This is a genomic window from Lactobacillus gallinarum (assembly GCF_002160635.1).
Lineage (GTDB): Bacteria > Bacillota > Bacilli > Lactobacillales > Lactobacillaceae > Lactobacillus > Lactobacillus gallinarum.
Genome location: NZ_NFKZ01000003.1, coordinates 1 through 113,635 on the forward strand (window position 1 = coordinate 1; position 113,635 = coordinate 113,635).

Below are 113,635 nucleotides of genomic sequence, written 5' to 3' on the forward strand. Positions count from 1 at the left end.
TACACCCGCACACTTTTAGCGAAACTTTGTTCAGTTTTCAAAGTACTACCTCCGTCTGGCTGAACCAGACGACTTTTATATTTTATCAAATCTCAAATCCTTTGTCAAGAACTTTTTTTGATTTGTTTTCTGCCGCCTTAGCTCTCGCCTGACGACATTTAAATATATTACTCGTTTTGCTTTAACTTTGCAAGTCTTTTTTTCAAAAACTTTTTTAAAGCTCTCGAGCTCTTCGTCATCTCTCAAGACGACTTTATTAATATATAATACTTAACTTGATTTTGCAAGTATTTTTTTATTAATTAAATCTGTCCTTCAAAAGACGACTTAATTAATATACCTTAGTCAACAGATTTAAACAAGTACAAATTTTAAATGATTATTGTCTTAAATCATGTTAAAGTTGATACATCAACACTTAGAGGAGGTTTTAAAAATTAAGAAAGTTGATCTCGCAATTATAGGTGCCGGTCCTGTTGGATTATTTGCAGCTCATTTTGCTCACTTGCATGGCTTGTCTAATTTAATCTTCGATTCATTATCTGAGGTTGGTGGTCAGCCCCAAATGCTTTATCCATTTAAACAAATTAGTGACATCCCTGCTTATAATACAATCAGTGGAACAGCCTTAATCCAAAATTTAAAATCAGGTTTACCAAAGGAAACTGAAATTATTACTAATCATAAAGTTAATGATGTTAAAAAAAGCGACGACGGTTTCATCTTAGATGATATGGTATTAGCCAAAAGCATTATTATTGCTACAGGTGCAGGAGCATTCAAACCTAAAGAATTACCATTGAAGATGAATGAAGATATTCAAAAAAGAGTCCACTACTTCATTAAAGACCCTAAAGATTTTGCCAACCAAAAGATAGGCGTCTTCGGTGGAGGCGATTCTGCTCTTGATTTAGCAATTGAATTGGCAAATTATACAAATGTCAAAATTATCCATCGTCGTAATGAATTCCGCGGTCTTGAATCCAACGTTAAAAAGCTTCGTTCTTTAGCAAACGTCGAAATTTTAACTCCCTATCTTCCAAAGGACATCCAATTAGTTAATAATCAATTGGATATAACTCTTAAAGGTATGGGTGATGTTCAACCACGCCATGAGCAGTTTGATCAAATTATTGTCGCTTATGGTTTCAAAGCTAATAATCGTTTTGTGAAAAAATGGGGAATCGAGCTCAACGGAACTAATATTGCTGTTGATCCAACGATGAAAACCAACATTGATGGAATCTATGCTGCTGGAGACGTAGTAAGCTATCCTGGACGGGTTCCTCTAATTGCTTTAGGTTTTGGAGAAGCTCAAATCGCTATTACTTCTATTATGCGTGATCTATTTCCAGAAAAAACTTTAACCATTCACTCAACTAGCATTTAGGAGAAAGAAATGACTTTAATCGATTTTATCTTACATATTGATGACCACTTGGTCACAATCGTTAACCAATCTGGTGGTTGGTCTTACTTGATCTTGTTCGCCATCATTTTTATTGAAACTGGTGTAGTTATCTTCCCATTCTTGCCAGGTGATTCACTTATCTTTGCCGCTAGTGCGATGGCCGCTAACCCAAAATATGGTTTAAATATTTGGCTAATATATTTAATCGTTGCCTTAGCTGCCATACTAGGTGACACCGCCAATTATGAAATTGGAGCATGGTCTACTAGAGCAGGTGAAAAACACAGTTGGTTCAATAAATTAATCAATCAAAATAATCGACTAGCTGCGGAAAAGTTCTTTGAACGCCATGGTCCAATTACAATTGTGATTGGAAGATTTATTCCATTTATCCGGACATTTGTCCCCTTTATTTCTGGCGGTAGCAAAATGCATTACGGTAAATTTATTGCTTATAATATTATCGGTGGTTTACTTTGGACAGGATTATTTACTGTTATCGGATTCTTCTTTGGTGACATCCCTGTAGTAAAAGATCATTTTTCAATGATTGTAATTGCCATCATCCTGGTTTCAGTTGTTCCAATTGCCATCGTAGCTTTGAAGAAAAAAATCTCACTCAAAAAAGAGTTCCACTAATGGAACTCTTTTTTATCTTCGTAACAACTTTTCAGCAAAATATAATTCGTAAATAATCCCAGCTACTGCAAAACAAGATGCAAAAAAGCCTTCGGTCAACACATTGATTATCGGATCAGTATTCGGATCGAATAACCAATCATTGTTGTTAAACAACATGTGGTGAAAAATTACAAAAAAACTATCAAAATTGGTTACTGCAAAAGGAAATACTACGATTGGCAATAACAATAAAATAAGTGCTGCAGATTTATCCAAGCTAAGCAGCGCTTTTTTTCTACGCTTTTTAAAAACAAAATACAGCATTAAACAAACAATAAATACGAGTACAGCAAAAACGAATAATTGCTTACATTCCGCAAAATGTTCTGCTGCATTAGCGGATGTGGGAAAATTATCCATTTTAAGCCGCTTTTTAAAGGGCCAGATCAAATAAATCATCAACTGGTTATAATTATGCATTACTTGAAATAAAGACATGTGAACAGTCTCATATGTCTTTTGTACCAGCATAAAAATAAACAAAAGCGGCCAGCTAGCGACAATAGCTCCCACTACACTACTCGAAATGGCAAACAAAAAATGATATATCAGTCCAAAAAAATTATCTTTTGTAATCATAGTTCGAATTCGTCTAAGTTATCAACCATATACGTTGGTTGGCGTTTGCCAACAATATCTTCTTTTTGAGTTACACCCGTCAAAGTTAATAATTGATCTACATCACTATTAAAACCTGCTTTGATATCAGTATCGTAGTTATCACCTACTAGTAAGGCATCATCTTTAGAATATCCTACTTTAGCTAAAGCCTTTTTTACGATGATAGATTCTGGTTTACCAATGTATAACGGATCTACCCCACTAGCCGCTGCAACAAAAACGCACTGAGATCCATTGCCTGGGATTAATTCATCCCCTGTAGGCAAATTCATATCAGCATTAGTACCAATAAAAGTAGCCCCGCGTCTAATTGCTCTTGAGGCTACACGAACTTTATGATAAGTCAAATCCTTGTCCATCCCGACAATAACGTAATCAGGATTTTCCTCATTAAGTTCAAATTCAGGATGCTGCAATAGCTCTCTCCATAAGCCGATTTCGCCAATGATGTATAAACCGATCTTTTTATTTGAATGATCTTTATTCTGACTCAAAATATAACTGGCTGTTGCCATACTTGGCGTATAAATATGATCAGTATCGGTTTCTACCCCGTGTCTCTTTAATTTATCGACCACCATTTGAGGTGTTCTAGTCGTATTATTGGTTAAAAATAAATAATCTTTTTTTTGCTCAATTAAACGATGAACAAATCTTACTCCTGATTCAACAGTATCCTTGCCACGATAAACTGTCCCATCTAAGTCAATTAAAAATACCCGGTAATCTTTCACTAGTTTCCCTTTCTTTTCTTAATAATAAAAGAATGATGACGTCCAAATTCTTTTTTGACTGCAATTGACTGCTTCTTTTTAAATTTGGTTTGATGAACTCGACGCTTCTTGAATGGATTATTTTCAGTTTTACGATATCCCCTGCCGTGACGTCGACGTGAGTGGAAGCGATCATTCTTACGATTACGTTCACGTTCATAATGCGGTTTGCGCGGTCTTTGATGTGAATAATGATGAGTAGGATTAGTTAATTCCAAGATAAAATACGGCCCACCCGGATTACAATATTCAGTTAAATAATCTACGATCGCCATCTCTTTTTTATCAATCGAAGTGCGAGCTTCATCTTTATAAAAGCCCTTTAAGCGCAGGTGGTCACTTGAAACATCCCCTACTAAATAATCATATTGATCCAAAAATGGATCATATTTTTTACGGAGTATTTCTAGATCGAGCGCATCCCGTTCATTAGTGACAATGGTATATAACTGATCATTAATTTTTATACTTTTACCATCCTGTGCTACGTTAGCAAGCGGATGACGCAAAGGCTGCTCTTCTTCAAATTTATTTACTTTTTCCTCTGCGCTTTTTTCTGAATTAGTTTTATTTTTTTCTGTCATTTACTTCACTTCTCGATGATAGTGGGTATATTTTAGCTAAATAATTGCCAACAACTTCACGCAAAAATTGAGGGAATAGGAATTCATTTTCACCAACAATAGCTAAAGTCGGGAAGAATGGCACTAATACATAGTGATCAAGGCAAGCGATTTGATACTCTTCTTCTGGATCAATCTCATGACCATTGGCATAAACGATTCGCTTACGAGTATCTACTTTAATTCCCTTGTAATACATTTGCCCAAAGATCTTGCCTCTAAAGCTCATCCCTTGCAAATGAAAATGATCCAAATAATGGCGATTCTTTTCAATTTCCATTACTAAACGCCAAAGATCGCTGCCTTTTAAGGTAGAACGCACAACATGCATAGGATGTGGCAATGCCTTTTGCAAATCATACTGAGTTAAAACTCCACTCTTAAATGGGGTCAAAAATAATCCTGAACTCAAAATTGCTAAATCTGTCTTGGCAAAATCAGCAATCGCATCAAGCGAAACTTGAACTGCCGCGATTTTGTCATCATTAAATTTTTCAGGCAGCTTAGCTACTTTATGTTCAGACAAAAGTTTTTGACCTTTATCATAGTAGCCTTGAATAACTGCCTCATCTTCTGACATTTCTGGCATTGAAGCTGTAGGAATCGTATCAGGCACGATTTTAGTTACATGGTGGTTTTCGAGTTCAACATGAATATCGCCAACGTAATTACCCCATTTTCCAGTTTGAGTAATCCAAGTATGTTCAACTTTTTCACCATGAGCTAATAGATCATGACTGTGACCACCAACGATCAGATCGATTTGCGGATAATTCTTGGCAAGCCAGCGGTCCATCTTAAGTCCTACATGAGTAATCAGAATCAAAACATCATATTGATCCTTAATTTGAGCTAATTGTTGATCCATTGCATGACCTAGCATTTTGACATGCCAGTGATTAGGACCATAAGTCATGGGATATGCTGCAGTAAGGCCGATTAAAGCAATTCGCGTGTTTTTCTTGGTTTTAATAATTTTATGACCCACTGCCCATTTAGGCATGGATTCGTCTTCTTCACGCAAATTAGCCAAAATTACTGGGAAATCAGCATGATCAAACAATCTTTCTAACACCCAGTGCGGATTAGATATTCCTTCATTGTTGCCAATCGTGATCGCATCATAGTGAAAGCCATTCATTAATTTAATATTAGCTTGGCCTTCAGTTGCATCGGTTAAGGGATGCGAACGATCCATAAAGTCACCGGCATCAAAAGTATAAACTTCATCAACTGAAGTATCTGCCTGAGCCTTTTTTAAATAGCGCCCAATTTTAGGAAAGTGTTCAAAATGTGAGTGTAGATCATTAGTATGTAAAATTCGCAAAGTTTCCATTTTTGTACTACTTTCTATCCAATTCGATTGGCCTTCAATATCATGTGATAAGCATCCAAAATTTTGCCTTTAGGCTTATCCCATTCTACCCACTTAGGATTTTTCCAATCATCTTCATTAGTCAATGTCTGCAAATCATAAGTATCATTGATATATTTTTCATACTCAATTAATGCAGTAGTACGCGGAATATTCAACTGTAATATCCGTACTTTTTTAATTTCACCATGGTCCACCGCTAATTCAGCAATTCCATTTTGATCAATATTAGAAATTTCATAATAACGACTACCATCATTTCTGGTAATCTCTTCAATTAAATCCAATTGTTCCATCAATTTCACCCTTTTGGAATAACAGAATCATACTATAAATAGAAAAAAATGTGTAACCATGCTATTGTTAATATGCGATAGAGGTGTACACATATGAAATTTAAAAGCCAACTATTTTGGGCTCTTTTTTTTAGCTTAATCTTTTTAACGACAAGTGGTTTTACTGTTGTTGGTCACCGCGGCGATCCCATCAAGTATCCTGAAGAAACTATTCAGTCTGATGATTCTGCCTTCAATTCCGGTGCTGATTACGTCGAACTCGATCTCCAACTTTCCAAAGATGGAGTTTTAGTCATCTCTCATGATGACGACCTTGAGCGAGTCACTCATACACATGCAATTGTATCACAAAATAACTTTGAGACACTTAAACAGCTAAAGTACGATAATGGCGAACACGTAATGTCGCTTAATGAATTATTTGAGCATTATAAAAATAAACCTAGCGCCAAATTTGTTTTAGAAACCAAGATTGATCATAGTATCAACCCATCTTACGAATTAGAAGATAAAATTGCTGCAGTAGTTAAGAAGTATCATATGCAAAAACGTATCATGATTCATTCATTTTCTGCAGCAAGTCTGTTTCATTTTAGAAAAATAATGTCTGATGCTTATTTAATCTTCATTGTAGGTAGCTTAAAACGCATTAACTTCAGTATTTTGCCTCAAGTAAATGCCGTAAACGCCGCTTCTGACATTGTTCAAGAGCATCCCTTCTTAATTCACTGGCTCCACAAGTTGCATAAACAATTATTTGTCTGGGCAGAAATGGATGAATCACCTGCTCTTTGGCATTGGTTAATTAATCGTAATGTCGATGGGGTCGTTACCAACTTCCCCGCTACTGGGTTTAAATATAAATTAGCCAAAAGTGGTACTAAAAAATATGCTATCAATCGAACAGGAATCTATTTTGGTAAAACTAAGACCCCTACTATGATGAATCCCTATGTCCGAATTAAGGAAAAGAAATACGTTCGACCTAACCAAAAAGTTAATGTAACTTACGGCGTGCGAGTCGACAACAAATTATACTATCAGATAGCAGAAAAAACTTTTATTTCAGCGGAATTCGTCAACTTAGATTTACGCCGTAATGATATTGCACCTTATGAAAATAAAAAAATAATTGCTAAGCCTAACACTAAAGTAGCAATTTATAGTTATCCTGACAATCAAGCAAAAACAAAGAAATTCTTGCCTGCTAACACATTATTTAAAATTCAAAACTTTAATGGCGGTCCTAAGAACATGTGGCTTTACACCAAGAAAGGTTGGATTAAGGCTGATCAAATACTTTTCTACGGCTTTTTCAATAAAAAAGCTTTTCAGCAATATAACAACTTGCCACGAGTAAGCAAATACACGAACTTAGTTTTATTGCCTTTCAATCCTAATAAATTAATCTTCACATCAACTTATTGGCAAAAACGAAAACAAATTAATCAAATTATTCACTAAATTAAAAAAAAGCAGTTTTTATCAACTACTTCTTTTTTTGATACTTTTTATTGATTTAAAGTACTTTGTTTTTTAACTAATTCATATGGCAATTCAATATGAGTTTCGTCAACTTCTTCATTATTCATCAACTTAGTTAACATTCTCATAGCCACCGCACCCATATCATAAAGTGGCTGCTTGATTGTAGTCAAGGCTGGACGAACAACAGAAGCAAGTTGAGTTGCACTTGCAGTAACAATTTCCAAATCCTCTGGTATCTTCTTGCCTGCATCCATGGCTGAGTTCAAAATACCAACAGATGAAATATCACGGGTAACAATTACACCATCGATACCATCTTTAACGAGTTGTGGGTATAAATTGTAACCATCTGAATAATCCTTAACCCCGGTGTAAACATGTGGTTCACCCAGATTATTCTCTTTGATAAAGTCTTTGTATGCTGGAATTCTATTTTCACCATTTACCACTGCATCTTCATCACCAACCACGAGTGCCAAGTTCTTCTTGCCATCGTGCATTAATAAATTCAATGCTTCGGTATCAGCTTTCTTATAATCAATAGTTACGGATGCAAACTCATCGCGATTATCCTTAGTCCCAGCTAATACTACTGGAGTATTAGTTCTCTTAAATGCTTCTGCAGCTTCGTTTGGCAAACGGTTTGACATGTAGATCACGCCATCTACTTGCTTATTAAGCAAACTTTGAATTACTTGATCTTCCTTCATCAAACGATTTTCAATACTGGTAATGATAATGTTATACTTGTATAAAAGTGCAATATCATCAATACCCTTAGATAATTCTGCAAAATATAAATTAGTCAAATCTGGGACGATTAACCCTACTGTAGTGGTACGCTTAGATGCTAAACCTTGCGCTACAGCATTTGGTTGATAGTGTAATCTTTTAATTACTTCAAGAACACGATCACGTGTCTCTTTTCTCACATTATTATTGCCGTTAACAACACGAGAAACTGTCGCCATAGACACCTTAGCTTCTCGAGCAACATCATAAATTGTAACTTCTTGTTTATGCATTGCTTATTCTCAGTCCTTCCGAAAAATCCTTCACCTTAATTTATCATTATTTTGCTCTAAGTGCAAACGTTTACAGCTTTTCTTTCATTTTTTCATACAAAAACATGATATACTGACACTAAACTAACAAAAAAAGAGGCTATTTATGAACTTAGATAAATTACAACAATGGCTGCAAGATTCAAACAATGATATTGCATACATTTCTAACCCAATTACTATTTCTTACTTCACGGGATATTCTATGGATCCTCATGAACGTATCTTTGCTTTGCTCGTATTTAAAGATGCAGATCCTTTTATTTTCTGCCCTGCTTTAAATGTAGAAGAAGCAAAAGATTCTGAATGGAACGGTGATGTTTTTGGTTACCTTGATTCAGAAGATCCATGGGAAGTAATCGCCAACAACGTAAGAAAGAGAACTAAAGATACTCACACCTGGGCTATCGAAAAAGACGATCTTTCCGTTGCTCATTACCAATACCTGCGCGGCGAATTTCCAAATGCAAGTTTTACTAATGATGTTTCTTCATTCATTGAAAGACTTCGTCTTTACAAGACACCAGAAGAAATTAAAAAATTACAAGGCGCTGGTGCCGAAGCTGATTTTGCCTTTCAAATTGGTTTTGATGCAATCAGAACCGGTGTGACTGAAAGAAGTATCGCTGGTCAAATTGATTACCAATTAAAGATTCAAAAAGGCGTAATGCACGAAAGTTTTGAAACGATCGTCCAAGCTGGTAAGAACGCAGCTAACCCACACCTTGGTCCAACTATGAACACTGTTCAACCTAACGAATTAGTTTTATTCGACTTAGGTACTATGCATGATGGTTACGCATCTGACTCAAGTAGAACAGTCGCTTATGGTACGCCATCAGACAAGCAACGTGAAATTTACGAAGTTGACCGCGAAGCACAACAAGCCGCAATTGAAGCTGCTAAGCCTGGTATTACTGCTGAAGAACTTGATAGCGTTGCTCGTGATATCATTACTAAAGCCGGCTATGGCGAATACTTCATTCACCGTTTAGGCCACGGTATCGGTAAAAATGTCCACGAATATCCATCAATCGTTCAAGGCAATGATTTAGTTCTTGAAGAGGGGATGTGCTTCTCCATTGAACCAGGTATCTACATCCCTGGCTTTGCTGGAGTAAGAATTGAAGACTGTGGTGTCGTAACCAAGGATGGTTTTAAGACATTTACACATACCAATAAAGACTTGAAGATTATCCCTGTTAGAGATTAATCTAAAATTTAGTCGCAAAAAAAGCTGACATGACGTCAGCTTTTTATTTTGCGATGAATAATTGACTATTCTTCTGAATTATCTGGAGTTGAGGCAGTATTGTCATTTTCAGCATTGTTCAAATCATCAACTGATTTTTCTGCGTTATCGCCATCAGCAACATCGTTGTCCTTGTTTGAATCATCAATAACGATGTCATCGAAGTCCTTTAATTCTGAATCATCTTCAACGTTCTTTGGGAATGAAGCTAATTGATTCTTAACGATTTCAGTACCATTGTCGTACTTCTTCTTCAAATCTTGAAGTTTATCGTTGTCTTTAATCTTGTTCTTAACATCATCAACTTGTTCATCACTAACAAGTAATGAACCTGCAATAAAGCCTGCTGCACAACCAGCTACAGCACCTAATACGAAACTTGCAAATTTTTTCATAGTGAAATCCTCCTTTATTAATTTTCACCTCTACGGCGTCTGCGTCTTGCAAAAGCAGTAGCCGCAATTGAAGAAACAAGACCAGCGTGACTAAAATGATTGCTACTAAAGCGTTTAGCGATCTTCTTTGAAGAATCATTCAATTCTGATACGCTCTCACCCAAATCAGCAGCAGCTTTTACTACTGGATCCAACGTCTTCATTTTACCATTAATATCGATCATTAGGTCGTTAGTTTGATCTAATAAATTATGAGTTTGATCCATCAGACCATCCATATCTTCAGAAAGCTTCTTCATTGATTCATTAGTTGTCTGAATAGTAGCACTTGTTTCTTTCAAAACTTTTGCTGTACGAATAAGCATAGGGATCGTAAATAATACTAAAATTAAGAATGCAATTGCGGCAATTAAACCTGCTAAAGCACCATAAGAAATTGTCATCTTCTAACTTCTACCTCCATATACCATCTAAAAAAAGTCTAGCATGAATATACTTTATTCTCAATTAATGTCTTGTTATTCTTTTATTATAACCTATTAAATTCAAGAAAGGATATTATAAAACTATTTATGAAAATACCCACATTACCTACTCATTTCAGTATGCATAAAATTCAGTTCAATTGGGACAAAATTGGGCAAAATTTTCTATCAATTATTTGGCAACTAGCCATTACTACCCTAATCTTTTACCTTTTATCCCACTTTGGTCACAAGATAATTAACAACTACTTGGCTAGACACAATACAATTAGAAATAAAAGGACTAAAACAATTACTGCTTTAATCAACAGTATCTTTCAATATACCTTGATATTCTTTTATCTTTTCGGTATTTTATCCATTATCGGCGTGCCAGTGGGAACTTTATTAGCCAGTGCCGGAATTTTCTCTCTTGCCTTAGGTATGGGGGCCCAAGGTTTTGTGAGTGATTTAGTTAACGGCTTCTTCATTTTAAGTGAAGACCAATTTGATGTCGGCGATACAGTTTCCATTAATGGTCAAGTCGGTACTGTAGATCAATTAGGTCTTAGAACCACTCGATTAAAAGCATCAGATGGTTCAATAATTTACATTCCTAACCGCAATATTACGATTGTACAAAATCTGGCCCATAATGCTATTGGACTAACTATTAATCTTGAATTAGATGCAGACAATGACTTTAGTCATATCACCAAAATTATTAAAGAGGTTAATAAATCAATTAAACCTGAAAAAGGCACCGTTTCTTCTGGCCCTTCAATTATTGGGGTTACTGGGCAAAATGGACGCACAGTTACCTATGGCGTTTATTTTAAGGTAAAACCTGAAAAGCAATCGATAGTTAAAAATTTATATTTAGGTAAATACATTCAAGCTTTGCAAAAAAATGATATTAAATTTGCAACAACTGCTAGTACAATCAACACTAGCGCATAGAAAAAAGTGTTTAGAACGAAAAATTCTAAACACTTTTTTAATTGAATTGTTTTAGCCAATCAGGCAATTCTTGCAACAATTTTCTCACTGCATTACCACGATGAGAGATTTCATTTTTCTCATCTGTTGTCATTTGTGCAAAAGTCTTACCCTTTTCAGGAATAAAGAACAGTGGATCATAACCAAATCCATCTTCACCGCGTGGTGCAGCAAGGATTCGGCCTGAACAAGTACCTGAAACAACTAGATCTTTATCAAACTCACCTGGCATTGAAACAACGATCGTCGTCCAAAACTTGGCCGTTCTCTTTTCATCAGGTACACCGCCTAAATTAGCCAACAACTTGGCATTATTCTTGGCATCATTATGAGCTTCACCAGCATAACGAGCACTTCTTACGCCAGGTTCACCATTTAATGCATCAACCATTAAGCCTGAATCATCCGCAATTGTTGGTAATCCTGAAAATTCTGCTAACTCATGAGCTTTAATCTTGGCATTTGCTTCAAATGTTCTTCCACTTTCAATTGGATGAGGTGGATTATCTAAATCTGCATTGGTTTTAATTTCAACATCCACTCCAGCTCTTTTAAAAGCTTCCTTTAATTCCTTAGCTTTTCCTTGATTGCCAGTCGCAAATAAAATTTCCTTAGTCATTATAAATTCCTCGTATCTACTTGATGACTAGTCAAATCTGCTTGTCCTAAAAATCTTCTCCCCATTTCTGAGAATTTATCAGGATCTCCAGTGGTGTAGTATTCATGTTTTCCAGCTTGATCGGATGAACTAAATAAACCATCACGCCGCATAACATTAAAAGTATATTGTGCTACTTGATCAGCAGGATCTACGATTTGAATCTTATCACCTAATGCTTCCGCAAATTCATTTTGAATTAGTGGATAATGCGTACAGCCCAAAACAAAAGTATCAAAATCTTGACCCTTAAGTGGGGCAATACTGCGTTTTACCGCTGCTAAGTTTGTATCATAATCCTTTTGACTTTCAATGAGTGGAGCAAGCTCTGGCGCTGCAACTTCCATCACCTTGATATCAGGATCTCTGAATTTAATTTCTTTTTGATATGCATGTGAGTTAATCGTTACCGGAGTTGCTACTACTGCGACTTTTTTATTTTTAGTCGTTCTAGCCGCAGCTAAACTACCTGATTGAATAACCCCGATAACTTGTTGTTCAACTTCATTTTGCAAAGTTGGCATTGCTACTGCAGTAGCTGTGTTGCAGGCAAAGATAATCAACTTTACTTTCTTTTGCAATAAAAACTTCACACTTCGGCGTGTAAGTTCAATAATTCGTTCACGACTTTTATCACCATAAGGCATATTGGCACTATCACCAATAAAAACAGTAGATTCGTGAGGCAACTTTTCAATTACTTTTTTAACAACTGTAAAGCCGCCAACACCCGAGTCTAACAATCCAATGGGACGATTATCCATAATAAAAACCTCTTATTAAGAAAAAATTATTTTCTACTCCTACTAGTTTACGGTAAAATAAAAAAGAATAAAAGGGATGAATAAGTTTATGACAGAAAACGCAAACGAACACGTATATTTTATTAATCAACTTTACCGTGACTTTCTTTTACCAACTATTTTAGGTGATGACGATGCCCCTATTCTTTATTGGGCTGGCAAAAGAATTTCACGTCACTACGACTTAAGCGATTTTGATGATTTGGTTGATTTCTTCCATATGGCTAAATTTGGTACTCTTGTAAAAACCAAAGAAAGAAGAGCCTCCATCACTTTTGAATTAAGCGGTCAAAATATCGAAGATCGTTTAGATAGTGATAGTAAAGAATTTTCTCTTGAAAGTGGCATGATCGCTGAAGCCGTTCAAAAAGAGACTGGCAAAACCACTGAAAGTGAAATTACTATCTTACCTAAAGAAAAGAAAGTTCAAATCATTGCTCGTTTCGGCTAAAAATTTAGCAAAAAAGATAGCTTTTTTATAGACTATAATTTATTATTACTATATGCTTTACCTTAGATTAAAATATTTTTAGATTTAGATATAGGAGTAATAAAATGCTTAAGGAATTCAAACAATTTATTGCACGCGGAAACGTTATTGATTTAGCAGTCGGTGTGATTATCGGTGCAGCTTTTACAGCAATCGTAAAATCACTTGTTAAAAACTTAATCAATCCGCTCATCGGTCTTTTTATCGGTAGAATTGACTTGTCTAACTTAACTCTTAAAGTAGGAGAAGCTAATTTTAGATACGGAAGTTTTCTAAATTCCATCATCAATTTCCTTATTATTTCCTTCATTGTCTTCTTAATCGTAAAAGCCGTTAATAAATTTACGAAAAAGGAAGAAGAAGAAACTCCAGCTGCTCCAACTGAAGTAGACTACTTAAAAGAAATCCGTGATCTTCTTAAAGAAAAAGAAGCATAAAAATAAAGCTTGTGGCTTCGCCACAAGCTTATTTTTTTATTTTAATTAACCAGCGTATTGATCCAAAATTTGGTTCAACTTTTCCTTTGGAGTGTAACCAGTTAAACGATCAACAATTTGACCATTCTTCTTAATAATCAAAGTTGGGATAGCCATAATACCAAGATTCTTAGCAGTTTCTTGATTGTGGTCAACATCCATCTTTGTAAACTTAACATCTTGACGTTCTTCTGCCAATTGGTCAATTACTGGTGATTGCATCTTACATGGACCACACCAAGTTGCCCAAAAGTCTGTTAAAACAACGCCATCTTTAGTTTCTTCTTCAAAATTTTGATCAGTAATTGCATCAACCATATGCTTTACCTCTTTCAATTAATATCGTTTTATCTTTAAATCTATATTAATAATATATCAGTTTTACTTACTTTTTACAAGAAGACTGCTTACTTTAATTTAACAATTGTGGCACCATTACCGCCTTCGTTAGCAGGCGCGTAATTAAAGCCTTTAACGTGGTTACTGCTACGCAAATATTGCCAAACGCCTTTACGGATTGCACCAGTACCGATCCCATGAATAATAGTTACAATATCTAAACCTGCCAGTAATGCGGAATCAATATAACGATCTAAATTAGTCATAGCTTCATCGTAGCGTTGACCACGCAAGTCTAACTCGCTATGTGCATTACTACGTCTAATTGCACTTGTTGCTCTAACCAATTTTTTCTTAGGTTGTGTATTATTCTTGTCGATTCTCTCAATATCGCGGTCACTAACTTTGACTTTAATGATCCCCATTTGAACCTCATATTCATGTTCAGACAATTTCTTGGTAATAGTACCTGTTTGTCCATATGAAAGGACCTTTACTTGATCCCCTACACTTACATGATGACGACGTTTTTCACGCTGTAAGACTTTATTATGGGCTAAATTGTGGGCCTGACGCTCTAGGCTATTAAGTTCACCCTTAGCTTCAATAATTTTATTTTCTTTAACGCCAGCATTTTTCTGCTTTTCCAGCTCGGCAATAATTTTATCAGCCTTTTTACGTCTCTTAGCTACAACTTCATTAGCTCTTTCTTGCGCAAAATCGAGTTGCTTTTGAACACGTTGGTTGTACCAATCAAGCGCTTGTTGCAATTTTTGTTCAAGTTTTTGACTGCGATCTAAACTCGTTTCGAATCGGTTGCGAGCTGTAGTAGCCGCCTTAGTTTGCGCATTTAATTTAGCAATCATCTTATTAATATCAGAATCCTCATCTGACATTAAGTTTTGCGCATTTTTAACTACATCTTCACGCATCCCCAGCCTACGAGCAATCGCAAAAGCATTACTGTGACCTGGAATACCAATTTGTAAATGGTATGTTGGTGATAAAGTCTTTAAGTCAAATTCCATCGATGCATTAGTAGTGCGTGGTCTGTTATATCCGTAAAGCTTCAATTCAGGATAGTGCGTAGTGACCATGATCTTAGCATCTTTCTTGCGCAAAAAGTCCAAAATGCTAATAGCTAAACTGGCACCTTCTTCTGGGTCGGTTCCTGCACCAATTTCATCAATTAAAACCAAGGTTTCTTTATCTACATTTTTCATAATGGCAATAATGTCATTAATGTGTGATGAAAAAGTACTTAATGATTGTTCGATTGATTGTTCATCACCGATGTCAGCGTAAACTTCTTTGAATACGCCAACTTTACTGCCTTCTTCAGCTGGAATAAATAAACCAGACTGAGCCATCAATTGCAGCAAGCCAGCGGTCTTAAGAGTAATAGTCTTACCACCGGTGTTTGGCCCAGTAATCAGCATTGTATCAAAATCGCCGCCTAAACGAATATCATTAGGAACAACTTTTTCTGGATCAATTAATGGATGGCGTGCATTTCGTAATTCCAGCGAATGATCCTGAGTCAACTTAGGCTCGCTAGCTTTCATTTGCTTAGCCAATTTTGCCTTTGCTTGCAAAAAGTCTAAACGAGTTAATGCATTAGCAATATTATTGATGCTATCAATTTCTTCTCTAGCTAAGCCAGACAAGTTTTTCAAAATATTGCGGATTTCTTGTTTTTCTTGAGCAATTAAGTTTTGCTGGCGGTTGTTCAAGTTCAAAACTGCTTCAGGCTCAATAAATAAAGTCTGACCACTTGCACTTTGATCATGAACTACCCCACCAAACTTGCCACGATATTCCTGCTTAACTGGAATAACATAGCGATCATCACGAATAGTAACGATTTGTTCAGACAAGTACTTGCTGCTATTTCCTTTGGTATAAGCATCCATCCGGTTCTTAATGTCTTCTTCGTTACTACGCATATCGTGACGCAAATGTGCTAATGCGCTTGAAGCTGTATCAAGTACTTCACCATCATAATCAACAGATTTTTTTAATTCTTTAAATAAAAGGTCTGGAACATCTAACTGATCCAAAACTGAATCGATAGCTGATAAGTTAAGCTTTTCATCATCAACATCTTCCAGAAATTCGTTAATCTCATTGGCTAAGCTTAAAACAAGAAGTAAATTACCCAATTCCTGAGCATTCAGATTTGCTTTTACACTCAATCTTTTAGTGCTAGGATGAACATCTTGAAAATCATTTAACGGAAGTTGTCCTTTAACTCGCAATAAGTCAGCCAATGCTAAAGTTTGTTTTAATTCATTTTGTACTCGGTCAAAATTACCACTCGGTCTTAACTTCAATGCCGCATCTTTAGCTGGAGCTGTAATTGCTAATTTACTTAATCTTTTAGTAATTTCACCGAACTCTAAGATCTTTAAAATTTTATCATTCATAGCTATTTATATTTCTTTTTATAAACTAACAAAAAGGACCAGCCGCAGCTAGTCCTTTTTTATTATTTACCACTTAGGCGATCATCATCCAAGAAAGTATTCAAAACTCCTTGTACCATGTCCCATTCATCATCAGATTCAATCTCATGCAAATCACTACTAGTGACATCACCTGCGTCATCTGCATCATAACTGAAAGCCTGTACTTCAATATCTTCATCGTCCCCAACAGCGGCTGGATAAAGAAGTACGTATGACTTATCATAATCATCTGAATGAAAAGTAAATAATACTTCATACAATTCTTCATTACCTTGATCATCGATCAAAGTAATTTGACGATCTTGATCGTCACCATTAACTTGTGCTGCCATATTAATCCTTTCGGTGTAAATCCAAATAATTTTGCAAGATGAGCACCGCTGCCATCTGATCAATCACTTGTTTACGTTTTTTACGATCATGAATACCTGCATCTTCTACGAGTACTCGGCGTGATTCGATAGTTGTTAATCTTTCATCAGAATAATGCACGGGCAAGCCAAACTTTTCTTCGAGTCTTTTACCGTAAGCCTTACTGCGGGCAACTGAAGCTCCCGAAGTGCCATCCATATTCTTAGGCAGACCTAATACAAAGCCATCTACTTCATATTGTCTAACTAACTTTTTTAATGGACGCATCCCAAAATTATATCTGGTTTCATCAATTTTAATAGTTTCTAACTTCTGTGCAGTAATTCCTAATTCATCACTGATCGCAACACCCACAGTTTTAGAGCCTATATCTAAACCTAATAATCGCATTATTTATTCTTACCAAGATAGCTCTTAACGAGTTCCTCAATAATTTCATCACGTTCGTGCTTAAGAATTAAGTTACGGGCATCATTATGCCGTGGAATATAAGCAGGATCGCCAGAAAGTAAGTAACCTACAATCTGGTTGACAGGATTATAGCCCTTTTCTTCAAGCGCATTGTAAACATCTTGCAGAGTGTCATAAACATTCTTTCCTTTATTTTGGTTAAAGTCAAAATGCATAGTCTTATCTAGCGAACTCATATTTATTCCTCCTGTCAACAATTTTACTTGAAAAAAAGCTTAAACACAATTAATTAATTCTTAGTTCTTTGAAATTTCTTCGATTACAGCCTTGATAGCGTCGTTAAGACCTTCTGGCTTCTTACCACCGGCTTGAGCCATGTTAGGACGACCACCGCCGCCACCACCAAAGATTGGAGCAGCCTTCTTAATTAAGTCGCCAGCCTTAAGCCCCTTGTCTAAGGCCTTTTGATTCAAGCTAATAATCATATTAGCCTTGCCATCATTTTCAGCAGCTAAAACTAAGACGTCTGACTTGTTGCCACTCTTCCAGTTGTCAGCAAGTTCACGAAGGTCGTTCATGCCGTTAACATCTGCAATAGTAGCAATTACAGTCAAGTCACCAGCTTGTTTTACATCATCAAAGATTTGACCAGCCTTAGCTTGGTTGATTTGCTTAGTCAAAGCTTCAACTTGCTTTTGACTATCATGTAAGTCACTTTCAAGTGAGTCAATCTTATCAATAATGTTGTCTGGCTTAGTTGCCTTAACTTCTGTTTGAATATCATCAAGTAAACCTGAACGATTTGCTAAGTATTCGTATGCCTTCTTTGAAGTTACAGCTTCAATTCTACGCATACCAGCACCAACAGCTGATTCAGAAGTAATCTTGAAGATACCGATTTGGTTAGTGTTATCACAGTGAGTACCACCACAGAATTCTGATGAGAAGTCACCCATTTGAACAACACGAACCTTGTCACCGTACTTACCATCAAAGAGGGCTAAAGCACCCATCTTTTCACCTTCTTCAGGTGTAGTGATAGTAGTCTTAACATCGATAGCTTCCCAAATCTTTTGGTTAACTAATTCTTCAACTGACTTAATTTCACGTGGAGTCATTGGTTCCATAGCAGTGAAGTCAAATCTCAAGTAGTCAGGATCAACTAATGAACCTGCTTGGTGAGTATGTTCACCTAAAACTTGACGAAGTGCAGCGTGAAGCAAGTGGGTTGCTGAGTGTGAGTGACGTAAACCTTCACGACGTTCCTTGTCGATCTTCAAAATATATTCCTTGCCCTTTTCCATTGGCAAAATAAGGTCAACAAAGTGCAAGTTTTGGTCGTTTGGAGCGTGTTGGACATCAGTTACCTTAGCAACAAGTTCACCATCTTGATCATAAATGTTACCGTGGTCGGCAACTTGACCACCACGTTCTGCATAAAATGGAGTCTTGTCAAATACTAAGGTTGCGTGTTCGCCATCAGCCTTGTCAACTAACTTATCGTCAACAACGATGTCAAGAAGCTTGGCATGTGGTTCTTCATAAGTATCACGTTCAAAGACTGACTTGTCCTTAATGTTCATCAAAGTTACATCTTGACGACCCATTGATTGAAGATCACCACGAGCCTTACGTGCACGTTCCTTTTGAGCTTGCATTTCAGCATCAAAGCCCTTCTTATCAACCTTAAGGCCAGCATCTTGAGCTGATTCAAAGGTCAATTCGTATGGGAAGCCATAAGTATCAAACATCTTGAAGGCATCCTTACCTGAGATAGTCTTGTCATCTGACTTCTTAGCCTTATCAATTAAGTCATCAAGCAAAGTCAAACCAGTATCAAGAGTAGCTTGGAATCTTTCTTCTTCGTTTTGAATTACGTTTTCGATAAAGCCGCGTTGATCCATAACTTCTGGGTAGTGGCTTTGCATAATCTTACCAACAACTGGTACAAGCTTGTAAAGAAAGGCCCCCTTGATGCCCAAACGTTGACCGTTAAGGTCGGCACGACGAATCAAACGACGAAGAACGTAACCACGACCTGAGTTTGATGGAAGAGCACCATCAGCAATAGCAAAACTTACGGCACGAACGTGGTCGGCAATAATCTTGAATGCAGTAGTGTCTTCTTTGTTTTCACCGTACTTCTTACCGTCAGTCATTTCTTCAGTAGCGTGAATAATTGGCAAGAATAAGTCAGTTTCAAAGTTAGTTGGTGCATCTTGCAAAATTGAAAGTACACGTTCAAGCCCCATACCAGTATCGATGTTCTTGTGTGGTTGGTCTACGTACTTACCATTTGGCAAGTGGTTGTATTGTGAAAATACGATGTTCCAAATTTCAAGGTAACGTGCATTTTCACCACCTGGGAAGTTTTCTGGATCGTCTTCAGCAACGTCGTTGTTTTCTTGACCACGGTCGTAGAAAATTTCAGTATCAGGACCACATGGACCTTCACCAATATCCCAGAAGTTGTCTTCTAACTTAACAATATGGTCTGCTGGCATACCAGCTTTTTCCCAGACACGTTGTGAATCAACGTCTTTTGGATAAACAGTACAGTAAAGCTTTTCCTTTGGTAAGCCAAGCCACTTAGGACTAGTTAAGAATTCCCAAGCCCAAGGAATAGCTTCATCTCTAAAGTAATCACCTACTGAGAAGTTACCAAGCATTTCAAAGAAAGTTTGGTGACGAGCGGTCTTACCAACATTTTCAATATCGTTAGTTCTGATTGACTTTTGAGAAGAAGTAATTCTGTGGTTCTTTGGTACAACTGAACCATCAAAATATTTCTTCATAGTAGCAACACCAGAGTTAATCCAAAGAAGAGTTGGGTCATCTTGTGGAATAAGTGATGCACTTGGCATAATCATATGGCCATGATCCTTGAAGAAGTCAAGGAACATTTGGCGAAACTCTGAACTAGTTAGTTTCTTCATTTTTATCTCCCATAAACAAAATAAAAAACACCATTGCTTATTCAAGGACGCTCCGCGCGCGGTACCACCTTGATTGCAACAGTGTTTGTTACCTCTTGATATTCTTAATTAATACAACTTAAAGGAGCATCTGTTAAAGCGAATTAAGCCCTCTCACCAATTGGCTCTCTCTTTGAAATTCAACTTTAATAGACATATCTTAAGCTGAAAATAATTGTACTACAAAATCCTCGTCTGTCAACGTCCTTGTTCTCGCTTGCGTTTTCTTAGACGCTTAGCTTTTCTAATCTCATGACGTTGTTCAAGCTTACGCTTTTGACGATTATCTTCTTGAATTGCTCGCTTAATCTTCTTCTTGTAGCCAGGCTTACGCTTTCTCTTTTCTTTTTTAACGTAACCAACTAACTTAGTATCAAGCTTGCGATTCTTACCTTGACGGTTCTCACGACTGCGGTAATGCTTACGTGGTACTAATTCACCATTCTTAATTTCAACAAAGTCAAAATGAACGCCCATCTTTTCCAAATCTTCGACCCGGTTCATTTCTTCTTCACGAATTAAAGTGATTGCATGACCTGATAAACCATTACGACCGGTACGACCAATTCGGTGAATTACAAATTCGATATCACGTGGAATTTCATAGTTAATAACTAAACTTACCCCATCGATATCAAGACCACGTGCTGCTAAGTCAGAGGCAACAACATATTGAAATTGTCCTTGCTCAACTTGACGCAAAGTCCGCTTTCTTTCTCGCTCAGTTACCCCGCCATGAATCTTAGCCACCTTTAAGCCCTGATCCTGCAAGTATCTAGTTAATTCATCAACAGTTTGTTTTGTATTTGCAAAAACCAAAGCCAAGTATGGTTGACCCATAGTCAATAACTTGTACAAAACACTCTTACGATTCTTTGAGCCAATATCAAGCAAATCATTCTTAATTGTAGGTGCAATGACACTTGGATTATCGATCACGATTTGATCTGGATGAGCCATGTACTTACGCAAGAAGTTAGATAACTTAACTGGAATAGTAGCTGAAAAGGCTGCAATTTGTACATCCTTAGGCATCTTGCTTGCTACTTGATCAATATCGGCCAAAAAGCCCATGTCAAGAGTCATATCAGCTTCGTCGATGACAAAAGTCTTAACTTGATCAACAACGAATACCTTTTTTTGTACAAAGTCCAAGAGTCGTCCAGGAGTGGCAATTACCAACTGTGGCGTATTATTTTGATACTTTTCTAACTGACGTTCACGGTCAGTACCACCAGCAAGGTGAGCGATAGAAAAGTGCATCCCTGCCGCATCTCTTAATTGACGTGCCACTTGATAAAGCTGATCAGCTAATTCACGACTAGGCAAAGTCACAATTGCTTGTACATAGTGAGCATCTTCATCAATTTCATTAAAGATAGGCACCAAATAAGCATGTGTCTTACCTGACCCAGTTGCAGCTTGCACTACAACACTTAAATCAGAAAGCATTGCGGGAATAACTTTTTCCTGCACCTTAGTTGGCTTTTCAAAATGGATCTTCTTTAACCCCTCTTGAATAGCTGGTTTAATTCTGGAATCTGCGAAAATATTATTCATGATCTTCTTTATACTTCTTAGTTACTTCAACAACTTCGGCAAAGACTTGCTTTACTTCGTCCATGTCCTTAGCATTAGCACCACTTGCTAATGCGTGGCCACCACCATCATGTTTAGCAGCTAATTCATTGATTACTGGACCCTTTGAACGGTAGTGCACACGGAAAGTGCCATCTGGCTTTTCAACAAATACGTTCCAAGCCAAAACATCCTTGATTCGACCTGGAGTTGAAACTGCAACATTAGCTTGATCATCAGTCAAACCTAACTTCTTCAAATCATCTTGCATCAAGATAGTGTAAGCAGCACCAACTGGATCGATTTCCATCTTGTCCATTGCTAATGCTTGAAGCTTAGCTTCATCAAAGGTTACATCGGCAATGTTTCTAGCGATTTCAGTAATATCAATACCGGTTGAAGCAAGTTGAGCTGCTACTTTAAAGGTATGTTCTGAAGTTTCTGGATACATAAAACGACCAGTATCGCCAACAATACCTGCGTAAAGTGGGTAAGCGACTTCTGGAGTAATCTTAAAGCCTTCTTCATTTAAGAAGTCAACGATGATTTGACAAGCTGCTGGAGCATCAGGATCAACATAACTCATATCAGCGTATGGATCTACATCTGGGTGGTGGTCGATCTTAATTAAAAAGTCACCCTTGTCGTAAAGCTTGTTTGAAATTCTTGGGGTATTAGCGGTATCAGTAGTAATTACCAATGCACCTTCGTAATCAGTTGCTTTAACTTGGTCCATATGATTAATCCAAGCTAAATCGCCTTCGTCATTTTCACCAGCACATAAAACGCGCTTGTCAGGGAATTTTTCCATAATTGCACGTGCAAGACCAGCTTGTGAACCAATTGCATCTGGGTCAGGACTAGTGTGACGGTGCAAAATAATAGTTGGATATTGTAAGATTTTTTCGTAAATGTCATCAAAACTACTCATTATTTTTCCTCATCTTCTAAAAATTATCTGTATCTAGTTTACCAGAAAAAGGACTTCTTTTAGTAATCGAATAAATTGATTGCTTGATATTCATCCTGCTTAAAATCAGTCACAGTTACCCCGATTAACCGAATACCTTTTTCCAAAAAGTTACTGGTTTTATCAAACAAATCACGGGCGCTGTCATAGAAATCATACTGGCTATTTGACGGTTTCGTCAATTTTCTGCGCTTAGTCACAGTATCAAAATCATTATCTCTAACTTTTATTACTACGGTTTGGGCAAAAAAGTTACGCTTTTTTAGTTCTTCTTCTAAATGTTTACAATAATGCCGAATGTGCGTCAACGCTTCATCACGTGTATAAATAGCCGGCTCATAAGTGCGTTCCATACCAATCGATTTACGATTTGCATCTGAATCCGCAATGACCGGGCGCAAATCAATCCCATGTGCATGCTGCGCTAAGAAGTAGCCCATCTTTTTGAACTTTTTAATTAAAACAAAATCATCAACCTGCTGCAAATCCGCACCTGTATAAATCCCCATCTCATGCAGCTGCTCCTGCGTTTTAGGACCTACACCTGGAAATTTTTCGATTTTTTGCATCCCTAAAAATTGCTTAACTTCATCAGGCAAAATAACGGTTCTGCCAAAGGGCTTGGCATATTCTGAGCCCATTTTAGCCAAAAATTTATTATAAGAAACGCCAAAAGATGAATTTAGTCCAAGCTCTGTTCTAATCCGGCGTTGCAAGCTAATTGCTAATTGGACCGCGGATTTTTGTCCTAACTTATTATGGGTGACATCAAGATAAGCTTCATCTAAAGCAATTGATTCTACCTTATCTGTAATATTATGCATAAAAGAATGAATCTCGGCTGACACGCTACGATATTTCTTAAAGTCAGGTCTAATAAAAACTAATTCTGACTTTGGAATCAACTTAACCGCCTTAATCGCAGGCATTGCCGAATGAACGCCGTACTTTCGAGCTATATAATTACAAGTTGCTACAACTCCATGCCCACCATTATTACGAGGATCTTGCCCGATAACTAGTGCCTTATTTTTTAATTCTGGATTTCTTTGAGTTTCAACTGAAGCGTAAAAAGCATCCATATCCAGATGTATAATCCGACGATGGATGTCGTTTTGCGGCAATAAATTTTGCTTATTCATAAATCCAATGTTCCGTTGGAGCCTCGAAGATATCGTTTGCTTCCTTTGGACCCATTCTATATGGCAAATATTGAGCAATTTTGGCATTGCCTGCTTCATTTTCTTTTTGCCAATCAGCTTCAACAGAATCGATAAATTCCCAGTAACGTTTTAATTCGCTCCAATGGGTAAAGTTAGTTGAATCATTGACAAAAACATCATGTAAAAGCCGCTCATAGCCGTCTGGAACTTTTACCATTTCAGATTTTGAAAATTCATAGGTTAAATCTTCGCGTCTAATTCCTGGTTGATCGATCTTTTTACCATTAATGGTGATATAAATCTTGCTAGTAGGATCAATCTCAATCGTAATATTGTTGGAATGAGCTTGACCATAAGGATTATTGATATGCTTTAATACGATATCGATTCTATTCTTCTTTTCCTTAAATTCTTTACCGGTTCTAAAGTAAATCGGTACCCCAGCAATTGGGCCTTCCTTAAATTTAACTTTACCAGCTACAAAGGTCTCAGTAGTAGAATTTTCATCTACATTTGGTTCTTGTTTATAAGCAAAAGTAGTATCACTACCTAAATATTGACCGCGAACAAAATCTTTTTTCACTTCCTCTGGACTAGGAATGATCATGCCTTCAAGCAAATCTTGCTTAGCCTTGTGGACACTAGCAGAAGTTAAATCTTTAGGTTCTGGCATAGCAAGCAAAGTAATGATCTGGAAGATATGATTTTGAACCATATCACGCAAAGCGCCAGAAGTATCATAGTAACCACCACGTGCTTCTACTCCCAATCGTTCTGCTGAAGTAACTTGAATATTTTTAATGTAATCAGCTGACCAAATATTTTTGATTAAAGGATTGGTAAAACGCATTGGCATAATGTTTTGAACCATTTCTTTGCCCAAATAGTGGTCAATTCTAAAGATATCATCTTCATTAAATGAAGCGGTAATTTCTTTATTTAATTTTTCGGCAGATGCCAAATCATGACCAAACGGCTTCTCTACTACGATTCGATTAAAGCCACTACCTGTTAAGCATTGGTCATTGATATGTGCAGCAATCGTACCGAAGAATCTTGGGGCCATTGCCATGTAAAAGAGACGGTTTCCATGTGCGCAATAACGATCGTCTAATTCTTGAGCTAATTTTTTCAGTGTCTCATAGTGTTCAACATTTGTAACATCATGTGATTGATAGTAAAAATGGCTAGCAAAATGCTTTAAACTATTTTCATCAACCTCATCGTGAGTTTCATGAACAGCATCACTAACTTGTTCACGTAAATATTCGTGTGACCAAGGTCTACGAGCTGTTCCAATTACGGCAAAATTATCATGAATTAAGCCTTGTTGATACAAATTAAACAAAGCTGGGTAAAGCTTACGGTGAGCTAAATCACCACTACCACCAAAAATAATCATAACTACAGGAATATTTTTCATAATACTATCCTTTTCTTTAATTTGCTTTTTTAAATCATTTCTATTTTACAACAAGCTTTTTCATGGCAAAACAAAAAGCGTCTGAATTGACGCTTTTGCTATTATTAATTATTTGTCTTCTTTAGTTTCATCTGAAGAAGCATCAGTGCTCTTAGTATCTTCTTTAGCAGGTGCATCTTCAGTCTTATCTGCTGCAGGAGCATCATTTTCTTCAACTGGTGCTGTAGCAGGAATAACGCGGCGAACGGCCATTCTTTCGAAAGTTAAGTAAATACCGTCTGCATCTACTACGATAGTCTTGTCACTGTTGATCTTATCAACTTTAGCGTGCAAACCATCAACTAAAACAACGTCGTCACCCTTCTTCAACTTATCCATCATTTGCAATCTTTGTTGTTGTTGCTTCTTTTGCGGACGAATCATACCAAAGTAAGTAAAACCGATCAAAACGATAAATAAGACGATCATCATCATGTTGCTGCCACCAGCAGCGCCAGCATTTGCTAAAAATAAAGTATTCAAATCTTTCACCTCATAAAATTATTGTCTAGATATTATGTCTATTATACAGAAAATAATATTATTTATCACCTGGAACAGGAAAACCTAATTGCAAATATGCCTTGTCTGTCACCATTCGCCCACGTGGTGTAAGCAAAATAAATCCATGCTGCAACAAATAAGGCTCATAGAGTGATTCAATTGTTTCCATATCTTCACCTACATTAGCAGCCAAGGTTCTAATGCCAACAGGTCCACCATTGTAGCCTTCAATCATTGTCCGTAACAAACGACGGTCAGTCTGATCTAATCCCTCGTCATCCACTTGAAGCTGCTTCAATGCACCTTCAGTTGTAGCAAGAGAAATTGTCTTTTCACCTTTAACTTCCGCAAAATCACGAACACGTTTCAAAAGACGGTTAGCTACACGCGGCGTTCCTCGAGACCTTCGGGCTAATTCATGAGCCGCCTCAGGTGCAATTGAAGTATGGAAAACATCACTTGATCGTTGGACAATCTTTTCTAGTTCATCAATTGTGTAATACTGCATGTGTTCAACGATACCAAATCGATCTCGGAGTGGTGCAGATAATTGACCAGCCAAGGTTGTTGCCCCAATCAAAGTAAATGGTGGCAACGGCACGTGAACAGCATGTGTAGTCTGCCCTTCACCAATTACGATATCAATATAGTAGTCTTCCATTGCTGAATACAAAACTTCTTCAACAGGCTTAGCAAGACGATGAATTTCATCAATAAAAAGCACATCCCCTGGATCAAGATCTGAAAGTAGTGCTACTAAATCCCCCGCTTTTTCAATTGCAGGACCACTTGTACTCTTTAAATGCACGCCAAGTTCATTTGCAATTACAAAAGCTAAAGTTGTCTTACCTAAACCTGGTGGTCCATAAAGCAAGACATGATCTAAAGCCTCATCACGCTGTTTTGCGGCTTTAATATAAATGGACATTTCTTTTTTAACACGCTTTTGACCTAAATATTGATCCAAAGTTTGGGGTCTTAAAGACAATTCCATTTGTTCTTCTTCAGAATTTTCTACTTCACCTGAAGTTACTGCATCTTCATTTTCTGCCACCAGTTTCACTTCCTCACTTATATCAATATTTACTATTATAACAAGATCTACTTCTTAAGCAGTAATGCTAAACCTTTTTTAATGTATTGATCGGCTGTATCTGCATTAACTTCTTCAAGCTTAGGAGTAATGCGGTCGACTTCTTTTTGAGTATAACCTAAAGCAATTAATGCTAACAAAGCATCATTCAATGCTGGCGGGATATTTCCTTGTTCTTCATCTTGACGATCAAGTCGAGCAACATAATCGCCTAGCTTTCCCTTCAAATCAAGCACAATCTGAGACGCCGTCTTTTTGCCGACACCAGGAAAACGAGTTAAATATTTTACTTCTCCCTGTTCAATTGCTTCGGCTAAAGAGTTGGCATCTTCAGCTGCCATGATTGCTAAGGCACTCTTAGGACCAATCCCACTAACGCTTAAGAGTTTAAGAAAGAGCCCCTTATCATCTTCACTTTGAAAACCATAAAGAGTAATTCCTGTATCTCTTACAATTTGTTCAATAAAGATCTTAGCTTTATCTCCCTTTTGGTAAGCAAAAGGAGTTGGGCTATATACTTTATAACCTACGCCATTTACATCGACTACGATATAACTTGGTGTAATAACTGTAACTATTCCTTCAAAATATTCGTACATTTATTATTCATCCTTCTTGAACATTTTTCTTAACTCGTTCTGACTTATCCGCACTAAAATTAACTGACCATCTGCATCATGATAAGGATCGGACGTTTTACGCAGATCCGCAATAATTTGTGCACCTTCTGCAGCGGATAAATTGATTTTACCTTTAACATTGCGTTTAGCTTCTAACGCTGCTACTCGCTTAAATAAATTTTGTGATTTACCCTTATCAAGATTCAAATAATTATCCAAAATTTCACGGATGGATTCTTCGACATGCTCATGAATCCATGTAGGATACGAACGCACAATAAAACTATTTTGACCAAATTCATCTAAATAAATGCCTAGTTGCTTAATTTGATCAATTTTATCTTTAATTTGCAAAAAATCCAAATTACCAAATTCCAACACAATCGGTGTCAGCAAACCTTGCTGCACTATTTTTTTAGAAGTAATAGTTTGATAGATTTGTTCAAATTGAAGACGGCGTCTGGCGGCCACTTGATCAATCAAATATAAGTCACCATCATTTTCAGCCAGTATGTACGTATCCATTTTTCCAACATAAGCAAGGCGCGGCAAATTATTGGCTAAAGTTTCATCCCCAGTTGAAATAACTTCTTGATCTACCTTTTTATTGCTAAACGGCATCAATTTTTGTTGCAAGGCAACATTCTCATCCCAGGTTTTAGTAATGATATATTGATCATCCTCACGTGGAATATTGATATCCACATAGTTATGCGTAGTTTCTTTTTTAGGCTCCTCAGCTTTTTTAGCTTCTTGTTTTACTAAAAATTCTGGCTTCTCAGCTTCTTCATGAACTTCTGGCGTCTTACGCGTTGTATTGACAACATCTTGATTCAAATTGAATTCTAATTGATCAACTAAAGTCTCACGTTTATTTTCTAAATTGGCAAAGCCACTACTTTGTTCAGTTTTATCTAGCAAAGCATCGCTAATAGCACCAGTGATCAGACGACTAAGTTCTTTTTCTTTAGATAAACGTACCTCTTGCTTAGTGGGATGGACGTTCACATCTACTAATAATGGATCAACATGAATAGCGATCACGACAATAGGATAATGACGTGCCGTTAATTTTGAACCGTAGCCATCCATAATGGCATTATTCAATTGAAAATTCTTGATATAACGGCCATTCAATAAGATCGAGATAAAGTTGCGCGTAGAACGAGTTAATTCCGGCTTGGACATTAATCCTGTAATCTTAAAATCACTGTCTTTTGCTTCAAAACTTTCCATTTTTTCAGCAATATGACGGCCATATACATTAGCGATCGTCTGTTTTAAATTGCCATTGCCAGTTGTTCTGAGTAAAACTTTACCCGTATTTGACAAGGTAAACGAAACTTGCGGATAACCTAAAGATAAACGGTTAATAATATCCACAATTTTCATAATTTCAGTCCGTGGACTACGTAAATACTTTAATCGCGCAGGCGTGTTAAAGAATAGGTCTCGAACTGTAATTTTAGTTCCTTTTTGTGACGCTGCATCTTCTTGGCCTTTTTTACTGCCGCCACTAAATTCTGCCTTAATCCCAATCGCATTTTCTGTGGCTGTCACAATTTCGACATGACTAACAGCGGAAATTGAAGCTAAAGCTTCACCACGAAATCCTAAAGTAGAAACCTTGAACAAATCATGCTCATTGTTAATCTTGCTTGTGGCATGCCTAGTAAATGCTAAATCTACTTGATCACGTGCAATTCCAGTTCCATTATCTTGGACTACAATTTGCTTTAATCCGGCATCAATAAAATCGACTCTAATTCTCGTTGCACCAGCATCAAGTGAATTTTCCACAAGTTCTTTAACTACACTAGCCGGACGCTCTATTACTTCACCCGCTGCAATCTGATTAGTTAAATTTTCAGATAGCTCGTGAATTTTAGCCATTACTTACCATCCTTCAAGTCCTTTTGCCAATCAGCTACCATTTGCATGATTTGCAATGGTGTCTTATCAGCTAAATAAAGATTAGAAATATCATCAAGCACATCTTGTTCCGCATCGGTCATCGGACTATTTTCACTGTCATTATCTTCAATTTCATCAGAATCCGTTACTGGTTGAGCAAATAAATCAAGTTGCTGACTAACTGGTGCCAGTTCACTCCCCTGTGCTTCTAAGCGCTTCAATAATTTAGTTGCTTCACGTAAAACGGCACGTGGCAAGCCAGCAAGTTGTGCAACGTGGATACCATAACTTTGATCAGCAGGACCTGGCAAGATTTTATGTAAGAAAATCAACTTACCATTTTCTTCGGTCGCCCCAACGTGAATATTTTTTAAATGATCGAGTGTTTCATCAAGGCTGGTTAATTCATGATAGTGCGTAGCAAAAAGTGCCTTGGCACCAACTTTATCATGCAAGTATTTAACAATAGCACCCGCTAAGGCCATACCATCATAAGTAGCCGTACCACGTCCAATTTCGTCAAATAAAACTAGACTGCGCTTCGTAGCATATTGCAAAGCATCGTTTGCCTCGCTCATTTCCACCATGAAAGTACTTTGACCAGAAATCAAATCATCAGCTGCACCAATACGAGTAAAGATTTGATCAAAGATAGGTAAAGCTGCACTATCAGCAGGGACAAATGAACCAACTTGCGCCATAATGGCAATTAACGCCATCTGCCGCATATAAGTACTCTTACCTGACATGTTTGGTCCAGTAATCAAAAAGATATTTGTAGCAGAATCCATCTTCACATCATTAGGAATATATGAACCTGCAGTCATTACTTTTTCCACAACCGGGTGACGACCATTAACGACGTCAATATCTTGACTATCAGTGTGGAAAGATGGGCGACAATAATTGTTTTGTTCAGCAACTGTAGCGAAGCCACAATAAACATCTAAGGCAGCTAATTGATTACCCAATTTTTGCAAAGCAGGAATGTACTTCTTGACTTCATCACGCAATTGAACAAATAAATCATATTCAAGATCAGTTGAACGAGTCTGCGCCTCTAAAATTAAATTTTCATGCTCTTTCAACTCTGGAGTAATGTAGCGTTCTGCATTAGTTAAAGTTTGCTTACGAGTATAGCGATCAAGAGGCACCTTACTCTTGTTACCATTAGATACTTGAATATAGTAGCCAAAGACCTTATTGAAACCGACTTTCAAGTTGTCAATGCCTGTCTTTTGACGTTCATCAGTTTCCATTTGAACAAGCCACTTTTTACCATTGTTCATGGCATCCCGATAGCGATCGAGTTGTTTATCCACACCATCTCTAATTAATCCACCGTCTGTGGTTAAAAGTGGTGGATCTTTTACTAGAGTAGTAGAAATTAATTCAGCAACACCCTTTAAAGGATCAATTTTTTTGGCGAAATCTGTCAAAACATCACTGTCAGATTGATTAAGTGCATCAAGAATAACCGGCACTGCTTGCAAAGAACGCGACAATTGCAATAATTCACGGGCATTAACATTGCCAAAGGCAATTCGTCCTGTTAAACGTTCTAGGTCATATACACCTTTTAAGGCATCAATCACATTTTCTCGAGTAAAATAGCCATCAAGCAATGCTTGAACCATTTCTTCACGATGATTAATGATATCCACATTTAACAATGGACGGGCCAACCATTGCTTGAGTAGACGACCTCCCATGGCGGTATGGGTCTTGTCTAATATCCAGAAGAGTGACCCCATCTTTTTACCGGTCTTAGCTGATGCCACTAATTCCAAATTGTTTTGTACAGTATGTGACATCTGCAAATACTGATTTACTTCATAGCTCTTAGCAATTTGTAAGTGAGCTAAGCTTCGCTTTTGCGTTGAAAGCAAGTAACCGACTAATTGACGTGTTGCCTCTTTTTCGGCTGTATTGGTCAAATTCTGTTCAACATAAGAAATTTCCGCATGCTCGCCTTCAATTGGTGTAGGTGCTGAAACCGTAATATTTGCCTTGTGCATAAAGTCCTTGTTTTGTTCAGTTAATGGGCCGTTATACACAACTTCTCTTGTTCTCAAAGACAAAAGTTCATTAGAAACTGCGGCAAAGCTCTTCAAATGAGTAGAATAAATTTCACCGGTGGATAAATCACTGTAAGCTAAACCGAAGCCACTTTTAGTAGTAACTACAGAAGTTAAATAATTAGAATCCTTGGCATCATTAGGTCCTTCATTCATCATGGTACCCGGAGTTACTAGTTGAATGATGCCTCGCTTCACCATGCCTTTAGCTTTTTTAGGATCTTCAAGTTGTTCACAAAGAGCTACTTTATACCCTTTTTCAACCAAAGTATTCACATAAGTATCCACAGCCATGTGCGGAACGCCAGCCATTGGAATAGGGTTCTTGGTCTTATTTGAGCGATGTGTCAAAGTTAATTCTAGAATCTGTGCCCCTTTAACCGCATCATCTTCAAACAATTCATAAAAATCTCCGACGCGATAAAAAAGAAAGGCGTCAGGATATTGCTTCTTTATTTCATAATATTGCTCCATCATAGGAGTTGTTTTCTCAGCCATTTACGTCCCTTTCCTATTTTCATCTAGAGTGAGTTACTGTTAAGTATTATACGCTATAAAGGAAGAGAAAAGAAAAACTTCGAAGCTGAACTTTTTTCAACTTCGAAGTTTTTAATATTTATTTGTTTTTTGAAATAGAGTGAGAGTGTTGTGCTAAAAAGCTACAATTACATACCCATTCCTGGTGCGCCTGCAGGGTTACCTGCTGGTTGTGCTGGCTTTGGTTCAGGAATTTCTGCAACAACAGCTTCAGTAGTAAGAAGAAGAGCAGCAATTGAAGCAGCATTTTGTAAAGCAGTACGAGTTACCTTGGTTGGGTCGATAATACCAGCGTCAACCATGTTTTCCCACTTATCAGTAGCAGCATTGTAACCAATTTCGTTTTCTTGGTGTTCAAGCTTGTCTAAGATTACTGAACCATCTTTACCAGCGTTTTCAGCAATTTGACGAACTGGTGCGCTCAAAGCTCTAAGAACAATGTTGATACCTGTTTGTTCATCAGTGGTTTCACCCTTAACTTCACGAACAGCCTTTTCAACATTTACTAAAGCTGTACCACCACCAGCAACGTAACCTTCGTCAACGGCAGCACGAGTTGAGTTCAAAGCGTCTTCAATTCTGTAACGACGTTCCTTAAGTTCAGTTTCAGTAGCAGCACCAACGTGGATAACAGCTACACCACCAGTAAGTTTTGCAAGACGTTCTTGTAACTTCTTCTTGTCGAAGTCTGAAGTTGAGTCTTCGATTTGCTTTCTGATAGTGTCAACACGTTCGTCAATAGCATCCTTTGAACCAGCACCGTCAACAATAGTAGTTGAGTCCTTGGTTACAGTGATACGACGAGCTTGACCTAATTGATCAATCTTGGTGTCCTTAAGTTCAAGACCAAGATCTTCAGTAATAACAGTACCACCAGTTAATGCAGCGATATCTTGTAATTGTGCCTTACGACGGTCACCAAAGCCAGGAGCCTTAACAGCAACAACGTTGAAAGTACCACGAATCTTGTTCAAAACAAGAGTTGGAAGAGCTTCACCAGTTACGTCGTCAGCAATGATCAATAATGACTTACCTTGTTGAACGATTTCTTGAAGTAATGGCAAGATGTCTTGGATGTTTGAAATCTTCTTGTCAGTGATCAAGATGTAAGGATTATCAAGGTCTGCTTCCATCTTGTCGTTGTCAGTTACCATGTATTGTGATAAGTAACCACGATCAAATTGCATACCTTCAACTACTGAAAGTTCAGTATTAATACCACGTGAGTCTTCAATAGTGATAACACCATCGTGACCAACCTTTTCCATAGCGTCAGCAATCAAAGCACCGACTTCTTTAGAAGCTGATGAAACAGCAGCAACGTTAGCGATTTGGTCCTTTGATTCAACCTTGTGGCTGATCTTGTGAAGTTCATCAACAGCAGCCTTAGTAGCTTTTTCGATACCGCGACGAATGCCAACTGGGTTAGCACCAGCAGTAACGTTCTTCATACCTTCACGTACGATAGCTTGAGTTAAAACAGTAGCAGTAGTAGTACCGTCACCAGCGATGTCGTTAGTCTTTTGAGCTGCTTCAGCAACTAACTTAGCACCCATGTTTTCGTAGTGGTCTTTTAGTTCAATTGACTTAGCAATAGTAACACCATCGTTAGTGATGTCTGGGTTACCATAGCTTTGTTCCAAAACAACGTTTCTACCCTTAGGACCAATAGTAGTCTTAACAGTATCAGCTAACTTATCAACACCCTTTAAAAGTGAACGTCTTGCGTTTTCTGAGAATTTAATATCTTTTGCCATAGGTTATCTATGCTCCTTAATCTCGTATTTTAATTTCTAATAATTGCGTCAATTATTTTGCAATTGCTAAAATGTCTTTTTCGTGAAGTACTAAGTACTTTTCACCTTCGTATTCAACGTTGGTGCCAGAATATCTATCGTAGAGAACTACGTCACCTTTCTTAACTGACATAGGAATCTTTTCACCGTTTGATGCGTAAGCACCTTCACCTACGGCTACAACTTCACCTTCAGTTGGCTTCTTCTTAGCGTTAGATGCTAAAACAATACCACCAACAGTCTTTTCTTCTTCATCTTTAACTTTTACGATCACGCGATCACCGATTGGTTGTAACACGTTTAGTCCCCCTTATAATTAGTTTTCTTTTTTAAAATTTTGATATCTTTATCAGTGATTAGCACTCTTATTTCTTAAGTGCTAACTTACAAATATGATAATAACCTGTTTTATTAAAAAAAGCAAGAAAAAATTAGCACTTTTTATAAAAGAGTGCTAATTTTATTTTTATCTTATTTTTAATTAAAAACTACAGTTAGTAAACCTTCAATAATGCCAGAGGTTAATCCCATCGCATAATATTGCTTATATGCATCCCAAAAGCTATTACATTCCTCTTTATCTTTACCATCAACAAAATAATATTTACCATTTTTCTTATTTCTAATGGTTTTAAGCAAAGCATAAAAGATTGCCAAAAATGCCATCAAAACAAAAAGAATAATCGGAAAGAAATAGCCAATAATATTTTGAAAATTATATGCCATCCCTGCTGCAATTACGATTAGCAAGTAAATTACGGCAACCAGTGGATTGCAAATTAAACGTGGTGGCTTCACTTTCATGGATAATAAGATTGAAAAAAGCAGTGGCAAAATCAGAATATTTAATAAGGTCAGTGCATACACATTGTTAATATCTTTTACTTGGTTAGCAAAAGCATGATCTATCTTGCCCCAAAACATGCATAATAGACCAACTACCCAATAAACAGCGGTCATGATCCAAGTGATTTTTAGTGTTTCATTTTTCTTCTTTTTCATTCTCATCATCTCCCCTTTAATTAGCCAAAATTATAGCATGTTGTTAAGGTGTAACACTACTAATAATCAAAATTTAATTAACTCCCATCTTTACTCTATTTCAGTGTAAAAATCCAATTAGTTGGAATCTTTTAGTCAAATTGGCAAGAGATTAAAGTTAATTAGATTTATAAATAGATAATCTAAAATATAACTACATCAATCCAATATCAGTATTCTTATTTTTCAAAATAATCTAAATCTTGTATTCTTTCTTCAATTATTTTTGAAAGGATACAAATCTATGAAAGCTATTATTCAATCAGCTCTTAATCAAGCAAAATTAACTGATATTCAAATGCCAACATTCTCCCCTATTTCTTTAGAAATTGAAACAAAATATGCGCCATTACTTAGGTATGATCTACTCAAGCTTAATGGAACTATTACAACAACATCACCACAAATTATGGGATACGGTGGAACCGGGGCTGTTACTAGAGTTGGTTCTTTAAGATCTAACTCCCTTCTTCATCAAAAAGTCTTAGTCCTTAATCCTTGGGGAACCTTTCAAGAAAAAATCATCTCTAATATTCCACCACTTGTTATTCCTATCCCTGATAATGTTGCTCTCAAAGAAGCTACTGCTTTAGTTGGCGGAGCTGACTTAGCATTGACTTTATTTAAAATAATTAAACAAAAAGATAAGCAAGTACTAATCTACGGTGCTGACTCAGTAACTGGTTTAGTTCTAATGCAATTATTAACGAGACATACTGATATAAATTTCATCCCTCATGTAAGAGCCATCTCAAAAACTTATTTAAACGAAAGATTGGATGAATACAATATCGAGATTGCTCCAAATATACGAACTAACTCTCGTCTTATTATTGACCTTGCTGGGCCTGCAATTAATGAAAAATTATTCAAGCATTTTGCACATGGTGATGAAATAATTACCGTTGCACAGAAGAACACTCCTGGAATGCAATTCATCAGTCGTCCCGCTTTACCGAAGGATTATCAATTTTTAATGAATGAGATTCAAGAAAAAAGACTATTCATCCCTATTAATAGAACCTTCTCTTACCAAGATTTTCAGAGTGCAATAATTTTTCAACAAAATAATCCCAGCCGAGGCAGAAATTTAATTTCTTTCATTGATTAATATGATATAGTTATTTCACTATGAATAACTTTGAAGAATTAGTCTCAAAAAAGATAGGCAAAACTATCAAGCGAGAAAGATTAAAACAAAATATTTCACAAAAAGAATTAGCCGCAGGAATTTGTTCTAAAGCAATGATTAGTAGTATCGAACATGGCGATTATATTCCTAATACCGCTATTTTTCTTGCACTCTACCAAAAGCTCAATTTGTCAATTGATCAGAATTTTCTTAAAGAGAAATTGCCTTTTAATAATTCTACACTTACAGATACAGCTTTTGATTTATGTAGTAAGCACAAATACAGAGAATTAATTAAATACCTTAGTCAACAACCTATCATTTCTTCTTTAAACAATGATCAAGATTTTCAGAACTATTATTACTATTATGGTTGTGCAGTTTATCAGAGTGAGCACGACCTTTTAGATTGTCAGCATTATTTTGAATTGGCAATCACATACTCTATGAATATTGATATTGATCATTTACGTCCTAAAAATTCTATTGAATTTCTTTTAATTAATTCATTAGGTGTAATTTACGCTGAATTACATAAAACTAAAGAAGCAAGCCGATTATTTGAAATCGTTAATAAACAAATTCTTTCATGTAGAGATGCCGAATCTGAGAATTTAAACGTAATTCGCTATCAACAGGGATGTATTTTTTTGAAACAAAAAGATTATCAATCAGCATTAAAATCCTTTGTAGTTGGCTTAGATAGAGTCAACAACTTAAATTCCACATTCATGCTAAATAACTATTCTGCTAAGATTTTAGAATGTTATCAAAGCCTTACTTAAAAAAGCCCGCATACGCGAGCTTTTTTGCTAGTTCGTCTTCCTTTACGAACTAGCTTTCGATATAATTATTTCCGCAGAAAGTTTTATGAGCGGTGGTTGTTTTACCTCCCGGAGGTGAGGTCTATGGTCAATAAACTAGAGAAAGGGTTCAACCATGTCGGTTTACGATTGCATTTCTTTGATGCTCTTGTTTGGGATGTTTGTGTTGGCTTTGCTGACCTACATCGATCATCACGACAAAAAATAAAACGCCGCTCAATTCAATAACTTTGGCAGGTTATTTGAGTAGACGTTCGTCAATCTTATAATTTTTAGCCACCGCTCTTAAAGCGGGCTGCAAAGGAGACCTTTGTGTCTTCTTTTTTCTTTACTTAAATTATAACATATTTCGTTCATTCACATATTAATTACACAAAAAGACACCAAGAAATAATCTTTCTTAGTGTCTTCTTTATTTTATCTATCTTTTTAACTTTTTTGTTTTCTAGAGAAGTGTAAGTTATATAAGTTAATGATTAATTATGAGCTGTGACAGCGATCAAATTATCACCGTGTTTGTCGCCAGCGTCGGTAATGCGTTGAACATTTGCGTAGTTAGCAGTGTTAGTAATTACTACCATGACAGTAGTGTCGTAACCTGCTTTCTTCACAGCATCAAGGTCAACTGTACCAAGCTTATCGCCCTTTTCAACTCTTTGACCTTGTTTTACAAAGCTTTCGAAGTGTTCACCCTTAAGGTTTACAGTATCAAGACCGATGTGAATCAATACTTCAGCACCGTCATCTGACTTAATACCGTATGCGTGCTTAGTTTCGTAAGCAATAGTTACAGTACCAGTAACTGGTGAGTAAATTGTACCGTCACTAGGGATAACAGCAGCACCGTCACCCATTAACTTAGCTGAGAATACTTGATCGTTAACCTTAGTTAAGCTTTCTGGAGTACCATCAACTGGTGAAGCAATAACTTCATCCTTTAATGATAATTCCTCCTTACCGAGCTTTTCTGCCTTTTGATTTTCTTCAGCGTAATCATCTGCATCGTTTACTGGAACATCTTGTTCAGCAACTTCTTCCTTCAAGTGACCCTTACCGTAAACGTAAGTTAAGACAAAGGCAACTACAAAACTGATTGCTACAGAAACAATCCACATTGGAATAGTCTTTGGATAAATTGAAAGGAATCCAAGGAAACCAGCTGAACCAAGGGCAGCTGCAGTTACGTGCATTGCACCAGCAAATGCGGCAGCAACACCTGAACCGATCAAAGCACAGAAGAATGGGAACTTGTACTTCAAGTTAACACCGAACAATGCTGGTTCAGTAATACCAAGAAGTGCAGATACACCTGATGAACTTGCCAACCCCTTCATCTTCTTGTTCTTAGTCAAGAAGTAAACTGCGAAGGTTGCGGCACCTTGAGCAACGTTAGCCATACATGCGGTAACAAAGATAAAGTCACCAGAACTTGCTGGATTCTTAGCAAATGCTGCCAAAAGTTGAGTTTCAACAGCTGGGAAACTTTGGTGAAGACCAGTAGTAACAATTGCTGAATAAGTCAAACCAAAGACACCCATACCAAAGGCACCAGTAGTGTTGTAAAGCCATACGATTGCATTAGTAATAGCGTCTGAGATACCCTTGAAGACTGGTCCAATAATTACAAAAGTAAGGAAACCAGTAATCATAATTGAAAGAAGTGGTGTAAAGGTAAAGTCAACTGCAGATGGAAGCCATTTGTGGAATCTCTTTTCCAAAATTGATAATACCCAAACTGATACTAAGACAGGAATAACTTGGTATTGGTAGTTAGTTTGTGCAACATGTAAACCAAAGATATCCCAGAACTTAGTAGCACCACCCAAGTTAGGTGTGGTCATAATCATACCGATTGCAGCACCCAAGAATTGGTTAGCTCCAAACCTTTTAGCCGCCGACATACCTACCAGAATTGGCATAAAGATAAATGGAGCAGCTGACATGACTTGGATCATGTTAGAAAGGCCGGCAATATTAGGTGCCATTTGAACAACTGACTTAGAACCAAATAGTCCTGGTGAAGTCAAGAAGTTGTTCAAAGCCATCAACAAACCACCAGCAACTAAGGCTGGAATGATTGGAACAAAGATGTCAGACAAAAGTTTAATGAAATCCATTACTGGATTCTTCTTTTTACCTTCTGCAGCAACCCTCTTCAAATCATCGGTTGATAATTCTTTCAAGCCAGTGATCTTAATGAATTCATCATAAACATCATTAACATCTCCTGGCCCAATGATTACTTGATATTGACCATTGGTCTTAAAAGTACCTTTAACATCTGGATCATTATCCAATGCCTTTTGGTCAACCTTTGAATCATCTTTTAAAACTAAACGCAAACGAGTAGCACAGTGTGCACCAGCAATAATATTATCGCGGCCCACATCTTTAATTACTCGTTCAGCCACCTTTTTGTGGTCCATATTTGTTTCCTCCTATGTAAACGTTTTATTCTCAATTCACTAACTATGATAACGCATTCATGAAATATGTCAATCGTTTGACAGCAATTTATTTATTTATTTTACAGACTTATGACTTAATAAGCCAATTTTGCTGATATAAAATATGATAAACGTTTGACACATTTTTTATTATCTACTAAAATACAAATGAAAGATAACGCTTACACGGAGGCAAAATTATGGAATGGACAAGAGAAAAACGTTATTTACCTTATAGTAAATGGGATGCAGAGACCTTACTTGACTTACAAGCGGAGGCCGCAAATTCCGCTTATCAAATGCATTACCATTTACACCCTATTTCAGGTTTAGTTAATGATCCAAATGGATTTTCTTATTTTAATGGTGAATATCACCTGTTTTATCAATCATATCCATTTGGTGCTGTTCACGGTTTAAAATCATGGGTCCACTTCAAGTCTCAAGACTTAGTTCACTGGATCAATCTCGGCTTAGCTGTTAAGCCTGACAGCATGGCAGATTCACACGGTGCCTACTCAGGTTCTGCTCGTGAAATCGACGGCAAATTATTCTTAATGTACACAGGTAATCACCGTGATGAAAACTGGGTTCGCACTCCTTACCAAATTGGTGCTTGGATGGATAAAGATGGTGTCGTCAAAGACAAAACTGTTTTATTCAAGAATCCTGATCACATCACTGAACATTTCCGCGATCCTCAAATTCTTAAGGAAAATGACACTTACTATGCGATTTTAGGTGCACAAGACAAAGCTGAAAAACACGGTCACATTGATGTTTGGAAATCTAAGGATCTTAAGAATTGGGAAGAATTAGGCTTCTTAAACTTATCAGATCACGATTTAGGCTACATGATTGAATGTCCTAACATTGTTCGCGTCGGCGGTAAAGTCGTAGTCATTTTCTGCCCTCAAGGTTTAGATAAAAAGATTGCAGACTATGATGATATTTACCCTAACATGTATGTAATTGCCGATGACATTGATTTTGAAAATCACGGTTTAATCAACCCAGGTCCTTTACACAACCTCGATGAAGGCTTCGATGTTTATGCTACACAAGCATTTAACGCCCCTGATGGTACTGCATACGAAGTTAGCTGGGTTGGTTTGCCTGATACCACTTACCCAACCGATGATGAAAATTGGGCTAACTGCTTAAGCCAAGTTAAGAAGTTGAGTATTCATGATGGCAAACTAATTCAAGAACCAGTTGAAACTATCAAGTCATTACGCAGAAATGAAGAAAAAGTTAGTGGTAAGACAATAAAAGAAAATACTACTGGCCAATATGAATTAAAGTTAAATATTTCAGCTAACCAAACTGGCACTTTGCACCTTGCTGCTAACGATAATTTAAGCGAAAGCTTGCAAATCAAGTTTGATACCAACGATGGAAAATTAACTTTGGATCGTGCTCAGGCTGGGAAGAAAGTAGCAGTTGATTATGGCACCACTAGATTTACTAGCTTTACTCCACACGAAGACTTAAAACTTGATATTTTTGTCGATCACTCATTAGTAGAAATCTTCGTTAACGATGGCGAACATGTTCTAACTGGCAGATTTTTCACTGATCCAGTTAACCAACGAATTAAATTTGATCAAGATACAAATTATCAAGGAACTTTCTACAATATGGAAACGATCCTTTAATAAGGTGATATTATGGCAGTAAAATTGACAGATGTTGCACAAAAAGCTGGTGTTTCAGTAACAACTGTCTCTCGAGTAATTAATAATCATGGCTATTTAAGCGATAAAACCAAACATAAAGTTTTCACAGCTATGAAAGAATTAAATTATCAACCTAATTCCCTTGCTCGATCACTTCAAGGCAAAAAAATGAAATTAATTGGATTGATTTTCCCAGAAATAACCAATCCATTTTTTGCGGAACTAATACAAGATATCGAAAACATTTTATTTGAAAAGGGATATAAGATAATCCTTTGTAATGCTCAAAGAGATAAAGAAAAAGAACGTGCCTACCTAAAAATGCTCTTAGCCAACCAGGTTGATGGTATTATTGCCGGAGCTCATAATTTAGGAATCGAAGAATATCAAGAATTAGGATTGCCGATTGTTTCTTTTGATCGTAAATTATCCGAAAATGTACCTATTGTCAGTTGTGATAATTATCAAGGAATCAAATTAGCAGTACATGATTTAATTCAAAGTGGTTGTCATAAAATTTTCTTTTTAGGAAATAAACAATTAAAAGGTAACCCTACAGACCAACGATTAAAGGCCTATTTAAACGAAGCAGAAAATTTAAATTTTACTCCCCACATTTGTTCAGTAGCATTTTCTGATTCTACATTATTGAAGAATATAACTATTCACGAAATGCTGCAAAATGATCATCCTGATGGTGTTGTTTGCACAGATGATTTAACCGCAATCTTAGTTTTACAAGAAGCACGAAAGTTAGGATTAAAAGTACCTGAAGATTTAAAAGTAATTGGCTTTGATGGTACTAAACAAATTCAAACTTACCATTCTGAATTATCAACAATTGCTCAACCCATCAATGATATAGCTATTTTGTTAGTTAAACTTTTGCTTCAAAGAATTAGCGATCCTAATAAAGAACTTAACAAAAAGCATTACATCTTACCTGTTAAATTAATTAAAAGTTTAACAACCGCATGAAAATAAGGCTTGGAGATTTCCAAGCCTTATTTTTTAGACATATTCTATTTTGATATCACTCATGCTCGAACGACCTTGAATAATTAAAGTTGGTCCACCACCGTTAGACGTACCATCAATTTCAAAATCACCTGACATGAAAGTAGATGCCATGTTGCTTTCTACCTGCCATGATAATGGTAAATAGATCGTCAAATCTGTCATTGTTATATTGACATTCATTGTCACTGTTTCATTTGCTGCCTGAGCATCATCTAAGTATAAGTTAACATCACTCATTTTAGCATTCACATCAATTGTCTCTAGTGCTTTAGAATGAATATAACGAGAAGTGTCTGACATAGTTTGATCAACTACTACATGAGAACCTTGTTCTTTGCTTACTGTATCAGTAAAGATATGATCTGTAAGATTTTCTCTTTTGTCCCTAAAGTTTTTAATTTTCTTATTTGCATAAACCACCGTATGAAATCGATTGCGAAAAATAATCCCCAATCCAATTGAAATTAGGACTGCTGCAAGTAAAATAGTCCACGGTACCAACCGAGTAATATGTAGTGGTTCAGCGAAAATCATTAAAATGAACGCAACGGAAAAGACACTCTCAGTGATCCGACGATTAATTAATCCATCTAATAAACTGATTGCAAAAATCACTGTCCCAATCGCAGCCCAGAACCCTAGTCTGTAAGTCCAAATCCCCATTTGGTTTAAAACTACAAACAATGCACAGGCAATAAAGAAGATGCCCCAAAAAGCTCGTCCCAATTTACCTCTCATTGAAAATTCCTTCTTTCTTCTAAACGATTACGCAAATCACGATAATAATGCCGCGATACATAGACCGTTTTATATGATTCTTCAAATTTAATCTGACAGTTAGAAATCGAACGTGTAATGGCATATATTTTATCCAAATTCAAAATAGTAGATTTAGCTACTCGCATAAAATTGCCGCCCAATATATCTTCTAACTCATACAATTTGTATTTAACTTGATAAGCATTTTTCGTCGTATGAGCCATGACGATCTTACTGTCAGTTTCAAAGAAAAGGATGTCGCTTAAATTCAAATAATAAGAGACATCATCTTTGATAGCTTCGATCTGCTCAAGATTAGGCGTTTGTTTCTGCAAGGCATGATACAATTGTTCAATTTCTGGCGTTAATTCCGAAGCATTAATAACTATTTCTGTCTCCTTTTGATTAGGATCAATATTTAATTTTACCTTCAAGCTTCATCCCTCCCTTCGACTTAACTATATTAAACCAAGAATCTTGCGTGAAAACTAGCTATTTAGACTAAGTGGTCAATTTTCATGACTAAGAGGTAAAAAAAGACTACCTTTCATTTAGAAAAGTAGTCTTTTAAGATTATAATTCATCGTTCTTTTGCTTTTCAGAATCTAAAAAGTAAATCAATGTTTGCAATTCTGTTGCCAAATCTACATTTTGCACTCTTACACTTGCAGGAGCAGATAATCTAATCGGTGTAAAGTTCATAATTCCCTTAACTCCCGCATCTACCATTTCATCAGTAGTCTTTTGGGCAGCGGTTGAAGGAACAGTTAAAATAGCAATTGAAATTTGTTGATCACTTAATTGCTGCTTTAAATCTTTCATATCGTAAACAGGAACGCCGCTTAGGATACGACCTGTAATTTTTTTATTAATATCAAAAGCACAAGAAATTCTAATATTGTTGCTTCGCTTAAAATTGTAATTAAGTAACGCTCTTCCCAAGTTACCAACACCAACTAAAGCAACGTTTGTCAATGTATCTTGATTTAAAATCTTTTTGAAAAAGCTCAGCAAATTCTTTACATCATAACCATATCCGCGCTTACCTAAAGCACCAAAATATGAGAAATCTCTTCTAATCGAAGCACTATCAACTTGAACTGCCTCAGATAGTTCAGTGGAAGAAACCTTATCCTTGCCTTCTTCATTTAAAATGATCAAATAACGATAATATAAAGGTAGTCTTTTTGCTGTTGCTTTTGGAATTTTTATTCTATCCATAATAGAAGCCCCCAACTGTATTTCATGTTTGTGAATGCACAATCAAGCATATCTATCATACCTGTTAACAGGGTGTTTGTCCAAATATATTTTTCACAAAGATTATTTTTCACATGTATTTAGTATTCGATCACTTTCTACCATATGGTAGAATAATGGTTAGGTGAAAAATTATGATTATTGCACAAGGACACGATTTAGAACAACAATTTGGTGCCAACACTTTATTTAAAAATGTTACTTTTTCAATCGATTCTAATGCCCGAATCGGTTTAGTTGGTCCCAACGGGGTCGGTAAAACTACCCTATTAAAAATTATGACAGGCGAGCAAGAACCAACTCACGGTGAATTCACTGTTAACAAGGGCATTGATGTAGGTTACATTGCTCAGGAAAATGCATTAAACGAAGACAAGACCATTTGGGATGAAATGGAATCTGTTTTTGCACCCTTAATAAAGGAAGCAAAAAGTTTAACTCACATGCAAGAACAAATTGCGGAACATCCCGAAGACCAGGAACTGCTTAAGCAATATGACCAAAAGCAATTTGCTTTTGAACAAAAAGGTGGTTATACCTACCAATCAGATATTAAGAGTATCTTGAATGGTTTCAAGTTTCCAGAAAATACTTGGCAAAAGAAGATTGGCAGCCTTTCTGGCGGTGAAAAGACTAGATTAGCTTTCGTAAAGTTGCTTCTGCGTAAGCCCGCATTGCTTTTGCTAGACGAACCTACTAACTACCTTGACTTGGATACGCTTGATTGGTTGGAAGGCTTTTTGAAGAACTATAGCGGTGCAATTTTGGTTGTATCCCACGACCAGTACTTCTTAGATCATTTGGCAACTCAAATCTTCGAATTGCAATTTGGTAAATTAACTCCATTTAAGGGTAATTATTCTGCTTACGTAATGCAGCGTGAACAACGTGATAAAGATCAAGAAGCAGCATATGAAAAGCAACAGGCCGAGATCAAAAAAGACGAAGAATTTATTCAAAAGAATTTAGTAAGAGCTACTACTACCAAACGTGCTCAGAGTCGTCGTAAAAAGCTTGAAAAAATCGAACGAATCAAGCCACCAAAGCATAAGAACAAGGTTCGAATTCACTTTAATAGCGAGCGACCTTCTGGTAAGGAAGTTTTAATTCTTAACGATTTAACTATTGGTTATCCAGACAAAACAATGGTTAGTGATATTTCCTTCCAAATTAATAAAGGTGATCGTGTAGCTATTATTGGACCAAATGGTATCGGTAAATCTACATTACTTAAAACCATTATGAAACAATTGCAGCCTAAAGGTGGTTCCATTAAATACGGCGCATCTTTAGACATCGGGTATTATGATCAGGAATTGCAAAGACTTGATCCTTCTAAGACCGTTTTGGACACTGTTTGGGATCGTCATAAGACAATGCCAGAACGTGATGTTCGTTCAATCTTGGCCAGTTTTCTTTTTACTGCTAAAGATATTGATAAAACTGTCGGACAACTATCCGGTGGTCAAAAAGCCAGATTAACTTTAACAGTTCTTTCTCTTGAACACGATAACTTCTTGTTGATGGACGAACCTACCAACCACTTGGATATTGAAGCAAAAGAAGTGCTTGAAAAAGCACTAAAAGACTTCAATGGCACTTTGCTCTTCGTTTCTCACGACCGTTACTTCATTAATCAATTAGCTAATAAAATTGTTTCTGTTAGAAATAGTCACGCCAAGATATATAATGGTAATTATTCTTACTATCTTGATGAAAAAGCAAAGCAAGAAATAGCTGCCTCATCTTCAACAGAAGTTCAACCTACTAAACAAGTCAGCCAGCAAAAGCTTTCTTACCAAGAACAAAAACAGCGTGATTCACAAAAGAGAAAATTGCAGCGCGCAATTGACCAAGCTGAACAAAAGATTGAAGAATTAGAAGAACAAGAACAAAGTATTCAAAATGAAATGGCAAATCCTGATATTGCTTCCAATTTTGATAAGCTTGGACCACTTCAAGAGCAATTATCTGATGTTCAAAAACAGCTAGATGATGCAAATAACGCTTGGGAAAAGGCAATCGAAGAAATGGATAATTTTGAATAACATATCTAAAGACTTCCACAATATGTGGTAGTCTTTTTTGTGTTTATGGCTATATTAAGTAACGGATTTTATTATTCCTAAGTGTAAAATAGTTTGCGGTGACGCTTAGTTACAAATTAAAAAGGAGCCAAATCCAATTTAGGACTTGACTCCAAAACAAAAAGACCAGTAGTCTGATGTTAAGCAAAAAAACATATTAGAAACTGGTCTTTTATGAATTTAATTGTAACTGAAATCGTAGGTATTTTAAAGTCTGAAACTAATATTATTAAACGTGAAAAAGCTTTAGTAGTCTTCTTTCTTAATTTGATTAGAAACTTAATGGCTTTAGCCTTGGAACAAGTTGATCAAGAGCTAAGTGAATCAATGAAGAATCAAGGCTACCAGATTGAAAAGAAGAATCAACGTTCAATTAATATAGCTTTTGGTGAAGTAACTTATTCTAGAAGAAGGTATGTGAAAGCTGGTACAGAAAGCCGCTATCCGTTAGATGAATTATTGGGCTTTGATAAATATAAGCATTACAGTGTTTTAGCTGTCAGAAATATTTTAGAAGTAAGTAGTGTTACCACTTATCGCAATACTGCCTTAGCTGTTAATTGCCTTTCAGGTTTTAATATTAGTCATGCTCAAGTAGGTAATCTGGTCAAAGCTGCTGGTCAAAAGATCAAAGAACAACAAGAATCCGATAGTCGTTATGATGCGCAAACTTCAAAGAAAAAAGTGTCAGTACTGTATCTTGAAGGCGATGGCGTCATGATTAAAGGCACTCAAGGACGGTTAGAGTTTCATCGCTATCAGATTTGTGAAGGTATTCGTAATGACGCAGAGAGCGAGTTAATGCCAAGGAATTTGTATCGTTAAGCCGTTTGGATGCTTTGAATGAAGCTAAAGAATATTTAGCTAACACTTATGATTTAACTGACACTTTGATTATCAGTAATGCCGATGGCGGTGCTGGTTATACTAAAAAAGACTTTGGCGAAATTGTTGGTCATTGCAGTAAACATGAGCACTTTTTAGACGTTTTCCATCTGAACAAGAAGATTAAAGATCGTCTTTGCTTTGTCCAAGAACTACAGGGTAAATTAATCTATGCCTTAGAGTTTAAGTACGACCGCGACTTAGTGAATACAATCTTGAATACGGTTGAAAGTAAACTATTTGATGAGCTAGATACTGCGCAAAACTATGAGCATCTCGCCCGACTTCGCAGTTATATTGATAGCCACTGGGACGATATCAAGCCGTTCAAAATGCGTAATTTAAAGGTTACTAAAGCAATCGGTAGCTGTGAGAGTAATCACCGTAAGTACACTTATCGGGTTAAGGGACAAGGCAAATACTGGTCTAAAGCTGGCGCAGAAGGCATGCTCAGAATATTGACCTGCATCAAGAATCACGACTTAGAGCAATGGCTCAATAGTAACTTTGAGACAGGTAAGTTGATCAGTTTAGACCGCAAGAAACTACAGGCAGCAGCTAGAGATAGCTTAAAGCGGCGTCATGAAACGCACATTGAAATTCAACATGGAGCGTTAACAACAGAAGTTGCTGGCGGAAGTTATTTAAGTAAATTCAATCGAATGTTAAACCACATAAAATATTAAGGAATTAAGGTCAGACTAATGGTTTTTAGGCTACCGCAAAAACATTGACACTTACGTTGTACGCTGGTTAATTGATGATAGTGCTTAGAAATGCTAGAATTTGAATTGGTCATGAAGATCTTCCTTTCTTGATTTTTCGTCACTTCAAGTTTAGGTCTTCATGGCCTTTTTGTTTAACACTTAGTGTTGCACTTCATTTTTAAATCCGGGTTTTATTCTATTTTTTTAAATCGATTAAGAAATAATTTTCATCCCCGCGATATGTGGCAATAGAATATTCGATCGGAATTTCCTTCTTAGTGTAACCATAAGTGTGGAAATAAAAGACCGGATCATTTTCTGCAATATCTAATAAATCAGCTGTTATCTCATTGGCAGCCTTAACTTCCAGCTTACGCTTGACATGAATCACCGACAAATCTCTTTTGCTCAGTTCTTGATAAAGTGAGTGCGTTGAAAAATCAATTTGCCCTAAATCAGTTAAATATTTTACAGGTAAATATGTTGTCACTACTACATTAGGACTACCATCAGCCGAACGTAAACGCGTTAACTTGTAGACTTCATCGTTCGCCTTCAACTTTAAAGCTTGCCTTACCTCTTCTGTAGACTTTGCTTTTTTAAAGTAAAGAACTTGAGTCTGAGCAGTTAAACCTTTTTGCTTCATTTCACAATCATAGCTTTGAATGACATGAGTAAATTCCTGGGCAATTTTAGTCTGCTTAACAATTGTACCAACATGCTTACGGCGTTCTAAGTAGCCCTGATTAACCAAACCCTGGACAGCATGACTAATCGTTGGACGAGAGACTTCGTATTTAGCTGCAAGTTCTACTTCTTTCGGAATCAGATCACCGGTTTGATAACTGCCATCAGTTATCTGCTTACGCAAAATTTCTTCAATTTCTTGATACTTCGCCTTAGTCATGAGGCAAAAACTCCTGTGCTTTTTCTAATACGCTAATCGCATTCAAGCTATGCTCTGCAGCTTCATCGGCCGCTTGCTGATCATGTTCTTTGATCTTACGTGCAAAGTAATTAAACTCGCTAATCATGCGGTGATCATACTTATTGAAGTTATAATGCTTTGGCTCTTCTTTTCCTATTTGAACATAATAATCAGGCAGAACATTTAATGGTCCATCAAAGTAGATTAACCCCTTCTCGCCTTCAATATAAGAACGAGTTGGTCCAACTGCATCCTTGGCTGCAATTAAACTAGCTTGCTTATCATCATAAGTTAAATTCAGAATACCGGAAGTGTCAGTACCACGCTGAATTGTTGGTAAGTATGAAATTTGCTTTGGCTGACCAAATAAACTGACACAGAAATTGATGTTGTAGATATTCATATCCATTAAAGCACCGCCACCCATTTTACGATCAAACTTAGGAATATGAACACCTGCTAAGAAGTCCGCATAGTGACTAGAAATTTGTGTCAGATTCAAAGCTATGACATGAACCTTGCCGATTCTTTTCAAGTCTTCTTTTAAGTGGAAGTAGTTCTCCAGATAAAGAACAGTCATTGCTTCAAAGAGCAAAACGTGGTGTTTATCAGCGGTCTTCTTAAGCTCTTTTACCTGCTCGCTTGTCTCAACTAATGGCTTTTCACAGATGACATTTTTATCTGCTGTTAAAGCTTGTTTAGCAATTGGAAAATGCAGCGAATTAGGTACACCAATATAAACAGTATCAATATCGCTATCGGCAAACATTGCTTCGTTATCTGTGTAAACTTTCTGAATATGATACTTCTCAGCTAATTTTTCTGCGACTGACTTTGATCTGGCTAAGGTGGAAATTGCCACTAATTCTACATCTTGCATTTGATCAGAGGCTGACAAAAAGTCATGCACAATTTGGCCACTACCAACGATTCCTAATTTCATTTCTTACTCCTAACAATTAATCTCAATGCCATCAACATGATCGTCTTCCATCCGGCGCTTCAAAGCTTCGTAAATCTTCACACCAGCAGAACAACCGATACGATCAGCACCGGCACGCACCATGGCTAAAAAGTCGTCGCTATTGCGAATACCACCAGCTGCCTTAACTTTGACGTCATCACCGACTACTGACTTCATCAACTTTACATCTTCCACCTTAGCACCACCAGTACCCAAGCCAGTTGAAGTCTTAATAAAGTCTGGTTTTACTTCTTTAGCAATCTCAGCTAACTTCTTAATTTCATCCTTAGTTAGGTAGCAATTTTCAAAAATTACCTTACATGGAATGTTGTGTTCGTGACAAGCAGCAACCATTTCTTGCATTTCACGCTTGATGTAGTCATAGTTCTTTGCCTTTAATTCGGTGATATTAATGACATAGTCAATTTCATTAGCGCCATTTTTAATCGCATCTTTGGTATCAAAGACCTTGGATTCAATGGTTTGTTGTCCTAAAGGAAAGGCAATGGCTGCACCAGTATCGATATCGGTACCCTTAAGTTGTTCTGAACAGAACTTGGATTGCACCTGATTGATGGCGACCATCTTGAAGTGGTATTTCTTAGCTTCATCACAAAGTTTCTTCATATCTGCTTCAGTTGCGTCAGCATGCAAATTAGTGTGATCGATTAATCTAGCAAAATCATCTAAAGTGTATTTCATAATTTAAGCCTCTTCTATTATGTAATAACATATTGCTTACATATATGATATTATAGCCTAGTTAAATAAAAGTCAACATATATGTAATTACATAATAAAAAAATCCTAGATTTTCTCTAGGATTTTTTATCTATTCTATTTAATTCAACATGCTCTTAGCATATGGCAATTCAAGTGATGGATCAGCATTCAAAGTCAAATCCGCAAATTGATTATCATTATAAAGATTATATGCAGCAGCACCAATCATCGCAGCGTTATCACCACAAAGCTTGATATCTGGTAAAATCACCTTTGGTTGATCTGCCTTAGGTAGTTTAGCAATTTCTGCACTCATGCGATCACGCAAACCATGGTTAGCAGCAACTCCACCACCCATGATAAAGGTCTTAGGCTTGTACTGCTTAATTGCACGAATCGTCTTATGTGCTAAAACATCAATTACCGCAGCTTGGAAGCTGGCAGCCAAATCGTATTTATTCAACTTTTCATGAATTTGATCAGCATGGTGGCAAGTGTTGATAAATGCTGACTTGAGTCCTGAGAATGAGAAATCATAGTCATCATCTTCCATCATTGCACGTGGGAAGTTAAAGGTATCCTTTCCTTCGTGAGCCCATGCATCAATGGTCTTACCTGCTGGATAATTTACCCCAAGTACACGGCCAATCTTGTCGTATGCTTCACCAGCGGCATCATCACGAGTATCACCGATAATTTCAAAATGAACTGGATCTTTTAACAAGACAATTTCAGTATGTCCACCAGAAACTTGCAATGCCAAAGCAGGATATTCAATCTCATCCTTTAATTGCGCTGCCATAATGTGACCCATAATGTGATCGACACCAATCAAAGGAATACCAGTAGCCATTGAGGCTGCCTTAGCTGCGCTAACACCGATCAAAAGCGCACCGACAAGTCCTGGGCCATAAGTAACCGCAATAGCATCAATGTCTTTCCAACCACAGTTTGCTTCATTCAAAGCTTCTTTAGTAATTTGGCTAACAACTTCAATATGGTGACGACTGGCAACTTCTGGTACTACACCACCGAATCTTTGATGACTCTTGATTTGTGTTGCCACAATTAAACTTTCAATTTCACGTCCATTTTTGATAACAGCTGTGGAAGTTTCATCACATGAACTTTCATAAGCTAAAATGCGAATATCTTTTTTCTCACTCAAAACGTAAACTTCTTTCTTCTAATTTGATGTGGCTTTAACCATAAAACCATATTTATTGCATCAGTATGAGTATCTTGATAATAATTTTTACGAATAAAATTGCTTGTAAATCCTAATGAGCGGTATAACCGTTGAGCAATCTCATTATCCGTACGTACTTCTAAAGTCACGCAATCACTGTCATTCTCACGAGCACGATTGATCATCATTTCCATCAAATAATGACCTATGTGCTGATGTTGATAAAGCGGAGAAACAGCGATATTAGTAATATGCGTTTCTTCTGGACTAAATCTTGCACCAATGAATGCTACCAAATTTGAGGCGTGATAAACCACTAAATAAAGAGAATTATTTCTTTTTCTCAATTCGGTTGCAAAAGAAAATTGGTTCCAAGGGGTTCTTCCAGAATAAACCTGCTGCTCTAATACTAATAGATCTGGAATATTATCATCATTAGCTTGCATTACTTGCAAAATTTTGCCATTTACATTGGTAATAAATGGCGTAAAACTCATATCAATTTGATTAACTGATTGATGAAAAAACTGATTAAACTTCTTCAACATAATGACTATCCGGTTCGAATGGCTTTCCTGTTTTCTTATGCCAATCTACTTCTGCTTGCGTTCTGCGCAAATATCTTGGCAATAACTTATCTGGATCTACTGGTTGGGCATCAATTGCTAATTGACCAATTAAGCCAGCATGAATCACATTTTGCTCATCGGTGCCATATTCATATGGGATATTCAAAGCTTTAATCTTTTCATCTTGCTTTTCAAGACCAGAACCAACAAATACAATCTTATCGACCTTATTTTGTGCTGCATATTCTTGAATAGCCTTAATCAAGACGTCGATATTGTAATGACCATCCGGAATTACATTTTTAGGAATGTCCCCACTAATGTATCCTGCAGCAAAATAATTATCATTTCTAGCATCTAAACCGGTAATTACTAAAGCTGGTTCTTTAACCCCTTTAGCTAAAGCTTGCAAAGTAGAAATACCAACTACTTCTTTATTTAAAATGCTAGCAAACATTTTAACAGTAGTAATTCCAATTCTTAACCCGGTATATGAACCTGGTCCGATTGCTACAGCAAAACGGTCTATATCGTTTAAAGTTAATTTATTTTCTTTTAAAATCTCTTCAATTAATGGATCAAGGTGTTCGCTATGATTACGTTCATCTCGCTCATTCTTCTCAACAATAACTTGTTGATCTTCATTTAAGGCAACGCTTAAATGATTAGTAGCTGTAGAAACACTTAAGATTTTCATTAATATTATTCTCTTTCTGCTTAAATTACTTTTTTATTTTAACACGAGAAACAGCTTGCAATACAACGTAGATTACAACCATTTGCACCCAAGGAATAATCATTTCTTTAGGCAATCGCTGAACTAAAGCAGCGTTAAAATTCATCCCGTACATCAGATGAAGCCACAATGTATTCATTCCGATATTCACAATAATTGTTACTAAAATTGTTGAAGCAACAATTCGCCACACTTTAACTGGATGATCGTATAAAAATAATGCATAAATTAATGGCCCAACCATTGCAGTCAAAGTAAAACCAATAAAGAAGCCTCCTTGATTGCCAAAAATAGCAGAGGAGACCAAGTCACTGATTCCACCACCAATTGTGCCCCAAACTGGACCAAAAAAGTAAGCTAATAATACGCTACCGATAAAGCCTAGGCCTACTTTAACCGTAGTTGGACCAAATGAAAATTGCCCCAAAATAATTTTCATTGCGACTATCATGCCCAAAAAAATCATCTGTTGCAAATCTGTACGTAAAATCTTTTTTGTATTCATCTATTTATCCATCCTCCCTCATCATGAAAAAAACATGACCAATTTGTCATGTCTTTTATTATATCTCACGCCACTTCAATTCGCAGACTGCCTGCTCATTTCCGTCATTCGTTTCAACTGCATGATAGGATTTGGTAGCATCATTTTGTATTAAATTCATGCAAGAAATTATCTCGTCGCCATAATGTACTTCTTTATCAAACTTGATATCAATAGTTTCCACTACATGATTTCTTAGGAAATCACGATCTAACATATCAACAAACCAACTAAAATAATGACTGTTGGTAACATGATGATTAGTATCTAAATCATCATATCTTGCCCGATATTTTCTTCTATTCTCATAATTATCTTGTGCTCTCAAACGAGGAAAACGGGGCATTTTCTTCAGTAATGGCACGCCCCAATCTTCCATCATTTTTACATCGGCAGGAACTAAATGGCGCTTTTTAAGATCAAGCATGACCCATTGGCTTTTTACGCTAACCAATGGATTCCCTTCAGAATCACTAATACCAAAATCACGGTATTCAAAAAAACGATTGTATCCACTGGCATTAGTACTCAAAATGACTTGATCACCGGCTTCAGGTAATCGCTTAATATCAAAATGATATTGAGTAACCACCCAACCTAATCCTCTTTTTATTAAATCATCTGTACCAGCATGGCTGTTACTTAATTGATGTTCTGAAACTTGCATCAATAATTCAACCATAGCCGGCAACTCTAGACGACGATTTTCATCACAATCTCTAAATTCAATCTGGTAGTTTTCAGCATATTTCATAATTTATTTTTGATGATATTGATCATATAACTCATTCTTAGAAACATGGTGCTCTTTAGCTACTTGCTTAATCGCATCTTTCTTTGATTCGCCTTTTTCTACTAAGGAATTGACTAAATCAATCAGTTCTGGCCAAGACAATTGTTTTGGTGCCTCAGTATTTGGTGAAATCAAAATTACGAATTCTCCACGAGGTGCATTTTGAGCAAAATATTCGGTTACTTCTTCAACGCTACCACGGATAAATTCCTCATGAATTTTGGTTAATTCACGTGCAGCTACAATCTGACGATCTTTAGGTAAAACAGTAGCTAAATTTTTCAGTGTTTTAGCTAAACGATGCGGTGCCTCATAAAAGATAGATGTGGCCTTAGCTTGATTCATTTGTTCAAAGTAGGGTTTTTGTTCAGAACTTTTACGTGGTAAAAAGCCGTAATAGGTAAATGGCTGCGCATCAAAACCAGAAGCAATAAGTGCGGTCGCAAAAGCAGACGGACCTGGAAGAGGAACCACTGGAATATCATTTTTAATACATTCTTGAACCAAGATATATCCTGGATCAGAAATAACCGGCATCCCGGCATCACTTATTTCCGCAATTACTGCACCATCTTTCATTAATTTAATTAATTCTGGCGCACGTTCTTTAGAATTATATTTATGAAATGAAATCATGCGATTATGAACGCCAATTTTTTCTAGTAAAATTCCACTAGTTCTGGTATCTTCAGCCGCAATGTAATCTGCATCAGTCAGAACTTTTTTAGCTCTAATTGTAATATCTTCTAAATTACCAATAGGTGTAGGAACCAGGTATAACTTACCTTCATCTTTTGCATAACTGCTTTGCCGTTTCAATTTATCTGCCATCCTTCTTTATGCCTTTTTTTTCGCCAAAATTATCTAAAATATCAAGACAAAACATGCAATCTGCACTAGGATCACGATGTGAGCCATAATACATATTACAAATATGGTAACCAGAATCATAAATCTTCTTTAATGACTCTAAACCACTTTGCGTCTTAGTTTCCGGCGCAGGCTGATTTGCAGTTAATTTATCTAATTTTTCATGAAGCAACTGATTTTCTACTTTTAATTCAGTATTTTCTTTTAAAGTATCTAAAATATCATTCTCAAGACTAGCAATAGTCTTAGTCATATTTTCAGTTGTTTCCTTCAGTCTCTGCAATTTTAAATATGGATCCAATTTAAAACACCTACTTCCAATTTAAAGCAAGATAATCTAAAGAATTGCGAAAATTAACATTGCTTAAACGCATCTTATCTATTTCAACCAAATTATCTAGCATTCGTGCAGCTATATTTAGCTTAAGCGAATCAGACAGATCATGTTCTGCTAATAACTTCAACTTAACCAAAATATAGCGCTGCTCTGATACTAATTTAGCATTCTCCGACAGCTTATGTGCACTAACTAAAGCCAAACTATTATGTTCTAGCATTTCTTGGTAGAAATATTTTATTGCCTGATCTAATTTATCAAGATTACCCAGTTCTTCAATTTCACTCTTAGAAAAACCATTTTCTAGTAACAATGCGGTCTTTCCAGTAGGCTTTTCGCCATTATCAAAATTGATAATCTGAGTTCTAGATCGAACTGTTGGTAAAATTTGATCACTGTTATTAGTAATTAAAATTGTAACTACAGGAGCAACGGGCTCTTCTAGCAAGTTAAGCAAACCATTAGCTGCGGATAAGGTCATTTTTTGAGCTTCATTAATAAAGAAAAAGCGCCGACTACTTTCAACCGGACTTTTAGCCAATTCTTCTTTTAAAGGCCGCACTTGATCGATTCCCAAAGTTTGTTTACCTTCAGGTTCAACTAATAGAACATCTGGATGATTACCAGATAAAATTTGTTTACAATTTTGACAAGTCCCATCCGGTTTATTTTCACCAGTACAATTAAATAAACAAGCTAACCAATAGGCCGTATTAAGTGCGCGACTCTCATCGCTATCTACGAATAAGTAGCTATGGGCTAATTTCTTTTGCTGGTATGCTCTTTGTAAAAATTGGACTTGCTTCGTCCCTATATTAGAAATATCAATCATTTAAAAACGCTTAAACTTATCAACTGGAACAACAAAACAAATTGCACCACCTACAGTAACCTTTAATGGTTGAGTTATTTCATACCCTGTAGAAATCATATGTGGTGTTGCGATTTCTTCTCTTGCCCGTGATTCTTTCTTAATTACTTTTAGTACATCATCGACTTCTTCATCTTTGCATCCCACTAAAAATGTGGTGTTACCTTGACTCAAAAAGCCGCCTGAAGTTGCTAATTTAGTAGCACGGAAATTGCTTTTAACAAATGCTCTTTGTAGATTATTTGAATCTTCTTTTTGTACAATCGCAATTACTAATTTCATTTAATCAATCCTTAAAATATCTCTGGCAATCTTTTTTCTAGAGTTTCAATTACTTGATTTACGACATCATCAATTGGTTGACTGGCATCAATTGTTACAAAACGATCTGGATATAAATTCTTCACTTTTAAAAATCCAGCATAAACTTTTTTATGAAAAGCCATATTTTCTTGTTCTAACCGGTCTTCTTGGCCTGGACGAAGTTTTTGAATTCGATTAAGACCAACTTCAGGAGCAATATCCAAAAAGAAAGTCAAATCAGGATCTAATTTTCCTGTCGCAAAATCATTAATTTGCTTAACTTCTTTGATCCCTAAATCTCGGCCTTCTCCTTGATATGCTAGTGAACTATCAACAAAACGATCTGAAAAGACAATCTTGCCTTCACTAAGAGCTGGACGAATTATTTCTTCTACGTGTTGACTTCTTGCAGCCGCATATAGAAGCGCCTCTGTTTTGGCATCCATTTTATCATTTGCTGGATCCAAAATAATATCGCGAATTTTTTCTGCAATTTTTGATCCACCGGGTTCTCGAGTCACAAGATATTGTGGCTTAAGTTTAGGGCCAATCTTATCCAAAACCTCTTTTAAAACTGTACTTTTTCCTGCGCCATCAGGACCTTCAAAACTAACAAAATAACCTTTCATAAAATCCTCCATAGGTCTATTTTACAGAAGTTTCACATAGATTAACAGCCCTAGCAATTTTTAATTTATAAAATTAAAAAAGTCCCATAATGGGACTTAAATTTTACTGCATAATCGCATTAGTGATACCACTAAATCTTGTGCCTCGATGACGGGCTTCATTATATAAAAAAGTATACTTTGCTTTTAAAATTCTACCTTGAATATAATTATCATCTGATAAATCCAAAGTATTTTGATCTAGATCTTGTTCTAAAGCTAGTTGATTCTGCAATTTTTCAATTTCAGTTACTAGCTTTTGATCACCTAGTTCTTTAATTTTATTTTTATTTCTTCTAGCCATTATAATGCCGTTCTTCCTTGCACTGCTCGCTTTAAAGTAATGGAATTAGCATATTCAATATCACTGCCCACAGATAAGCCAGCTGCTAATCGAGTAACCTTAATTCCGGCTGGCTTAATTAACTTGCTAATATACATAGCAGTTGATTCGCCTTCTGGAGTTGAATTAAGAGCTAAAATTACTTCTTTTACATCATCATTTTTTTGTAAACGAGTAATCAATGACTTAATATTAATCTCTTCTGGTCCAATTCCATCCATTGGAGAAAGAACACCGTGAAGCACATGATAAAGACCATCATATTCACCCATATCTTCAAAAGCCATCAAATCCTTAGGTTGTTCAACAACCATAATGGTAGTTTGATCACGATTAGGATTGGAGCAAATATCACAAACTTCTTTTTCAGTAATATTTCCACAAATAGGACATTGATGAATATCATTCTTCACTTGAATTAAAGCTTTAGAAAAATCTTCAACATCCTTTTCTGGCATATCCATTGTATAAAAAGCCAAACGAGTGGCAGTCTTTTCACCTACTCCAGGCAGCCTCATATAAGCATCAATCAAATGAGCTATTGGTAATGGATACTGCAATTACATCAAACCTTTCGTGTACTTGCCTAAACTTGCTTGAGTTGCTTCATCAATTTGAGATAATCCTTTGTTAACAGCATCAATGACTAAATCTTGAAGCATATCTGGATCATCTGGATCAATTGCTTCTTTATCGATCTTAATGTCTTTAAGCTTACGATCGCCTGTAAAAGTAGCTACTACAAGATCATCAGCTGACTTACCAGTAAATTCTTGTGCAGTAATATTTTCTTGTTCTTGGGCCATTTGTGCTTGAAGCTTCTTTGCTTGCTTCATCATTTGTTGCATGTTCATTCCGCCCATGCCCATACCGCCAAAGTTAGGTCTTCTACTCATTTTAATTCTTCTCCTTAATCTTTAATCGTTACAGCATCCCCAAAGAGATCTTTAGCCTTATTCACTATTTCAGAATTTTCTTTAGATTCTTTATTTTCAATCTGTTGCTTTTTCTTAGCAAGCAGTTCTTCCTTGTGACTTTCGACAAATTCTTTTCTCACAGCAAGCCAATCATCATCTGGGACTAACACAATTCCATATGAATGCTTAGCAAATTTCTCAATCAAATCTGTCAACTTATCCAGTAAGTCACCATCTGAAGCATTTTCAAACCATAAAGTATACTTACACTTCATTACAACCTGGTCTGGACTAGCAGCCACAGGTTCAAGAACATCTAATAATGCTTTCTCTGAAACTTCTAACACAGATTGTAAATCCGGCCATACATTCTTAATAGCGGTCAGATCTTCTTTGGTTGCATTTTCAAGAACATGATAAACCTGTTTTCGATTTTCTGCTGTAGTTTTTTTGATTTTTCTTGGTGATTTTTTAACTTCCTTAACAATTGTCTTTTTGGTAATTTTAGGAGACGTCTTTGGTACAGCCGTATCCAAATGGAACACTTGATCCTTAGCCAGTATTGGCTTATTGGACAGCTTACTAATTTGTTGCGTTAAGTCTACTACCTGTTTTTTTAATGCAGCTAGTTCTGCTTGCATATTAGTATTAACTTTAGCTGGAGCAGCTTGAACCGGAGCAGCTGTCGATGATGCTACTTGCTCTTCTTGCTTGCTGCCAGCTTCTACTAAAAATACTTCAAGCGGAATTTGTTGCTGATTAGTGTAACGCAGATCATTCAGTGCTTTATTTGCTAAAGTAATCAGACGATAGAATATATTTGTAGGTATATCCTTAATTTTTTGTACAAAATCTTCAGATAAAAACGTACTCTGGTTGTCGTCTCCCGCCTTGATCAACATCAAACTCTTAGTTGCCATCTCAATCAATTCATCCAAAATGTTTTTAGAACTAGCCCCTTGCGCTAATTCAGTTTGAGCTAATTTTAAAGCTGATTCTGGATTCTGCTCCAGCAATGCTAACAATATTTTTTCAATATTTTCCTTTGCAGCAAAGCCTGTAATTTCCAAAGCGTCTTGATAATTGACGCTTTCTTTCTCATAGCTAAGCAGCTGATCCAAGATACTAAGCGCATCCCGCATCCCACCATCTGCTACTTGTGCAATGACAGCTAGAGCTTTATCTTCATATTTGATATTCTCCTGATCAAGAATATATTTCATTCTCTTCTCAAGATCATCTTTTGAAATGCGTTTAAAGTTATAGCGTTGCGTTCTTGAAATAATAGTAGCTGGAACCTTCTGTAATTCGGTTGTCGCCAAAATAAACACAACGTGTTCTGGTGGTTCTTCTAGTGTCTTAAGCAATGCATTAAAAGCACCCATTGATAGCATATGAACTTCGTCAATAATGTAGACTTTATATTTTCCTTCTGTTGGAGCATATTTTACCTTATCGCGAATCTCACGAATTTCATCTACACCATTGTTAGAAGCCGCATCAATTTCCATAATATCAGGCATTGAACCTTTATCTGCAGCTATACAATTAGCACATTCATTACAAGGTTCGCCATCTTGAAGATTAGTACAGTTTAACGCTTTAGCAAAAATTTTAGCACAGGAGGTTTTACCTGTACCGCGAGGTCCCGCAAATAAAAATGCATGGGATACTTTGCCTCTTTTAATCGCATTTTTAAGAGTATCAGTAATTGACTCTTGGCCAATCACACTATCAAAAGTCCGTGGTCGCCATTTACGATATAGCGCTTGATAAGCCATAAATTCTCTTCCCTAGTAAAAAAACTCCTAACTCTTTAAAAGAGTTAAGAGTTTGTAATTGTCTAATAAAAGGCACATGCCTGAACAACCTTAGTGCTGCTACCTTCCGGTCCTGACACGATTCAGAGGTCAAACATTGCCCACAAAGTATCATAACGTATTTCGCAATTTTTTTCTAGTTTCTAGCCTAAAAATTTAATTATTTTCTGCTTTTTTAGCTAATTTTTCGGCCTTTTGTTTTTCTCGAATTGCACGAAAGAAATCCTTCAGCATTTGAGCACATTGATCACGATATAAACCACGAATGCTATGTGGATGGTGATTAAACTTTTCCACTTCAAACAAATCCACAACTGATCCACAAGCTCCAGCTTTTGGATCAAGTGCACCAAAGTAGACATCCTTAATTCGCGAGTTAATAATTGCACCAGCACACATTGGACAAGGCTCCAGCGTGACAAATAAACTGCAATCGATTAAACGCCACATACCCAAATTATGACATGCTTCTTTGATAGCAATCATTTCAGCATGTTGAGTAGCATCTCCGTCTAATTCCCGCCTATTATAGCCTGTGCCTATTACTTTTCCTTCGGGATCAACTACTACTGCTCCGATAGGAACCTCTCCTTGCTTCTCAGCCTCTTTAGCTTGATCTATGGCTAATTCCATATATTTCTTTTTATCAGCGCTAGACAGCATTATTATCCCTCTTAACGGACTTCAAAATATAGTATCCCTTATCTCTAGTAAGAATCTCACAATTTCCATAGGTAGCAGTCATCAACTTACGTGCACTAGGTTCGCCTTGCTTTTTCTGAATAACTACTAAAAGTACGCCCTGATCAACCAAATGATCGCTCGCACCGGTAATGATGTCACTGACAACTTTTTTACCGGCTCTAATTGGCGGATTGGTTAAAACTAAGCCGTACTTCTTATCCACCTGTGCATAACAATCAGAGGAATAAATATTTACGTTTGAAATGTGATTTACTTGTGCATTCTGTTTAGCCAAATTCAAACCACGCTCATTAACATCAACCATGTCGACAGTTTGACTAGGCCAAAACTTTGCAGAAAATAATCCAATAGGACCATATCCTGTTCCCACATCTAAAATATTTTCTTGTGGAAAAGTCACTTCTTTCATGGCTTTGATCAAAACGCCAGAGCCGTAATCCACGCGCATTTTTGAGAAAACACCAGCGTCAGTGGTAAATTTCAAATCAATGTTATCCACATGATAATCAATCACATGTTCATCATGCGCAGTCGTTGGATCTGTCGCAAAATACATTTGATTTTTATCTGTACTCATCCTATTTTTCCTTTCTTTTTTCCAGCAAATCTTTAAATTTTTCTACTTCATTTTCATCTCGTCTCTTTTTTAAAGATTGAATTTCTGCTTGCATTTGCTTATTTTGATCAGCTAAATCTTTGTTTTGTTTCTCAAGATCATCAAGCTTTTTTAGTACTAATTCAATATCGTCATGCGTATGTAGTGTATTTGCACCATTAGTTTTACGCATTAAGTAAGAAGTAATTGATGAGGTAAGCATTCCGACTATACCAATTCCTAACAGCATAATAACTAGTGTAACAAATTTACCCACAATACTATGAGGAGGAATAGTTTTTCCAAATATTGCATCATATCCTACCGTTGATGCCGTCGATAAAGCCCACCAAAATGCAGTATCTAATGACACATGCTCGGTAATTGCAAACGCCTCAGCACCAACTAATAAGAAGGTAATAGTAAAAAAGACAACATACAGCAAACCGTTAGTATGAAAAATTATTTTTAATTTTCCCATTAGGCCTGCAAGACGAATCAATCTTAACAATCTTAAATCAGAAACTAAACCTGATAAATTAAAAATATTTAACCCCACAAATAATAATCCTATTGGAATAATAGATAATAAATCATAAATGTGGGTTTTAAAATACAGCTTTTTATCATCCGCTTCATAGAAGCGATAAAAATAATCTATTGCAAAAAATAAAACAATAGCACAGTTTATCCAAAACCATTTACTGGTTGGCTGATTTATACTGATGACAGCAGCAAAATCTAAAATAATTAAAAAAATAGAAATGATAGACAAAATTGCCATTACCCATTGATAGGGAGTTAATTTTTTATCTAAACCAATCATCATAAAATTTATTATACAAAAAAATAAGCTCTTCGCACATAGCAAAGAGCTTATTCTTAATGCCCAGTTGGGCTGTAACTATTTAAGGGTTACAGTTGCGCCAACTTCTTCAAGCTTAGCCTTGATGTCGTTAGCTTCGTCTTCTGAAACGCCTTCCTTAACGTTCTTAGGAGCACCATCAACAAGGTCCTTTGAGTCCTTAAGGCCAAGACCAGTAATGTCACGAACTGCCTTAATAACCTTAACCTTTTCTTGACCAGCTTCAGTCAATTCAACATCGAATTCTGACTTAGCAGCACCTGCATCTGCAGCACCTGCAGCAGCAACTGGAGCAGCAGCAGTAACGTCAAATTCGTCTTCAATAGCCTTTACAAGGTCGTTCAATTCAAGAATTGAAGCACCCTTTAATTCTTCAATAATCTTATCAGTATCTAAAGCCATTTAAGTATCCTCCGAAAAATTAGAATTTAGATATTAAATATAATTTCTTTATTATTCAGCTGAGTCTTCATCCTTAGATTCAGCAACAGCCTTAACAGCATAAGCGAAGTCGCGGATAGGAGCTTGCAATACAGAAACAAGCATTGAAAGCAAACCTTCGCGGCCTGGGATTGAAGCAAGTTCTTTGATTTCATCCTTAGAAGTCAACTTGCCTTCAAGCATACCACCCTTGATTTCGATAACGTCGAAATCATCTTCGTACTTAGAAACGATACGTGCAGGTTCGGTAATGTCATCAGCGTTATCAGTATAGATAACAGCAGTTGGGCCTACGAAAGTATCATCAAGACCTTCAATACCAGCCTTAGCAGCAGCACGTCTCAAGTAGGTGTTCTTGATAACCTTCATCTTAACGTCGTTATCACGAAGTTCCTTACGCATGTTAGTAACTTCTTCAACAGTTAAACCAAGGTAGTTGATTACCAAGATAGCCTTAGCAGCTTTAAGTTCTTCAGCAAATGCATCAACGAGCTTTTCCTTTTCAGCAATAGCAGCTTTACTCAAATTATTTCACCTCCATGATTACATTGATAAATTCTATAAGGCCTTTTAAAGCAAAAACTCCATGCCGAAAGACATGGAGCATAAAAATCTTCATTATCTTCTGGCCTCGGCGGGATTTTGAGGCGTCATGCCACCCGAGTCTTAGGTAGAATTTACAGTTATTTAGTATAGCAGGCAAAAGTCGAAATAACAAGTAGTAAATTAAAAATAAGTCAAAAAAATAAGATCAACTGCAGTTGATCTTATCTTTTACTTTATAAATTAGTGAAATACACCAACAATAATTGGCAAAAGCCAAATCCAGAAAATACAACTTACTGCAAAGAAGACAGTTGAAACAGCAACGGAGCTGGCACCCTCTTTAACATAAATAAAGTAAAAGTAAAATAATAACGTAAATAATTAAAAAAAGAGAAAAGCTGTGCTTTCCTCTTTCAATTTATATGGTTTTAGTCTCACTTGGATTCGTTAATTCTTCTAGTTCACCAGTAGTTTTGTAAACAACCCAGCTAGCTAAATTAACTATGTGATCTCCAATTCGCTCTAACAATCTAGTTACAACAAAATAACTAGATGATGCCACTGCTCTAGATGGATCATCTTCAATACCATCAACAATTAACTTTCGTGCTCTAACATAATCATGGTCAATTACGCCATCACGACTGGCAACTTCTCGCGCCATCTTTTCATCATCTTGTACGTAAGCCGTCAAAATTTGAATAAGCATGTGACGAACATTGTGAGTCATATTTGAAATGATCTCTTCAACTTCAGGAATTCTCGGATTACCCTTCACGCGAATTGTTTCAAGAGCAATACTCATTGCATTTTCACCGATTCTTTCCAAATCAGTTGTTGCCTTCAAAATACTAATAACTACTCTGAAGTCAGTAGCTACTGGTTGTTGTAAGGCCATTAATTTCAAGGCCTTTTTTTGAATATCGATTGATTCAGTAGGAATCTTTTCTTCATTATCAACCATAGATTGAGCTGTCTTCTTATCATGATCAACAAATGCGCGAGTGGCTTGATCGATTTGATCATTTACAAAAACACCCATTTCCATAAATTGCGTGTTTAATTTCTTTAATTCATCTAAAAATATTTCGTGCATCTTTAATACCTCAAAATTTTAACCAAAACGACCGTTAAGGTAATCACTTGTAATTTGCTTTTTAGGTGCAATAAACATTTCTTCAGTTGGACCGGCCTCGATCAAGTCGCCGTTCATTAAGAAGGCAGTCTGATCGGAGATTCGCCCAGCTTGCTGCAGGTTATGCGTCACCATGATGAAAGTATACTGGCGTTTTAATTCCATCAACGTTTCTTCAATCTCGCTACTTGAAATTGGATCCAAAGCACTAGTTGGTTCATCTAGCAAAACCACTTTCGGTCTAACCGCTAAGGCACGTGCAATACAGATTCTCTGCTGCTGACCACCGGAAAAGGCTTGCGCATTACGCTTCAAATTATCCTTGGTTTCTTTCCAAATAGCAGCCTGCTTGAGACTTTCTTCAACCCGTTGATCGATTAATTCTTTATCCTTTACACCGGCGAGTTTAAGACCATAGGCCACATTATCATAAACAGAAAATGGGAATGGTGCTGGCTGCTGGAAGACCATGCCCACTTCTTTACGAAGGGCTACTAGATCCATTTTAGGACCATAAATGTCTTGTCCCTCGAACTTGATATCACCGGTAATTTTAATATTTTCAATATCATCGTTCATCCGGTTCAAGCAACGTAAAAACGTTGATTTACCACAGCCTGAAGGTCCAATCAAGGCAGTCAATTCTTTTTCTTGAAAGTTAAGATTGATGCCATGCAATGCCTCATAGTCACCGTAACTCAGATGTACATCTTTTGCTGAAATTATTGTTGTCATTTTAACCAAAACTTCCCTGAATATAATCTTCAGTAATCTTTCCTTTAGGATTTGTAAAAATATCCGCAGTGGAATTATATTCAATTACATGCCCTAAATGGAAGAATGCAGTATAATCACTAATTCTTGATGCCTGCTGCATATTGTGAGTTACCATAATCATTGTATATTTACTTCTAAGCTGCTTTAAAGTATCTTCTAGCTTTGAAGTGGAAACAGGATCTAGTGCACTAGCTGGCTCATCTAAAAGCAATACTTCAGGTTTAACAGCCAAAGCTCTTGCAATACATAAACGTTGCTGTTGTCCACCAGATAAAGCCAAGGCACTTTTATCCAATTTATCCTTTACTTCATCCCACAAAGCAGCAGCACGCAAGCTTTCTTCTACAATTTTGTCGAGCTCATTTTTATTAGTTTGCCCATCAGCCTTTAGTGCATAGACGATGTTTTCTCTAATTGACTTAGGGAATGGATTAGGACGTTGAAAAACCATCCCAATATTTTTCCTTAATTCATAAACATTAATGTTAGGCTTATTCACATCTAAGCCATGAAACCAAATTTCGCCATTAACCGTTGCTACTCGATCATTCATTCGATTAAGTGATCGTAAAAAAGTAGATTTTCCAGAGCCTGAAGCTCCAATTAAGGCCGTAATAGTATTCTTCTTAAACTGTAAACTAGCATCAAAAAGCTTTTGTACTTTTCCACCATACAAAACACTTAGATCCTTTGTAGAAAGCTCTAAATCATCCTTGGCAAAAGTCTTAACGTAGCTTTGTTTTAATTCTTGTTGCATCATATCACCTTTATTTAGCTGCGGTTAGCTTGCGGTACAATTTATTACCCAAATAACGTGCACCTAAATTAAACACAATTACCACAATCACCAGCAAAGCAGATGTAGCCGCAGAAACAATAGTTGCATCTGGAATAATCCCCTCTGTATTAACCTTCCAAATGTGAACGGCAAGAGTTTCTGCTGGACGCATTACATTTAATGGGCTTGTCGGACTAAATGGATTCCAATCTGCATAATTAATGGTTGACCCACTCTGACCTGCAGTATAAATTAATGCAGCTGCTTCACCAAAAATTCGTCCTGCACTTAAAATGATACCGGTCAAAATACCAGGAAGCGCTGCAGGCAAAACAATACCACGAATGGTTTTCCAATTAGATAATCCTAATGCTAAACCAGCTTCACGTTGATCTTGTGGCACACCTTTAATCGCTTCTTCAATGTTACTGGTCAAAATAGGCAAATTAAAAAATGTAAGAGCCAAAGCACCAGAAATGATTGAAAAGCCTAAGCCAAATTGAACTACAAAAAGCAAATAGCCAAATAACCCAACTACTATTGAAGGCAAAGAACTCAAAATTTGGATAGTCGTACGAATCAAATTGGTAATCCAATTATCTTTAGCATATTCTGCCAAATAAATTGCAGCACCTAGCGCAATTGGCAATGAAATAATAGTAGTTAAGACCAATAGATATAATGAATTAAATAATTGATCTCGCACCCCTCCACCAGCTTGATAAGATGAAGCCTCTGAGGATAAGAAATGCCATGATAAATGAGGAACACCAGTAATTAAAATATTACCTAAAATACCAGCCAGAATTAATACAACGATTCCAACTAAGATGTAGATAACAGCGGTTGCTAATTTATCTTTCTTTTTTGCATCCATCTTTATTTCTGGCCTCTCTTTCCAATTAACTTAACTAGGAAGTTAAATACTAATGACATAATCAAAAGCAATAATGCTAATGACCATAATGCATTGTTAGGCAATGTCCCCATAACGGTATTTCCCATTTGACTGGTCAATTGACTAGTCAAAGTTGCGGATGGACTAACCAAATTGTATGGCATAAGAACTGCATTACCAATAACCATCTGTACGGCTAATGCTTCACCAAATGCTCTAGCCATACCAAAAATTACCGCTGTCAAAATTCTAGGAGTTGCTACACGCAAGACAACATGGTAAATAGTTTGCCAATGAGTTGCACCTAATGCCATTGATGCTTTTCTGAAATGACTAGGTACGGCTTTTAGACTATCTACAGTTAAAGAAGTAATAGTTGGTAAAACCATGACGAATAAAACTAAAGTAGCTGCTAAAATACCAAAACCTGTTCCACCAAATAATGTTCTGATTACAGGAATAATGATCGTTAATCCTAAGAAACCATAAACAACTGATGGAATACCAACCAATAATTCTGTTACTGATTGTAAAAATGAAGCACCTTTTTTAGAGGAGTATTCTGTCATGTAGAGCGCAATGGCTACCGCAAATGGTGTAGCTACAAGAGCTGCTAAAAGCGTTACCGCAAACGAAGTAACGATCATTACTGCAGCACCGACGTGATTCTTTCCTTCACCAGGATCCCAATCAGTTGAGGTCAAGAAATGAAAGACATTTACATGATTATCAATAAAAGTTGCGAGGCCGTGATAACCTACAAAGCCAATAATGGATACAACTAATACTATAATTAATCCAATAGCAAAATAAGTTAATCCTTTACCCCAATACTCTTGATGAGTTTCTTTAGAAGGCTTAGTTAATTTCTCAATATCAACGCTACTCGGACCCATCTTTTTTAATTTAACGTGTGGGACCTGCTGATCAGCAATAGCTTGATCAACTACTTCTTTTAATTTATCTTTATCATTCATAAATTATTTTCCTACTTTGATAACTCGATTATCACTATCTCGAGTTACTTTCATATCATCAATACTCAAATAACCGATTTTAGGTACAAGATCATGTTGTACCTTTTTACCTAACATATACTTAATAAATGCATTTGTCTTCTTGTCTGGTTTGCCTTTAGTATACATATGCTGATAAGCCCATAATTGCCACTTATTAGTAGTAATGTTCTTATTAGTTGGCTTAACACCATCGATACTAAGTTTTTGAATATTGTCACCATTAGCATATGGGAAAGATATGTAGCTAATTGTTCCAGGCGTCGTATCAACGATTTTTTTAACCGCACCATTTGAATCCTGCTCTTGAGACTTAATAGCTTTTTGCTTATGTAAAACAATGTCTTCAAAAGAGTCTCTGGTACCACTGCCTTTAGACCGATTAACGACAATAATTGGAACGTTCTTTCCACCAAGTTGTTTCCAATTAGTTAGCTTACCGGTAAAAATTTGTCGTAGTTGTTTCATAGAGACATTCTTAACACCGACGCCTTTATTTATAATTGGTACAATACCAACAACTGCGACTTTATAGTCTTTAAGCTTCTTTGCATCGATTCCCTTTTTAGTCTCTGCAAAAACATCAGAGGTTCCAATCTGAACAGCACCAGCTTGTACTTGGCTCAATCCAGTGCCTGATCCACCACCTTGAACAACAATGTTGCTGCTTGGATGGGTCAACCGATAATCATTACCAGCTTGCTCTGCTAGAAGCTGTAATGCACTAGAACCAACAATTGTAATTTTAGAATTATCTTTAGCACATCCAGTTACACAGGCTAACATCAACAACACTAAAATTAATATTTTTCCAATAGAATGTTTTTTCATTAACACTTTCCTTAAGTAAATAGAATACGATTTCATATAGACAATTAATGATACCATGTAAAAAAATGCTAGGTCAATCACGTCTAGCGCTTACCCAGCTCTAATTAAGTTAAGTTTTTCTTAAGCACAAAAAAAGTCTCGCATGTGCGAGACTTTTTATTAATCAGTTTTTAAATTAGTCCAAGTTTAATGGATCAAGCTTGATACCAGGACCAAAAGTAGCTGAAACAGCAACACTCTTGATGTATTGACCCTTAGCTGAAGCTGGACGTGCACGTAAGATAACATCACGTAAAGCATCAAAGTTTTCAACTAATTGATCTTCAGTGAATGAAACCTTACCAATTGGGGTATGAATAGCTGCTTGACGGTCAACACGGTATTCTACTTGACCTGCCTTAACATTCTTAACAGCCTTTTCGATGTCCATAGTTACAGTACCAGTCTTAGGGTTTGGCATTAAGCCCTTAGGTCCAAGGATACGACCCAAACGACCTACCTTAGCCATCATCATTGGGGTTGCAACTACAACGTCAAAGTCCAACCAACCGTCTTGGATCTTTTGTACTAAATCATCTGAACCAACAAAGTCAGCACCTGCAGCCTTAGCTTGATCAGCCTGTGGACCTTCAGCAAATACTACAACGGTTTGAGTCTTACCAGTACCATTTGGCAAAACAAGTGAACCACGAATTTGTTGATCTGCTTGCTTAGGATCTACGCTTAAGTTGTAAGCTACATCAATTGTAGCGTCGAAGTTAGCGTATGAAGTTTCCTTAACAAGTTTCATAGCTTCTGCTACTGAGTATAATTTATTTGAGTCTACCTTCTTGGCAGCATCTAAATATTTCTTACCATGCTTTGGCATGTGATTTCCTCCTTGTATATGTGGTCAAACGAGCTTCTCTAACTCTCCCACCTAAAGTGTTAACTAAATAAAATTAACAGGATTAGTCTTCGACTTCGATACCCATACTTCTAGCGGTACCTTCAACCATGCGCATAGCAGCTTCAATATCAGCAGCGTTAAGGTCTTTCATCTTAGTCTCAGCAATTTCCTTGACTTGATCCTTGGTTACCTTACCAACCTTCTTGGTGTTAGGTTCACCTGAAGCCTTCTTGATCTTAGCAGCTTGCTTTAAAAGCACTGGTGCTGGTGGAGTCTTAGTAATGAATTCGAATGAACGATCTTCATATACTGTAATAACTACAGGGATAATCATGCCCTTTTGGTCAGCAGTTCTAGCATTGAAGTCCTTAGTAAAACCAACAATGTTAATACCAGCTTGACCCAAAGCAGGACCAACTGGAGGAGCTGGGGTAGCAGCACCAGCTGGGATTTGTAACTTAACTACGTTAATAACTTTCTTTGCCACGGTCAAAACCTCCTTGATTCCGTGATGCGGTTAAAATGGAGAATTTTCCTTTTTTCTCCTCCCACAATAATAAACGTACCGTATTAGAATAACATCGTTTAGCTACAATTACAACTAAAATTTATAGTTATTCGTTTACATCTAGCTTTTTAACTTGATCGTAATCAAGTTCAGCAGTAGTAGCACGACCAAACATATCAACTGAAACATATAACTTGTATTTATCAGGTTGAATATCAGTAATCTTACCTACCATGCCATTAAATGCACCTTCAATAATAGTTACTGATTCACCAATTTCAAAGTTTTCAGTTGGCTTCTTAGCAGGTTGGCCTTGATTTCTAAGAAGACGTTCTATTTCTTCAGGAAGAAGTGGTGAAGGTTTTGAGCCACCACCGTGTGAACCAACAAAGCCAGTTACGTTAGGGGTATTTCTAACGATAAACCAACTTTCGTCGGTCATAACCATTTCGACTAAAACATAACCTGGGAAAATCTTTTCTTCAATTTCTTGTTTCTTACCGCGAACAGTTTCAACTTTTTCTTCTTCAGGAACCATTACACGAAAGATATAATCTTGCATCCCCATGCTTTGAGCACGAGAAAGTAAATCTGACTTAACCTTGTCTTCATAGCCAGAATAAGTATGTAAAACGTACCATTGCTTCTTTGCAGTTTCGACCATAATTCTTCTCCTTGTTTTTGGGTAAACAAAAAAACCTCCCACAGAGGTTTTTCTTAGCTGTCATTATTATAACATGAACCAATAATAATTTCTATTCTGATTACATATGTTGAGTTAACCAGCTAAAGAGCCAGTCAAGTGCACCCAAATATGCAGCAAACAAAATTGAACTTGTAATAACAGTCATAGTATCATGTCTATTTTGTTTTGCAGTTGGCCAAGTAACCAATTTCATTTCATGGGCAACGCTCTTAAAGAACTTAATCATTAACCTTTTTACCTCGTTTCCTTGTGTAAAGTCATCTTACCGCAATGCTTGCAGAACTTCTTCAGTTCAAGTCGCTGAGTGCGATTTTTACTTGCGGTGATTGAGTAGTTGCGTGACCCACATACGCTGCAGGCTAAAGCTGCTTTTTTCACTGCCATAATCTCACTTCCAAACTTTTATATAAAAACACATACTTATTCAGTATTTTATACTGTCAAATGCAATTACGTCAATATTCTAAATTAGAATTACCAATAACTAAAACCTATCCTAATCCATAGCAACTTAATATTTCAAATAGTTCTATCACTTATCTATAATAAGTTTAACGAGTTTTTAGAAAGGACTACTTTAAATGAGCAAACATCCAGAATATTTATTAAATAAAATCTCTGGTCCACAAGACTTAAAGAAATTATCTATCGCTCAAATGCAACAATTGGCACAAGAAATTAGAACCTTAATCTTAGAAAAAGACGCTGCTGAAGGTGGGCACTTAGGACCTGATCTCGGAATTGTCGAAGCTACTATTGCTTATCATTATGTTTTCGATGCTCCAAAAGACAAGATTGTATGGGATGTATCTCACCAAACCTACCCACACAAGATGTTAACCGGCCGTGCTCTTGCTTGGCTTGACCCTGATCATTATGAAGATGTTACTCCATACAGCAATCCTGACGAAAGTCCATACGATTACTACGCCGTTGGCCACACCTCTACTTCAATTGGACTTGCAACTGGAATGGCAAAGGCTAGAGACCTAATGGGTAATCACGAAAACATCATGGCCTTAATTGGTGATGGTTCAATGACTGGTGGTCTTGCTTATGAAGGCTTAAACAATGCCGCAATTGAAAAACATAATTTAGTTGTGGTAGTTAATGATAACCAAATGTCCATCGATGAAAACGTTGGTGGTTTAGTCACTGCTTTAAAGAAGTTACGTGATTCAAATGGTGAAACTAAGGAAAATCCATTTACTGCAATAGGCTTCGACTATCGTTATGTTGCCGATGGTAATGATATTAAATCAATGATTAAAGCCTTTAAAGCAGTCAAAGATGTTGATCACCCTATTCTTTTGCATATCAATACTTTAAAAGGTAAAGGCTACAAACCAGCAATTGATGAAGAAGAGGCTCACCACTGGGTAATGCCATTCGATTTAAAGACTGATAGGCCATTAGCACCTGCTAGTGAGGCACCAACTGCTAATTCAGTTGCTTTAGATGTTGTTAGTGAAGAAATCGAAAAAGGCACTAACTTAATGGCAATCAACGCTGCTATTCCTGGTGTCTTTGGCTTAGATAAAATTAAGAACAAATATCCAGAACACTACACAGATGTTGGTATTGCTGAACAAGAATCTGTTGCTTTTGCAGCTGGTGCTGCTAAGGAAGGTGCAGTTCCAGTTTTATTTGAAAATTCCACTTTCTTGCAACGTGCATTTGACCAATTATCACATGATGTCGCAGCTAATGATTTACCAGTAGTCATGATGGTTGCTGGCGGCGGAATCTCGGGCACCAGTAAAACTCACCTTGGTATTTTTGACCAAGTAATGATTTCTAACTTGCCTAACTGGATTTACTTAGCTCCTACTAATTTAGCTGAAGAAAAAGCCATGATGACGTGGGCGATCAAGCAAAGAAAACACCCTGTGGCTATTAAGATGCCAACTAAGGCTGTCCCTGAAAATGGTGACGCTCAAGAAGATTACAGTGAAATCACCTACCAAATTAAGCCAGGTAAAGATGTTGTTGTCTTAGCTTTGGGCGACATGTATGCAATGCTTGGTAAAAAAGTAGCGCAAGAACTTAACGCAACCTTAGTTAACCCAGTTTCAGCTAATATTTTAGACAAAGACGCTCTAGATAAATTAGCTAAAGAAAATAAAGTCATCGTCACTATTGAAGACAATACTTTAGATGGTGGGTTTGGTGAAAAAGTAGCTTCCTACTTAGGCGACAAAGATGTCAAAGTTTTGAACTATGGTCAAAAGAGAGTTTACACTGATCAAACGCCATTAAAGGATATTTTAAAAGACAACCGAATGACGGTTGAACAAATTGTTGAAGATATCAAAAATGCTTAAAAATTAATAATTATATCTAAAAAAATCTTCGGGTGATTTATCCGAAGATTTTTTCATGGCAAAATAAGTCGAGTAGTTTTTCAATTAATCCTGCATAATACAAGCTGTAAGGAGGTAAAAATTTTGGAACAAATTGAATCAGTTCAACAGATGCAAGAATTTATTCAAAATCATTTGTCTGAGCAGATCACACTTACTGCATTATCAAAGGTTTCATTATATTCACCTTGGTATTCCTATCGTCTATTCGTAAGCTATCTCAACATGACGCCAGCACAATATATCAGACGGGTGCGTTTATCACAAGCCGCGTTAAAATTGCGAGATTATCAAGATCGCATTACTGACATTGCATTAGAAAGTGGCTTTAAGAGTGTAGATGGTTTTCAGCGAGCTTTCTACCGCGAATTTAAATGCAATCCTAGTGAATAGGCTGCACATCCTGTTCCAATTTATCTATTTAATCCTTATGGCGTTAAATACAAACCTAATAGATATGGAAAGGAGTCTCCCATGAATACTACTAAGAAAATTTCTATTCAGGTTGTTGATAAACCTAAAAGAAAAGTAATTATTAAACGCGGCATTAAGGCAACTGACTACTTAGACTACTGTGATGAAGTCGGCTGTGAAGTATGGGGATTGCTTAAAAGTATTAAATCAATTAGTGGAGAACCTGTTTGCCTCTGGCTACCCGCTAAATATCGTAAACCCAACACTTCCGAATATGTTCAAGGTGTTGAAGTAGCAACAGATTATAACGCTCCAGTGCCAAAAGGGTTTGACGTTATTGAATTACCCGCTGCTAAATATTTAATGTTTAAAAGTGCACCATTTGCAGAAGAAAACTGCGGTGCAACTATTGCAGATGTAAGAGCAGCAATTAAAGAATATGATCCTAAAACTAAAGGCTATCTTTGGGATGAATCTAATCCAAGAATTCAACTTGAACCTATCGGAAGCAGAGGTTACATTGAACTGCTGCCTATTAAGAAAATAGATTAGACATATCCTCTAATTTTTAGAATGCATCTTTTGAAAAGAAGATAATTTTTGATAAGAAGTAGCTAAATCATTCTCAATTTCACGATAAAGTGGAAACATTTTTTGATAAGCAGCTACTTCTTTTTTGTGGGGATAATAAACTTTGTCATTTTCAACAAATTGTCCTATTTCATCAATCTTTTTATTTAGCCCTAATACCTGTCTTGCTAAAAACATAGCTGCAAGCGTTCCACTTTGTTGCTCCTTCATCGTGACAATCGGCACATCAAAAATATCAGCACACATCTGTCTAATAAAATCACTTTGCAAAAATCCGCCAGTTGCATTTATCGCAGCTGGTTTTTTAGTACTTTCAATTAACCCCGTTGCTGCATCGTAAAGATTAAAGATAATCCCTTCGATTACTGCTTGTGCCATCTCAGCCTTGGTATGCTGACGAGTCAGGCCAACAAAAGAACCGCGAGCCTTTGCATCCCAAATAGGTGCACGCTCTCCACCTAAATATGGTAAAAAGATCAAGCCTTTACTACCAACCGGTGCATTTTTAGCCAATTGCAGGAAATCCTCTACTGTTGCTTTTTCATCTAGCAAAGTTCGTCTTGCCCAATCCAGTACAATTCCACCATTATTTACTGGACCGCCTAATAAAAATTGCTGTTTGCTTGCTGGATAACAAAAATAACGCGCATCTTGATCTATTTGTGAATTTTTAACAATCGTTCGCACGGCACCAGAAGTACCAACATTTAATGCAAAATGATTTTCGTCCACAACATTTACACCTACCGTGGACAAATAGCCATCGCTTGCGCCTAAAACAATCTTAGCGTCCGAACTTATCCCCAGGTTATGCACATATTTTGCACAAATTTCTCCAACAACCGTTGCTGGATCAGCTAAACTCGGTAATTTAGCTGCATCAATTTCTGCCGCTTTTAACAAATCTTGATCCCAATCTAATGTTTTTAGATTAAGCATCCCTGTTCCAGCTGCCATCGTTGTATCTGTTACAATTTTGCCAGTCAAACGATAAATAATATATTCCTTAATCCCAATCCATTTTTGTACCAGGTGAAAAAGATCAGGATTACTCTGCTTTAGCCATATCAATTTATAAATCGGAGCCATCGGATGGAGCGGCATGCCCGTTTTTTGATAAATCTTCTGTGCTAAGTCAGTCTCTTTTGCTTCTTCAACTACAGTGGTGCAGCGATTATCTGCCCAGGTAATGCTATTAGTCAAAACTTGATTATTTTTCCCTAGCCCAATTAAACTGTGCATTTGACTCGACCATGAGATTGCTGCAATTTTCCCCTGCACTTCTTTAGCCAATTTAAAAATAATCTTTTGCACCGCATTAAAGATTACCTGTGGATCTTCTTCTGCTTGCCCTAATTCCTTTTGAATTAATGGATAGCTTTGACTTACAATCATAATAGTTTGACCATCTAAATCATATAGCACTCCCTTAGTTGCAGTTGTTCCAATATCTATGCCAATTATGTATTTCATAAATTTAATCCTTATTCATTTTTTGCAACAAAAAAACAGCTGCTGGAGAGCAGCTGCCTTGGTGGTCAAACATGCGTGACCACGGTGCGTAGAACATTGTTTTTAGTCGGATTTACTTCTTAAGATTTTCGTTAACGAAGGCTTCGATTTTATCATCTGAGTCTTTCAAAAATGGAAGCATATCTTCTTCCGTCTTCATGGTATCTCTACCATTCTTTTCCATAAAGTAGTCCCAAAGGGCATCTCTAACTGGCATATCTGAATCACTCCAGTCAAAAGCTTCCTTCATGTGACGGTCTAACAATGCAGTCTTAATAATTTCGTCTGCCATCTTAAATTACCTCCTAAAACATTCTACATTTAGTATTATACCGCACTTTCTTTTGATCAGCTACAAATTGAAATATTAAAAAAGAACATTCCTCATCTTTTGAATCGTTCTAGATCTCGCCCGTAATAGTTTGGCAGCTCCAATATTCAAATGATTAATTACATACTCAACGCTCATCTCACCTAAAATTGTTAATAATGCAATTAGTTCAAGCCGGGATAAGCTTTTGACAAAATTATTATAAGTATCATCAATTGGAATCGCGAGTTCAGAACGTTTAGGCTCATTAATACTTTGCAAAGCAAGTCTCTCTAAAGAAACCGAATTATTATACGTTCGCCGCCTTAATGCAGTATGATAGCGTACCAAAGTTCGCGCATGATTAGTCAACTTAGCTTTATATAAACCCGCAAAATTGCCTTTACGCTCAGAATAAACCATGGCCGCTTCATAACAAATAATCATCGCCTCTTGCTGCCAATCATTTTGATCATAATGACGTAAATAATATCCCTTCAGCACTTTGTTGACTAGGGGTTGATATAAAGTAAACAACTCCTTTAAGGCTTCGTCATCTCCTCTTTTAACTTGCTTAATCAACTTCTTTTCTTTAGCTTGCATTTATATTTCCTCTCAACTTTTCTTCGTTGAGAATACCCGCATCCCTCTGAAGTCGAGAAGAAAACAAACGTTTATTGTCACACAACTATTTCCCTGTATAAAAAAAGATGGACAAAGCTATCTCTTTGTCCACCTCTATTAATTAATGCAACGGGTGTCTACTATTATAAGCCTGATAAAGTAAAACTCCTGTAGCCACACTCGCATTCAAAGATTGCACATGCCCAATCATTGGTAAAGTGATTGTTTGATCCATTTGCTTTTTAAGCAATGGCGCAATTCCCTTACCTTCATTACCAATTACTAAAACCGTTTTTCCTTTAGCATTCCATTCACGATAATCCGTACCAGCCATATCTGTTCCGAATACCCAATAGCCGCGCTTTTTTAATTCTTTGGTAGTTTGTACCAAATTATTGACGCGAGCAACTGGCACATAATCGATTGCCCCTGTTGAAGTTTTTGCTACAACTGAGGTCAATCCTGTTGCATGGCGCTTAGGAATAATAATCCCGTCAACACCAGTGGCATCAGCAGAACGCAAAATTGAACCTAAATTATGAGGATCTTCAATTGAATCAAGCATCAATAAAAATGGTTCTTTACCTTCATCATCAAATTGATCCAATAATTTGCTTAAATCGGCATATTCAAAACTAGAAATAGCCAAAACTAAGCCTTGATGATTACCACCATCAACCAAACGATCAAGTTTATTTTTAGGCACATTTTGAATTACTAATCGCTTCTTTTTACAAATAGCATAAACCTGATTAGCAAAATCTTCTTGAATACCATGTTGTAAAAATACTTTATTAATTTTATCAGCACTTTGTGTCTTTAAATAATCAAGACCAGCATGGCGCCCAAAAACGAAATCTTTACTTGAAGTCATAATCTTTTAATCCATCCTCTTCTACGGTATTAATGCACCATTCAGTCAACTCTTGAACGCGATCATTTTTATTCAATAAATCAAGATAACCAATCATAGCTTCAAAACCAGTGGATAATTGATAGGTCTTTAAACTAGTATTTTTAGCTTTAGTATGACTCTTGGCATTACGACCGCGGCGGAAAGCTGTTAATTCAGCTTCAGTTAATCGCTCTTCATCTTGCAATTTAGTAACTAAGCCGGCTTGAGCTTTAGCTGAAACATAATGAGTCGCTTCACGCTGCAAGACCTGCGGCTTAACAATTCCGCCTTTAACTAAATGACGGCGAATGATTACTTCATAAACTGCATCCCCCAAATAGGCAAGTGTTTGTCCATTCAAAGTATCCGGATTTACTTCTTCTTCCGTTAATTTCTTTATTTTAATCACGAGTCCACCTTGTCCCTTGTGGAGTATCTTGAATAGTGATACCCATTTCTTTTAATTGATCACGGATTTGATCACTAGTTTTCCAATCCTTGTTCTTACGTGCTTCATCACGCTTTTTAACCAATTGATCAATTTCATCATCATTTGAACCTGCACTTTGACTGCAGAGCTTTTCAGTATCGATACCAAATACCAACAGCCATGCGGAAAGCTTATCCTTAAAAAGCTTCAATGATTCTTTATCAGCTTTTTCTGCATTGGCATTAGCGTTAATTACTGGCAACAAATCATAAATAGCGGTTAAAGCATTTTGAACATTAAAGTCATCATCCATTGCAGCTTCAAATTCTTCATTTGTTTTATTAATAGCAGTTGCTAACTCACTTGAATCTTCACTTGGCGTGTCATCTTCAAGACGGTAATTGATGTTAACTAAAGTATTTTTAAATCTATCTAAAATAGTAGCAGCTTGTTGCAAGTTTTCTGCAGAATAATTAATCTGACGACGATATTGTACGCTTGCCATAAAGAAACGCAAAACTTGTGGATCAACTTCTTTTAAAATGTCGTGTACAGTCACAAAGTTGTGTAATGACTTAGACATTTTTTCTTGATCCTTACCCACAGTCACAAAACCATTGTGAAGCCAGTAATTAACGAATTTTTTACCAGTTTTAGCTTCACTTTGGGCAATTTCATTTTCATGGTGCGGAAATTCCAAGTCTTGACCACCGCCATGGATATCAATTGTGTCACCTAAATATTTAGTAGACATTACTGAACATTCAATATGCCAACCTGGACGCCCCTTGCCCCATGGAGAATCCCAAGCAATTTCATCTGGTTCTTTTTGAGCTTTCCAAAGAGCAAAATCAATTGGGTCTTCCTTTCGATTTTGTTCTTCATCATTGATATGTTCTGAAGCGCCCTCTTCAAGTTGTTCAATATTTTGATCACTGAGCTGTCCATAATGCTTAAATTTCTTAGCACGGTAATAAACATCACCATGACTCTCATAAGCATAGCCCTTATCAATTAAAGTTTGAACAAAATTGATGATCTCTTTAATTTCATGAGTAGCACGGGGATGCAGTGTTGCCGGCTCGATATTTAAAGCAGTTGTATCCTCTAAAAACGCATTAATAAACTTTTCAGCTAACTTAGGAACCGTGGTACCTTCAGCACGGGCTTCGTTAATCATCTTGTCATCAACATCAGTAAAGTTAGAAACATACTTAACCTTATAGTCCTTGTACTCCAAATAGCGTCTAATAGTATCAAAGGCAATTGAGCTACGAGCATTTCCGATGTGAATATAGTTATACACAGTAGGTCCACAGACGTACATGCTAATTTGTCCTGGAACTAAAGGTTTAAATTCTTCTTTTTTACGCGTCAGTGTATTATATACTTTCACGGCTAACACTTATCCCTTCTGTAAAAATAGCTATCCTTATTTTAGCAAATGAAAAAAGAAGTTGCAGTTATCTGCAGCTTCTTTTTCTAATCGTCTTTAATTAAAGACCATTTTCACTCATTTGCTTTAAGGTTAAGTCGATGTGTTCAACCACACGCTTCTTACCCAAAAGTTCCATAGCTTCACCAATACCAGGGCCCACCATTGAACGAGTAGTAGCAATTCTGATTGGCATAAAGAGCTTTCTGCCCTTAACGCCAGTTGCCTTACGAGTAGCTTGAATAGCACCCATAATTTGAACTGAAGTAAATCTTGGGATAAGGTCTAATTGCTTCTTGAATTCTTCAATTACACCACGACCATCATCATTCTTGATTTCTTCAATTTCTTCATCTGAAAGATCCTTAGTATCTTCAAAGAAGATCCTAGCCATGTCAACGATTTGCTTAGTGTATGACATTTGTACTGAGTAAATGTTAACCAATTGACGAATCCATTCCATCTTTTCTGGAGTTGGATGTTCATCAACTAAACCTGCTTCTTGCAAGTTGTTCAAAGCAAGGTCAAGCAAGGTATCACGATCAGCCTTCTTGATGTATTGGTTGTTAATCCATTCAAGCTTCTTTTGGTCAAATGCAGCAGGCGACTTAGACAAACGAGCTGGATCAAATTGCTTGATGAATTCGCGCTTGTTAAAGATTTCGTTTTCACCCTTTGGTGACCAACCAAGAAGAGTAATGAAGTTAAACATAGCTTCTGGCAAGTAACCAAGGTCACGATATTGTTCAATAAATTGAAGAACTGATTCATCACGCTTAGAAAGCTTCTTACCAGTTTCTGAGTTAATGATCAAAGTCATGTGACCGAACTTAGGTGGTTCCCAACCAAGTGCTTCATAAACAACTAATTGCTTAGGTGTATTTGAAACGTGGTCATCACCACGAAGTACGTGGGTAATCTTCATCAAGTGGTCATCAATTACAACGGCGAAGTTGTAAGTTGGCATACCATCACGTTTTTGAATAACGAAGTCACCACCGATGGTGTCTGATTCGAATTCAAGGTGGCCCTTAACGATATCATCCCATGAGTAGGTTTCCATTTCTGGAATATGAATACGAACAACTGGCTTTAAGCCCTTAGCCTTAGCTTCTTCTTGAGCTTGCGTGATTTCATCAGCAGTCATGCCTTCATATTCATAAGTGTAGTGAGGTGCAACACCCATAGCACGTTGTTCTTCACGTTGTTCTTCAAGTTCTTCTTCAGTCTTGTATGAGTAGTATGCCTTACCTTCATCGATCAATTGATCAATATACTTTTGGTAAATTTCTTTTCTTTCTGATTGACGGTATGGACCGTAGTCTCCACCTTTATCTGGACCTTCATCCCAGTCAATACCTAACCAGTGAAGGTTTTCCATCTGAGACTTGGAACCGCCCTTAACGTTACGTTTTTGGTCGGTATCTTCAATTCTCAATACCATAGTACCCTTGTTATGACGGGCGAATAAATAGTTAAAAAGTGCAGTACGTGCGTTACCAATGTGCAAGTGACCAGTTGGACTTGGTGCATATCTTACACGGATTTTTTCTTTAGCCAAAATTCATGCCTCTTTCAAAATAGTAAATTCAAACAATTTTAGTTTACTCGTTATATAGGAAGAATTCAATCTGTGCTAACCAAAAACTAATTTTAATGCTTGAGGAATACTAGAAACCGGAATCACTTCAATCCCGTTTTCCGTTAAGCTTTGATACATATTGTGTTTAGGAATAAAAATACGTTTAAAACCTACCTTGGCAGCTTCCTTTACTCTTGCTTCGATTTTATCAACGCGGCGTACTTCGCCGGTCAACCCTACTTCACCTACGAAACAATCAGTAGGCGAAATTTCTTTATCGGTATAACTTGATGCAACTGACATTGCAATTGCCAAATCGATTGCCGGTTCATTTAACTTGATACCACCGGTAGCCGTTAAATAAACATCCTGATTTTGAAGCATCAAATTGCCTCTTTTTTCAAGTACGGCTAACAATAATGATGCTTTATTAAAACTAATTCCTGAAGTAGTTCTTTTAGCATAACCAAATGCAGTTGGTGTTACCAAAGCTTGAATTTCTGCCAAAAGCGGACGTGTTCCTTCTAGTGAAACTACCACGGCTGAACCGGTTGAGTTAGGCAGTCTTTGATCAAGAAAAATCGATGATGGATTAGTTACTTCACGTAATCCTTCATTTTCCATCTCAAACATCCCGATTTCATTAGCAGCACCAAAACGATTTTTCACGGAATGCAAAATCCGATACGTATGATGTTCATCCCCCTCAAAATAAAGGACAGTATCCACCATATGTTCCAAAATTTTTGGACCAGCAATTGCACCTTCTTTAGTCACGTGTCCAATTACGAAAACAGTAATCGCGTCCATTTTAGCAATTTTCATCAATTCACTAGTGACTTCACGTACTTGTGAAGCAGAACCGGTCATTGAATCAAGACTTGGTTCATTCATCGTTTGAATAGAATCAATAACGACAAAATCCGGCTTAACATCATTAATCTGTTCGCGAATATCATGCATATCCGTTTCTGGATAAAGCAGCATATTGCTTTGACCGACTCCAAGACGGTCCGCTCTCAATTTAATTTGGTTAGCTGACTCTTCCCCTGAAACATAAAGAACCTTATATTTTTCTGCCAAATCACTCATAATCTGCAACATTAAAGTTGATTTACCAATTCCAGGGTCACCACCAATTAAGACAAGAGATCCGGGGACAATTCCGCCACCTAAGACACGGTTTAATTCCTCAGATTTAGTTGGAATTCGCTCTTCTTTTTCCGCCTTAATTTTATCCAAATGAACTGGTTCATTAATTCCCGTTTTTTGAATTAAACGACTGGCGGTTGCCTTAGTAGAACGCTTTTGCACTTCTTCAGTTTCTTTTTCAAATTGATTCCATGCACCACAATTAGGACAGCGTCCTAAGTAACTAGCAGAGATATAGCCACAGGAACGACATTTATATTGTGTTTTTACTCTAGCCATTAATCATCTTCCTCTTCATTAGTTGAACCAAAGCCACTTAATCGCGCACGACTAATCGGATTGTCATCATCGGTTTTTAAATACTTCATAAAAATTCCTTGTGCAATTCGATCGCCTTTATGGATATGCAGTGGACAAACTCCGTAATTTAACATTTGAACAAATAACTCACCCTCATTATTGGGATTATTGTAATAATCTGCATCAATCACACCGATACCGTTAGGTAAAGATAAGTGTTTCTTAAATGTATTGGATGAGCGATTAGCCAAAATTAACACTTCATCCTCTGGCATATAAACTTTTAAACCAGTTGGCACCAAAATCGGCTTTAAAATTTTATCAGCCATTTCAAAATCGCGTTGATACAGTTGATGTCCATTACGAATCAAGCGAAAGATTCTAACGAAATCCAAGCGCCAAATGCTAGGAATAGTGATATCTTCAGCAGCTTCAATATCATAACCCGCACTAGCTAAAGTTTGACGACGTGGTAAATTAATTTCCTTATCTTGATACTTCTTTACTACTTCAAATCCGCGTGTTTTCATTTCGATAACTCCATTTACTACTTTTCATTTAACAGATATATATTCTACAATGTTTTGAGTAAACACAAAATATTTAACTCTCTATTATTTATTACGCAAAAAAGAGTGATTTTTTCTTTTAAAAAGGTGAAATTTTATGTTTGACATTAATAAATCACATCTATCATTTGAAGATCATGATGATAGCAACGTTTTAACCAGTAGCTGGACGATGGATAAAATAAAAAGAAATGACGGTACCGTTTGGGTGATGAATCATTTCTTTATTAATCCTAATTCTAATTTAGAAGAGGCATTAGAAAAGGAAATGCCTACCGCTTTATCCGTTGCCCAAGAATCCGGCTACCCTATTTGGCCACTTGATCCAATAGTTATCAACTATTTTGAAAAGCATCCCGAATTTCACAGTATTTGGTATCATCAGCCTTACACAAAATAAGAGTCCACATACGTGGGCTCTTATTTTCTTTGCAATTGATTATATTTTGCACCATCTGGTAACTTGAAATCTATTTTGTTATAGCCATTCCAAGTCGTTTGTTGCTCTACCAATTTAGTTTCATTATTTTCACTACTACATCTTAATACCCCTGCATCGTACCCATTACTAAAATCGAGATAGGCCGAACTTTTTAATTAATCTTTATCGTGATATAAAATTTTTATATATCTTATCTAAAATAGGTATATCAATACTAGTAATAGACTACTTCCTTTTTATCAGCTAAAATATAGAATGAAGAGGTATATATTAAAAGGAGGATCTTTAATGGCAAAAGAAATTAATAATGATACCATTGCAAAATTTGAAAATGATTTAAACAATCATCCTGTTTTTAACGTTGCAAGTCACGCAGCACAAGAAAATGGCATTTACAAAGCAAGTCAAAACTTACAAACTAAGATCGACCTAGACCCAACTTTCTCAATTGAAATTGATACTGGTAAGCCAGCTGATCAAAAACAATCAGGCCGTTGCTGGATGTTTAGTGCTTTAAACACTATGCGCCACCCATTACAAAAGAAGTTTAAGTTAAAGGACTTTGAATTATCTCAAAACTACACTAACTTCTGGGATAAATTTGAAAAATCTAACTGGTTCTTTGAAAACGTAATTGCAACAGCTGATAAAGACTTAGGCGATCGTAAGGTTTCATTCTTATTCACTACCCCACAACAAGATGGTGGTCAATGGGACATGCTTTGCGGCATCATCGAAAAATACGGTATTGTGCCAAAGAGCGTTTACCCAGAAACTGCTAACGCAACTAATTCAAGTGCATTAAACGATACTTTGAACACTTTGCTTCGTAAGGACGGTCTTGAATTACGCAGACTTGTTAATGCTGGCAAATCAGAAGACGAAGTACAAGCTCGCAAAGAAGAAATGTTAAACGATGTCTTCCGTGTTCTCGCAATTTCACTTGGTGTTCCACCAAAGAAGTTCAACTTTGAATACCGTGATGATGATCACAATTATCACATCGACAAGGACATTACACCTAAAGAATTCTTCGATAAATATGTTGGTATAGATTTAGCCAACCACATTTCAACTATCAATGCCCCAACCAGCGATAAGCCTTTCCACAAGGTATTCTCAGTTGAATACTTGGGTAACGTTGAGGGCGGTCGTCAAGTTCGTCACTTGAACTTAAAGGTTGATGAAATGAAGGATTTAATCATCAAGCAATTGAAGAGCGGTGAAGTTGTTTGGTTTGGTTCAAACGTTGTTAAGGATTCTGAACGTCGTGCTGGTCTGCTTGACACTAACCTTTACCGCCGTGATCAATTGTTTGATGTTGACTTCTCAATGTCTAAGGCTGACAAGCTTGACTCAGGCGAAAGCATGATGGACCACGCAATGGTCATCACTGGTGTTGACATTGTTGACGGCAAGCCAACTAAGTGGAAAATTGAAAATTCATGGGGTGAAAAGCCAGGCTTTAAGGGCTACTTCGTAATGAGTGATTCATGGTTTAACTCATTTGTTTACCAAGCAGTTATCAACAAGGATATCTTGCCAGAAGACCTCAAGAAGGCTTACGACGAAGGCAAGGATAACCCAATTCAATTATTGCCATGGGACCCAATGGGTGCTTTAGCATTTAAGTATTAATAAATAATTTTATTCAACATACTTGAAAGACTAGGAATGTAAGTTAGGCATTCCTAGTCTTTTTTCTCCATAAATCAAAATAATTTGCTAGCAATTTAATTTTATTTAGTTTATTATTATGTTTATACTTACAAAAAATAAGTAGGGCGATTTATGAATATACTCATTGCTTTAATTCCAGCACTTGGTTGGGGTATTTTTCCGCTTATTGCTGGTAAAATCAAAAACAGTCAACCTGTTAATGAATTAATGGGATTGGGAACTGGTGCATTAATAGTCGGTATTATTATAGCCATTATCCATCCTACCAATTCCAACCTTACGATATTTTCATTATCATTGATTTCCGGAATCTTTTGGACGATTGGACAATCTGGACAATTTATTTCAATGCGCAATATTGGCATCAGTAAAACGATGCCTTTATCGACAGGTTTACAGTTGATTGGTAATACCTTAATTGGAGCCATAATTTTCGGAGAATGGACTAGCGGTTCTCAATATTTAATTGGTACTTTAGCCTTGGTATTAATTATCATTGGCGTTAGCTTGACCGCTCTCAGCAAAGATAAAAGTGCAAAGCTCAAAATAAGAGATATTATTTTATTGCTCTTCACATCAGTTGGTTATTGGATTTATTCATCATTTCCAAAAGCTACCTGGCTTAATATCTTTTCCGGCTTTTCATTCGGTATTGCCGCATTCGCATATATCTTTTCAGCTCAACTAAATGGTGTTATTACTGCTTTTATTTATAGTCAACTTTGCGTAATAATTTCTACCTTAGGCGGTATTTTCTTCATTGGTGAAAATAAGACTAAGTTAGAATTAGTTGAAACTTTCGTTGGCTTGATCTTAATTATCATTGGTGCAGCTATTCAATGAAATACTAAAACTAACGAAGACTCCAGATGATTTATTCTGAAGTCTTTTTGTATTTACTATCAATATCATAAATCTATAATGCTTTCACATTTCCAAGTGCATATTCTTGCTTTATTCAAAAATGAAACATACAATGAAAGCGCATTTAGTAGAGATTATCATTTACCTAGGAGGTAATAAACATGACAGATTATTCAAACAGACAATTGAAAGCTTTAGACAGATTTTCTAAGAAGATTAGTGACGCTGAAAGTCACCTAGCTAGAATCGAAGATTCAGTTCCTGACCGTCGTCACCGTACTGCACAACATGAAACAATTAAGGACATTAAGTCCATTTTAAAGCATGCTAGAAAAGTCGGTGAATATGACGCTAAGATCGAGCTAAAGCTGATGAAAAGCTTGATAAGTTAAGTGATACTGATGGCTACGATATTAAACGTTATCGTGAAGAACACCACTCACTTGAAAAAGCTAAGGAAGTTTTAGCAAAAGCTGGTAAATTAGAATAATTTATTCAGTAAAATAAAAAAGACACAGTTAGGTAAGAAAATCTTACCAACTGTGTTTTTTTGTTTTTACCAAATATGTAACAAACGTGTTGGGTCTAACTTGCTTAAGTTAAACTGATGAACGTGCTGCTTAGAATTTTCTGGAAATTTCTTAACAAAATCGGCTACGTTGTAGAGCCCTGTTGAATATGTCCAAACTCCCTTAATTTTTCTAATCGGATCTAGCATTTCATTTCTGATTGGGTAAGCAGAAATCAAGAAATGCTTGTGATGAAACTTGAATACAAAGTATGGTAACTTAAATTGTTTTACAGCTTCATCTTCGGTCTTAGCAATTGAAACTACATTGCGATATGTACCATATTTTTCAGTAAACTTTTCATTAAATGAAAAATAGAAATTAGAGATATGCACATGTGGAAAATCTTCTTCTTCCACTTGATCTGGAACTGCAATCACATGTGCATAACTATCTAAATTACTTTCTCTTTGGGACAAAGCGTGATCCATCTGATTAGGGACAATCTTGTGTGCCCAATATGGTACTTCAGGATGGGCTTCATATGAACGATACATTTGCTTAACTACTTCTGGTTTTACCCAGTCATAATGTATTCTTGTCTGGTTACGTTTAAGCAAATTCTCTAATGTATTGTGTTGCATCAAATCAACCACAAAACATTCATAATGATACTTATCCACCCATGACTTAAAATGTTCAATTGCACTTGGAACAATATGCGTTCCATCGACAATTACGGTTTCCCCATGTTCCATCTTGTGTTCTACAAGGTGATCCACCATTTGCTCAGTACGCACTGTTACGTGCCGCGGAATAACTTGGTGTAATACATCCGCATCCTCTTGATAATAAACTGTCAAATCCGCCAATAATAACCTTATTTGATCTCGACTAATCGCATAAGGCGTTAAGTGATGGCGTGCAATAAAAGAAGATTTACCGGAGCCAGGTGCACCTCGTAATAAAAATAATTTACGCATGCCTAATACTCCAAACTAAATATACTAGAAATCATTATAGATTTTACCATAGATACGCGAAAATCATTATTAAGAGCACTAAAAAAATGCAGCAAGCTGCATTTTACCCCCGAAGTATTTCTTTTTTAACAATATTTAACTGATCATCCATAGTATAAACAATTGGTTCTGCGTTAGGCACTTCCAAGTTTACAATATCGTGATTGTTAATATTTTCTAGTTTTTTGATTAAAGCTCGCAGGCTTGAACCATGAGCTACTATTAATTGATCTTCTCCATTAAGCAATCTTGAGGCAATGTGATCATAATAATATGGCATCAATCTCTTTTGCGTTTGATGCAAACTCTCTGCACGCGGCATTAAATGTTGATCACACAACTTATAGCGACGATCAATAATTGGCGATCCCTGCTTGGGCGGAATGGAATCAAAACTGCGCCGCCATAATAAAACCTGTTCTACACCAAAGACTTTGCGTGAGATATCCTTGTTGAGGCCTCTCAAGGCGCCATAATGCCGTTCATTTAAGCGCCACGTCTTAGTCATAGGTAGCCACAAAAAATCGCATGTTTCAGCTACAATATTGGCTGTCACAATGGCACGAGATAAGACAGAAGTATGAATATGCGTTGGTGCAAAATCAGAAATAGTATTAATCAATTCACCTGCTTTTTTAGCTTGTTGCTCGCCCTTCTTAGTTAATGGCACATCATTCCAGCCCGTATAAACATTTGCGGCGTTAGCAACACTTTCACCATGTCGAACCAATACTAATTTCGCCATTTTATCGATCCTTTATTTAAGTAAACATCTAACAATCATAACTATACCAGCAATTGTAAAAATTATCCCCAAAATCATAAACGCCTTAATGCCGCCCTTATTATTGGGCTGCTTGCGTCTATTAAAGGCATAAGACATGTCATAGATTCCCATGATTAAAACAATTATCGCTGTAAAAATATTAACTGAGAACATCTTTTCACCTAATCCTCATTAGTCCCACGGCCTGGAACGATCATTTTATCATTGCGTCCACGTTCGCATTCCGCTTGTAACGTCACATGGTTAATACCCAATTTGGCTTTAAGTTTTTTACCAATATCTTGATAAAGATTCTCAAGCTCATCTGCATGAAGATTGCGATCAACATTAATATGGGCATCCATCATAATAAAGTCATCACTATAGCGCCATACATGGACATGGTGAATATTCTTTACTTCTGGAAAAGAAAGCACAATGTCATTAACCGAATTTAAATCAATATCAGGATTTGATTCCATCAATACATTAGCAGCCTTCATCGTGATCTCATAAGCCTCATGTAAAACAAAGACTGAAACTAGAATTGTCAAAACAGGGTCAAGCCAAGTTACATTCCAAAAGTAAATAAAAATCGCACCAATTACAACAGCCACACTAGATAGCGCATCACTAAGCATGTGGATAAATGTTGAACGGACATTTAAGTTTCCTTTAGCATCATGATGCATCGCTAACATAGAAATAATATTGGCGACTAGTCCGATAATTGATACAACTAACATAATTCCACCATGAATATGTTCCGGTTGCCAAAATCTTTGAATAGCTTCGACGAATAATACAACACTGATAACTATTAGCACAACTCCATTAGTAAACGCAGCCAAGGTTTCGGCTCGATCATAGCCAAAAGTCTTTCGTTGATTGCGACTTCTTCTACTAATTAAGTGAGCTACAAAAGATAAAATAATGGCCCCCACATCGCTTAAGTTATGCACAGTATCTGAAAGCAATGCCAGTGAACCTGATAAAATACCACCTAAAAATTCCGCAATAGTAATTATCACATTAAGCAATGTAACAAATACATAACGCTTTGTTGTATGATCTTTATTCATAAATATTTTCCTTCCGTTATCAGTGTACCAAAAAAGCCCTACTTATGCAGTAGGACTTATTTTTACAGTTTTTCGGCATTGACATTGTAATCTACAATTTCAAATTTACCATTATCGTGCAAAATTCCACGAGTGACACTTCCATTATCTGGGAAAATGATATCGTGCTTACCATCGCTCTTATTCCAATATTTAATAGATAAAGTCTTGATAAAATCACCATGAGTTACTAATAAAACTCTTTGTTCATTTTTAGTCACATCTTTTAACACATCTATGGCACGAACCATACGTTTATCTAACTCATCTTTATCTTCGGCTAAGTGTCTTGGATCAGCTCTCTTAGTAGCTTCACGAAATTCACGCAAACCTACTTGGTTGATAATCTTAGCAACATTATCTTCATGCCCTATACCTGCTGCCATTGCTACTTGATCCCAGGTTTGGTTAATATCATCACCTTCAAAAGTTCCGAAGAATACTTCACGAAATTCAGGCAACTTTTTAATTTTACCAATATCTGAGACCAAGTTAGCATCTTTCATTAAATGAACAGTATCAATTGCTCTTTTTAAATCAGATGAATACATATTATCAAAGTGAACTTGACTCAAAGCATTAGCAGTCACTTTTAAATCGTTAATTCCCTTAACAGTCAGTGGTGAATCACACCAGCCTTGCACCTTATTCAATTGGTTAAACATGGTTTCACCATGACGAACTAAATAAACTTCTGTTGACATATTAACCCTCCCTTTACATTAATAAACATTGTATCAAACTTAACGAATATATGCTGTATAAAAGAAATATGATGCTTGAACAAATGCAAGTGTAGCAATGAAAATTCGAACTGGCTTCTCTGGCACTCGCCTTAAAATTGCAGGTCCAATATAGCCACCAGCAAACATCCCTATGGCTAATGGTATTGCCTGCAGCCAATAGATATGCGAAGTAAACATAAAAATAATAAGAGCCACTAAATTAGCAAAACCACAAATCACATTTTTGATTGCGTTAATCACGATGAATTTTTCATTAGTAATGTAGGTCAAAAGCACGAGTACTATTACACCACCGGCTGCACCGAAATAGCCAGTGTAGGCTCCCATTATTAAAAGCGCAATGAAATAGATCACCTTTAACCACATCGGCTGCTTTTTGGTATTCAAACTATGATGTTTGCCTGAAACAATGATCATAATTCCAGAAAATGCTATGAAAAATGGTACTGCTTTTTCAAAGACACTGGATGGAAATGAAAGTAAAAGCATGCAACCAATAATTGAACCGACTACAGTAAAAATAGTGTAAAACCAGACCTGTTTCCAATGTCCCTTTAACTCTTTCGTAGAGGAGACAGTTGAACCTATACTAGTCCAAATTAATGCGGCATCGTTTGTTACATTGGCAAAAACCGGCGGAATACCCACAGCTAAAAGCACCGGATACGAGGCAAGTGATGCCATTGATGCAATAGAAGAAAGTAAGCCGCCAGCTACTCCACCTAACAATAAAAAGATTATCGTCCAAATCGTCATTTTCTATTCCCTTTCTTTACACCATCCAATCCATTATAATTCTAGTAGTTACTAACATAAAGGAAGTTATCAAATGTCTACATTCAATACTTTAATTTTTATTCCTGAGGGCAGTCTTTTAAATGAAAAACTAGCTGAAAAAAATGCTCTTCGCCAAACTTTAAAACATTACGGCATAGATTGGGGACCAGCTGAACGGATTAAATATACTAGTTTGCAAAAGCAATTTAAGCTTTTATCCACAGATGAACAAATCGATCTAGCTTTGTCCACATACCTAAAAGAAGATTTAGCTGAAACACGAGCTGTTTTTGCACAAAAAATGCAAGAACAAACTCGCTTAGTTAAAGGCGCTACAGATTTTTTAGATGAAATTACTGGTTCTCTTCGTCTAATTTTACTTGCTAAAGAAACCAAAGCTCAAATTGAGCCACGTCTTGCGCCAACTGAATTACTCAGTTCTTTTAACTTTGCTTATTTTGCAGACGATTTTAAAGATAAGCTGCCTAGTAAAAATATCTTTTTCAAAATATTGAAGGATCATCCTGAGATTGATCCTGACAGTACTCTCGTGATTGGCACAAATCTAGATGAAGAAATTCAAGGCGCAGAAAACGCAAATCTAAAATCTTTATGGCTTGCACCAAAAAAGGATAAAATTCCTATCTCACCTCGTCCTACCCTGCATTTAAGCAAATTAGCAGACCTTGATTTTTATCTAGACCTTGATTAATAGTTATAATAAATATATGTCACTTAGAAAGGATGATTTTGATGACAAAAGTTGCTGTTATCTTTGCAGATGGTTGTGAAGAAGTTGAAGGTTTAAGTGTAGTCGATGTATTACGCCGTCTAAATGTTGAATGTGATATGGTCGGCTTGCACAGTAAAGACGTAGATGGTGATCACCACATTAAGTTAACTTGTGACAAAGTTGTGGACAACAGTTTGCTTGACTACGATTTAGTTGCTTTTCCAGGTGGAATGACTGGTTCAGCTAACTTACGTGATGATGAAAAGTTACGCGATTTAATGGTTAAGCGTCATGAAGCTGGAAAGTGGGATGCTGCAATGTGTGCTGCTCCTCGTGCATTAGCTCGCTATGGTGTATTAAAAGATGCTGAGTTCACTTGCTATCCAGGTATTGAAGAAGAATGTGCTAAGTATGATCCAAGCGCTCATTTCAGTGAAAGAATTACTGTCACTGACAAAGAACACAAAGTTTTGACTAGCCGTGGTCCAGCTACTGCTTGGGCATTTGCTTACGCTATTGCAGAAGCACTTGGTGTTGATACTAAGCAATTGAAGCATGGTATGCTTTACGACTACTTAGCTGATAATATTCAAGATAGTTTATAATTTGTGGAAAACTAAGAGCTAAAATGTTCTTAGTTTTTTATTGCACCAAAAAAGCATCCCTGATTGGGATGCTTTTTGTATAAACGTAAATCCAAAGATTAACGCTTTGAGAATTTTAGGTCAGTAAAACTAGAACAATTTTCCATTTTATTGAATTCTAATCCATCATATTCCTTATGATTTTCATTTAAATTAACTATAATATGGAATAAACTGGAACAAAATTCTTCAAGTTGGAAAACTTTGTGACCAATTGTGACCATTTAGCCGATTATTTTACTAAATTTCATCCTTTTTGGATGGAGTTTTTTTATTTAAACAGAGGTATCCAATCTCTAACTTCCTTTGACACTTTATATGCCTTTGTCATCATTGAGTTTTCAACTAAATATTGTAATCCAGAACTCGTAGCATATGTATTCTGAATATTACAAATTATAGTTGGACCTTGAATTGTCGACTTTAACGATACTCCTTTAATATACCCATCTTCTAAAAGCATTTGCAAAGTTAATACAAACTGTTTTTCTGAAATACCAATATTATCTGGGCTTAAAACATCTGGATTTACATCAGTGCCATTTTCGTAACAGTACTTCAAATACAAAAGAATCTTATAAGCTACATTGAAGTAATTATTCTTATTAACTTTTAAATCATTAGGATTGTAATCTTGGCTCATTATTGCTCCTTAGTCAGTTTTTCATACATCTTAAATAAGTGAGCTACAGCATCACTTTCAGTTGTTCCTTTAACTGATAAACCATAAGCTTCCATTACTGCGCGATCATTATCTTGATGTGCCTTAAGTAATTCCTTTGGCATGGTTAATGGATCATAAAGATCAGCAAGTGAACTATCTGGATATAATGCACGTGCATCTAAAATAGCCTGTGCAGTTTTTTCAATCTTCGCTTTTTGTTTATCTGTTGGTGTTGGCCATGGGAAAGTATTATACACCATATTTTTAGTATATCTATAGTCACTTTTCAATCTACTTCCTACTACTCGCATCCAGCTATTATGAATATTTGAATTCAAAATACCAAATTCATATATATTTGCATTTGGTAAAAAGAATAATAGATCACTTGGAATCGTATTTGCACTCAAAAAGCCTATTGGTATATATCTTCTTCTTTGTGATGAAGTTTTAGGTATGACGATAAAATTAGTATTCCAATCAGGTTGAGGTCTCTGAGCAAATAAAGTTGGAGTATTAGCCAAGGCTTGCGTACTTGGTGCCTTACTACGTAATCTAAACTCTCTCACTCGCTTAACCCTTTCTAGAATCAATGGATATTCTTTTAACTCATGAGGAGTAACACTTACTAACCACAAACAATATCTTTTCTTAGCATGTAAAAATTCTACAGCACCCAAAAATGGGTGAACCAATTGTACAGCTTGCGGTTCTTTTTGTAATAACTGATCTTTTTCATTTTTCGTTAATATAAAGCCACCACCATCTTTCGGCATATTGCCTAATTTCATTTCTGGCAAATCAGCAACTAAAGGCTTGGATGCTGACTTAACAATTATATTCGGACCTGATAATAAATATGGATTAATATTATCTACTTCAATCTCTTGATTACTTTCGTTAAATAAATATTTTTTCCTATTATAATTACCAAAAGTAAACCCTATTATCACACAATGAACATGTGCCTTTTCAGAAGCCTCACTATCCCAAACAAAACTTCTATATGCAAACATTATCTTAATATTATTTGCTAACATCTGTGTCCAAAAATCTGGCACTTGTACACCTTGAGTAATTGAATTAGTTGAAACAAAAGCACACTTAATAGAAGTATCTTTAGCATATCTTGCTGTCTTAGCATACCAGCAAACAACGTAATCCAATCTTCCTACCTTTTTAAAAAATAATTTTAAATTATTCTTTTGTTCTTTTGTCATCATATCGGATCCGATAAATGGTGGATTTCCCATAATATAATGACAAGCATAATTTGGAATCACATCATTCCAATCCATTGTTAAAGCATTGCCTTCATGAATATGAGTATATGTTTTCAACGGTAGGAAGTCCCAGTCTGCATAAAAAATATCTTTCGTCTCTTCAAGCATCTGACTTTCTGCAATCCAAAGGGCAGTTTTGGCAACAGATACAGCGAAATCATTAATTTCAATCCCATAGAATTGCTGAATAGAGACCTTAATGATATCTTTAGCCTGACCAACATCAAGTGAAGGATTAGGATAAATCAACTTTATCGCTTCATTTTCTAACTTTCTCAACTGTAAATATGTTTCAGTCAAGAAATTACCAGAACCACAAGCAGGATCAAAGAAAGTTAAATTAGCAAGCTTCTCTTGAAATTTTCTAGCCTTTTTCTTTAAAGTTGCTAATTGTTTTGTTTTCTTTATCTCATTCAGTTCATTCTTAAGATCATTCAAAAATAAAGGATCAATTACCTTATGAATATTTTCTACTGAAGTATAGTGCATCCCTCCCTGTCGTCTAGTTTCAGGGTTCAAAGTTGACTCAAATACAGCGCCAAAAATAGTAGGACTGATGTCAGACCAGTCAAACTCATCACTAGCTTTACTCAATAATAAGCTACGCAATTCATCAGTAAACGATGGAATCTCGATATCTTCATTAGAAAACATCCCACCATTAACATAAGGAAATTCCGCCAATTTAGGATCATCATCAGCTAAGTAAGGATCTCTATCTTCTTCTTTGGTATCCAATACCTTAAACAACTTAATCAAGGCTTGTCTCATTTGCCTTACATCAAATTGCTCAAGATAGTCATGAAACATATTTCTTTTGCCAAAAATCCCAGCATCTTCAGCGTATAAGCAAAATACAATTCTTACACAAAGCTGATTAATACTCTTTTGTGAATGTTCATTGTTAGGATCTTTATATTGCTTTAGAAGCTCATCATAAATCTTACCAACTAATTCACCAGCGCCTAATGAAACTTGCTTTTCTTTTTCTAGGTGTTCATTACTTTTATCAACCAAGAATTCAAGTTGATAGTAATTCTTTTCTAAATCCTTTAGTTCAATTCTAACTGGTTCAGAATTAGGATGCTCCATGTCATAAACACGAAACTCAACGAAGTTACAAGTAACAATCCAACGTGGGCGCTCAGAATAAGGCAAATTATTAGCGTATCTCTGTGCTTGTTGAAAAGGGGTTAATAACTCTCCACTAGATTGCCTAATAGGTTTATCTAGATCTTTGTTACTACCCTTTTGTTCTATCATAACGTGAGTTTGATCTATGTAACCATCAATAAAACTTTCGTGTGATAATTGCACTTTCTTTTCAAATTTAATAAATTGTTCTGGTTCTTCTACTCCGAGAACATCTCGTAACAGCTGTAGCCAAAATGATTGACTATCTTGTTTTTCATGCCCTCGATTTTGCCAGTTTTCAATAAATTTTTTTGCGTTTCGTTTTTGTGTTGTAATATCCATAATAAAAATTTCTCACTTAATTTTATGATGATAATTTAGCATTAAATATCTTTTATTCCAGCATTCCGTAAAGCATCAAATATCAAATTATCTGCATTATTTTTCTCTAAGTATTGATATAAAAAACGTGAAAAATTATGTCTAATATTTGAAGCTTGATTTGATAACACATTATCTTCGATCATCAATAATTCTAAGTTAGATAAAGTGTAGCTTTCAAACGAATATATTGAATTTTTTATTTTTTTCTTTAAATCTTTATCAGATATTTTAGCAATCTTATTAAAAGAATATTTAGAATGTAATTTCTCTTTTTCAACATTTTCCTTTACATCAAAGAAAAATGACTTTGATAACTTTGATTTTGCTTCAAGGAACTGTTTAAACATATTATTTTTTTCTAAACTGGCAAGATTAATTACTTGAGGAAAAATATCATTCCAAGTTCTAAGAAAACTTAGTATATCTTCATACCTGTCTAGTTCAACATTTCTTGCCAATTGCTGTGCTTTAACTTCATTAGCCACCTTCAAAGCAAAATCATCAATTAAAGAATCAATTTCCGTAAAAATATTATTTCTAAAATTAGACTGATTAAATTCAGATATGATTTCTTTAGGCGAATGAGGAAGAAGAGACAACGTTTTAGTCGGATATTCTCGTCTTTCAATCTCATGCTTCAATGCAAATAAATATGGTTCGGTCATAAGATATTTAGTCTTTCCTTTACCTGGAGTACCATATAAATTTTCATAGATGTCTCTCATCTCACTTTTCTCAATATCATCAAACTCATCATCTAATGCCGATAAAACTATACTTTGCTCATTTTCTTTAAATAAATAATCGTATTTAGGAAAAACATGCAATTTTTCAATTTTATTATCAGAGAAAAGATTTCGTGACCAACCTTTGTAAGCATTTTGCTTAAACCATTCTTCATCTGTAGTAGTAGGTTTTCTATTATTTATTTTCAAATACGTTCCTTTTATATCTGATCTAATAATTTTTTGTAATTGTCGTCTTTGTGTAGAAAGATAGTCGTCATTTTTACTGTAAAAAGAATTCCAATGTTTTCGTATTTTTTTTTCTGCTTCCTCGAATGTAAACCATTTATTGGCTTTAACTATATCTTCCAAATGTTTTCTTTCTTTATCAGATAGCTTCATTATAAATACCTTATTTTATTTTCTAACAATGACCATTTAACCTATACATCATTTAACTGCCGTAAACTATAAGAGAATTAAGTTTACGGCAGTTATCTTAATTCAATTATACTAATAAATTGCCTTTAATTAGAAAGGACTTTCATCATGAAAGCAAGAAGATCTAGTGGCTACTCAGAAGAAGTAGCAAGCATTTACGTACCAGAAGATACAGATGTTGTGTTGTTAAGTACTAAGCTTGAACCACGAGTAAAGTGGGAAAATCGCAAGCCAACGGATGAAATTACGGGCTATCGCATCTTATGTGGTATGCCAGATAATTATTTTTACGTTAAGTTTGATAAAAAGGTTAAGTTGCCACCTTATAAATCAACCGTTAAGTTTAAGCATTTACAAGCTTGTGAAGTAGATAATAGTGTCTGGTTTAAGGCTGAAGACATTGAGGAGGCTTAAAAATGATAAAGCCGACCCTCGATGAAATTGCCTCTCATTGCAAACAGGCCATTAATATGGCTTTGAATAAAGATGGTGAAACTTCTTATACCTTATCATTTGATATTGTTGCTACGGAGCAAGAACTGGATTTTATCTTTTATAGTCCTTCTGCTTTGTTGCTTAACCAAGAACTTTATAATCGACTAACATCGATTATCAGTACGAACGCTTATCCTTATTTTACAGTCTTTCCGCAACCATCACCGCTTTTAGTACCATGGGAAACTGATAATTTACATAAAGCCCGAGCGTGGGCTTTTCCATGGAAAAGAGGCATCTCAAAACGACTTATTGTAAATGATGTTGATTCGTTTTTAGATCTTAATACTAAAAATGGAAATATTTGGTTAATGAGAAATTATTTTGTGAATATTAATTCCCTGAGTTCAGCTGCCATCATGGGTTTATCAGGGAGTGGCAAAACCATGCTCACTAAATGGCTCAATAGCAATATTGCCAGAATGGGAAAAGTAATTACGATTGATCCGAAAGGCTCAAAAGATTTAGTTTGGTGGGCGCGTGATAATAACCAAGAAATTATCTATCCATCACCAGATGTATCAAAGTCTGATTTCTTATCTAAAGTGAATGATAAGCTAAGCCAAGTACTGCAATTAGTTTATAAAAGACAAAATGAATATCTTAAATCACATGATAATATCAACAAGAAATTCCCTCCTGTTGTTGTAACTATTGATGAACTTAGTGCTCTTACAACAGGTGCTAATAAGAGAATTGTTGATTCTTTCTTTAGCTTACTACAAACAATTACCTTACTAGCAAGGGAAAGTAATGTACATTTAATCTTGATTTCACAAGAGTTAGATGCAAAAACGATACCTACATCTGTAAGATCTCAATGTAACTTACGTATCTTAATGGGTCTTGTAAATTCCAAGAGCTGTCAATACCTATTTCCAGATTATGATGTTTCAAGTATTGTTGTACCTTCTGGCGTAGCAACTGGAATTGTACAGAAGATCAACAGTAATGAGGTGCCAGCAATTACTCCGTTTCTGGCACCTACAGTAAAAGGATGGTAAATAATATGAAATTATTTTTTCCAATTTATGAATCATTAGCAAGCGTAATCATTATTTGTTTAGACTGGTTAATTCATCGATTCAACCTGTTCATACAGTATCAAACTATAGTTTTAATAATAGGTGTTGGTCTACTAATTCTGGCAGCTATTTCAGTTTATCTATTGTCTAGAAAACGTGGCTTTGGTAACTACTGCAAGTCATTAAATGATAGTTGCAGATTAAGAAGTTTTCTACGTCAGCAAAATACAATCAATGATTTCACGTCAAAAGCAAAGGTTAATCTTGATCAGAGAATATATAATTCTGCTCTTTGGTACACATACATTGATTATGCGGAAGACTCAATGGAAGTACGAGTATGTATTCCTAACAACTTTAAAGCAAAGAAAGTATTAGATAGCAATCTAGATAATATTGCTCAAGAAGTAAGCAGTTATACCGATAAGTATATTTGCTCAGGTCATACTCGTAAAGGTAGCTTTTACATCTATAAAGGAGAAAAGAAATAATGCGCGGTTTGGAGCTAGCGCTTGTCGTAGACAAAAGCGCTAAAGCGGAAAACCGCGCGTACAAAACTTATCCGCCATAGCTGTGTAAACAATCCTACAAGTACGATTATATCGGGGCTGAGAGCTTGTTATTCAGCCCCGAAAGTTAATATGCTATTCGTGTAATTAAGAAAGGAAATCCTTAAATGTGAAAAAGAAAATACGTTCTCACAATTTCATGTATACACAAGATTTAGATCATTTACCGTTTAACAAAGATGAGCTAAAAGATCGACTTGAAAAGTCAGGTGCAGAAGAGTGGGCTTATATCTTGCATGATAAGGATATTGATGAAAATAACAAAAAGGTTCGACCTCATTTTCATGTAATGATTCATTTCAAAGATGCTAAAACAATCTCGAGAATATCTAAGATTTTCAATGATCATGAACAATACATCGAAGCTTGGCACAGTACTATTAATAATGGTTACAGTTACCTAATTCATGAAACTAATAATGCTAAGAGCAAATACCATTATGATCCTAAAGAGGTAGTAGCTTCATTTGATTTTAAAGATAGAATCAATGAGATTAGACAAAAAGTCAAAAAGCCATCACGTCAAGCAATTGAAAACTTTATTGATGACTATTCAAATGAAAAGCTTTCAAAAGAAGAACTTCAAGAAAAAATTGGTGTTCTTGAGATGGCTAAGCATAAAACTTTGTTAGATCACATTGAGGATATTCTAGCATACAAGAAACATCAGCAATTTCTAAAAGATTTCAAAGGGCAAAAGTGTACAACTTATTGGATCTGGGGATCTTCTGGAATTGGAAAAACAAAACTTGTCCGTGAAGTTTTAGAAGAATTACATCCCGATAACTTTATTATCCTTGGGTCACAACGTGATCACTTTCAAGAGTACAAAGGTCAAGAGTTTATAGTAATTAATGACCTTAGACCTAATGATTATGACTATGGTCAATTACTTACTCTTTTAGACCCTTGGGAAATTGATAAAATGGCTCCTGCGAGATATCACGATCGCTATTTGAATGCTCGTTCAATTTATATTACTACACCATACGATCCACTTAGTTTTTATTTTGAATGTAACATTTCAAATCAAGTAGTAGATTCGTTTGAGCAATTGAAAAGAAGAATTGTTTCTTTAAAACTAACCGAGGATACGTATAGTGATCTAAAAAAAGAACTAATTAAAGATGAAGAAATAGCAGAAGCAATTTGGAAGATAAAATCACAAAAAAATACTAGTCATGCTAATAGCGACAAAAGCAATGACTAGATTATCACTCACCTAGATTTTATCCCAAATTTGATAACTTAACAAATTCAGGAGAACGACAATGTCAAAACTATTAACTCGCGAAGAAGCTTCAAAATACATTGGTATTGATCCCAAAACTTTCGATAAAGTATTTCGCTCTGATCCTGATTTTAAAAGATTTAAATTGGGAGAACATACAGAACGTTTTACCATTAAAAGTATCGAAGCTTTCATTGATTCAAAAGAAACTACCTTAAAAAAGATTTGAGAATTGGTCGGTTATCTGCTAACTTTATTGCTGGTAAGATAATCGGCTTTTCTTTTGAAAGGACGATTAAATTTATGGCAAGTATTGAAAAACGTGGCTCTTCATACAGAGCTAGAGTAACTATTTATCAACATGGAAAGCGTGATTATTTAACAAAAAGCTTTAAAACTGAAAAAGAAGCTAAAGTTTGGGGTACTACTCTTGAACTACAAAAGGCTAAAGGTCAAGCAATAGCCCAGCAAAACACTTTATTCAAGGACTTTTATTACTTATTCGTTCAGACAGTAAAAGTACATGATGTTAGAAAAGCTACTTTTGATAATTATGTTAAAGCTGGTAAAGTAATTGATAATCTTTTTCCAATCGCTAAACTTGGTAAGCTTGATGATGTGCAAATGCAAAGTATCTTAGATAAATATGGTGAAACACATTCTAAGAAAACAGTAACCGAGTTACTTAAGAAAATTAGAATTGCCCTCCGTTATGCATATGCTAAGGGATACATTTATAATGATTTTGCTAGTTTACTTAAAGCACATGGAAAAGAATTACCTAAACGCAATAAAGCTTTATCAATGTCTGATCTAACTAAGTTAAAACATTACTTACTTGAACATACAGATAATGAATTTAACTTAATGGTATTGCTTGAAATAAGTACTGGTCTTAGACGTGGCGAAATTTTAGGTATTAAGCCTGAAGATGTGCATTACGATGGTCAGTATTATTGCGTTGAAGTAAAACGATCAATTAGCCCTACTACTGATGATACAAAATTAAAAACTAAGCATTCTAGACGTAGTGTGACTATTCCTAAAAATATTTATGACTTATTGAAGGATATTCCTCAAAAGGATTCAGGATATTTGTTTGACTGGTTCAGCTTTAAACAATCAGGCATGTTAAAAGAATTGCTCAAAAAAATAGGCATCCCTCCAACCACATTTCATGGTTTAAGAGATACCCACGCTTCTTTTTTATTCAGTAATAATATTCCTTTGTCTTATGTTAGCAGAAGATTAGGACATGATTCAATCTTAACTACTGAAAAATATTATCTGGAATTAATGCCAGAAAAAAAGCACTCGCAAGATGCGAATGCTTTAAATCTATTGGAATCCCTATAGTATTGTGACCATAGGTGACCAACTGAAGTCTCCAAAACGTTGATATAACAACATTCTTAAACGTAAATATTAACGCTTTGAGAATTGTGAAGCTTTACGGGCTTTCTTCAAACCTGGCTTCTTTCTTTCCTTCATTCTTGGGTCACGAGTTAAGAAACCTGCCTTCTTAAGTGGACCACGGAAGTCTGGGTCAACTTCAAGAAGAGCACGTGCAATACCGTGACGGATAGCTCCAGCTTGGCCAGAGAAACCACCACCGTTAACATTAACGTGAACGTCGTATTGACCTTCAGTTTCAGTTAATGTTAAAGGTTGCTTTAAATCTTTAACCAAGTTAGGGTATGGAATGTATTGATCAACATCTTTACCGTTAACAGTGATCTTACCGTTACCTGGTACTAAACGAACACGCGCAACTGAATCCTTGCGGCGACCAGTACCTGTGTATGCAGCTTGTTGTGCCATTATTTAACCTCCTAATTAAATTAACTTGTTGATATCTAACTTTTCAGGCTTTTGTGCTTCGTGCTTGTGGTCTTCGCCAGCATAAACATGCATCTTCATGAATTCATGATGACCAAGAGTGTTCTTTGGAAGCATACCCTTAACTGAGATTTCAACCATCTTAACTGGGTTATTAGCAAGCAACTCGCCGTATGAAACAGCCTTCAAGCCACCACGCCATTCTGAGTGGTGGTAGTAGAACTTGTCTGAAGCCTTTTTACCAGTCAACTTAATCTTTGAAGCGTTGATAACAATAACGTTATCACCGGTATCAACATTAGGTGTGTATTGAGGCTTGTTCTTACCTCTCAAAATAGTGGCTACAGCTGCAGAAAGACGACCTAAAGATACGTCGGTTGCATCAACAATGTACCACTTACGTTCGATTTCACTAGATTTTGCTAATGGTGTAGTACGCAATTTAAATTCCTCCGTTTATTTGCAGTTTGAAAACAATAAGTTTCCGGGGCCTATCGTGGACAAACATACTATACTAGAGTACGTCCTTTTTGCTAAAAAGTCAATTATAAATGCTAGTCTAATCTATATTTTTGTGGTATTTCATCATAAAAAACATGATAAAGATAAAGACCACTTGCTTGAGCCGTTTGTCGTACTTCCTGCCTATCTTTAGCGGCAATTACACGCTTTAAATCATGAATTGGACGCCGTCCATTGCCGATTTCAAGCAATGCAGCAACCATAATTCGAACCATATTGTATAAAAAACCAGAACCAATAAAATCGAATATTATTTCATTCTCTTTTTCGTCCTTAACAATGTTTACATAATAAATTGTTCTAACTTTATCTTCTATTTGCCCACCGCTTGCCGCAAAACTAGTAAAATCATGTTTGCCTAACAAGTCTTGCGCAGCTTCTTGCATTTTTTCTACGTCTAGCACATATGGAAAATGTCCTGTATAAAACCGTTTAAATGGATTAACAAAATGATCCAAACTTACACGATAGCGATACCATTTACCTTTAATAGAATATCTAGCATGAAAATTTTCATTAACTATTTCACAATCATTAAAAATAATATCAGTTGGCATCATTGAATTTAACGCCAAGATCATTCGATTAGCTGGAATAGTTTTACCAGGATAATCAAAATGAATTACCTGTCCAACAGCATGAACTCCAGCATCTGTTCTACCAGAGCCTTGAACAATAATGCGTTTTCCCTTAGTCATTTTCTTTAATGCATCTTCAACGGTTCCCTGAACTGTACGTTGATCTGGCTGCAGCTGAAAGCCATGAAATAAATGACCATCATATGCCATTGTCATCTTATATCTAGTTGCCATAATTAATGTGTCCTAAAAATTAACAATAGTCCTACCAACAAAACAAAATATGCCAAAGAAATCAAATCATATTTTGACCAATTTAAAACTCGATATTTGGTTCTTCCTTCACTCCCACGATATCCACGTGATTCCATCGCAGTAGAGAGATCAATCGCTGTCTCAAGTGAGTGAATGAATAATGGGATAAGAATCGGTGCGATTGCTTTAGCTCTTTTTATTAAGCCACCATCATTAAAATCCGCTCCACGTGATCTTTGAGCATTCATGATTTTTAATGTCTCATCAAATAAAGTCGGAACAAAACGTAAAGCAATCGAAATGACGAGTGCAATTTTATCTACAGGAACTTTCACCACTTTTAAAGGCTTAAGTAACCATTCCATTGCATCTGCTATCTCCAGAGGCATAGTCGTCACCGTCATTACTGTGGAAATCAAAATGATTAACGTGAAACGGACAAAAATATATATCGCATTTACGATACCATAGCTTGAAATACTAAATATCCACCAATGCCAAAAAACTTTGCCACCAGTCATAAAAAACAATTGTAATAGGGAAGTAAAGAAAATTAAGCCTATTAAAGGTTTAACACCATTCAAAAACACTCGAGCTTTTAATCCTGTAGCAATTATCGCTAAAAAGCAAAATAAGGTAATAATTGCATAAGTAATAGGATTATTGGCTAAAAAGATGGCCAAAATAAACAAAATAGTGATTAATAATTTACCTCGGGGATCCATTTTATAAACAAGAGAATCACCTGGAATATATCGTCCAATAATTATCTTACTCATTAAACTCCCCCCTGCACATTTTCCTTAATTCCATCAACTAATTCTTTGATTGTCAACGGATTTTCTTTAAATCTGAAGCCCTTTAACGATGATGCAAACAAACTAGAAGTAGGTTCATCTAAATAATGCTTTTTTAACCATTCCTCATTTTCAAAAACTTTTTGTGGTTTATCATGTTTAATCAATTTTCCGTGTTCCATTACTAAAACATCATTCGCATATTTAGCAACATCATCCATATTATGAGTAACCAAAATAACAGTATGACCGGCCTTTTGATAATTCACAAAAATCTGCATCATTTCTTCTCGAGCTCGTGGATCTAATCCCGCTCCAGGCTCATCCAGACAGAGTATTTGAGGTTCATTGACCATTACACCTGCAATTGCAACGCGTCTCATCTGTCCCCCAGAAAGCTCAAATGGAGACTTAGAAATCACATCCGTTGACAACCCCACTTGCTCTAGCCATTTCTTTGCTTTAGCTTCGGCCTCTTTATCACTCATTCCAAAGTTTTTTGGACCAAATTTCACATCATCAAGTACAGTGTTTTCAAATAATTGACTTTCTGGAAATTGAAACACTAATCCTACTTCTTTACGCAGTTTTTTTAAGTTCTTATTTCCAGTTTGGGACGTAATATGATATCCCGCTACATCAATTGTTCCTGAACTCGGTTTTAGCAATGCATTAAAATGCTGCATTAAAGTCGATTTTCCACTACCTGTATGTCCGATTAATGCAATAAAACTATTGTCTAATAATTCAAAAGAAACATTGTCTAACCCTTTTTTCTCCATTGTTGTTCCAGGAGAATAAACATAATTTACATTTTCAAATTTAATTGACATAGATATTGCTTCAACTCATCTTTCGTTTTTACATTCTGGGGCACTCGAATCCCATTTTTATTTAATTCCAGTATTAATTTATTAGTAAATGGAATATCTAACCCTATTTGTTTAAGCATAGAAGTTTTATTAAAAATCTTTTCTGGTGGATCCTGATCAATTATTTCACCATCATTTAAAACAATCACACTATCTGCCATACTGGCTTCATCGATATCATGTGTAATGGAAATAACCGTTAAATCCTTTTTCTGCATCAACTCACTAATTATTCTAAGAACTTGTTTTCTCCCACTCGGATCAAGCATAGAAGTAGATTCATCTAAAATAATAATTTTGGGTTCGACAGCTAGTATTCCAGCAATAGCTATTCTTTGCTTTTGTCCACCAGAGAGATTAGCGGGTTCAGAGTCAATATATTCCAACATGCCTACTTCAGATAAAACGTTCCTTACTGTTTTTATCATTTCTTCTCTAGGTACGCCGCGATTTTCTAAGCCAAAAGCTACGTCATCCCCTACAGTAGCACCAACAAATTGATTATCCGGATTTTGAAAAACTATTCCAACTTTTTCTCTAATATTCCAGATATTTTCAGCCGTCACAGGTGTACCTAAAACCGTAATTTTACTATTAGAATTCTCATCTGGTAACAGTAACCCATTGATCAACTTGGAAATTGTTGATTTTCCGCTACCATTATGTCCAATTAAAGACGTCCATGACCCTTTTTTTACTGTAAAATTAACATCCTTTAAAACAGCTTTTTTTGTATCTGGATAAGTAAACTTGACATGTTGAAACTCAACAGCATCATCCTTAGGCATGCTGACACTTCCCCTCTAAACTACTTATTAGTAATTGTAACAGAAAAAAGAGCAAAAAAAATCATCCATGAAGAGGGATGATTTCTATCATCTAAGCTAGACTAAGCTTTCGCCATCATCTTTACGCTTTTTCTCACTTTCATGGATAATTCTTAATACGTATTAAGTTGTGGTAATTCTGAATTAAACTAATTCAAGAATAACCATTGGAGCAGCATCACCTTTACGAGGAACAGCTAACTTCAAAATTCTGGTGTAACCACCATTGCGATCCTTGTAACGAGGTGCTACATCGCTGAAAAGCTTTTGCAATGCTGACTTAACAACAACTGCATCTTTTTCTTCATGAACATCTGCAACTTCGTTACGTACGAATGCTGCAGCCTTTCTTCTTGAAGCTAAATCGCCGCGCTTACCTAAAGTGATCATCTTTTCGGCAGTCTTACGAACTTCTTTAGCACGAGTTTCAGTAGTAACAATACGTTCGTTCATGATTAATTGAGTAGTCATTTCTCTTAGCATTGCTTTTCTGTGAGCACTATCGCGACCTAATTTACGGTATGCCATGGGTTTGCCTCCTTTATTTACCTACTTTAGTCTTCTTGACGAAGTGAAAGACCTAAGTCGGTTAATTTATTCTTAACTTCTTCCAATGATTTACGTCCCAAGTTACGTACACGCATCATATCTGATTCTGTCTTATCAGTTAACTCTTGAAGAGTGTTAATGCCGGCACGTTTCAGGCAGTTATATGAACGAACAGAAAGATCAAGCTCTTCAATTGTCATTTCGAGTTTCTTTTCTTTCTTATCGTCTTCCTTTTCCACCATTACTTCGCTGAATTTAGTATCTGCATCAGCTGATTCAAATACCTTGAAATGTTCAACTAAAATCTTAGCAGCAAAACTAAGGGCGTCATTAGGCTTGATTGAACCGTCAGTCCAAATCTCAAAAGTGAGCTTGTCAAAATCGTCTCTCTTACCAACACGAGTTGATTCAACTTGGTAGTTAACCTTTTTAATTGGTGAGAATAGAGAATCAACAGGAATTACTCCAATTGGCATGTCATCACTCTTATTGTCACTTGCAGCAACATAACCTCTACCATTTTGCACGGCAATTTCCATGTGCAAGTGTCCACCTTCAGCAATGGTACAAATGTATTGATCCGGATTTAAGACTTGAACGTCTGCATCAACTTTAAGATCATCAGCAGTTACTGTGGCAGGACCTTCAACGTCTAACTCAATAACCTTTCTCTCATCTGAAAGAGACTTTAATTCAAGTTTCTTCAAATTAAGAATAATCTTGGTTACATCTTCTCTGACGCCAGGAACTGTTGAGAACTCGTGTAAAACGCCATCAATTTGCACATAAACAAGTCCAGTACCTGGAATAGAAGTAAGTAAGACTCTTCTTAGAGAGTTACCTAAAGTAGTACCAAAGCCTCGCTCAAGTGGTTCAACAACAAACTTACCGTAAGAATCTTCTTGTTCAACAACGGTAATATTTGGTTTTTCAAATTCAATCATTACTGGGCCCCTTTCAAAACGTAACGTCCTATATCAAGGACAATATTAAACACGACGACGTTTTGGTGGTCTGGAACCATTGTGGGGAACTGGCGTAACGTCACGAATTGCAGTAATTTCAAGACCAGTTGCTTGAAGTGATCTAATAGCAGATTCACGACCAGCACCAGGACCTTTTACAGAAACTTCTACATGTTTCATACCTTGGTCCATTGCACTCTTAGCTGCTGCTTCTGCTGCCATTTGAGCTGCAAATGGAGTAGACTTACGACTACCCTTAAAGCCCAATGCACCAGCTGAAGACCAAGCAACTGCATTACCTTGAACGTCAGTAATCATGACTAAAGTATTATTAAACGTTGAGTGAATGTGTGCCACACCGCTTTCAACATGCTTCTTCACACGACGCTTACGTGCTGTTTTCTTTGCAGGCATCAATAAACCTCCTTATAAATAAAATTAACGGTTTCTCTTAGTACCCTTACGAGTACGAGCATTATTCTTGGTATTTTGACCACGAACTGGAAGTCCACGGCGGTGACGAATACCACGATAAGAACCAATATCAACTAAACGCTTAATGTTCATGCTTACTTCACGGCGTAAGTCACCTTCAACACGATACTTATCAACTTCAGTACGAAGCTTTTCTTGATCTTCTGGAGTTAAATCCTTTGAACGAACGTCTTCAGAAACACCAGCATCAGCACAAATCTTCTTAGCAGTTGCATCACCAATACCATAAATGTATGTTAAAGCAACAACAATTCTTTTATCTCTTGGTAAGTCAACACCAGCAATACGAGCCATAAACTACACCTCCTCTTTTTCTACACTATTAACCTTGACGTTGCTTGTGCTTTGGATTTGCTGAGCAAATAACCATTACACGGCCATGTCTCTTAATAACTTTACAATGTTCGCACATTGGTTTAACAGATGGTCTAACCTTCATGTTTCCCTCCGTTATATTACTTTATAAACCGATACGTAATTCTACCTTTAGTTAAATCATATGGAGATAATTCTACTGTTACACGGTCTCCAGGCAAAATGCGAATATAGTGCATTCTGATTTTACCTGAAACATGTGCTAAAATAGTAGCCCCATTTTCTAATTCAACTTTAAACATAGCATTAGGTAAGGTATCTACTACCTTACCCTCTACTTCAATGACATCATCTTTTGCCAAAGTTGTTCCTCCGCAATTAAACAGTCATACTTTGAAATTATAACACGGATAAAAAATTATACAAATTTATTCTATTGATTATTACTCAATACCGCATCAATATCTTCAAAGACTTTTTCTGGAGTTTGTTCACCATTAATTACAGTAAGCAAACCTTTCTTTTGATAAAAGTCTTTCAAAGGTGCATTCATCTTTTCATTAACTTCAAGACGATTCTTAACAACTTCTGGCTTATCATCTTCACGTTGATAAAATTCATGACCACCACAACGATCACAAGTACCTTCAACTTTAGGTTGCTTTGAAAGTTTATTATAAGTGGCACCACAATTTTTACACATGTATCTAGCTGATAAACGCTTAATCAAAGTATCTTCATCAACTTCAAGCGCAATAACATTTGTTAATGGTTTCTTTAAGCGTTTAGTAATACCATCAAGAAGTTCTGCTTGTACAGTAGTTCTTGGGAAACCGTCTAAGATGAAACCTTCTTTAATATCAGGTTGGCTTAAACGTTCTTCAACTAACTTAGCAGTAACTTCATCTGGTACCAAGTTACCTTTATCAATGTAACTTTTAGCTTCAAGACCAACCTTAGTCTTATTAGCCATTGCTTCCCTAAACATATCTCCAGTTGAAATATGAGTTAAGTGATATTTATCGACGATTCTCTCTGATGCTGTACCTTTACCAGCACCCGGTAAACCTAAAAGAATTAAGTTAATCATTTATCCGTTCCTATCTGATGAATCCAACATATTCTCTCTTCATTAACAATCCGTTAATTTGACGAGATAACTCAAGAACAACCCCAATAACAATTAAAAGACTTGTTCCTCCTAAACCAATGGAACTTGGGAGATTCCAAAAGTTAGTAGCTAATTGAGGCAATAATGCAACTAAGCCTAAAAATACTGAACCTACAGTTGATAATTTAATCAACATTTTTGAAATATAATTCTGGGTATCTTTACCTGGCCAAACGCTAGGAATATAAGCACCTTGTTTTTGTAAGTTTTCTGCTAGCTTCTCAGGGTTAACCTGTACAAAAGCGTAGAAGAATGTAAATAGAATAATTAAAAAGGTGTAGATAATAACTCCAGGTGTAGTTTGTAAACTAAAGATCTGGTTCATTACTTTAAACCATTGCTGATCACCTTGGGTTCTTTGAAAGGCCATTAAAATTGTTGCCGGTGTAACAATAAAAGAACTGGCAAAAATAACTGGAATAACTCCAGATACATTAACCTTTAATGGTAGAAAACTTTCAGAACCACTAATCGTCGCTCTTCTTGTGTATTGAATAGGAATACGACGATCAGCTTGTTCAACCCATGTAACCAATTGGGTTACAATAAGGATTGCAACTATAACCGCGATGAAGAACAAAATACCTTGCCAACGATCACTGGCACTATTATTAATAATTCCTTCTTTATAGATTTGCCATAATCCACTAGGTAATCTTGCAATAATACCAGCAAAGATAATTACTGATACACCATTTCCAAGTCCCTTATCTGTGATTTCATCACCTAACCATGTTAATAACATAGTTCCGGCGGTCATGATAATAGCAATTTCTATATAAGTTTGTGGAGTTTGATTCTTTACCAACCCCATTTCAGTCAAGGCGTTAAAACCTAATGTAATACCAATACTTTGAACAAAAGCAACAACTAATGTCAAATATCTAGTTACTTGATTAGTCTTACGACGCCCAACTTCACCTTGTTTCCCCCATTCTACTAATGTAGGTACGATATCCATTTGTAATAATTGAATTACAATTTGGGCCGTAATATAGGGAGAAACACCCAAGGAAAATATTGAATAGTTATCTAGTCCACCACCAGATACAGTATCTAGCATTGGAACTAATCCAGTTTGAGCAACCTGAGTGATCGCCTTTGCATTAACACCAGGAACAGCAATATTAGCACCAATCCGGTATATTAAAAGAATAAAGAGTGTAAAATAAATTTTATTTCTAATTTCTTTATCTTTAAAGGCGTTCTTCAAGGTCGAAAACATTAGATCACCTCAACAGTTCCGCCAGCGGCTTCAACTGCCTTCTTAGCAGCTGCGGAAACTTTGTTAACCTTTACAGTTAATTTAACTTTCAATTCACCGTTGCCAAGTAACTTAACGCCTGATAATTCTTTCTTTACCAAACCGTTTTCCTTAAGAGTTTCAACAGTTACTTCACTACCGTCATTGAACTTATTTAAGTCATCTAAGTTTACAATTGCATATTCTTTACGGTTAATATTCTTAAAACCACGCTTTGGCATAGTTCTGAATAATGGCATTTGACCACCTTCAAAACCTAAACGTGTATGACCGCCTTGACGAGCTAATTGACCCTTTTGACCACGGCCAGAAGTTTTACCGTAACCACTTGAAGTACCACGACCAACACGTTTTCTATTGCGACGTGAGCCTTCAGCAGAATGTAATTCATGAAGCTTCATTAATTTGGCACCTCCTTGATATCTTATTTATTAATCTCTTCAACAGAGATTAAGTGAGCAATTTTCAATAATGCACCGCGAGTAGCAGCGTTGTCTGGAAGAACAACAGTACTATTTACTCTACCTAAGCCAAGAGCTTTAACAATCTTTCTTTGTTCAGGTAGACGGTGAGCAGCACTTCTAATTAAAGTAATCTTTAAATCAGTCATCTATGATCTCCCTAATCTAAGCTCTTTCAGGTTGACGAAGTTTATTTACTTCTTCGCTAGTTCTAAGCTTCTTCAAACCATCGATAGTTGCACGAACAACGTTGATTGGAGTATTAGAACCAAGTGACTTTGAAGTTACGTCTGAAATACCAGCCATATCCATAACGATACGTACGGCACCACCAGCAGCAACACCGGAACCAGCTTCAGCAGGCTTCAATAAAATGTTACCTGAACCGTAGTGACCAATAACTTCATGAGGAATAGTAGTACCAACTTTAGGTACGTTAATCATCTTCTTCTTACCGTCTTCTACAGCCTTACGGATTGCTTCTGGGACTTCTTGAGCTTTACCAGTACCAAAACCTACACGGCCTTTCTTGTCGCCAACAACAACAAGAGCAGCAAATCTCATACGGCGACCACCTTTAACAACCTTAGTGATACGGTTGACAGCGACTAATTGATCTTCGATATCGTCTTTGTTTCTGCGATTATTACGAGAATCATTACGGTTTGCCATGTGTTAATTCTCCTTTCCTAGAAATCTAATCCGTTTTCACGAGCAGCATCAGCTAACGCTTGAATACGGCCGTGGTATAAGTAACCACTTCTATCAAATACAACTGTAGAAATGTTCTTAGCCTTTGCAGCTTCAGCAATAGCCTTACCTACAGCAGCAGCTTGTTCTACCTTAGTTGCATCTTCTGATACGTTTTCATCCAAAGTTGAGGCGCTTGCAAGCGTAACACCCGCTACGTCATCAATTAATTGAGCGTAGATGTTTTTATTTGAACGAAAAATGCTTAAGCGTGGGCGCTCAGCAGTACCAGAAATCTTACCACGAATACGTTTATGACGCTTTAAGCGTAACTTGTTTTTATCTGGTTTAGAAATCACAATTTCACCTCAAAATAACTACTTATTACTTACCTGTCTTACCTTCCTTACGACGTACGTATTCATCAACATAACGAATACCCTTACCCTTGTAAGGTTCTGGTGGACGTACGGCGCGGATTTCAGCTGCAAATTGACCTACATCTTGCTTTGAAACACCTTCAACTTCTACATCAGTTGCTGAAGTTGCCTTAACAGAAACACCTTCTGGTGCAGTCAATACAACTGGGTGTGAGTAACCAACGTTTAAAGTAATCTTGTTGCCTTGTGCTTGTGCACGGTAACCAACACCGATTAACTTTAAAGTCTTCTTATAACCGTTAACTACACCTTCGATCATTGAAGCTAAGTTAGCTCTTTCAGTACCGTGAATTGCTTTATCATTTTCACTTGAACGTGAAAAGTTAATTTCACCGTCTTTTTGTTCAAAAGTGATCTTTGGATCGAAGTATCTAGTTAATTCACCCTTAGGGCCCTTAACAGTAATGTTGTCGCCTTCCTTGGTAACAGTGACACTGTCAGGGACTTCAATAGTCTTTAAACCGATTCGGCTCATTAATTGTTCTCCTTTCTGTCAGTATTACCAAACGTAGGCAATTACTTCGCCGCCAACGTTCTTTTGTCTTGCTTCTTTGTCAGTAATAACACCAGCAGAAGTAGAAACGATGGCAATGCCTAAACCATTAAGAACTTTAGGTAAGTCCTCAGCACTTACGTAGTTTCTAAGACCTGGCTTAGAAATACGCTTTAAGCCTGAAATAACGCGTTCTCCATTTGGACCATATTTCAAGAATACCTTGATAACGCCTTGCTTGTTATCATCAGCAACTTCGTAATCACGGATGAAACCTTCACGTTTCAAAATTTCTGAAATAGACTTTTTAATATTTGATGCAGGAATTTCAACTGAATCGTGCTTTGCCATGTTGGCATTTCTGATTCTAGTCAAGTAATCTGCGATTGGATCTGTCATGACCATTTAAGCTATC

The 113,635-nt window shown here is 36.3% G+C and carries 130 protein-coding genes, 1 other RNA gene, 3 pseudogenes and 1 other annotated feature; of the genes and pseudogenes, 29 read left to right on the forward strand and 105 right to left on the reverse strand.

The window, feature by feature from the left end:
• Positions 1–394: 394 nt before the first annotated feature.
• Complete coding sequence (locus tag B5E95_RS01835) at positions 395–1,390, forward strand: NAD(P)/FAD-dependent oxidoreductase (protein WP_162606866.1); 996 nt, start codon at positions 395–397, stop codon at positions 1,388–1,390.
• 9 nt (positions 1,391–1,399) lie between these two features.
• Positions 1,400–2,050 carry a VTT domain-containing protein gene (locus B5E95_RS01840; RefSeq protein ID WP_087176025.1) on the forward strand — a complete coding sequence of 217 codons (651 nt, stop codon included), beginning with the start codon at positions 1,400–1,402 and terminating at the stop codon, positions 2,048–2,050.
• 12 nt (positions 2,051–2,062) lie between these two features.
• Here B5E95_RS01840 and B5E95_RS01845 read toward each other — a convergent pair whose 3' ends face one another.
• From B5E95_RS01845 to B5E95_RS01865, 5 genes are read right to left on the reverse strand one after another with little or no spacing between them, the layout of a single operon-like run.
• Positions 2,063–2,671 carry a TIGR01906 family membrane protein gene (locus tag B5E95_RS01845; RefSeq protein WP_025005165.1) on the reverse strand — a complete coding sequence of 203 codons (609 nt, stop codon included), beginning with the start codon at positions 2,669–2,671 and terminating at the stop codon, positions 2,063–2,065.
• Positions 2,668–3,447, reverse strand: a complete 780-nt coding sequence (locus B5E95_RS01850; protein ID WP_087176024.1) for a TIGR01457 family HAD-type hydrolase — start codon at positions 3,445–3,447, stop codon at positions 2,668–2,670. Before B5E95_RS01850 ends, B5E95_RS01845 begins: the two co-directional genes overlap by 4 nt.
• Positions 3,447–4,070: a YutD family protein gene (locus B5E95_RS01855; RefSeq protein WP_087176023.1), complete on the reverse strand. Its 624-nt coding sequence runs from the start codon at positions 4,068–4,070 to the stop codon at positions 3,447–3,449. Before B5E95_RS01855 ends, B5E95_RS01850 begins: the two co-directional genes overlap by 1 nt.
• Positions 4,054–5,445, reverse strand: a complete 1,392-nt coding sequence (locus B5E95_RS01860) for a bifunctional metallophosphatase/5'-nucleotidase (protein WP_087176022.1) — start codon at positions 5,443–5,445, stop codon at positions 4,054–4,056. Before B5E95_RS01860 ends, B5E95_RS01855 begins: the two co-directional genes overlap by 17 nt.
• Positions 5,446–5,459: 14 nt before the next feature.
• Positions 5,460–5,780 (reverse strand): hypothetical protein, encoded by a 321-nt coding sequence (locus tag B5E95_RS01865; RefSeq protein ID WP_025005169.1) that lies wholly within the window; start codon positions 5,778–5,780, stop codon positions 5,460–5,462.
• Positions 5,781–5,873: 93 nt separating this feature from the next.
• Here B5E95_RS01865 and B5E95_RS01870 point away from each other — a divergent pair, with 93 nt between their 5' ends.
• The gene (locus B5E95_RS01870; RefSeq protein WP_087176021.1) at positions 5,874–7,244 is read left to right on the forward strand and encodes a glycerophosphodiester phosphodiesterase; all 1,371 of its coding nucleotides are present in this window, start codon (positions 5,874–5,876) and stop codon (positions 7,242–7,244) included.
• A gap of 47 nt (positions 7,245–7,291) precedes the next feature.
• Here the strand turns inward: B5E95_RS01870 and B5E95_RS01875 are convergent, their stop codons facing one another.
• Positions 7,292–8,293, reverse strand: coding sequence for a substrate-binding domain-containing protein (locus B5E95_RS01875; protein ID WP_087176020.1), 1,002 nt, complete (start codon positions 8,291–8,293; stop codon positions 7,292–7,294).
• 145 nt (positions 8,294–8,438) lie between these two features.
• On the opposite strand from B5E95_RS01875, the gene B5E95_RS01880 reads away from it, so the two are divergent.
• Positions 8,439–9,545: a M24 family metallopeptidase gene (locus tag B5E95_RS01880; protein WP_087176019.1), complete on the forward strand. Its 1,107-nt coding sequence runs from the start codon at positions 8,439–8,441 to the stop codon at positions 9,543–9,545.
• Between the two features lie 65 nt (positions 9,546–9,610).
• Here the strand turns inward: B5E95_RS01880 and B5E95_RS01885 are convergent, their stop codons facing one another.
• Together B5E95_RS01885 and B5E95_RS01890 are read right to left on the reverse strand one after the other, a co-directional pair.
• On the reverse strand, positions 9,611–9,979 hold the full coding sequence (locus B5E95_RS01885; protein WP_025005173.1) for a hypothetical protein: 369 nt from the start codon (positions 9,977–9,979) through the stop codon (positions 9,611–9,613).
• A 17-nt stretch (positions 9,980–9,996) separates the two neighbouring features.
• Entirely contained in the window at positions 9,997–10,422 is a 426-nt protein-coding gene (locus tag B5E95_RS01890; RefSeq protein ID WP_087176018.1) for a DUF948 domain-containing protein, read from the reverse strand.
• 129 nt (positions 10,423–10,551) lie between these two features.
• On the opposite strand from B5E95_RS01890, the gene B5E95_RS01895 reads away from it, so the two are divergent.
• Positions 10,552–11,403: a mechanosensitive ion channel family protein gene (locus tag B5E95_RS01895; RefSeq protein ID WP_087176017.1), complete on the forward strand. Its 852-nt coding sequence runs from the start codon at positions 10,552–10,554 to the stop codon at positions 11,401–11,403.
• Between the two features lie 37 nt (positions 11,404–11,440).
• Here the strand turns inward: B5E95_RS01895 and B5E95_RS01900 are convergent, their stop codons facing one another.
• On the reverse strand, positions 11,441–12,061 hold the full coding sequence (locus B5E95_RS01900) for an XTP/dITP diphosphatase (protein ID WP_025005175.1): 621 nt from the start codon (positions 12,059–12,061) through the stop codon (positions 11,441–11,443).
• Positions 12,061–12,864, reverse strand: coding sequence for a glutamate racemase (gene murI / locus B5E95_RS01905; protein WP_087176016.1), 804 nt, complete (start codon positions 12,862–12,864; stop codon positions 12,061–12,063). The genes B5E95_RS01900 and murI overlap by 1 nt, the downstream gene beginning before the upstream one ends.
• Positions 12,865–12,940: 76 nt before the next feature.
• On the opposite strand from murI, the gene B5E95_RS01910 reads away from it, so the two are divergent.
• Both B5E95_RS01910 and mscL read left to right on the forward strand, forming a co-directional pair.
• The gene (locus B5E95_RS01910) at positions 12,941–13,354 is read left to right on the forward strand and encodes a YslB family protein (RefSeq protein WP_087176015.1); all 414 of its coding nucleotides are present in this window, start codon (positions 12,941–12,943) and stop codon (positions 13,352–13,354) included.
• Between the two features lie 104 nt (positions 13,355–13,458).
• Positions 13,459–13,830: a large-conductance mechanosensitive channel protein MscL gene (gene mscL / locus B5E95_RS01915; protein WP_025005178.1), complete on the forward strand. Its 372-nt coding sequence runs from the start codon at positions 13,459–13,461 to the stop codon at positions 13,828–13,830.
• A 45-nt stretch (positions 13,831–13,875) separates the two neighbouring features.
• Here mscL and trxA read toward each other — a convergent pair whose 3' ends face one another.
• From trxA to B5E95_RS02005, 18 genes are all read right to left on the reverse strand, one after another.
• Positions 13,876–14,187, reverse strand: coding sequence for a thioredoxin (gene trxA, locus B5E95_RS01920; protein WP_014563092.1), 312 nt, complete (start codon positions 14,185–14,187; stop codon positions 13,876–13,878).
• An 89-nt stretch (positions 14,188–14,276) separates the two neighbouring features.
• Entirely contained in the window at positions 14,277–16,634 is a 2,358-nt protein-coding gene (locus B5E95_RS01925) for an endonuclease MutS2 (protein WP_087176014.1), read from the reverse strand.
• A 62-nt stretch (positions 16,635–16,696) separates the two neighbouring features.
• Positions 16,697–17,008: a DUF1292 domain-containing protein gene (locus tag B5E95_RS01930; RefSeq protein WP_025005180.1), complete on the reverse strand. Its 312-nt coding sequence runs from the start codon at positions 17,006–17,008 to the stop codon at positions 16,697–16,699.
• 1 nt (position 17,009) lies between these two features.
• Complete coding sequence (gene ruvX, locus B5E95_RS01935) at positions 17,010–17,438, reverse strand: Holliday junction resolvase RuvX (RefSeq protein WP_087176013.1); 429 nt, start codon at positions 17,436–17,438, stop codon at positions 17,010–17,012.
• Complete coding sequence (locus B5E95_RS01940; protein WP_003627753.1) at positions 17,438–17,695, reverse strand: IreB family regulatory phosphoprotein; 258 nt, start codon at positions 17,693–17,695, stop codon at positions 17,438–17,440. Before B5E95_RS01940 ends, ruvX begins: the two co-directional genes overlap by 1 nt.
• Before the next feature lie 60 nt (positions 17,696–17,755).
• Positions 17,756–20,395: an alanine--tRNA ligase gene (alaS, locus tag B5E95_RS01945; RefSeq protein WP_087176012.1), complete on the reverse strand. Its 2,640-nt coding sequence runs from the start codon at positions 20,393–20,395 to the stop codon at positions 17,756–17,758.
• A 237-nt stretch (positions 20,396–20,632) separates the two neighbouring features.
• Positions 20,633–21,994, reverse strand: a complete 1,362-nt coding sequence (locus B5E95_RS01950) for a DEAD/DEAH box helicase (protein ID WP_087176011.1) — start codon at positions 21,992–21,994, stop codon at positions 20,633–20,635.
• On the reverse strand, positions 21,987–22,943 hold the full coding sequence (locus B5E95_RS01955; RefSeq protein WP_087176010.1) for a DHH family phosphoesterase: 957 nt from the start codon (positions 22,941–22,943) through the stop codon (positions 21,987–21,989). Before B5E95_RS01955 ends, B5E95_RS01950 begins: the two co-directional genes overlap by 8 nt.
• A gap of 59 nt (positions 22,944–23,002) precedes the next feature.
• Positions 23,003–24,124: a DNA polymerase IV gene (dinB, locus tag B5E95_RS01960; RefSeq protein WP_087176009.1), complete on the reverse strand. Its 1,122-nt coding sequence runs from the start codon at positions 24,122–24,124 to the stop codon at positions 23,003–23,005.
• Positions 24,117–25,568 (reverse strand): glucose-6-phosphate dehydrogenase, encoded by a 1,452-nt coding sequence (zwf, locus tag B5E95_RS01965; RefSeq protein ID WP_087176008.1) that lies wholly within the window; start codon positions 25,566–25,568, stop codon positions 24,117–24,119. Before zwf ends, dinB begins: the two co-directional genes overlap by 8 nt.
• A 108-nt stretch (positions 25,569–25,676) precedes the next feature.
• Positions 25,677–26,090, reverse strand: coding sequence for a preprotein translocase subunit YajC (gene yajC / locus B5E95_RS01970; RefSeq protein ID WP_162606867.1), 414 nt, complete (start codon positions 26,088–26,090; stop codon positions 25,677–25,679).
• 58 nt (positions 26,091–26,148) lie between these two features.
• Positions 26,149–27,165: a Holliday junction branch migration DNA helicase RuvB gene (gene ruvB / locus B5E95_RS01975; RefSeq protein WP_087176006.1), complete on the reverse strand. Its 1,017-nt coding sequence runs from the start codon at positions 27,163–27,165 to the stop codon at positions 26,149–26,151.
• A gap of 47 nt (positions 27,166–27,212) precedes the next feature.
• Complete coding sequence (gene ruvA, locus B5E95_RS01980; RefSeq protein ID WP_025005189.1) at positions 27,213–27,803, reverse strand: Holliday junction branch migration protein RuvA; 591 nt, start codon at positions 27,801–27,803, stop codon at positions 27,213–27,215.
• A 3-nt stretch (positions 27,804–27,806) separates the two neighbouring features.
• On the reverse strand, positions 27,807–29,717 hold the full coding sequence (gene mutL / locus B5E95_RS01985; RefSeq protein ID WP_087176005.1) for a DNA mismatch repair endonuclease MutL: 1,911 nt from the start codon (positions 29,715–29,717) through the stop codon (positions 27,807–27,809).
• Positions 29,717–32,293, reverse strand: coding sequence for a DNA mismatch repair protein MutS (gene mutS / locus B5E95_RS01990; protein WP_087235505.1), 2,577 nt, complete (start codon positions 32,291–32,293; stop codon positions 29,717–29,719). Before mutS ends, mutL begins: the two co-directional genes overlap by 1 nt.
• Before the next feature lie 188 nt (positions 32,294–32,481).
• On the reverse strand, positions 32,482–34,110 hold the full coding sequence (gene groL, locus B5E95_RS01995; protein ID WP_025005191.1) for a chaperonin GroEL: 1,629 nt from the start codon (positions 34,108–34,110) through the stop codon (positions 32,482–32,484).
• A 52-nt stretch (positions 34,111–34,162) separates the two neighbouring features.
• A complete protein-coding gene (gene groES / locus B5E95_RS02000; protein WP_003627770.1) occupies positions 34,163–34,447 on the reverse strand; it encodes a co-chaperone GroES in 285 nt (94 codons plus the stop codon).
• Positions 34,448–34,626: 179 nt separating this feature from the next.
• Entirely contained in the window at positions 34,627–35,160 is a 534-nt protein-coding gene (locus tag B5E95_RS02005) for a hypothetical protein (RefSeq protein WP_087235474.1), read from the reverse strand.
• Positions 35,161–35,434: 274 nt separating this feature from the next.
• On the opposite strand from B5E95_RS02005, the gene B5E95_RS02010 reads away from it, so the two are divergent.
• The 3 genes from B5E95_RS02010 (at position 35,435) to B5E95_RS11145 (ending at position 37,374) form a co-directional block, all read left to right on the forward strand.
• The gene (locus B5E95_RS02010) at positions 35,435–36,301 is read left to right on the forward strand and encodes a zinc-binding alcohol dehydrogenase family protein (RefSeq protein ID WP_087235475.1); all 867 of its coding nucleotides are present in this window, start codon (positions 35,435–35,437) and stop codon (positions 36,299–36,301) included.
• 20 nt (positions 36,302–36,321) lie between these two features.
• Positions 36,322–37,107, forward strand: coding sequence for a helix-turn-helix domain-containing protein (locus B5E95_RS02015; protein ID WP_087235476.1), 786 nt, complete (start codon positions 36,322–36,324; stop codon positions 37,105–37,107).
• A gap of 123 nt (positions 37,108–37,230) precedes the next feature.
• Positions 37,231–37,374 carry a hypothetical protein gene (locus tag B5E95_RS11145; RefSeq protein ID WP_420907638.1) on the forward strand — a complete coding sequence of 48 codons (144 nt, stop codon included), beginning with the start codon at positions 37,231–37,233 and terminating at the stop codon, positions 37,372–37,374.
• 248 nt (positions 37,375–37,622) lie between these two features.
• Here B5E95_RS11145 and B5E95_RS02025 read toward each other — a convergent pair whose 3' ends face one another.
• Positions 37,623–39,572: a sucrose-specific PTS transporter subunit IIBC gene (locus B5E95_RS02025; protein WP_087235477.1), complete on the reverse strand. Its 1,950-nt coding sequence runs from the start codon at positions 39,570–39,572 to the stop codon at positions 37,623–37,625.
• Positions 39,573–39,793: 221 nt separating this feature from the next.
• Here B5E95_RS02025 and B5E95_RS02030 point away from each other — a divergent pair, with 221 nt between their 5' ends.
• Both B5E95_RS02030 and B5E95_RS02035 read left to right on the forward strand, forming a co-directional pair.
• On the forward strand, positions 39,794–41,251 hold the full coding sequence (locus tag B5E95_RS02030) for a sucrose-6-phosphate hydrolase (protein ID WP_087176000.1): 1,458 nt from the start codon (positions 39,794–39,796) through the stop codon (positions 41,249–41,251).
• Positions 41,252–41,263: 12 nt separating this feature from the next.
• On the forward strand, positions 41,264–42,250 hold the full coding sequence (locus B5E95_RS02035; protein WP_087175999.1) for a LacI family DNA-binding transcriptional regulator: 987 nt from the start codon (positions 41,264–41,266) through the stop codon (positions 42,248–42,250).
• A gap of 33 nt (positions 42,251–42,283) precedes the next feature.
• Here the strand turns inward: B5E95_RS02035 and B5E95_RS02040 are convergent, their stop codons facing one another.
• From B5E95_RS02040 to B5E95_RS02050, 3 genes are all read right to left on the reverse strand, one after another.
• Positions 42,284–43,030, reverse strand: a complete 747-nt coding sequence (locus tag B5E95_RS02040) for a LiaF transmembrane domain-containing protein (RefSeq protein ID WP_087175998.1) — start codon at positions 43,028–43,030, stop codon at positions 42,284–42,286.
• Entirely contained in the window at positions 43,027–43,485 is a 459-nt protein-coding gene (locus B5E95_RS02045) for a LytTR family DNA-binding domain-containing protein (RefSeq protein WP_025005198.1), read from the reverse strand. The genes B5E95_RS02040 and B5E95_RS02045 overlap by 4 nt, the downstream gene beginning before the upstream one ends.
• A 139-nt stretch (positions 43,486–43,624) precedes the next feature.
• Positions 43,625–44,272, reverse strand: a complete 648-nt coding sequence (locus B5E95_RS02050; protein WP_025005199.1) for a redox-sensing transcriptional repressor Rex — start codon at positions 44,270–44,272, stop codon at positions 43,625–43,627.
• Positions 44,273–44,445: 173 nt separating this feature from the next.
• On the opposite strand from B5E95_RS02050, the gene B5E95_RS02055 reads away from it, so the two are divergent.
• Together B5E95_RS02055 and B5E95_RS02060 are read left to right on the forward strand one after the other, a co-directional pair.
• Entirely contained in the window at positions 44,446–46,359 is a 1,914-nt protein-coding gene (locus tag B5E95_RS02055; protein ID WP_087235478.1) for an ABC-F family ATP-binding cassette domain-containing protein, read from the forward strand.
• Positions 46,360–46,572: 213 nt separating this feature from the next.
• Positions 46,573–47,969: pseudogene (locus tag B5E95_RS02060) on the forward strand (ISLre2 family transposase).
• Positions 47,970–48,186: 217 nt separating this feature from the next.
• On the opposite strand, the gene B5E95_RS02065 reads toward B5E95_RS02060, so the two are convergent.
• From B5E95_RS02065 to rpmG, 35 genes and pseudogenes are all read right to left on the reverse strand, one after another.
• On the reverse strand, positions 48,187–48,897 hold the full coding sequence (locus tag B5E95_RS02065; RefSeq protein WP_087235479.1) for a GntR family transcriptional regulator: 711 nt from the start codon (positions 48,895–48,897) through the stop codon (positions 48,187–48,189).
• Positions 48,890–49,861: a Gfo/Idh/MocA family protein gene (locus B5E95_RS02070; RefSeq protein ID WP_087235480.1), complete on the reverse strand. Its 972-nt coding sequence runs from the start codon at positions 49,859–49,861 to the stop codon at positions 48,890–48,892. The genes B5E95_RS02065 and B5E95_RS02070 overlap by 8 nt, the downstream gene beginning before the upstream one ends.
• 9 nt (positions 49,862–49,870) lie before the next feature.
• A complete protein-coding gene (deoC, locus tag B5E95_RS02075; protein ID WP_087235481.1) occupies positions 49,871–50,584 on the reverse strand; it encodes a deoxyribose-phosphate aldolase in 714 nt (237 codons plus the stop codon).
• Between the two features lie 139 nt (positions 50,585–50,723).
• Positions 50,724–51,773, reverse strand: coding sequence for a tRNA (adenosine(37)-N6)-threonylcarbamoyltransferase complex transferase subunit TsaD (gene tsaD, locus B5E95_RS02080; protein ID WP_087175992.1), 1,050 nt, complete (start codon positions 51,771–51,773; stop codon positions 50,724–50,726).
• Positions 51,770–52,342 carry a ribosomal protein S18-alanine N-acetyltransferase gene (gene rimI / locus B5E95_RS02085; RefSeq protein WP_025005207.1) on the reverse strand — a complete coding sequence of 191 codons (573 nt, stop codon included), beginning with the start codon at positions 52,340–52,342 and terminating at the stop codon, positions 51,770–51,772. The genes tsaD and rimI overlap by 4 nt, the downstream gene beginning before the upstream one ends.
• On the reverse strand, positions 52,326–53,060 hold the full coding sequence (tsaB, locus tag B5E95_RS02090; RefSeq protein ID WP_087235482.1) for a tRNA (adenosine(37)-N6)-threonylcarbamoyltransferase complex dimerization subunit type 1 TsaB: 735 nt from the start codon (positions 53,058–53,060) through the stop codon (positions 52,326–52,328). The genes rimI and tsaB overlap by 17 nt, the downstream gene beginning before the upstream one ends.
• A 25-nt stretch (positions 53,061–53,085) precedes the next feature.
• Positions 53,086–53,604, reverse strand: a complete 519-nt coding sequence (locus B5E95_RS02095) for a folate family ECF transporter S component (protein WP_087235483.1) — start codon at positions 53,602–53,604, stop codon at positions 53,086–53,088.
• 58 nt (positions 53,605–53,662) lie between these two features.
• A complete protein-coding gene (locus B5E95_RS02100) occupies positions 53,663–54,397 on the reverse strand; it encodes an acyl-[acyl-carrier-protein] thioesterase (protein ID WP_087235484.1) in 735 nt (244 codons plus the stop codon).
• 3 nt (positions 54,398–54,400) lie between these two features.
• On the reverse strand, positions 54,401–55,255 hold the full coding sequence (gene rsmI / locus B5E95_RS02105) for a 16S rRNA (cytidine(1402)-2'-O)-methyltransferase (RefSeq protein ID WP_087235506.1): 855 nt from the start codon (positions 55,253–55,255) through the stop codon (positions 54,401–54,403).
• A gap of 1 nt (position 55,256) precedes the next feature.
• Positions 55,257–55,607 (reverse strand): DNA replication initiation control protein YabA, encoded by a 351-nt coding sequence (gene yabA, locus B5E95_RS02110; RefSeq protein WP_025005212.1) that lies wholly within the window; start codon positions 55,605–55,607, stop codon positions 55,257–55,259.
• 10 nt (positions 55,608–55,617) lie between these two features.
• Positions 55,618–56,475 carry a DNA polymerase III subunit delta gene (locus tag B5E95_RS02115; protein WP_087235485.1) on the reverse strand — a complete coding sequence of 286 codons (858 nt, stop codon included), beginning with the start codon at positions 56,473–56,475 and terminating at the stop codon, positions 55,618–55,620.
• Positions 56,476–56,796: a cyclic-di-AMP receptor gene (locus B5E95_RS02120; RefSeq protein ID WP_025005213.1), complete on the reverse strand. Its 321-nt coding sequence runs from the start codon at positions 56,794–56,796 to the stop codon at positions 56,476–56,478. It abuts the gene before it with no gap.
• An 11-nt stretch (positions 56,797–56,807) separates the two neighbouring features.
• Entirely contained in the window at positions 56,808–57,446 is a 639-nt protein-coding gene (gene tmk, locus B5E95_RS02125) for a dTMP kinase (protein ID WP_087235486.1), read from the reverse strand.
• 103 nt (positions 57,447–57,549) lie between these two features.
• Positions 57,550–57,789: a YaaL family protein gene (locus tag B5E95_RS02130; RefSeq protein ID WP_087175986.1), complete on the reverse strand. Its 240-nt coding sequence runs from the start codon at positions 57,787–57,789 to the stop codon at positions 57,550–57,552.
• Positions 57,789–58,388, reverse strand: coding sequence for a recombination mediator RecR (recR, locus tag B5E95_RS02135; protein ID WP_025005216.1), 600 nt, complete (start codon positions 58,386–58,388; stop codon positions 57,789–57,791). Before recR ends, B5E95_RS02130 begins: the two co-directional genes overlap by 1 nt.
• Positions 58,389–58,724, reverse strand: a complete 336-nt coding sequence (locus tag B5E95_RS02140; RefSeq protein WP_003625916.1) for a YbaB/EbfC family nucleoid-associated protein — start codon at positions 58,722–58,724, stop codon at positions 58,389–58,391.
• Positions 58,725–58,738: 14 nt separating this feature from the next.
• On the reverse strand, positions 58,739–60,526 hold the full coding sequence (gene dnaX / locus B5E95_RS02145) for a DNA polymerase III subunit gamma/tau (RefSeq protein WP_025005217.1): 1,788 nt from the start codon (positions 60,524–60,526) through the stop codon (positions 58,739–58,741).
• A 53-nt stretch (positions 60,527–60,579) separates the two neighbouring features.
• Positions 60,580–60,679, reverse strand: an RNA gene (ffs, locus tag B5E95_RS02150) — signal recognition particle sRNA small type.
• A 42-nt stretch (positions 60,680–60,721) separates the two neighbouring features.
• A complete protein-coding gene (gene tadA / locus B5E95_RS02155) occupies positions 60,722–61,228 on the reverse strand; it encodes a tRNA adenosine(34) deaminase TadA (protein ID WP_087235487.1) in 507 nt (168 codons plus the stop codon).
• Positions 61,218–61,847, reverse strand: a complete 630-nt coding sequence (locus B5E95_RS02160; protein ID WP_087175984.1) for a class I SAM-dependent methyltransferase — start codon at positions 61,845–61,847, stop codon at positions 61,218–61,220. Before B5E95_RS02160 ends, tadA begins: the two co-directional genes overlap by 11 nt.
• 1 nt (position 61,848) lies before the next feature.
• The gene (locus B5E95_RS02165; protein WP_087175983.1) at positions 61,849–62,694 is read right to left on the reverse strand and encodes an ion transporter; all 846 of its coding nucleotides are present in this window, start codon (positions 62,692–62,694) and stop codon (positions 61,849–61,851) included.
• A 75-nt stretch (positions 62,695–62,769) separates the two neighbouring features.
• Entirely contained in the window at positions 62,770–63,132 is a 363-nt protein-coding gene (gene rplL / locus B5E95_RS02170; protein WP_003625909.1) for a 50S ribosomal protein L7/L12, read from the reverse strand.
• A 51-nt stretch (positions 63,133–63,183) separates the two neighbouring features.
• Positions 63,184–63,696, reverse strand: coding sequence for a 50S ribosomal protein L10 (gene rplJ, locus B5E95_RS02175; protein WP_087175982.1), 513 nt, complete (start codon positions 63,694–63,696; stop codon positions 63,184–63,186).
• Positions 63,697–63,738: 42 nt separating this feature from the next.
• Positions 63,739–63,860, reverse strand: a sequence feature (ribosomal protein L10 leader region).
• Positions 63,861–63,957: 97 nt separating this feature from the next.
• Positions 63,958–64,074 (reverse strand): annotated as a pseudogene (locus tag B5E95_RS10820) (AEC family transporter); the annotation flags it as partial.
• A gap of 61 nt (positions 64,075–64,135) precedes the next feature.
• The gene (phoU, locus tag B5E95_RS02180) at positions 64,136–64,813 is read right to left on the reverse strand and encodes a phosphate signaling complex protein PhoU (protein ID WP_025005220.1); all 678 of its coding nucleotides are present in this window, start codon (positions 64,811–64,813) and stop codon (positions 64,136–64,138) included.
• A gap of 18 nt (positions 64,814–64,831) precedes the next feature.
• A complete protein-coding gene (gene pstB / locus B5E95_RS02185; RefSeq protein WP_087235488.1) occupies positions 64,832–65,587 on the reverse strand; it encodes a phosphate ABC transporter ATP-binding protein PstB in 756 nt (251 codons plus the stop codon).
• A gap of 1 nt (position 65,588) precedes the next feature.
• Positions 65,589–66,386: a phosphate ABC transporter ATP-binding protein PstB gene (gene pstB / locus B5E95_RS02190; protein WP_087235489.1), complete on the reverse strand. Its 798-nt coding sequence runs from the start codon at positions 66,384–66,386 to the stop codon at positions 65,589–65,591.
• Positions 66,387–66,396: 10 nt separating this feature from the next.
• Positions 66,397–67,284 (reverse strand): phosphate ABC transporter permease PstA, encoded by an 888-nt coding sequence (gene pstA, locus B5E95_RS02195; protein WP_025005223.1) that lies wholly within the window; start codon positions 67,282–67,284, stop codon positions 66,397–66,399.
• A gap of 2 nt (positions 67,285–67,286) precedes the next feature.
• Positions 67,287–68,282 (reverse strand): phosphate ABC transporter permease subunit PstC, encoded by a 996-nt coding sequence (gene pstC, locus B5E95_RS02200; RefSeq protein ID WP_025005224.1) that lies wholly within the window; start codon positions 68,280–68,282, stop codon positions 67,287–67,289.
• Positions 68,283–68,285: 3 nt separating this feature from the next.
• On the reverse strand, positions 68,286–69,152 hold the full coding sequence (locus B5E95_RS02205; RefSeq protein ID WP_087235490.1) for a phosphate ABC transporter substrate-binding protein: 867 nt from the start codon (positions 69,150–69,152) through the stop codon (positions 68,286–68,288).
• Between the two features lie 175 nt (positions 69,153–69,327).
• On the reverse strand, positions 69,328–70,020 hold the full coding sequence (gene rplA, locus B5E95_RS02210) for a 50S ribosomal protein L1 (protein ID WP_056945458.1): 693 nt from the start codon (positions 70,018–70,020) through the stop codon (positions 69,328–69,330).
• Between the two features lie 82 nt (positions 70,021–70,102).
• Positions 70,103–70,528, reverse strand: coding sequence for a 50S ribosomal protein L11 (gene rplK / locus B5E95_RS02215; protein ID WP_013853556.1), 426 nt, complete (start codon positions 70,526–70,528; stop codon positions 70,103–70,105).
• A 127-nt stretch (positions 70,529–70,655) separates the two neighbouring features.
• Positions 70,656–71,213: a transcription termination/antitermination protein NusG gene (gene nusG, locus B5E95_RS02220; protein WP_087175979.1), complete on the reverse strand. Its 558-nt coding sequence runs from the start codon at positions 71,211–71,213 to the stop codon at positions 70,656–70,658.
• 100 nt (positions 71,214–71,313) lie between these two features.
• Entirely contained in the window at positions 71,314–71,481 is a 168-nt protein-coding gene (secE, locus tag B5E95_RS02225; protein ID WP_087175978.1) for a preprotein translocase subunit SecE, read from the reverse strand.
• Between the two features lie 8 nt (positions 71,482–71,489).
• Complete coding sequence (gene rpmG, locus B5E95_RS02230) at positions 71,490–71,639, reverse strand: 50S ribosomal protein L33 (protein WP_003549092.1); 150 nt, start codon at positions 71,637–71,639, stop codon at positions 71,490–71,492.
• 197 nt (positions 71,640–71,836) lie between these two features.
• Here rpmG and B5E95_RS02235 point away from each other — a divergent pair, with 197 nt between their 5' ends.
• The 3 genes from B5E95_RS02235 to B5E95_RS10830 all read left to right on the forward strand — a co-directional run bounded on the left by B5E95_RS02235 (position 71,837) and on the right by B5E95_RS10830 (position 74,584).
• Positions 71,837–73,579, forward strand: a complete 1,743-nt coding sequence (locus B5E95_RS02235; RefSeq protein ID WP_087235491.1) for a 1-deoxy-D-xylulose-5-phosphate synthase — start codon at positions 71,837–71,839, stop codon at positions 73,577–73,579.
• A 123-nt stretch (positions 73,580–73,702) separates the two neighbouring features.
• Positions 73,703–74,011 carry a helix-turn-helix transcriptional regulator gene (locus B5E95_RS10825; protein ID WP_233186966.1) on the forward strand — a complete coding sequence of 103 codons (309 nt, stop codon included), beginning with the start codon at positions 73,703–73,705 and terminating at the stop codon, positions 74,009–74,011.
• 81 nt (positions 74,012–74,092) lie between these two features.
• Positions 74,093–74,584: a hypothetical protein gene (locus B5E95_RS10830; RefSeq protein WP_241146307.1), complete on the forward strand. Its 492-nt coding sequence runs from the start codon at positions 74,093–74,095 to the stop codon at positions 74,582–74,584.
• Between the two features lie 9 nt (positions 74,585–74,593).
• On the opposite strand, the gene B5E95_RS02245 is transcribed toward B5E95_RS10830, so the two are convergent.
• The 9 genes from B5E95_RS02245 to B5E95_RS02285 form a co-directional block, all read right to left on the reverse strand.
• Entirely contained in the window at positions 74,594–76,096 is a 1,503-nt protein-coding gene (locus B5E95_RS02245; RefSeq protein ID WP_087235492.1) for a gluconokinase, read from the reverse strand.
• A 112-nt stretch (positions 76,097–76,208) separates the two neighbouring features.
• On the reverse strand, positions 76,209–76,427 hold the full coding sequence (locus tag B5E95_RS02250) for a P8 family protein (protein ID WP_005720420.1): 219 nt from the start codon (positions 76,425–76,427) through the stop codon (positions 76,209–76,211).
• Between the two features lie 75 nt (positions 76,428–76,502).
• Positions 76,503–77,048: a sigma-70 RNA polymerase sigma factor region 4 domain-containing protein gene (locus B5E95_RS02255; protein WP_087235493.1), complete on the reverse strand. Its 546-nt coding sequence runs from the start codon at positions 77,046–77,048 to the stop codon at positions 76,503–76,505.
• 142 nt (positions 77,049–77,190) lie between these two features.
• Positions 77,191–77,943: a 23S rRNA (guanosine(2251)-2'-O)-methyltransferase RlmB gene (gene rlmB / locus B5E95_RS02260; RefSeq protein ID WP_087175974.1), complete on the reverse strand. Its 753-nt coding sequence runs from the start codon at positions 77,941–77,943 to the stop codon at positions 77,191–77,193.
• Positions 77,930–78,373 (reverse strand): Mini-ribonuclease 3, encoded by a 444-nt coding sequence (locus B5E95_RS02265; RefSeq protein ID WP_025005235.1) that lies wholly within the window; start codon positions 78,371–78,373, stop codon positions 77,930–77,932. The genes rlmB and B5E95_RS02265 overlap by 14 nt, the downstream gene beginning before the upstream one ends.
• A complete protein-coding gene (cysS, locus tag B5E95_RS02270; protein WP_420811996.1) occupies positions 78,366–79,790 on the reverse strand; it encodes a cysteine--tRNA ligase in 1,425 nt (474 codons plus the stop codon). Before cysS ends, B5E95_RS02265 begins: the two co-directional genes overlap by 8 nt.
• A 100-nt stretch (positions 79,791–79,890) precedes the next feature.
• On the reverse strand, positions 79,891–81,390 hold the full coding sequence (gltX, locus tag B5E95_RS02275; RefSeq protein ID WP_087175971.1) for a glutamate--tRNA ligase: 1,500 nt from the start codon (positions 81,388–81,390) through the stop codon (positions 79,891–79,893).
• A gap of 75 nt (positions 81,391–81,465) precedes the next feature.
• A complete protein-coding gene (radA, locus tag B5E95_RS02280; RefSeq protein WP_025005237.1) occupies positions 81,466–82,842 on the reverse strand; it encodes a DNA repair protein RadA in 1,377 nt (458 codons plus the stop codon).
• On the reverse strand, positions 82,842–83,393 hold the full coding sequence (locus tag B5E95_RS02285; protein WP_025005238.1) for a dCTP deaminase/dUTPase family protein: 552 nt from the start codon (positions 83,391–83,393) through the stop codon (positions 82,842–82,844). The genes radA and B5E95_RS02285 overlap by 1 nt, the downstream gene beginning before the upstream one ends.
• A gap of 136 nt (positions 83,394–83,529) precedes the next feature.
• On the opposite strand from B5E95_RS02285, the gene B5E95_RS02290 reads away from it, so the two are divergent.
• The 4 genes and pseudogenes from B5E95_RS02290 (at position 83,530) to B5E95_RS02305 (ending at position 86,908) form a co-directional block, all read left to right on the forward strand.
• Positions 83,530–83,832, forward strand: a complete 303-nt coding sequence (locus tag B5E95_RS02290) for a GNAT family protein (RefSeq protein WP_025005239.1) — start codon at positions 83,530–83,532, stop codon at positions 83,830–83,832.
• A 330-nt stretch (positions 83,833–84,162) separates the two neighbouring features.
• Positions 84,163–85,512: an aminopeptidase C gene (gene pepC / locus B5E95_RS02295; RefSeq protein WP_087175970.1), complete on the forward strand. Its 1,350-nt coding sequence runs from the start codon at positions 84,163–84,165 to the stop codon at positions 85,510–85,512.
• 153 nt (positions 85,513–85,665) lie between these two features.
• A complete protein-coding gene (locus B5E95_RS02300; protein WP_087235495.1) occupies positions 85,666–86,397 on the forward strand; it encodes a GRP family sugar transporter in 732 nt (243 codons plus the stop codon).
• Between the two features lie 182 nt (positions 86,398–86,579).
• Positions 86,580–86,908, forward strand: a pseudogene (locus B5E95_RS02305) (hypothetical protein).
• A 66-nt stretch (positions 86,909–86,974) separates the two neighbouring features.
• On the opposite strand, the gene B5E95_RS02310 reads toward B5E95_RS02305, so the two are convergent.
• The 6 genes from B5E95_RS02310 to B5E95_RS02335 all read right to left on the reverse strand — a co-directional run bounded on the left by B5E95_RS02310 (position 86,975) and on the right by B5E95_RS02335 (position 91,338).
• Positions 86,975–87,910: an AAA family ATPase gene (locus B5E95_RS02310; protein ID WP_087175969.1), complete on the reverse strand. Its 936-nt coding sequence runs from the start codon at positions 87,908–87,910 to the stop codon at positions 86,975–86,977.
• Positions 87,911–88,013: 103 nt separating this feature from the next.
• Positions 88,014–88,694 (reverse strand): 2,3-bisphosphoglycerate-dependent phosphoglycerate mutase, encoded by a 681-nt coding sequence (locus B5E95_RS02315; RefSeq protein ID WP_087175968.1) that lies wholly within the window; start codon positions 88,692–88,694, stop codon positions 88,014–88,016.
• 12 nt (positions 88,695–88,706) lie between these two features.
• Entirely contained in the window at positions 88,707–88,889 is a 183-nt protein-coding gene (locus tag B5E95_RS02320) for a DUF308 domain-containing protein (protein ID WP_025005245.1), read from the reverse strand.
• An 8-nt stretch (positions 88,890–88,897) separates the two neighbouring features.
• A complete protein-coding gene (locus tag B5E95_RS02325; RefSeq protein WP_087235496.1) occupies positions 88,898–89,797 on the reverse strand; it encodes a cation diffusion facilitator family transporter in 900 nt (299 codons plus the stop codon).
• Between the two features lie 62 nt (positions 89,798–89,859).
• On the reverse strand, positions 89,860–90,540 hold the full coding sequence (locus tag B5E95_RS02330; protein WP_025005247.1) for a histidine phosphatase family protein: 681 nt from the start codon (positions 90,538–90,540) through the stop codon (positions 89,860–89,862).
• 39 nt (positions 90,541–90,579) lie between these two features.
• A complete protein-coding gene (locus tag B5E95_RS02335) occupies positions 90,580–91,338 on the reverse strand; it encodes a sulfite exporter TauE/SafE family protein (protein ID WP_087175967.1) in 759 nt (252 codons plus the stop codon).
• Positions 91,339–91,411: 73 nt separating this feature from the next.
• Here B5E95_RS02335 and B5E95_RS02340 point away from each other — a divergent pair, with 73 nt between their 5' ends.
• Positions 91,412–92,071, forward strand: coding sequence for an HAD family hydrolase (locus B5E95_RS02340; RefSeq protein WP_025005248.1), 660 nt, complete (start codon positions 91,412–91,414; stop codon positions 92,069–92,071).
• Positions 92,072–92,112: 41 nt separating this feature from the next.
• Entirely contained in the window at positions 92,113–92,697 is a 585-nt protein-coding gene (locus B5E95_RS02345; protein ID WP_025005249.1) for a DJ-1 family glyoxalase III, read from the forward strand.
• Positions 92,698–93,007: 310 nt separating this feature from the next.
• Here the strand turns inward: B5E95_RS02345 and B5E95_RS02350 are convergent, their stop codons facing one another.
• From B5E95_RS02350 to B5E95_RS02360, 3 genes are read right to left on the reverse strand one after another with little or no spacing between them, the layout of a single operon-like run.
• Positions 93,008–93,379, reverse strand: a complete 372-nt coding sequence (locus B5E95_RS02350; protein ID WP_013641487.1) for a YjcQ family protein — start codon at positions 93,377–93,379, stop codon at positions 93,008–93,010.
• Positions 93,379–96,159 (reverse strand): DNA methyltransferase, encoded by a 2,781-nt coding sequence (locus B5E95_RS02355; RefSeq protein WP_087235497.1) that lies wholly within the window; start codon positions 96,157–96,159, stop codon positions 93,379–93,381. The genes B5E95_RS02350 and B5E95_RS02355 overlap by 1 nt, the downstream gene beginning before the upstream one ends.
• Positions 96,160–96,200: 41 nt before the next feature.
• A complete protein-coding gene (locus tag B5E95_RS02360) occupies positions 96,201–97,328 on the reverse strand; it encodes a hypothetical protein (protein WP_087235498.1) in 1,128 nt (375 codons plus the stop codon).
• Between the two features lie 147 nt (positions 97,329–97,475).
• Between B5E95_RS02360 and B5E95_RS02365 the strand changes: the two genes are divergently transcribed.
• From B5E95_RS02365 to B5E95_RS02390, 6 genes are all read left to right on the forward strand, one after another.
• Entirely contained in the window at positions 97,476–97,781 is a 306-nt protein-coding gene (locus B5E95_RS02365; protein ID WP_087235499.1) for a hypothetical protein, read from the forward strand.
• A 2-nt stretch (positions 97,782–97,783) separates the two neighbouring features.
• The gene (locus B5E95_RS02370; protein WP_087235500.1) at positions 97,784–98,866 is read left to right on the forward strand and encodes a type IV secretory system conjugative DNA transfer family protein; all 1,083 of its coding nucleotides are present in this window, start codon (positions 97,784–97,786) and stop codon (positions 98,864–98,866) included.
• Between the two features lie 5 nt (positions 98,867–98,871).
• Positions 98,872–99,378 carry a hypothetical protein gene (locus B5E95_RS02375; RefSeq protein ID WP_023061761.1) on the forward strand — a complete coding sequence of 169 codons (507 nt, stop codon included), beginning with the start codon at positions 98,872–98,874 and terminating at the stop codon, positions 99,376–99,378.
• A gap of 187 nt (positions 99,379–99,565) precedes the next feature.
• Positions 99,566–100,666 carry a Rep family protein gene (locus B5E95_RS02380; RefSeq protein WP_087235501.1) on the forward strand — a complete coding sequence of 367 codons (1,101 nt, stop codon included), beginning with the start codon at positions 99,566–99,568 and terminating at the stop codon, positions 100,664–100,666.
• Between the two features lie 61 nt (positions 100,667–100,727).
• Positions 100,728–100,916, forward strand: a complete 189-nt coding sequence (locus tag B5E95_RS02385; protein ID WP_087235502.1) for a hypothetical protein — start codon at positions 100,728–100,730, stop codon at positions 100,914–100,916.
• Positions 100,917–100,990: 74 nt separating this feature from the next.
• On the forward strand, positions 100,991–102,043 hold the full coding sequence (locus B5E95_RS02390) for a site-specific integrase (RefSeq protein WP_087235507.1): 1,053 nt from the start codon (positions 100,991–100,993) through the stop codon (positions 102,041–102,043).
• A 69-nt stretch (positions 102,044–102,112) separates the two neighbouring features.
• On the opposite strand, the gene rpsI is transcribed toward B5E95_RS02390, so the two are convergent.
• The 20 genes from rpsI to rpsH form a co-directional block, all read right to left on the reverse strand.
• The gene (gene rpsI / locus B5E95_RS02395; protein ID WP_003625832.1) at positions 102,113–102,508 is read right to left on the reverse strand and encodes a 30S ribosomal protein S9; all 396 of its coding nucleotides are present in this window, start codon (positions 102,506–102,508) and stop codon (positions 102,113–102,115) included.
• Positions 102,509–102,523: 15 nt separating this feature from the next.
• Entirely contained in the window at positions 102,524–102,967 is a 444-nt protein-coding gene (gene rplM, locus B5E95_RS02400; protein WP_025005250.1) for a 50S ribosomal protein L13, read from the reverse strand.
• Between the two features lie 113 nt (positions 102,968–103,080).
• A complete protein-coding gene (gene truA / locus B5E95_RS02405) occupies positions 103,081–103,860 on the reverse strand; it encodes a tRNA pseudouridine(38-40) synthase TruA (protein ID WP_056945456.1) in 780 nt (259 codons plus the stop codon).
• Positions 103,861–103,862: 2 nt separating this feature from the next.
• The gene (locus B5E95_RS02410) at positions 103,863–104,660 is read right to left on the reverse strand and encodes an energy-coupling factor transporter transmembrane component T family protein (protein ID WP_087175964.1); all 798 of its coding nucleotides are present in this window, start codon (positions 104,658–104,660) and stop codon (positions 103,863–103,865) included.
• On the reverse strand, positions 104,660–105,511 hold the full coding sequence (locus tag B5E95_RS02415) for an energy-coupling factor transporter ATPase (RefSeq protein WP_087235503.1): 852 nt from the start codon (positions 105,509–105,511) through the stop codon (positions 104,660–104,662). The genes B5E95_RS02410 and B5E95_RS02415 overlap by 1 nt, the downstream gene beginning before the upstream one ends.
• Complete coding sequence (locus B5E95_RS02420) at positions 105,487–106,338, reverse strand: energy-coupling factor transporter ATPase (protein ID WP_087235504.1); 852 nt, start codon at positions 106,336–106,338, stop codon at positions 105,487–105,489. Before B5E95_RS02420 ends, B5E95_RS02415 begins: the two co-directional genes overlap by 25 nt.
• Before the next feature lie 183 nt (positions 106,339–106,521).
• A complete protein-coding gene (rplQ, locus tag B5E95_RS02425) occupies positions 106,522–106,905 on the reverse strand; it encodes a 50S ribosomal protein L17 (RefSeq protein ID WP_003625821.1) in 384 nt (127 codons plus the stop codon).
• Positions 106,906–106,931: 26 nt separating this feature from the next.
• A complete protein-coding gene (locus B5E95_RS02430; RefSeq protein WP_025005254.1) occupies positions 106,932–107,870 on the reverse strand; it encodes a DNA-directed RNA polymerase subunit alpha in 939 nt (312 codons plus the stop codon).
• Positions 107,871–107,915: 45 nt separating this feature from the next.
• A complete protein-coding gene (gene rpsK, locus B5E95_RS02435; RefSeq protein WP_003625817.1) occupies positions 107,916–108,305 on the reverse strand; it encodes a 30S ribosomal protein S11 in 390 nt (129 codons plus the stop codon).
• Between the two features lie 24 nt (positions 108,306–108,329).
• Entirely contained in the window at positions 108,330–108,680 is a 351-nt protein-coding gene (gene rpsM, locus B5E95_RS02440) for a 30S ribosomal protein S13 (RefSeq protein ID WP_003625815.1), read from the reverse strand.
• A 28-nt stretch (positions 108,681–108,708) separates the two neighbouring features.
• The gene (gene rpmJ / locus B5E95_RS02445) at positions 108,709–108,825 is read right to left on the reverse strand and encodes a 50S ribosomal protein L36 (protein WP_005721621.1); all 117 of its coding nucleotides are present in this window, start codon (positions 108,823–108,825) and stop codon (positions 108,709–108,711) included.
• A gap of 16 nt (positions 108,826–108,841) precedes the next feature.
• Positions 108,842–109,063 (reverse strand): translation initiation factor IF-1, encoded by a 222-nt coding sequence (gene infA / locus B5E95_RS02450; protein ID WP_002878178.1) that lies wholly within the window; start codon positions 109,061–109,063, stop codon positions 108,842–108,844.
• Positions 109,064–109,134: 71 nt separating this feature from the next.
• Positions 109,135–109,791 (reverse strand): adenylate kinase, encoded by a 657-nt coding sequence (locus B5E95_RS02455; protein WP_025005255.1) that lies wholly within the window; start codon positions 109,789–109,791, stop codon positions 109,135–109,137.
• Between the two features lie 10 nt (positions 109,792–109,801).
• The gene (gene secY / locus B5E95_RS02460) at positions 109,802–111,097 is read right to left on the reverse strand and encodes a preprotein translocase subunit SecY (protein WP_025005256.1); all 1,296 of its coding nucleotides are present in this window, start codon (positions 111,095–111,097) and stop codon (positions 109,802–109,804) included.
• On the reverse strand, positions 111,097–111,537 hold the full coding sequence (rplO, locus tag B5E95_RS02465; protein ID WP_003625809.1) for a 50S ribosomal protein L15: 441 nt from the start codon (positions 111,535–111,537) through the stop codon (positions 111,097–111,099). Before rplO ends, secY begins: the two co-directional genes overlap by 1 nt.
• A gap of 23 nt (positions 111,538–111,560) precedes the next feature.
• Positions 111,561–111,746 carry a 50S ribosomal protein L30 gene (rpmD, locus tag B5E95_RS02470; RefSeq protein WP_025005257.1) on the reverse strand — a complete coding sequence of 62 codons (186 nt, stop codon included), beginning with the start codon at positions 111,744–111,746 and terminating at the stop codon, positions 111,561–111,563.
• 16 nt (positions 111,747–111,762) lie between these two features.
• The gene (gene rpsE / locus B5E95_RS02475; protein WP_003625807.1) at positions 111,763–112,269 is read right to left on the reverse strand and encodes a 30S ribosomal protein S5; all 507 of its coding nucleotides are present in this window, start codon (positions 112,267–112,269) and stop codon (positions 111,763–111,765) included.
• A gap of 17 nt (positions 112,270–112,286) precedes the next feature.
• Entirely contained in the window at positions 112,287–112,646 is a 360-nt protein-coding gene (gene rplR, locus B5E95_RS02480; RefSeq protein ID WP_007126808.1) for a 50S ribosomal protein L18, read from the reverse strand.
• Between the two features lie 25 nt (positions 112,647–112,671).
• Positions 112,672–113,202, reverse strand: a complete 531-nt coding sequence (gene rplF / locus B5E95_RS02485) for a 50S ribosomal protein L6 (RefSeq protein WP_025005258.1) — start codon at positions 113,200–113,202, stop codon at positions 112,672–112,674.
• Between the two features lie 24 nt (positions 113,203–113,226).
• A complete protein-coding gene (gene rpsH / locus B5E95_RS02490; protein ID WP_003625802.1) occupies positions 113,227–113,625 on the reverse strand; it encodes a 30S ribosomal protein S8 in 399 nt (132 codons plus the stop codon).
• Positions 113,626–113,635 lie beyond the last annotated feature (10 nt).

What these genes read in the sequence shown, in the direction of transcription:
- tsaB (WP_087235482.1), bottom strand. Translation starts at nt 53,060, where the DNA reads ATGAAAATCTTAAGTGTTTCTACAGCTACTAATCATTTAAGCGTTGCC.
- B5E95_RS01955 (WP_087176010.1), bottom strand. Translation starts at nt 22,943, where the DNA reads ATGAGTAGTTTTGATGACATTTACGAAAAAATCTTACAATATCCAACT.
- B5E95_RS01950 (WP_087176011.1), bottom strand. Translation starts at nt 21,994, where the DNA reads ATGAATAATATTTTCGCAGATTCCAGAATTAAACCAGCTATTCAAGAG.
- rpsE (WP_003625807.1), bottom strand. Translation starts at nt 112,269, where the DNA reads ATGGCAAACCGTAATGATTCTCGTAATAATCGCAGAAACAAAGACGAT.
- B5E95_RS02375 (WP_023061761.1), top strand. Translation starts at nt 98,872, where the DNA reads ATGAAATTATTTTTTCCAATTTATGAATCATTAGCAAGCGTAATCATT.
- B5E95_RS02010 (WP_087235475.1), top strand. Translation starts at nt 35,435, where the DNA reads ATGAAAGCTATTATTCAATCAGCTCTTAATCAAGCAAAATTAACTGAT.
- B5E95_RS02360 (WP_087235498.1), bottom strand. Translation starts at nt 97,328, where the DNA reads ATGAAGCTATCTGATAAAGAAAGAAAACATTTGGAAGATATAGTTAAA.
- B5E95_RS02140 (WP_003625916.1), bottom strand. Translation starts at nt 58,724, where the DNA reads ATGAGTAGAAGACCTAACTTTGGCGGTATGGGCATGGGCGGAATGAAC.
- ruvA (WP_025005189.1), bottom strand. Translation starts at nt 27,803, where the DNA reads ATGTACGAATATTTTGAAGGAATAGTTACAGTTATTACACCAAGTTAT.
- pstB (WP_087235488.1), bottom strand. Translation starts at nt 65,587, where the DNA reads ATGACAACAATAATTTCAGCAAAAGATGTACATCTGAGTTACGGTGAC.
- B5E95_RS01940 (WP_003627753.1), bottom strand. Translation starts at nt 17,695, where the DNA reads ATGAGTTCGCTAGATAAGACTATGCATTTTGACTTTAACCAAAATAAA.
- B5E95_RS02050 (WP_025005199.1), bottom strand. Translation starts at nt 44,272, where the DNA reads ATGGATAGAATAAAAATTCCAAAAGCAACAGCAAAAAGACTACCTTTA.
- B5E95_RS01880 (WP_087176019.1), top strand. Translation starts at nt 8,439, where the DNA reads ATGAACTTAGATAAATTACAACAATGGCTGCAAGATTCAAACAATGAT.
- B5E95_RS02415 (WP_087235503.1), bottom strand. Translation starts at nt 105,511, where the DNA reads ATGTCAATTAAATTTGAAAATGTAAATTATGTTTATTCTCCTGGAACA.
- B5E95_RS02350 (WP_013641487.1), bottom strand. Translation starts at nt 93,379, where the DNA reads ATGAGCCAAGATTACAATCCTAATGATTTAAAAGTTAATAAGAATAAT.
- B5E95_RS02165 (WP_087175983.1), bottom strand. Translation starts at nt 62,694, where the DNA reads ATGATGATTGGTTTAGATAAAAAATTAACTCCCTATCAATGGGTAATG.
- B5E95_RS02390 (WP_087235507.1), top strand. Translation starts at nt 100,991, where the DNA reads ATGGCAAGTATTGAAAAACGTGGCTCTTCATACAGAGCTAGAGTAACT.
- B5E95_RS01855 (WP_087176023.1), bottom strand. Translation starts at nt 4,070, where the DNA reads ATGACAGAAAAAAATAAAACTAATTCAGAAAAAAGCGCAGAGGAAAAA.
- radA (WP_025005237.1), bottom strand. Translation starts at nt 82,842, where the DNA reads ATGGCTAGAGTAAAAACACAATATAAATGTCGTTCCTGTGGCTATATC.
- B5E95_RS02285 (WP_025005238.1), bottom strand. Translation starts at nt 83,393, where the DNA reads ATGAAAACACGCGGATTTGAAGTAGTAAAGAAGTATCAAGATAAGGAA.
- B5E95_RS02330 (WP_025005247.1), bottom strand. Translation starts at nt 90,540, where the DNA reads ATGTCAACAGAAGTTTATTTAGTTCGTCATGGTGAAACCATGTTTAAC.
- groL (WP_025005191.1), bottom strand. Translation starts at nt 34,110, where the DNA reads ATGGCAAAAGATATTAAATTCTCAGAAAACGCAAGACGTTCACTTTTA.
- B5E95_RS02340 (WP_025005248.1), top strand. Translation starts at nt 91,412, where the DNA reads ATGTCTACATTCAATACTTTAATTTTTATTCCTGAGGGCAGTCTTTTA.
- B5E95_RS01900 (WP_025005175.1), bottom strand. Translation starts at nt 12,061, where the DNA reads ATGACTAAGGAAATTTTATTTGCGACTGGCAATCAAGGAAAAGCTAAG.
- B5E95_RS02365 (WP_087235499.1), top strand. Translation starts at nt 97,476, where the DNA reads ATGAAAGCAAGAAGATCTAGTGGCTACTCAGAAGAAGTAGCAAGCATT.
- B5E95_RS02130 (WP_087175986.1), bottom strand. Translation starts at nt 57,789, where the DNA reads ATGGCTAGAAGAAATAAAAATAAAATTAAAGAACTAGGTGATCAAAAG.
- B5E95_RS02025 (WP_087235477.1), bottom strand. Translation starts at nt 39,572, where the DNA reads ATGGACCACAAAAAGGTGGCTGAACGAGTAATTAAAGATGTGGGCCGC.
- B5E95_RS11145 (WP_420907638.1), top strand. Translation starts at nt 37,231, where the DNA reads ATGGTCAATAAACTAGAGAAAGGGTTCAACCATGTCGGTTTACGATTG.
- B5E95_RS01835 (WP_162606866.1), top strand. Translation starts at nt 395, where the DNA reads ATGTTAAAGTTGATACATCAACACTTAGAGGAGGTTTTAAAAATTAAG.
- truA (WP_056945456.1), bottom strand. Translation starts at nt 103,860, where the DNA reads ATGGCAACTAGATATAAGATGACAATGGCATATGATGGTCATTTATTT.
- mscL (WP_025005178.1), top strand. Translation starts at nt 13,459, where the DNA reads ATGCTTAAGGAATTCAAACAATTTATTGCACGCGGAAACGTTATTGAT.
- B5E95_RS02015 (WP_087235476.1), top strand. Translation starts at nt 36,322, where the DNA reads ATGAATAACTTTGAAGAATTAGTCTCAAAAAAGATAGGCAAAACTATC.
- rpsK (WP_003625817.1), bottom strand. Translation starts at nt 108,305, where the DNA reads ATGCCTGCAAAGAAAACAGCACGTAAGCGTCGTGTGAAGAAGCATGTT.
- B5E95_RS02310 (WP_087175969.1), bottom strand. Translation starts at nt 87,910, where the DNA reads ATGCGTAAATTATTTTTATTACGAGGTGCACCTGGCTCCGGTAAATCT.
- nusG (WP_087175979.1), bottom strand. Translation starts at nt 71,213, where the DNA reads ATGGTCGAAACTGCAAAGAAGCAATGGTACGTTTTACATACTTATTCT.
- phoU (WP_025005220.1), bottom strand. Translation starts at nt 64,813, where the DNA reads ATGCACGAAATATTTTTAGATGAATTAAAGAAATTAAACACGCAATTT.
- B5E95_RS02255 (WP_087235493.1), bottom strand. Translation starts at nt 77,048, where the DNA reads ATGCAAGCTAAAGAAAAGAAGTTGATTAAGCAAGTTAAAAGAGGAGAT.
- B5E95_RS02410 (WP_087175964.1), bottom strand. Translation starts at nt 104,660, where the DNA reads ATGAGTAAGATAATTATTGGACGATATATTCCAGGTGATTCTCTTGTT.
- mutS (WP_087235505.1), bottom strand. Translation starts at nt 32,293, where the DNA reads ATGATGGAGCAATATTATGAAATAAAGAAGCAATATCCTGACGCCTTT.
- B5E95_RS02065 (WP_087235479.1), bottom strand. Translation starts at nt 48,897, where the DNA reads ATGACTAAGGCGAAGTATCAAGAAATTGAAGAAATTTTGCGTAAGCAG.
- pstC (WP_025005224.1), bottom strand. Translation starts at nt 68,282, where the DNA reads ATGAATGATAAAGATAAATTAAAAGAAGTAGTTGATCAAGCTATTGCT.
- rplF (WP_025005258.1), bottom strand. Translation starts at nt 113,202, where the DNA reads ATGAGCCGAATCGGTTTAAAGACTATTGAAGTCCCTGACAGTGTCACT.
- B5E95_RS02035 (WP_087175999.1), top strand. Translation starts at nt 41,264, where the DNA reads ATGGCAGTAAAATTGACAGATGTTGCACAAAAAGCTGGTGTTTCAGTA.
- B5E95_RS01895 (WP_087176017.1), top strand. Translation starts at nt 10,552, where the DNA reads ATGAAAATACCCACATTACCTACTCATTTCAGTATGCATAAAATTCAG.
- dnaX (WP_025005217.1), bottom strand. Translation starts at nt 60,526, where the DNA reads ATGGCTTATCAAGCGCTATATCGTAAATGGCGACCACGGACTTTTGAT.
- alaS (WP_087176012.1), bottom strand. Translation starts at nt 20,395, where the DNA reads ATGAAGAAACTAACTAGTTCAGAGTTTCGCCAAATGTTCCTTGACTTC.
- rpsH (WP_003625802.1), bottom strand. Translation starts at nt 113,625, where the DNA reads ATGGTCATGACAGATCCAATCGCAGATTACTTGACTAGAATCAGAAAT.
- zwf (WP_087176008.1), bottom strand. Translation starts at nt 25,568, where the DNA reads ATGAAAAATATTCCTGTAGTTATGATTATTTTTGGTGGTAGTGGTGAT.
- B5E95_RS02115 (WP_087235485.1), bottom strand. Translation starts at nt 56,475, where the DNA reads ATGATTGATATTTCTAATATAGGGACGAAGCAAGTCCAATTTTTACAA.
- murI (WP_087176016.1), bottom strand. Translation starts at nt 12,864, where the DNA reads ATGGATAATCGTCCCATTGGATTGTTAGACTCGGGTGTTGGCGGCTTT.
- B5E95_RS02370 (WP_087235500.1), top strand. Translation starts at nt 97,784, where the DNA reads ATGATAAAGCCGACCCTCGATGAAATTGCCTCTCATTGCAAACAGGCC.
- B5E95_RS02250 (WP_005720420.1), bottom strand. Translation starts at nt 76,427, where the DNA reads ATGGCAGACGAAATTATTAAGACTGCATTGTTAGACCGTCACATGAAG.
- B5E95_RS02245 (WP_087235492.1), bottom strand. Translation starts at nt 76,096, where the DNA reads ATGAAATACATAATTGGCATAGATATTGGAACAACTGCAACTAAGGGA.
- B5E95_RS02030 (WP_087176000.1), top strand. Translation starts at nt 39,794, where the DNA reads ATGGAATGGACAAGAGAAAAACGTTATTTACCTTATAGTAAATGGGAT.
- B5E95_RS02095 (WP_087235483.1), bottom strand. Translation starts at nt 53,604, where the DNA reads ATGAATACAAAAAAGATTTTACGTACAGATTTGCAACAGATGATTTTT.
- B5E95_RS02040 (WP_087175998.1), bottom strand. Translation starts at nt 43,030, where the DNA reads ATGAGAGGTAAATTGGGACGAGCTTTTTGGGGCATCTTCTTTATTGCC.
- rlmB (WP_087175974.1), bottom strand. Translation starts at nt 77,943, where the DNA reads ATGACTTCAAGTAAAGATTTCGTTTTTGGGCGCCATGCTGGTCTTGAT.
- deoC (WP_087235481.1), bottom strand. Translation starts at nt 50,584, where the DNA reads ATGAAATACACTTTAGATGATTTTGCTAGATTAATCGATCACACTAAT.
- mutL (WP_087176005.1), bottom strand. Translation starts at nt 29,717, where the DNA reads ATGGCTAAAATTCACGAGCTATCTGAAAATTTAACTAATCAGATTGCA.
- B5E95_RS02430 (WP_025005254.1), bottom strand. Translation starts at nt 107,870, where the DNA reads ATGATTGAATTTGAAAAACCAAATATTACCGTTGTTGAACAAGAAGAT.
- rplO (WP_003625809.1), bottom strand. Translation starts at nt 111,537, where the DNA reads ATGAAGCTTCATGAATTACATTCTGCTGAAGGCTCACGTCGCAATAGA.
- B5E95_RS02055 (WP_087235478.1), top strand. Translation starts at nt 44,446, where the DNA reads ATGATTATTGCACAAGGACACGATTTAGAACAACAATTTGGTGCCAAC.
- rplQ (WP_003625821.1), bottom strand. Translation starts at nt 106,905, where the DNA reads ATGGCATACCGTAAATTAGGTCGCGATAGTGCTCACAGAAAAGCAATG.
- B5E95_RS02120 (WP_025005213.1), bottom strand. Translation starts at nt 56,796, where the DNA reads ATGAAATTAGTAATTGCGATTGTACAAAAAGAAGATTCAAATAATCTA.
- B5E95_RS02385 (WP_087235502.1), top strand. Translation starts at nt 100,728, where the DNA reads ATGTCAAAACTATTAACTCGCGAAGAAGCTTCAAAATACATTGGTATT.
- rplA (WP_056945458.1), bottom strand. Translation starts at nt 70,020, where the DNA reads ATGCCAAAGCATGGTAAGAAATATTTAGATGCTGCCAAGAAGGTAGAC.
- B5E95_RS01910 (WP_087176015.1), top strand. Translation starts at nt 12,941, where the DNA reads ATGAATAAGTTTATGACAGAAAACGCAAACGAACACGTATATTTTATT.
- B5E95_RS02235 (WP_087235491.1), top strand. Translation starts at nt 71,837, where the DNA reads ATGAGCAAACATCCAGAATATTTATTAAATAAAATCTCTGGTCCACAA.
- B5E95_RS01865 (WP_025005169.1), bottom strand. Translation starts at nt 5,780, where the DNA reads ATGGAACAATTGGATTTAATTGAAGAGATTACCAGAAATGATGGTAGT.
- rpsM (WP_003625815.1), bottom strand. Translation starts at nt 108,680, where the DNA reads ATGGCTCGTATTGCTGGTGTTGACTTACCAAGAGATAAAAGAATTGTT.
- B5E95_RS01875 (WP_087176020.1), bottom strand. Translation starts at nt 8,293, where the DNA reads ATGCATAAACAAGAAGTTACAATTTATGATGTTGCTCGAGAAGCTAAG.
- B5E95_RS01845 (WP_025005165.1), bottom strand. Translation starts at nt 2,671, where the DNA reads ATGATTACAAAAGATAATTTTTTTGGACTGATATATCATTTTTTGTTT.
- rpmD (WP_025005257.1), bottom strand. Translation starts at nt 111,746, where the DNA reads ATGACTGATTTAAAGATTACTTTAATTAGAAGTGCTGCTCACCGTCTA.
- ruvX (WP_087176013.1), bottom strand. Translation starts at nt 17,438, where the DNA reads ATGCGATTATTAGGTTTAGATATAGGCTCTAAAACTGTGGGTGTTGCG.
- dinB (WP_087176009.1), bottom strand. Translation starts at nt 24,124, where the DNA reads ATGAATAAGCAAAATTTATTGCCGCAAAACGACATCCATCGTCGGATT.
- B5E95_RS02070 (WP_087235480.1), bottom strand. Translation starts at nt 49,861, where the DNA reads ATGAAATTAGGAATCGTTGGTAGTGGCCAAATTGTGCATGACTTTTTG.
- tmk (WP_087235486.1), bottom strand. Translation starts at nt 57,446, where the DNA reads ATGAAAGGTTATTTTGTTAGTTTTGAAGGTCCTGATGGCGCAGGAAAA.
- B5E95_RS01930 (WP_025005180.1), bottom strand. Translation starts at nt 17,008, where the DNA reads ATGGCAGCACAAGTTAATGGTGACGATCAAGATCGTCAAATTACTTTG.
- tadA (WP_087235487.1), bottom strand. Translation starts at nt 61,228, where the DNA reads ATGCTGTCTAGCGCTGATAAAAAGAAATATATGGAATTAGCCATAGAT.
- B5E95_RS02455 (WP_025005255.1), bottom strand. Translation starts at nt 109,791, where the DNA reads ATGATTAACTTAATTCTTTTAGGTTTACCGGGTGCTGGTAAAGGTACA.
- pstA (WP_025005223.1), bottom strand. Translation starts at nt 67,284, where the DNA reads ATGGATGCAAAAAAGAAAGATAAATTAGCAACCGCTGTTATCTACATC.
- B5E95_RS02315 (WP_087175968.1), bottom strand. Translation starts at nt 88,694, where the DNA reads ATGGCGAAATTAGTATTGGTTCGACATGGTGAAAGTGTTGCTAACGCC.
- B5E95_RS02290 (WP_025005239.1), top strand. Translation starts at nt 83,530, where the DNA reads ATGTTTGACATTAATAAATCACATCTATCATTTGAAGATCATGATGAT.
- secE (WP_087175978.1), bottom strand. Translation starts at nt 71,481, where the DNA reads ATGATTAAGTTCTTTAAGAGCGTTGCCCATGAAATGAAATTGGTTACT.
- pepC (WP_087175970.1), top strand. Translation starts at nt 84,163, where the DNA reads ATGGCAAAAGAAATTAATAATGATACCATTGCAAAATTTGAAAATGAT.
- rpsI (WP_003625832.1), bottom strand. Translation starts at nt 102,508, where the DNA reads ATGGCACAACAAGCTGCATACACAGGTACTGGTCGCCGCAAGGATTCA.
- B5E95_RS01860 (WP_087176022.1), bottom strand. Translation starts at nt 5,445, where the DNA reads ATGGAAACTTTGCGAATTTTACATACTAATGATCTACACTCACATTTT.
- trxA (WP_014563092.1), bottom strand. Translation starts at nt 14,187, where the DNA reads ATGGTTGATGCAATTACTGATCAAAATTTTGAAGAAGAAACTAAAGAT.
- B5E95_RS02420 (WP_087235504.1), bottom strand. Translation starts at nt 106,338, where the DNA reads ATGCCTAAGGATGATGCTGTTGAGTTTCAACATGTCAAGTTTACTTAT.
- rimI (WP_025005207.1), bottom strand. Translation starts at nt 52,342, where the DNA reads ATGTTGAAGAAGTTTAATCAGTTTTTTCATCAATCAGTTAATCAAATT.
- B5E95_RS02325 (WP_087235496.1), bottom strand. Translation starts at nt 89,797, where the DNA reads ATGAATAAAGATCATACAACAAAGCGTTATGTATTTGTTACATTGCTT.
- B5E95_RS01890 (WP_087176018.1), bottom strand. Translation starts at nt 10,422, where the DNA reads ATGACAATTTCTTATGGTGCTTTAGCAGGTTTAATTGCCGCAATTGCA.
- B5E95_RS02100 (WP_087235484.1), bottom strand. Translation starts at nt 54,397, where the DNA reads ATGAAATATGCTGAAAACTACCAGATTGAATTTAGAGATTGTGATGAA.
- B5E95_RS01885 (WP_025005173.1), bottom strand. Translation starts at nt 9,979, where the DNA reads ATGAAAAAATTTGCAAGTTTCGTATTAGGTGCTGTAGCTGGTTGTGCA.
- B5E95_RS01840 (WP_087176025.1), top strand. Translation starts at nt 1,400, where the DNA reads ATGACTTTAATCGATTTTATCTTACATATTGATGACCACTTGGTCACA.
- B5E95_RS02355 (WP_087235497.1), bottom strand. Translation starts at nt 96,159, where the DNA reads ATGGATATTACAACACAAAAACGAAACGCAAAAAAATTTATTGAAAAC.
- B5E95_RS02205 (WP_087235490.1), bottom strand. Translation starts at nt 69,152, where the DNA reads ATGAAAAAACATTCTATTGGAAAAATATTAATTTTAGTGTTGTTGATG.
- pstB (WP_087235489.1), bottom strand. Translation starts at nt 66,386, where the DNA reads ATGCAACAAGAATTAAAACAAAGCTACGTTAAGACTTTTGCCAAGGAT.
- B5E95_RS02320 (WP_025005245.1), bottom strand. Translation starts at nt 88,889, where the DNA reads ATGTTCTCAGTTAATATTTTTACAGCGATAATTGTTTTAATCATGGGA.
- rplL (WP_003625909.1), bottom strand. Translation starts at nt 63,132, where the DNA reads ATGGCTTTAGATACTGATAAGATTATTGAAGAATTAAAGGGTGCTTCA.
- B5E95_RS02335 (WP_087175967.1), bottom strand. Translation starts at nt 91,338, where the DNA reads ATGACGATTTGGACGATAATCTTTTTATTGTTAGGTGGAGTAGCTGGC.
- B5E95_RS10830 (WP_241146307.1), top strand. Translation starts at nt 74,093, where the DNA reads ATGAATACTACTAAGAAAATTTCTATTCAGGTTGTTGATAAACCTAAA.
- B5E95_RS02300 (WP_087235495.1), top strand. Translation starts at nt 85,666, where the DNA reads ATGAATATACTCATTGCTTTAATTCCAGCACTTGGTTGGGGTATTTTT.
- B5E95_RS01925 (WP_087176014.1), bottom strand. Translation starts at nt 16,634, where the DNA reads ATGAATGATAAAATTTTAAAGATCTTAGAGTTCGGTGAAATTACTAAA.
- rpmG (WP_003549092.1), bottom strand. Translation starts at nt 71,639, where the DNA reads ATGGCAGTGAAAAAAGCAGCTTTAGCCTGCAGCGTATGTGGGTCACGC.
- B5E95_RS02345 (WP_025005249.1), top strand. Translation starts at nt 92,113, where the DNA reads ATGACAAAAGTTGCTGTTATCTTTGCAGATGGTTGTGAAGAAGTTGAA.
- B5E95_RS02160 (WP_087175984.1), bottom strand. Translation starts at nt 61,847, where the DNA reads ATGAGTACAGATAAAAATCAAATGTATTTTGCGACAGATCCAACGACT.
- B5E95_RS01870 (WP_087176021.1), top strand. Translation starts at nt 5,874, where the DNA reads ATGAAATTTAAAAGCCAACTATTTTGGGCTCTTTTTTTTAGCTTAATC.
- rpmJ (WP_005721621.1), bottom strand. Translation starts at nt 108,825, where the DNA reads ATGAAGGTTAGACCATCTGTTAAACCAATGTGCGAACATTGTAAAGTT.
- secY (WP_025005256.1), bottom strand. Translation starts at nt 111,097, where the DNA reads ATGTTTTCGACCTTGAAGAACGCCTTTAAAGATAAAGAAATTAGAAAT.
- B5E95_RS02005 (WP_087235474.1), bottom strand. Translation starts at nt 35,160, where the DNA reads ATGATGAGAATGAAAAAGAAGAAAAATGAAACACTAAAAATCACTTGG.